Origin of the sequence: Gemmobacter nectariphilus DSM 15620 (genome assembly GCF_000429765.1) — a bacterium.
Lineage (GTDB): Bacteria > Pseudomonadota > Alphaproteobacteria > Rhodobacterales > Rhodobacteraceae > Wagnerdoeblera > Wagnerdoeblera nectariphila.
In genome coordinates this window covers 1-86,885 of sequence record NZ_AUCM01000014.1, presented here as the reverse complement: position 1 = coordinate 86,885, position 86,885 = coordinate 1, and the positions used below count along the sequence as shown (strand labels likewise).

The following is an 86,885-nucleotide window of genomic DNA, read 5'->3' as shown; positions in this document are numbered from 1 at the left end:
CATGGCGAAGGCAAAGTTTGAACGTACGAAACCGCACGTGAACATCGGGACGATCGGTCACGTTGACCACGGCAAGACGACGCTGACGGCTGCGATCACGAAATACTTCGGCGAATTCAAGGCTTACGACCAGATCGACGGCGCGCCGGAAGAGCGGGCTCGCGGGATCACGATCTCGACCGCCCACGTCGAATACGAAACCGAAGCGCGTCACTACGCCCACGTCGACTGCCCCGGCCACGCCGACTATGTGAAGAACATGATCACCGGCGCCGCGCAGATGGACGGCGCGATCCTGGTGGTGAACGCTGCCGACGGCCCGATGCCGCAAACGCGCGAGCACATCCTGCTGGGCCGTCAGGTCGGCATTCCCTACATGGTCGTCTACCTGAACAAGGTCGACCAGGTGGATGACCCGGAACTGCTGGAACTGGTCGAGATGGAAGTGCGCGAGCTGCTGTCGTCGTACGACTACCCCGGCGACGACATTCCGATCGTCAAGGGCTCGGCCCTGGCGGCGATGGAAGGCCGTGATCCGGAAATCGGCGAGAACTCGATCCGCGCGCTGCTGGCCGCTGTCGACGAATACATCCCGACCCCGGCGCGCGCTGTCGACCAGCCGTTCCTGATGCCGATCGAAGACGTGTTCTCGATCTCGGGCCGTGGCACCGTGGTGACCGGCCGTGTGGAACGTGGCGTGATCAACGTCGGTGACGAAGTCGAGATCGTCGGCATCCGCCCGACCACCAAGTCGACCGTGACCGGCGTGGAAATGTTCCGCAAGCTGCTGGACCGCGGCGAGGCTGGCGACAACATCGGCGCGCTGCTGCGCGGCGTCGACCGTGAAGGCGTGGAACGTGGCCAGGTGCTGTGCAAGCCGAAATCGGTGATGCCGCACACCCACTTCGAAGCCGAAGCCTACATCCTGACCAAGGAAGAAGGCGGCCGTCACACCCCGTTCTTTGCGAACTACCGCCCGCAGTTCTACTTCCGCACGACGGACGTGACCGGCACCGTGAAGCTGCCGGAAGGCACCGAGATGGTGATGCCGGGCGACAACCTGAAGTTCGAGGTCGAGCTGATCGCCCCGATCGCCATGGAAGAAAAGCTGCGCTTCGCCATCCGTGAAGGCGGCCGCACCGTCGGCGCCGGCGTCGTCTCCAAAATCCTCAAGTAATATCGCGGTAGGGTGGGATTAAGGTCCCACCCTGCGGCATACACGAAAGGGGCCGCCCGATCCGTTCGGGCGGCCCTTTTGCATGGCTCAGGGTGTCGGGCGGACGAACCTTTGTTCCAGCACTTCGGTGCCCCATTGATCGCCGCGCCGCTCTTCGGCCAGACGGAACCCGCTGGTCTCGTAAAGATGGCGCGCTGCCGCCAGACCGTCAAAGGTCCACAGCTGGGTTTCGGGGATTGCCAGCCTGTCGACATGATCAAGCGCCGCCTGCAGCAGATGGCGCCCCGCGCCGCTGCCGCGCACGACATCGGTCATGATGAACCATCGCAGATGCGCCTTGCCCGGCCCCAGATCCTCGCCGTCGATGGCGATCGAGCCGACCACCTCATTGCCCAGCAGCGCGACCCAGATCTGATTGACCGGGTTATCCAGCCGGTCGCAAAAATCGGCCAGCCCGCGCGCCACCACCGATTCAAACCGCTGACCGAACCCCGAAGTGCGGCTGTAATACTGCGCATGAAGTTCGGTGACCCGCGCAATCAGCCCGGTGCGATAGCCGGAAGCAAGGCTGACGGCCTGCCGCCGCGCCGCCGCTGGCGACAGGGCATCGGAATAGAGCCGCAGCCCCTCGACGACCGTTGCCACCTCGTCGGTCGACAGATGGCCAAGCGCCTCCATCACCTGGGATCGGCTGAAGGCGTCGATTGCCGCCAGTCGCGCCCAGCCTTCGCGCGTCAGGCTGAGCGTCTTGAGCCGGCCGTCCATGCGGTCAGGCTGTTCGCGCACCTCGCCCATCTCGATCAGCTTGCGCAACATGCGGCTGATGCTCGACTTGTCCAGCTTGAGCGTCTCGGCCAGCTCTGTCGCGGATCGTGATCGACCCGAGCCGATCTCGATCAGGGCGTAGACCGCCGAGGGCGACAGGTTGGTGCCCGCAACCAGCCCGCCCATCAGCCCAAAGTGCCGCACCATGCGACGAGTCGCATAGCGGATGTGTTCGATCTGGTCGTTCATTCCCTGCGCCGGTTTGATTGCGTTGCACAACCAACCCAAACACGCACGAACTGACGACGTCAATCGACCTGATGATGCCGCTCAGGGCGCCAGAAGGCGCTCGGCCACCCATCCGTCTATGCCATCGCCCTGAATACGGATATGCACCCAGCCATCCGCCATGTCGACGACCTCGACCTCTTCGCCAAGCGAGACACGGCCGACTACACCATAGCCGGTGGACGGGCCGCCACGCACATTTGCGCTGCTGACCCGCACGCTGCGCCATTCACCAGAGGCTTCGGGCGCTGCAACCTCGGCAATCGGGGCGGCCACGGGCTGCGCCACACCGATCACAACCGGATGGCTCGGCCCTTCAAGCGGGGAATCGGCCAGACGCAGAACCGCGGCCGGCAGCGACTGGGGCACACTGTCGGCGCGGGTGGGAACAGCAATTTCGGCGCTGTCGGCCACCAGCCCGGCGCGCAGCGCGCCATCGTCCCGCCCGTAAAGGACCGCGGCGCCATAAAGCCCCAGCCCCAGCCCGCCAAGCAGCAGGCCCAAACGAACAATCCCGGATCCAACCATCCGCACCCCCCTGAAATAGAACATTGCAGTATACAGCGGGAAAACCCGCAACTCGCACCACGGTTCCCGGCTTCGTCCGACGCAGACAAAATTCCTGCTGGACCGGCCGTCGGGGCCAGATTACACCCGCCCCATGACCGACATACCAGAAAACGGCCTGACCTCCGAGTCCCTTTCCCGGGCGATCGGCGCGCGCTACCTGACCTATGCGCTGTCGACGATCATGCACCGTGCCTTGCCGGATGCCCGCGACGGGCTCAAGCCGGTGCATCGCCGTATCCTTTACGCGATGCGCGAATTGCGGCTGGCCTCGACAGGGGGCTTTCGCAAATCGGCCAAGATCACCGGCGACGTAATGGGGAACTACCACCCGCACGGCGATGCCGCGATCTACGATGCCATGGCGCGTCTGGCGCAGGATTTCGCCATGCGCTACCCGCTGGTGGACGGCCAGGGCAACTTTGGCAACATTGACGGCGACAGCCCCGCCGCCAGCCGCTACACCGAGGCGCGCATGGCCGCCACGGCCGAGGCGCTGCTGGACGGGCTGGACGAGGATTCGGTCGATTTCCGCCCGAACTATGATGGCACGCTGCGCGAACCCGTCGTTCTGCCGGCCGCCTTCCCGAACCTGCTGGCCAATGGCGCCAGCGGCATTGCCGTCGGCATGGCGACGAACATCCCGCCGCACAACATTGGCGAGCTGGTGGCCGGCTGCCTTGCGATGATCGACGATCCGGCGATTTCCGAAGACGATCTGGTCACGCATATCCCCGGCCCTGATTTTCCCACCGGCGGCGTTCTGGTCGAAGACGCTGCATCGATCCGCGAAAGCTATCGCACCGGGCGCGGCGCCTTCCGGCTGCGCGCGCGCTGGGAAAAAGAGGATCTGGGCCGCGGCAACTGGCAGATCGTCGTCACCGAGATCCCCTATCAGGTTGCCAAGTCCAAGCTGATCGAAAAGCTGGCAGAGCTGATCCACCTGAAAAAGGTGCCGATCCTGGCCGATGTGCGCGACGAATCCGCCGAGGATGTCCGCATCGTGCTCGAGCCGCGCACCCGCACGGTCGATCCGGACATGCTGATGGGCCAGCTGTTCCGCAATTCCGATCTGGAAACCCGCTTCCCGCTGAACATGAACGTGCTGATCGACGGCAAGACCCCCAAGGTCTGTTCGCTCAAGGAGGTGCTGCGCGCCTTCCTCGATCATCGGCGCGAGGTGTTGCAGCGCCGCAGCCAGCACCGGATGGACAAGATCGACCACCGGCTCGAGGTGCTCGAAGGCTTCATCATCGCCTTCCTCAACCTTGACCGGGTGATCGACATCATCCGCTATGACACCGAGCCCAAATCCGCGCTGATGCGCGAGGAATGGGGCCGCGACTTTCCCCGCGCGCTGTCGGAAAAGGATTATGTCCCCCCCGCCCCCGGCGAGGGCGAGCTGACAGAGGTGCAGGCCGAGGCGATTCTCAACATGCGCCTGCGCTCGCTCCGCCGGCTCGAGGAAATCGAGCTGAGGCGCGAACGCGACGAGCTGATGAAGGAACGCGCCGGGCTCGAATCGCTGCTGGGATCCGAGCGCAAGCAATGGAAGCGGATCGGCGAGGAACTGCGCAAGATGGCGATGTTCTTCGGCCCCGACACGCCCGCCGGGCGGCGCCGCACCGGCTTTGCCGAGGCGGGCGAGGTGGTGGAAATCCCGATGGAGGCGATGATCGACCGCGAGCCGATCACCGTCATCTGCTCGCGCATGGGCTGGATCCGGGCGATGAAGGGCCATGTCGCGCTGGACGGCGATCTGAAGTTCAAGGATGGCGACGGGCCGCGCTTTGCGTTCCACGCCGAAACCACCGACAAGATCATGCTGTTCGGCGCAAATGGCCGGTTCTACACCCTTTTGGGCGCGAACCTGCCCGGCGGGCGCGGCATGGGCGAGCCGGTCCGCCTGATGGTCGATCTGCCGAACGATGCCGAGATCGTCGATTTCCTGATCTGGCGCCCGGGTGAAAAGCTGCTGGTTGCCTCCAGCGCCGGGGATGGCTTTGTCGTGGGCTCGGATGACGTGCTGGCCCAGACCCGGGCAGGCAAGGCGGTGCTCAGCGTGGGCGAAGGCGTCCGCGCGGCGCTGGTGCGCCGGGTGCAGGGCGATCACGTCGCCGTGGTCGGCGAGAACCGCAAGATGCTGGTCTTCCCGGTCATCCAGGTTCCCGAGATGACCAAGGGCAAGGGCGTGCGGCTGCAGAAGTTCAAGGATGGCGGTCTGTCCGATGCCACGACGATCACCCTTGCTCAGGGTCTGTCGTGGAAGGATCCGGCCGGCCGCACCCGCACCGAGGCCGACCTGACCGAATGGCTGGGCAACCGTGCCGGCATGGGCCGCATGGCCCCGCGCGGCTTCCCACGCGACAACCGCTTCGATCAGGGCTAGGGCCCTAGGGGCAGGCAACATCGCGCAAGGGGGCCGGTGAAAGGCACCGGCCCCTTTGCGTCAGCCCCCACACAGCGCCATCAGCCACCGGCATGGTCCCAAGGGCGAGCCCAGCTTGGTCATGCTTGGAGGGCGCGGGCGCACCCGTTCCCCCTCAGCCGCGCGACAGCAGATCGACCAGCCGCGCGCGGGCCTCGGGCAGCGGGCGGGAACCGGGATCTGCGCATAGCCCGCGGTTCAGGAAATGCCCGGTCAACCGCAGCCCTGCCGCCAGATCCGCCGGATCGGCCGGCCCTGGCCTCAGCAGGCACTGCGGCAACGGCAACAGCTTGTCTTCCCAGCCCCGGGCCGCCTCGGCCGTCACCGCCCGCCCGGTGCGCGGGCTGACAAAGGCCAGCCCGTCGCGCGCGCCCGTCACAGCACAGGCCCCAAGGTCCAGCCCAAAGCCCAGATCCGCCAGCAACCCGCATTCCCAGCGCAGATACAGCACGGGCCAGTCGGGCACCGTCGCCAGCGCATCCAGCAAGACCAGGGTTGCCGCATACAGCCCGCCATGCGGCTCGCGTTCTGGCAAGGCCCGCGAGATCATGGCGCAAATGGCCGACAGCCCCGCCAATGCCCGGCGATCTGTCATCAGCGCAGCCGCACGCGCACGCAGAGGCTCGATGGTGAAATGCCCCAGATGCTCGCCCAGCCGCGCCCGCCAGACGGCGGCCACCTCGTTGCCCGGCATCAGCACCGGCGCCATGCGCCGCCCCATGCCGCCGCGCACCACGCCAGCATGACGCCCCTGCGCCTCGGTGAAAATCTCGACGATGGCCGCGCTTTCGCCATGCGCCCGCACAGCCAGCACCAGCCCTTGCGCTGCCCATTCCATGGCGTCACGATGCACCCGCAGACCGCCGCAGTCCAGCGGCGACGGAAACCGCGCCACGTTGCGTTCCATCCCGGAACGCGCCAGCCAGGAGAAAGCCATGCCCACCCCCGCCACCTACAGCCGCACGCAGATCGTCCTGCACTGGCTGACGGTCCTTCTGATCCTTGCGCAGTTCACGTTGAACGATGCCATCGGCGCCGCATGGCGCGCCTTTCGCACGGGCACAGAAGCCGCCGCCGATCCGCTCGTGGCCGCCCATGTGTTTGGCGGGATTGCCATTCTGGTCTTTGCCCTGTGGCGGCTCGTGCTGCGCGCAACCCATGGCGTCCCGCCCGCACAGGGCAGCGCATGGTCCGTGCGCGCGGCCAACTGGGGGCATGTCGCGATCTATGCCGCACTGATCCTGGTCGCCATCAGCGGCGGCGCCGCCTGGTTCGGCGGCATCGAGGCGGCAGCCGAAGCGCATGAGGTGCTCAAGACCATCCTTCTGGTCCTGGTCATCGGCCATGTTGCCATGGCGCTCTGGCACCAGTTCGTGCTGCGCGATGGCACGCTGGCCCGGATGCGCTGACCGCAGCCCTTTCGCCTTGAAGCAAATATCCCGGGTCCGGGCAGAGCCCGGGGCATCCGCCCCGCGCCGCGCCCGGGCTCAGTTCCCTGCAGGCGCTGCGGCTCCCTCGGGGGCCGGGGCGGTCAACAGGCCATTGGTCCAGGTGCCCCGCGCCTCCTGGCCACCGGCATAGCGGGCGATGCCCTGACCGTTCGGCTTGCCGGCGGCGAACTCGCCCTCATAGCTGTCGCCGCTTGCCCAGCGGGCGATGCCCTGCCCGGCGGCATCGCCTGCGACAAACCCGCCCTCATAGCGATAGCCATCGGGGCGCTCCAGCACGCCTTGCCCGTCGCGCAGGTCGGCCTTGAACCCGCCCGTATAGCGGCTGCCATCGGGATAGCTGGCCACGCCCTGCCCTTCACGCCGTCCGGCCAGCCAAGCCCCCTCATAGCGATAGCCATCGGGCAGGGTCAGCACCCCGGTGCCCTGCCGCTGCCCGGCCTGAAACGCCCCCTCATAGACCGAGCCATCCGCAAGCCGCGACACGCCCTGCCCCTCGATGATGCCTTCGACCCAGTCGCCCTCATAGCTGGTGCCATCGGGCCAGGTCATCTTGCCGCGGCCCTGCGGCAGATCGGCGACAAAGGCCCCCTCATAGACCGACCCGTCCGGGTGCTGCATCCGCCCTGTGCCGGCGATCTGGCCGTCCTGCCAGTCCCCCTGATAGACCATGCCCGAGGCCGCGCGATAGGTGCCCGTGCCATGGCGCCGGTCGCGGGCAAAGGCCCCCTCATAGCTGCCACCATCGGCATAGGACACCTTGCCCGGCCCGCTGCGCAGGCCCGCCTCGAACCCGCCCTCGTAGATATCGCCGTTCGGCTGGGTCAGCTTGCCCTGCCCCTGCATCTGGCCCGCGACCCAGCCGCCGACATAGGTCAGCCCGTCGGGCATGATCAGCGTGCCCTGGCCTTGCCGCTCGCCATCCACGACCTCACCGTCATAGCGCGCGCCATCGGGATAGGTGATCACTGCACGGCCTTCGCGCCGCCCTTCGACCCAGTCGCCCTCATAGCGATAGCCCTGCGGATCCTGCATCACGCCCTGGCCCTGCGCCAGACCGTTGACCATGGCCCCGGTATAGACCACCCCGCCCGGATAGTTGGCCACCCCCTGCCCGGTCATCTGCCCGCCCGCCCAGTCGCCCTCATAGGTGCCACCATCGGGAAAGGTGATTTTGCCGGTGCCCTCGGGCTTGCCGGCCACAAAGGTGCCCTCATAGATCGCGCCATTGGGGAACCGTGCCCGGCCCTGCCCGCTGATCTCGCCGTTCACCCATTCGCCGGAATATTCATAGCCATCGGGCAGCCGATAGGTGCCATGCCCGTGCTGGCGACCATCCTTGAACTGCCCCTCATAGATCGAGCCGTCGGCATATTGCTTGGTCGCCACGTCCTGCGCCGCCACCGCACCGCTTGTCGCCGCCATCAGCCCGGCCGCGATCCAGATCCGACCCGTTCCCGCCATCTCCAGCCCCCCGGTTGCTTTGGCCAAAGCCTACGCCGCACGCGCCCCGCCTGACAAGCGGCAGGGCATCACGGATCGCTCATCCCTTCACCAGACAGGCCCGCCCAGGCGCGCAACACCCCGCCCAAAGGCCTTGGGCAGACTGCAGGCCGCCCGTTCTGCCGCTTTCCCCCTTGATCCGCCCCCCCCAGCGTCTAGAACCACCAAAGACGCGAAAGGAGCCCCGCATGGCCGAACGTTTCCGCCTGCTGATCGTCCAGTGGAACCCCACGGTGGGCGCGCTGACCGCCAATGCCGATGCCGCGCGCCGCGCTTGGGATCAGGGCCGCGCCGCGGGGGCCGATCTGGTCATGTTGCCTGAAATGTTCCTCACCGGCTATCAGACCCAGGATCTGGTGATGCGCCCGGCCTTCCTGCGCGATGTGGCGACGGAACTGGCCCGGCTGGCCACCGATTGCGCCGATGGCCCGGCACTGGGGATCGGCGCGCCGGACCTGGTGGGCGGGCGGCTATACAACGCCTGGCACATCTTGCAGGACGGCAAGGTCACCACGGTGATCCGCAAGCACCACCTGCCCAACACTGATGTGTTCGACGAACACCGGCTTTACACCTCGGCCCCGGTCTCGGGCCCCTGGCGCCTCGGCCCGATCCGCATCGGCACCCCGATCTGCGAGGATGCCTGGCACCCCGACGTGGCCGAGACCCTGGCCGAGACCGGGGCGCAGATCCTGCTGGTGCCGAACGGCTCGCCCTATGCGCGGGGCAAGCATGACCAGCGCATGCAGCTGATGGTCGCGCGCGTCGTGGAAACCGGCCTGCCGCTGGTCTATCTGAACATGGTCGGCGGGCAGGACGATCAGGTGTTCGATGGCGCCTCGTTCGTGCTGAACCCCGGCGGGCGCATGGCTGCCCAGCTGCCCGCCTTTGACGCCGCCACCCAGATCGTCGATTTCCGCCATACCGATGACGGCTGGCGCGCCGATCCTGCCCCCATGGCCCGCCTGCCGGACGATTGGGAACAGGACTATCGCGCGATGGTCGAATCGACCCGCGACTATTTCGCCAAGTCGGGCTTTTCCCGCGCGATCCTTGGCCTGTCGGGCGGGATCGACAGCGCGATCGTCGCCACCATCGCCGCCGACGCGCTGGGGCCGGAAAACGTGCATTGCGTCATGCTGCCGTCCGAATTCACCTCGGCCCATTCGCTGGAAGATGCCGCCGCGGTGGCGCGCGCCCTCGGCACCCGGCTGGACACCGTGCCGATCTCGGGCCCCCGCGCGGCGGTGACCGAGGCGCTGGCGCCCCTGCTGGCCGGCACGACCCCCGACGTGACCGAGGAAAACATCCAGTCCCGCCTGCGCGGCCTGCTGCTGATGGCGCTGTCGAACAAGTTCGGCGCCATGCTGCTGACCACGGGGAACAAATCCGAAGTCGCGGTCGGCTATTGCACGATCTATGGCGACATGGCGGGCGGCTATAATCCGATCAAGGATCTCTACAAGACCCGCGTGTTCGAAACCTGCCGCTGGCGCAACGCGAACCACCGCCCCTGGATGAAGGGCCCCGAGGGCGAGGTGATCCCCCCCCGCGTCATCGACAAGCCCCCCAGCGCCGAGCTGCGCCCCGACCAGAAGGACGAAGACAGCCTGCCGCCCTATCCGGTGCTGGACGCGATCCTCGAAGGTCTGGTCGACCGCGAGCTGTCGGTGGCCGACCTTGTCGCCGCCGGGTTCGACCGCGCGACGGTCAAACGGATCGAGCATCTGATCTTCATCAGCGAATGGAAACGCTTCCAGTCCGCCCCCGGCACCCGGCTGACCGGCCGCGCCTTCTGGCTGGACCGGCGCTATCCCATCGTGAACCGCTGGCGCGACAACGGCTGATCGGACTGCGGGCGCCCCCTGCCAGGTGTCGCGCCCGCCCCGCATCGCCTCTGATCAGGCCCCGGCGCACTACGCACGCGGAACGCCCGCTTGCGCCGCCGCTCCCATCCGGCAAAGGCGATAGCCCCCCGATCACGGCCCGGAACTTGCGCATCGCCCCCACGCGATGCGCGGGTCCCCCGCCGCCCCGCCAGCCCCCGAACGCCGCGCCCTGCCCTTTCATCTGTCCCCAAATATCCCGGGGGCAGGCGCAGCCTTGCCGAAATAGCGACAGCGCCATGGGGCAGCGCCCCCTCGTGCACGGCCAAAGCAAAAGGGGGCCGCAAGGCCCCCTTTCACCGCGCTATCGCACAAGCTCACTCGGCCGGAACCGCCTCGGCATCGGCCGACAGCGGATAGGGCAGATGCACCAGCATCTCGCGCGGGCAGACCTGCAGGAAGTTGCCCCGCTCGGCCTCCCAGTTCTGCAAGATGCGGGCGGCCTTCAGGCTGCCGGTCTCGGCCGCATGGCGTTCGACCAGCCCTTTCAGCTGGGCTTCCCAATGCGGATGCGACACCGCACAGGTCACCAGGCTTTCCAGGTTCATCCAGTCTTCGGCATTGCCCTCAGGGTCATAGACATAGGCCATGCCGCCGGTCATACCGGCCCCGAAGTTCGCCCCGATGGATCCCAGGATCACGGCCACGCCGCCGGTCATGTATTCGCACCCGTTCGAGCCGCACCCTTCGATCACCACCGTCGCGCCCGAGTTGCGCACCCCGAACCGCTCACCCGCGCGGCCAGCCGCGAACAGGAAGCCGTCGGTCGCCCCATAGAGCACGGTGTTGCCGATGATCGTGTTCTGCGAGGCCTCCAGCGGGCTGGCCATCGGCGGACGCACCACGATGGTGCCCCCCGACAGGCCCTTGCCCACATAGTCGTTGGCATCGCCCTGCACCTCGATCTTCAGCCCGCGCACCGCAAAGGCGCCCAGCGACTGCCCGCACGAGCCCGACAGCTTGATCGTCAGATGATCGCGCTGCAGATCGTTGCGCATCCCGAACTTGCGCACGATGTGGCTCGATGCCCGCGTCCCGATGGTGCGCAGCGTGTTCCTGACCGCATAGGACAGCTGCATCTTTTCGCCATCTTCAAAGAAGCGCGCGCCATCGCGGATGATTTCCGCATCCAGCGTGTCCGGCACCGCATTGCGCGGCTTGGACCGGTCGTAGGTGATCTTCTGCGCCCCATCCACCGTGATCAGCAGCGGGTTGAGGTCCAGATCGTCCAGGTTCGCAGCCCCCCGGCTGACCTGCGCCAGCAGATCGGCGCGGCCGATGATCTCGTCCAGCGACCGGGCCCCGATGCTGGCCAGCAGTTCACGCACCTCCTGCGCATAGAAGGTGATCAGGTTCACCACCTTGTCGGCGCTGCCGGTGAACTTTTCACGCAGCGCCGGGTTCTGCGTGCAGACGCCCACCGGGCAGGTGTTCGACTGGCACTGGCGCACCATGATGCAGCCCATGGCGATCAGCGCGGCGGTACCGATGCCATATTCCTCGGCCCCCATCATCGCAGCGATGATGATGTCGCGCCCGGTGCGCAGGCCGCCATCGGTGCGCAGCGTCACCCGCTCGCGCAGGTTGTTCATCGCCAGCACCTGATGCGCCTCGGTCAGGCCCATCTCCCACGGCAGGCCAGCATATTTGATCGAGGTCGCAGGCGAGGCCCCGGTGCCGCCATTGTGGCCGGACACAAGGATGATATCCGCCTTGGCCTTGGCGACGCCCGCCGCAATCGTGCCGACGCCGCTGGCCGAGACCAGTTTCACCGTCACCTTGCAGCGCGGGTTGATCTGCTTGAGGTCGTAGATCAGCTGCGCGAGGTCTTCGATCGAATAGATGTCATGGTGCGGCGGGGGGGAAATCAGCGTCACCCCCTTGGTCGAATGGCGCAGCCGGGCAATCAGGTCGGTGACCTTCATGCCGGGCAGCTGGCCACCCTCGCCAGGCTTGGCGCCCTGGGCCACCTTGATTTCCAGCTCTTCGCAGGCGTTGAGGTATTCCGCCGTCACACCGAACCGGCCCGAGGCGACCTGCTTGATCTTGGCGCAGGGGTTGTCGCCGTTCGGGAACGGGTGCTGGTGCGCCGGATCCTCGCCGCCTTCGCCACTGTCGGACTTTGCGCCGATGCGGTTCATGGCGATGTTCAGCGTCATGTGCGCCTCGGGCGACAGCGCCCCCAGCGACATGCCCGGCGTCACGAAGCGCTTGCGGATCGAGGTGATGGATTCGACCTCCTCGATGGCCACCGGCTTGCCCAGAGGCTTGATGTCCAGAAGGTCGCGCAGGTGGATCGGCGGGTTCGCCCGCATCGCGGCCGAATACTGCTTCCACATGTCATAGCTGCCGCGATCACAGGCCGATTGCAGCAGGTGCATGGTCTGCGCTTCCCAGGCGTGCTTTTCGCCGGACCGGCGGGCCTTGTAAAAGCCCCCGATCGGCAGCACGTCCTGGCCGCCCAGCCAGCCCTTGCGATGAACGTCCTGCACCTTGTCCTGGATGCCGTGCAGACCGATGCCGGAGATGCGGCTGTGCATGCCGGGGAAATATTCCGCCACCATGGCGCGCGACAGGCCCACCGCCTCGAAGTTCAGCCCGCCCCGATAGGACGAGATGACCGAGATCCCCATCTTGGCCATGATCTTCAGAAGCCCGGCATCCACCGCATCGCGGTAGCGGCGCATCGCGTCGATCAGCTGGCCTTCCAGCAGGCCGCGCTCGATGCGGTCGGCAATGCTGTCCTGTGCCAGATAAGCGTTCACCGTGGTCGCGCCGCAGCCGATCAGCACCGCGAAATAGTGGGGGTCGATGCATTCGGCGGACCGCACGTTCAGGCTGGTGAAGGTGCGCAGCCCCTTGCGGGTCAGCCACGAATGCACCGCGCTGGTCGCAAGGATCATCGGCATCGCCACCTTGGCGGGGCCTTGATGTTCGTCCGTCAGCACCAGATGCAGCGCGCCCGAGCGCACGGCATCCTCGGCCTCGGCGCGGATCCGCTCCAGCCCAAGGCGCAGTGCCTCCTGGTCGGCGCCGGCCGGGAAGGTGCAGTCGATCACCGTGACCGAGGCCCCGAACTGGCGCAGCATTTCCTCGAATTCGGCATTGGCGATGAACGGGCTTTCCAGAACCAGAATCTCGGTCTGGGCGCTCGATTCATCCAGCACGTTCTTGAGGTTGCCGAACCGGGTCTTGAGGCTCATCACCCGGCTTTCGCGCAAGCTGTCGATGGGCGGGTTGGTCACCTGGCTGAAGTTCTGGCGGAAGTAATGCGACAGCGGGCGATAGACCTTGGACAGCACCGCAGGCGGCGTGTCATCGCCCATCGAGGCGATCATTTCCTTGCCGTCCTCGGCCATGGCGGCCAGAACCTGTTCCAGCTCTTCAAGGCTGTAGCCGGCGGCAATCTGGCGCTTGCGCAGCTCGGCGCCCTTGAACAGGGCCTTTTCCGGCACATCGCGCATGATGGCGTTCAGATCGACAACCTTCTGCACCCAGTCGCCAAAGGGCTGAGCCGCGGCCAGTTTGTCCTTCATCTCGGCGTCGTGGTAGAGCTTGCCCTCGGCCATGTCGACGGCGATCATCTGCCCCGGCCCCAGCGCGCCCTTTTCGCGCACGGTCATCTCGTCGACCGGGACCATGCCGGCCTCGGACCCCGCGATCAGCAGCCCGTCGCCAGTGATGACATAGCGCATCGGGCGCAGACCGTTGCGGTCCAGCCCGCCGCAGACCCAGCGGCCATCGGTCATCGCCAGCGCGGCGGGGCCGTCCCAGGGCTCCATCACGGCGTTGCAATAGGCATACATGTCCTGCCAGGGCTTGGGCAGTTCCACGGTGGACTTGCTCCAGGCCTCGGGCACCAGCATGGTTTTCGCCATCGGCGCCGACCGGCCCGCGCGGACCATCATTTCGAACACCGCATCCAGCGCGCCCGAATCCGAGGTCCCGGCCGGGATGATCGGCTTGATATCCTCGGCCATCTCGCCAAAGGCGTTCGAGGCCATGCGGATTTCATGGCTGCGCATCCAGTTGACGTTGCCGCGCAGCGTGTTGATCTCGCCGTTGTGGGCCAGCATGCGGAAGGGCTGGGCCAGCCACCATTGCGGGAAGGTGTTGGTGGAATAGCGCTGGTGATAGATCGCAAAGGACGATTCAAACCGCTCGTCCATCAGGTCGGGGTAGAACACCGCCACCTGTTCGGCCAGCATCATGCCCTTGTAGATGATCGACCGGCAGGACAGGCTGCACAGGTAAAGGCCCTGGATATGCGCTGCCATCGCCGCCTTTTCGATCCGGCGGCGGATGATGTAGAGCTCGCGCTCGAACTCCTCGTCCGAGATGCCCTTTTCGTTGCGGATCAGGATCTGTTCGATCTCGGGGCGCGTCGCATTGGCCTTGTCGCCCAGCACGCTGGTATCCACCGGAACGTGGCGCCAGCCATAGATATAGTGGCCCATGCGCAGGACTTCGGTTTCCACGATGGTCCGGCAGCGTTCCTGCGCGCCAAAATCGGTGCGCGGCAGGAACACCTGCCCCACGGCGATCAGCTTTTTCGTATCGGGCTCATGCCCCGTGCGGCGGATCACGTCATAGAAAAAGCGCACCGGGATCTGCACATGGATCCCCGCGCCGTCGCCGGTTTTTCCGTCGGCATCCACCGCGCCGCGGTGCCAGATCGCCTTCAGCGCGTCGATGCCCGACTGCACCACCTTGCGGCTGGGCTTGCCGCTGATCGACACGACCAGGCCGACCCCGCACGAGGACTTTTCATCCTCTTCCTTGTAAAGGCCGTTCTCGTCGAGCCCGCGGCGCTTGGCCTCTTCCGCGACAACCCAGGCTTCATCGTATTTGGTCATGGCTCACTCCTCAGGGCTGGCGGGGATGATCGGCGGGGTCTTGCTGGCCCCGGTCATGGGTTGGGCGCGTCGAGCCGGCGCCGTGCGCCGGCAAACGGTCATGGTTCGGGCGGCAGGTCATGGCTGCCCCCCATCGCTGGCCAGCACGGCGAACTTGTCGATGCATTGCTGGCGCGTCATCAGGGTTCGGCCTTCGCCGGCATAGGCATAGCTGTCCGGCTTGTGGTCGATGTAGATCTCGTTGGTCATGGTCAGCCCGCTGGCATCATCCAGGATGCCGATGGGCAGTTCCACATTGCCCTTCCACGGGCTGTCCTGCGTGACCTTGAAATAAAGGCCCGCGCCGCAGTCCCGGCACCACGCCCGCATCGCCCAGTCCGAGGTCTGGCGCGTGGCGATATGATCCGTGCCGTGCCAGGTCACATCACCTTCGGGCACCGTGACGCCCAAGAGCGCCGATCCGGTCCAGCGGCGGCACATCTCGCAATGGCAGGCGCCGAAATTCGTATCCTTCAGCCGCGCGGTGAACCGCACCGCGCCGCACAGACAGCCGCCCGTCCGCTCCAGGGTCATGGCGTGCCCCCCTTGACGCGGTGGACCGGCAGGCCAGCGATCTGGTCGTTGCATTCATATTCCGGCGTCACAGACATGAAGCCCTTGTCGCCCGGAAAGTCGAACCGCACCGGGCTTTGGTCATAGGACGCGAAGCCTTCGCCGCCATCCCATTCCGACGGGCCGGAAAAGAACAGACGCCACTTGCGGCTGATGTATTCCTTGCCCCGCGCGGTGTTCAGGAAATCGCCCTCGGCCGTGGTTTCGCGGAATTCGAAGCTGGTTTCCTCCAGCTCGACCCCGTCAATCACCACCTTGCGGCCGGTCAGCGTATCAAAGCCGCGCACCCGGTTGCGCGCGCCGTCGTCCGAGACTTGCGCGAAATCATAGGTGTCGGTGCCCGATCTCAGCAGCCCGCTGAACGAGGCCGGATCGGCCGCCCCCGGCGCAAGGCGCTGTTCCGCCCCGGTCGCCAGATCCAGCGAATAGACCCACTGTGCCTCGGCGTCGATGCGGCTGACGAAATAGGGGCCACGGGCGCCAAAATCGACCCGCCACTGATCGCCCGCCGGATCGGCAGAACAGGTGTAGTGGTTCGACACCTTGCACCCGCGCGCCTGCACGGTGACAAAGCCCTGACAGCCCGGCGGCGGGGTGAAGATCTGCTGCGCCTCGGCAAGCTGTGCGGCAAATGCCAGCGCAATGCCAGCTGCTGCACCGATCCACCCTTGCCCTGCCACCAGCTGTTTCACCTGACTGTTCCCCGATTGCCCCGGACGGGGCGATGCTACTGTGCCGCGACAGCGGCCGACTGGGCCAGCCAGTCAAGGATGGATGCCCCCGCCTCGCGCCCGTCGCGGATGGCCCACACGACCAGCGAGGCACCGCGCACGATGTCGCCCACCGCATAGACGCCTGGCAGGTTGGTGGCATGGGTCTGGAAATCGGCCTTGATCGTGCCCCAGCGGGTCACGCCCAGTTCCTCGACACCCCACAGTTTGGGAAGATCTTCGGGCTCGAACCCAAGCGCCTGCACGACCAGATCGGCCGGCTCGATGTAATCGGCGCCTTCGATCACCTCGGGCGACTGGCGGCCGGTGGCATCGGGGGCGCCCAGGCGCATCTTCTGCACCATCACGCCATCGACCTCGGTGCCGCCGGTAAAGCCCTTGGGCGCCGACAGCCAGACGAATTCGACGCCTTCTTCCTCGGCGTTCTGGGTCTCGCGCTGGCTGCCCGGCATGTTGGCACGGTCGCGGCGGTACAGGCACTTGACGCTGACCGCGCCCTGACGGATCGCCGTGCGCACGCAGTCCATGGCCGTATCGCCGCCGCCGATCACCACGACGCGCTTGCCCTTGGCATCCAGATCGCCATTGTCGAACTCGGGCACCTCGTCGCCAAAGCTCTTGCGGTTCGAGGCGGTCAGATAGTCCAGCGCCTTGACGATGCCCTTGGCGCCCGAGCCGGGGGCCTCGATTTCGCGCACCTTGTAGACGCCGGTCGCGATCAGCACGGCATCGTGCTGGCCGCGGATCGCGTCAAAGCTGATATCCTCGCCGACCTTGCAGTTCATCACGAAGGTCACGCCCGCCTCTTCCAGCTGGGCGATGCGGCGCATGACCACGGGCTTTTCCAGCTTGAAGCCGGGAATGCCATAGGTCAGCAGCCCGCCGGCGCGGTCATAGCGGTCATAGACGGTCACCTGAACGCCGGCACGGCGCAGCACATCGGCCGCCGCCAGACCGCCAGGGCCGGCCCCGATGATGCCCACCGATTCCGTGCGCTCGGCAACCGGGCGGATCGGCTTGACCCAGCCGTTTTCCCAGGCGGTATCGGTGATGTATTTCTCGACCGCTCCGATGGTCACGGTGCCGTGGCCCGATTGCTCGATCACGCAATTGCCTTCGCACAGACGGTCCTGCGGGCAGATGCGGCCGCAGATTTCCGGGAAGGTGTTGGTGGCCTGGCTGATCTCGTAGGCTTCCTGCAACCGGCCCGTCGCGGTCATGCGCAGCCAGTCGGGGATGTTGTTGTGCAAGGGGCAATGCGCCTGGCAATAGGGCACGCCGCACTGGCTGCACCGGCTGGCCTGATCGGCGGCCTTCACCTCGGCGAACTCGCGGTAGATTTCGTGGAAATCATGCGCGCGCAGATCGGCCGGGCGCTTCTCGGGCATTTCCTTGCCCAGCGAGACGAAACGAAGCATCTTTTCCGTAGCCATGGCTGGGCCCCCTACCTTGCGTGCCCCCGAAATAAACCAAGGCGATTCAGATGAAAAGTCAGAATAGCTGACCTAATATGAAGATTTTTCCTGTCGGCTCGCAGGATTTCACCATGCGGGCTGAATATTATGTCAGCAAAAATGACCTATCACGGATCTTCCCTCTGGACTCGATAGGATTAGGGTGCCGACAGCGAATCAACCCTGTTCATCCCCCTTTGCGCGAAAGATACCGACCATGCCGCTATTGACCCTCTGCCTGCTGGCGATCGTGCAGGGCATCACCGAATTCCTGCCGATCTCGTCATCGGCGCATCTGATCTTGCTGCATGAATGGACGGGCCAGAACGCCGACGCGCTGGCGCTGGATGTAGCGGTGCATATCGGTTCGGTCATCGCGGTGGTGATCTATCTGCGGGCCGAGGTCGCGCAGGTGCTGCGCGGGCTGGTGCAATTGCTGGGCGGGCAGCGCCGCGCGCCCGAGGCGCAGCTGGCACTGAACCTGATCTGGATGACGATCCCGGCGCTGGTCATCGGCTTTGCCCTGGCGGCAAGCGGGCTGATCGACCTGCTGCGCAGCCCCGTGGTGATTGGTGTGACCATGATCGTCTTTGGCCTGTGGCTGTGGTGGGTACATCGGTCCAGCCCCGAGGCGCGGCCGATGGCGGACCTGAACCGCGGCGATGTGCTGCGGCTGGGGCTGTGGCAGGCGGTGGCGCTGATCCCCGGTGTGTCGCGGTCCGGGATCACCATGACGGCCGCGCGGCTGGCCCGGTTCGAGCGGCACGCGGCGGCGCGGATCTCGATGCTGATGTCGATCCCGGTCACCCTGTCGACGGGCGGCTATCTGGGCATCAAGGTGGTCAAGGAAGGCATGAGCGGCGCGCAATGGACCGAAGTCGGGCTGGCGGCGCTGTTGGCCATGGTCTCGGCCTGGGTCGCGCTGGTGCTGATGATGCGGTTCCTGGACCGGGTCAGCTTTACCCCCTATGTCGTCTACCGCGTGCTGCTGGGGATCGTTCTGCTGGCGGTGGCGCTGTGATCCGGGCCTGACGGCCTGTGGCAGGCGGGCCCTCCGGGGGGGATATTTGGATCAAGGCGAAATGGAAGGGGCGCGGCGCCGGGTGGCAGCCGCGCCCCTTTTTGGTCAGCGCTTGGGCTTGTAGCTGCCTTTGGGGGCCGGCTTGCCAGTCCGCGGTGCGGGGCTGCGCGGTTTGCGAAGCGATTTGCTGGGGTCCGAGAAATCCGGCCGCGGGGCGCTGGTGCGGGACGGGCGGGCCTCGGCCCCCGTCGGTGCCGCATCATCGCGTTTTGCAAAGGTCTTGCGCGGACCATCGTCGCGCTTTGCAAAAGACGAGCCACGGCTGTCCTCGCGCTTCACATAGGGCTTGCGAAAGCCATCTTCGCGTTTTGCATAGGGCTTGCGGTCGCCATCCTCGCGCTTGGCATAGGGCTTGCGGTCGCCGTCCTCGCGCTTGGCATAGGGCTTGCGGTCGCCGTCCTCGCGTTTGGCATAGGGCTTGCGGTCGCCGTCCTCGCGTTTGACGTAAGGCTTGCGGTCGCCGTCCTCACGCTTGGGATAGGGCTTGCGGTCGCTGTCCTCGCGTTTGGGCCAGGGTTTGCGATCACCGTCCTCGCGCTTGACATAGGGCTTGCGCGGCGCCTCGTCGCGGGCCGAGGTGCGGTCCTGCGGATGGTCCGACATCAGCGGGCGCGGGGTATAGGGGCGACGCTCGCCATCCTCGCGCGGGGTATAGGGCTTGCGATCGCCGTCCTCGCGCGGGCCAAAGGGCTTGCGCGACGGGCCTTGCGGGCGATCCGACGGCTTGTAGGACGGCTTGCCGCGCGAAGGCGCGGGCGCACGGCGATCAAGATCGGGGGCCTCGTCAAGGCGGGTTGCCAAGAGGCCGGGTTCCAGTTCCAGCGAGGCACCAAGCTTGGGCGCCGCGCCTTCGGCGATCTGCACATAGGTCTCGCGCTGCTGGACGCGGATCGCGCCAATATCGGTGCGGGTGATCCCTGCCCCGTCGCAGATCTTGGGCAAAAGCCAGCGCGCCTCGGCCCGGCCTTCGTGGCCGACCGACAGCGAGAACCAGACCGAGGGGCCGAATTCGGCCTTGTCGCGCGGCGGACGTGCCTCGCGCGGTTCGGGCGGCGGCAGATCGCCCACGATCTCGGGGGCCGACCGTCCGGCACGCCACATGCGCAGGAAGGCGGCGGCGGCAGCTTCGGGGCTGGCCGAGCCAAGAATCGCCTCGACCAGCGGGGCCTCGTCCTCGGTCACGGCATCGTGCAGCTGATCAGAGGCCAGCATCCGGCCATCATCGGCGGCCTGCACCTCGTCGGCGGTTGGCGGCTTGACCCATTCGGCTTCCAGCTTGGCGCCTTGCAGCAGACGCTGGGCCTTGCGGAAATCGGCAGGCGGCACGATCAGCACGGCCGTGCCCTTGGCCCCGGCCCGGCCGGTGCGGCCCGAGCGGTGCAGCAGCGTTTCGGGGTTCGAGGGCAGATCGAAATGCACCACCAGATCAAGGCCCGGCAGGTCGATGCCGCGCGCGGCCACGTCGGTTGCGATGCAGACCTGCGCCCGGCCATCGCGCAGCGCCTGCAGCGCATGGGTGCGCTCGCCCTGCGAAAGCTCACCCGACAGCGCGACCACCTTGAAGCCGCGGTTCGACATGCGGGCATGCAGATGAGTGACCGAGGCCCGCGTCTTGGCAAACACGATCGCCACCCGCGCCTGTTGCAGCAGCAGCAGGTTGATGACGGCGTTTTCCTTGTCGCGGGCAAGGACCGACATGGCCTTGTAGGAAATGTCGACGTGCTGGCGGGCTTCGCCCTTGACCTGCACGCGGGCAGCATCGCGCTGATAACCGCGGGCCAGCGCCTCGATTTCCTTCGGCACGGTGGCCGAGAACATCAGCGTTCGGCGGGTTTCCGGCGCGGCGGACAGGATGAATTCCAGATCCTCCTGAAAGCCCAGATCCAGCATCTCGTCGGCCTCGTCCAGCACGACGGCGCGGATATCGGTCAGGTCAAGCGAGCCCTTTTCGATATGGTCGCGCAGACGGCCCGGGGTGCCGACAACGATCGCGGCGCCACGATCCAGCGCGCGGCGTTCCGTGCGCCAGTCCATGCCACCGACGCACGAGGCGATCTGGGCACCGGCCGGGCCATACAGCCATTCGAATTCGCGCCGCACCTGAAGCGCCAGCTCGCGCGTCGGGGCCACCACCAGGGCGCGGGGGGCCGCAGCCACCGCCAGATCGCCCGACAGCAGTTCCGGCGCAATGGCCAGGCCAAAGGCCACGGTCTTGCCCGATCCGGTCTGCGCCGAGACCAGCAGGTCGCGGCCCGCCAGGTCTTCGGCCAGCACGGCCTGTTGCACGGGGGTAAGCGTTTCATAACCCTTGTCAGCAAGGGCAGCGGCCAAAGGGGCCGCCAGGGTCGTCTCGGTCATATCGCGTCTTTCGCGGAAAAAGGGGCCAGCCTGTTGGCCCGGTCATGGCGCGCTCGCCTGTTCCGCCCGGCCTCCCGCCGGGGGTGAAGACGCTTGCACCCAGCGGGGGCCATACACCCTGAGCGGGCTGCTGTATAGTCGCGATCTGCAATCCTGCTTTGGATGAGGTTGCCCGGAACGCCCCGTCGCCTCTAAATGGACCAATGATATTGGAGTGTGTGATGCTGCGGATAGCCCCTGTTGCCCTGCTGGCCGGACTTGTTCTGGCGCGATCCGCCGCCAGTGCCGAAACGCCCGATCCGCTGCCGGTGCCCACGGGCGCGCCGGTGCTGACCGTGACCGGGTCCATCGGGGTGCACAACGCGCCAGATGCGGCGGTGTTCGACATGGCGATGCTGCAAGGGCTTGGTTCCAGCCTGGTCGAGACATCGACCCCCTGGACCGCCGGGCGGGCAAGCTTTCGCGGCGTGCCGCTTTACATGCTGACGGACAGGCTGGGCGTCACCGAGGGGATGCTGTTTGCCCAGGCGGTGAACGATTACAGCGCCGAGATCCCGCTCGAGGATGCCGTGCCCGGGCGCGCGCTGGTCGCCTGGGAAATGAACGGCGCCCCGATCCCGCCGCGCGGCCAGGGCCCCTTGTGGGTGATCTATCCCTTTGATGCCGCCCCGGAATTCCAGTCCGAGGTGATCTATTCGCGGGCGATCTGGGGCCTTGACCGGATCGAGGTGCGCCCGGCCCCGGAACAGGGCCAGTGATGCGCGCCAACCTGCTGCGGCTGGCCGGGGTGCTGGCCGCACTTGTGGTCATGGCCGGCTTTGCGGCCGGGATCGCAGCCATGGTCCGCGATGTGCGCGACGAGATCGACGCCCTTGCCACCGCGAATTCCGACAGCGCGCAATGGAGCATGGCGCAGCTGGATGTCGAATTCCTCGCCTTTCAGCTGGAACTGCGCACCCTTCAGGCCGGCGCTGGCGATCCGGCGCGGCTCCGCCGCCGCTTCGACGTGTTCTACGGCCGCATCCGGCTGATGGAGACCAGCCGGCTTTATGATCCCCTGCGCGGACGCGAGGATTTCGAGGTTGCCATGGCCTCGGTCTGGCATTTCCTGAACCAGGTCACGCCGCTGATCGACGGGCCGGATGCTGCGCTGGTCGGGGCGCTGGGGCGGATGGCATCCGATGCCGATGCGTTGCGGCCGGTCTTGCGCAATCTCACGCTCAGCGGACAGCGCGCGATGGCCGTATCGTCCGACCTGCGGCGGCGCGAGGCAGGGGCCACGCTGGTGCGCGTGGCGGTCGTCACGCTGGTTCTGGTGATGGTGCTGGCGGCGATGGTCGTGGTGCTGGCCCGGCTGGTGCGCCAGACCCGGATGCGCGCGGCCGAACAGGCGCTGACCCACGGGCGCTTGCGCGCGATCATCGCCACCTCGCAAGATGCGATCCTGGTCGTGGACGCCCGCGGTCAGGTGCTGGAATCGAACGCCGCCGCCGAGGAGCTGTTCGGCATTGCCCGCCATCAGATCGAGGGCCGCAGGGTCGACACGCTGATCTGTCGCCGCGATGCCCTGGCCGATGATGCCGATCGCTTGCCGCCCGCAGGCGCGCGGCTGACGCGGATCGAGGGCCGGCGCGGCGATGGCAGCCGGTTTCCGGCCGAAATCTCGGTGGGCGAGACGGGCAGCGAGGACGGCCCGATCCGGGTGTGCTTCCTGCATGACATCTCGGACCGGCTGTCGGCCGAACAGGCGCTGGTCGAGGCCCGCGACCGCGCCCTGGCCGGCGAGAAATCCAACGCCGAAATGCTGGCCCTGATGAGCCACGAGATCCGCACGCCGCTGAACGGCATTCTTGGCACGCTGGATCTGCTGCAGGAAACCCGCCTGACCGCCCGGCAGCGCGATTACCTGCGGGTCGTGCGCAACTCGGGCGATCTGTTGCTGCAGCATGTGAACGATGTGCTGGACATCGCGCGGCTTGATGCGGGCAAGATGCCGGTGGCGCATGAGCCCTTTGACCTGGCCGCGCTGCTGGACAGTGTGGCCGACAGCCAGCGCCCGGCCGCGGCCCGGCAGGGCAACCGGCTGGCCGTCGCGCCCGGCGCCCCCGGCCTTGTGCTGGGCGATGCGCTGAAGCTGCGGCAGGTGCTGCTGAACCTGATCGGCAATGCCGTCAAGTTCACCCGTGACGGCGAGATCACCCTGTCGGCCCGGCGGCTGGGCGATGGCACCGTCGCCGTCACGGTCGCGGATACCGGGATCGGCATTGCCGAGGGCGATCTTGGCCGGATCTTCGACGATTTCGTCACGCTCGACAGCTCGTATGGGCGCCGGGCCGAAGGCACGGGGCTGGGCCTGCCGATCGCGCGGCGGATGGTGCGCGCGATGGGCGGCACGATCGACGTCGAAAGCCAGGAAGGGCATGGCAGCCGGTTCCGCCTGACCTTGCCCTTGCCGCCGACCAGCGCCGACAGCCTGCCCCTGCCGCCCGCTGCCCCGACGGCGGCGCCCGCCGTGCCGCTGCCCCGCATGCGGATCCTTGTGGTCGAGGACAACCCGATCAACCGCTTCGTGGTGCGCCAGCTGCTGGAGGATGACGGCCACCGGGTCGACGAGGCGACCAGCGGCACCGAAGGCGTGGCCCGCGCCGGCAAGCAGTGCTATGACCTGATCCTTATGGATATCGGGATGCCGGAACTGGATGGCGTCGCCGCGACCCGCGCGATCCGCTCGGGCACGGGCGCAAGCCGGCACGCCCCGATCATCGCCTTGACCGCCCATGCCCTGCCCGAAGATCTGGCCCGCTTCACCGAGGCAGGCATGAACGGCACGCTGGTCAAGCCGCTGTCGCGCGGGGCGCTGCGGGACATTCTGGCAGGCACGGCCAGACCGCCCGCGCCCAAGGCCAGCCCTGACAGCATAGATCAGGCGCGCGCAAACGCGCTGATCGAACGATTGGGGCCCGAGACCTTTGGCGATCTGCTGCACAGGTATCTGACCGAGACGGGCGAGGGCCTGGCCGAACTGGCCGATGCCAGCCGCAAGAACGATCTGGCCGCGATGTCGGCGCGGGCCCATCTTCTGGCAGGCAGCGCGGCGGTCTTCGGGGCATCTGGCCTGCGCGGGCATCTGGTGGCGCTGGATACTGCCGCGCGGCAAGGTCAGGGCGATCGGGCGCGCGAACGGCTTGCGCGGGCGCAGGCGATCTGGCCCGAAACCCGCGCAGCCTTCAGGGCACTGGCCGAGACCGCCCAAGGGACGATCACGCCCCCCCCGGCCCCGCCGCCAGCCTGACGCGGGGCCAGCGCCCCAGCCAGCCGCGCGTGCCTATCCGCGTCTCGAATGCTGCACGCCTGGCCGGCAAGGTCGGGCGCAAGATCATCTGCCCCAGATCGGCCAGCCCGAAGGGGGCGATCAGGCGGCATGTCCCGCCGTCGCGACAGGCCGCGATGGCGGTCGCCGTCTCGGGCCAGTGGCGCATCGCGGCTTCGACGCCGTCATACGGGGCATCGCCATTCCTCAGATGCATCCGCGCCTGATTGCGCACCGACCAGCGAAGGTCAGGGTTCAGTGCCGTCAGCCGCGCCTCCAGCCGCTGATCGGTGGCCGGGTCCATGTCCTGCGGTCCATGCCAGAGCACATCGACATCCTCGTCCCGACAATCCGAGACGCGGCCATGCAGATGGTCCCAGACCAGATTGCGGATGAACCCCGCCCCGATGCAGCCTTGTGGCAGAGCCAGCGCCGCGACATGCCCCAGCGCTTGCCAGCGCAAGGGATCGGCGCGCAGCAGGGCGACGATCCCTGCCTCTGTCATGCCCGCTCAGGCACCCAGCACCTGATCGCTGACCTCGGCCGAGCGCAGCATGTCTTCCAGCGTGAGCGATTCGATGATCACCAGATAGGACCAGAACACCTCGGCAAAGACCTTGCGGATGCGGCAGGTGGCCTCATCCACGCAATCCTCGCAGCGTTGATAGGCGCGGCGCGACAGGCAGGGCAAGGGCGCGATCGGCCCGTCGATCAGGCGCAGAAGTTCCGAAATCGACACTTCGCGCGGCTTCTTGATCAGCGTATACCCGCCCGACCGGCCACGGGTCGAGGCAATGACCCCGGCATTGCGCACCTCGAGCAGAATATGTTCCAAAAACCGCTTGGGCGTGCCCGAGCGGCGGGCGATCTGTTCGATCGTTAGCGGCTCGGGGCTGTCCTTGGCGGCCTCGTCGGCCAGGACCAGCAGCGCCTTGAGCGCGTATTTCATCTTCTGCGTGATCATGGACAGACACTAGGCCGACCGGCAGGCGGAATCAATGCGCCCCGTCCGGCGCCGCTGACCCTTTGACCCCCTGCAAGGCAATGAGTTCCGGTTACTTTCCCGAAGCAGCGCCTGGTCACTCAGGACGCGTCGGCCGCATCCGGGCTGGCCTTGGCCGCCCGCCAGGCGCCGGGGCTATGGCCCGTCCATTTCACAAAGGCGCGGTGAAAGGCGCTTGGCTCGCTATAGCCCAGATCGGCGGCCACTTGCGCAACGCTGCGCTGCCCCTCGGCCAGCAGGCGCTGCGCGCGCACCAGCCGTAGTTCGTCCTTGATCGCCGCATAGCTTTGCCCGTCCATCCGCAACTGGCGCCGCAGCGTGGCAGGCGACAGGCGCAATTCGGCGGCCATGGCGTCAAAGCCGGGCCAGTCGGCCGGCAGGCTGGCCCCCAACCGCGCCCGCACCCGGGCGGCAACGCCATGATCCTGGCGATAGCGCACCAGAATGTTCGCCGGCGCCTCGCGCAGGAAACTGCGCAAGGCCGCCTCGCTGCGGATGACCGGCAGGGACAGGAACCCCGCATCGAACACCAGCCGCGTTGCCGGCTGGTCAAAGCGCACGGGCGCGCCGAAGAACTGGCGATAGTCCTGCCGGTCCTGGGGCGCGGGGCAGCGGAAATCCAGCCCCCGCAAGGGGATGCGCCGCCCGACCAGCCAGCAGGCCACCCCCATCAGCACCAGCCAGTAGGTGCGGTAGGCAAAGGCCAGGCGGGGGCCCGCCGCGTCGGTCAGCACGATCTCGGCCTCGCCGCCTTGCACACGCAGATCGCCGCGCGGATCGTCCAGCACCAGCGTCAGGAACCGCAGCGCCCGGCGCAAGGCGCGCTCCAGCGTGCCGGCGTGCAAGACCGCATGGCACAGCATGGCAAAGCCGCCAGGGCGCATGGGGCGGGCGGCAAGGCCCATGAACTCGTCTTCCATCGCTTGCGCGATCAGCCACCACAGCCGCCCGAAGTGCAGGTTGCTGACCGGCTGATCGACCGCCGGCGGCAGACCGGCCGCGGCCAGCAAGGGCGCCGGGTCGATCCCCTGCCCGCTCAGCCGGTCCAGCGCATCGGCAACAAATCCGGGCGCGATGATGCGGCGATCCATGGCGCCCCTGCATTGCAAAACCGATCAGCAGACAAGACATGATCTGTCATTGTTTGCAAGACACCGCTGCCCTAGACCCGGCGCGCGGCGGGCATGGCCCGCAAGACATGTCGGACCGGGCCGTGGCGTTTCGTGTAGAACCGGACAGGCACGGCCATCGCCGGCAAGACTGGAGGAGCGGGTATGAGCAAACATGATCCCATCGTGATCGTCGGGGCAGCGCGCACGCCGATGGGCGGCTTTCAGGGCGATTTCGCCAGCGTGATGGCGGCCGATCTGGGCGCGGTCGCCATTGGGGCCGCACTGGCCGGGGCGGGTCTTGCCCCCGAGGCCGTGGACGAGGTGGTGATGGGCTGCGTTCTGCCCGCCGGTCAAGGCCAGGCCCCGGCCCGTCAGGCCGCGCTCAAGGCCGGGCTGCCGCTGGGCGCCGGTGCCACCACCATCAACAAGATGTGCGGATCGGGGATGCGGGCGGCGATGTTCGCCCATGACATGCTGCTGGCAGGCTCGCAGGACGTCATGGTCGCAGGCGGCATGGAAAGCATGACCAATGCCCCCTACCTGCTGCCCAAGATGCGCGGCGGCGCGCGGATTGGCCATGCGCAGGTGCTGGACCACATGTTCCTGGACGGTCTGGAAGACGCCTATGACAAGGGCCGCCTGATGGGCACCTTTGCCGAGGATTGCGCCCAGGCCATGCAGTTCACCCGTGAGCAGCAGGATAGCTATGCGATTTCCTCGCTGACCCGCGCACAAAAGGCGATCACCGAGGGGCTGTTCGCGGCCGAGGTCGCGCCGGTGACCGTGCGCGCCGGCAAGTCGGAAACCGTGGTCCGGATCGACGAGCAGCCCGGCAAGGCGCGTCTGGACAAGATCCCCACGTTGAAACCCGCCTTCCGCGAGGGCGGCACGGTGACGGCGGCGAATTCCTCGTCCATATCGGACGGGGCGGCGGCCCTCGTGCTGATGCGCGCCTCCGAGGCCGAGCGCCGCGGCCTGACCCCGCGCGCCATTCTGGTGGGCCATTCGACCCATGCCGACAAGCCGAACCTGTTCCCCACCGCCCCCATCGGCGCCATGCGCAAGCTGTCGGACAAGACGGGCTGGGGGTTGAAGGACGTTGATCTGTTCGAGATCAACGAGGCCTTTGCCGTCGTCGCCATGGCCGCGATGCGCGAGCTGGATCTGCCGCATGACAAGGTGAACATCCATGGCGGCGCCTGTGCGCTTGGCCACCCGATTGGCGCCTCGGGCGCGCGGGTGATGGTGACGCTGCTGGCGGCGCTGGAAACGCATGGGCTGCGGCGCGGCGTTGCCTCGCTGTGCATTGGCGGGGGCGAGGCCACCGCAGTTGCGATCGAACGGGTGATCTGATGCTGCTGACCGAAACCCAGGAACAGATCCGCGACGCTGCCCGCGCCTTTGCGCAGGAACGTCTGGCCCCCGGCGCCGCGCAGCGCGACCGCGACCACAGCTTCCCCCGCGCCGAAGTGGCCGAAATGGGCGAACTTGGCTTCATGGGCATGCTGGTGCCCGAGGAATACGGCGGGTCCGACCTTGGCACCGTCGCCTATGCGCTGGCGCTGGAGGAAATCGCGGCGGGCGAAGGCGCGATGTCGACCATCCTGTCGGTGCACAGCTCTGTCGGCTGCGCGCCGATCCTGCGCTTTGGCACCGAGGACCAGAAGCGCCGCTTTCTGCCGAAGATGGCCAGCGGCGAATGGATCGGCGCCTTTGCGCTGACCGAACCGCAAGCCGGGTCCGATGCCTCGGCGCTGAAGACGCGGGCGCGGCTCGACGGGGACCATTACGTCATCGACGGCACCAAGCAGTTCATCACCAGCGGCAAGAGCGCGGGCGTCACCATCGTCTTTGCCGTGACCGATCCTGCGGCTGGAAAGAAGGGGATCTCGGCCTTCATCGTGCCGACCGATACCCCCGGCTATGAGGTGGTCTCGGTCGAACGCAAGCTGGGCCAGCATGCCTCGGACACCTGCGCGCTGGCCTTCAACGGGATGCGCGTGCCGGTGGAAAACCGCCTTGGCGCCGAAGGCGAGGGCTATCGCATCGCGCTGGCGAACCTTGAAGGCGGGCGGATCGGCATTGCGGCCCAGGCCATCGGCATGGCGCGGTCCGCGCTGGACCATGCCACCGCCTATGCCAAGGAGCGCATGGCCTTTGGCCAGCCGATCATCGCCAATCAGGCCATCGCCTTCAAACTGGCCGACATGGCGACCAAGGTGGCCATGGCGCGTCAGTTGATGCTGCACGCCGCAGCCCTGCGCGAGGCCGGGCGCCCCTGCCTGACCGAAGCGTCCATGGCCAAACTGGTAGCCTCGGAGATGGCCGAGGAAGTCTGCACGGCCGCCATCCAGATCCATGGCGGCTATGGCTATCTGGCGGATTATCCGGTGGAGCGGATCTATCGCGATGTGCGGGTGTGCCAGATTTATGAAGGCACGTCCGAGGTTCAGCGATTGGTCATCGCCCGCTCGCTCTGATCCGTGATACAGATCAAGGTGGCCCCGGCCCTGCTGCGGCAGGCTGGGGCCGTCTTTTTGCCCCAAGCCCCCAGAGGTTGCCATGCGTGTTCTGCCTGCCGTCATTGCGCTGAGCCTGGCCCTGCCCGCAAATGCGCAGGATGCCGCGCGGGGGGCCGCGATCTTTGCCGGCCATTGCGCGGCCTGTCATGGCGCGGATGCGACCGGCGCTGGCCCCATGGCGGCCGTGCTGACGCTGCAACCCACCGATCTGACCCGGCTGTCGGCGCGCAATGACGGGGTGTTTCCGACCATCCGGGTGGTGATGCGGATCGACGGGCGCGATGCCCTGGTGTCGCACGGATCGCCGATGCCGCTGTTCGGGCAATTGTATGAACGCCAGGACACCACGATCGCGGCACCGGACGGAACGCCGGTGCTGACCAGCCGGGAAATCGCCGATCTGGTTGCCCACCTGGAAGGCGTGCAGCGTCCCTGAGGGGCGGCAAGCGTGCAGGGGGCCTTCTGCCCCCTCTTGGCCGTGCCGGCCAATTCACCCCCGAGGATATTTGGATCAAGGCGAAAGCAGGTGACGCGCCGCCTCGGTCTTCATTGCGCGGGTGACGGGGGCAAGGACGGGCGCGGACTGGCGGGTGAACTGCCAGTAAAGCGGCACATCCAGCGCGGTGCCGGGCACCAGTTCGACCAGCCGCCCCACGCCCATGTGATTTGCGACCAGCGGCGCCGGGTTCATGCCCCAGCCAAGCCCTGCCAGCGCGGCATCGACAAAGCCGTGGCTGGAGGCGATGCGATGGGTGGGAAAGGCGATCTGACGGCCAAAGGTCTGACGCAGCCAGTCGCCTTGCAAGGTGTCCTTGTCGGAAAAGGTCAGGCCCGGCGCCCGCGCCATCGCCGCGCGGTCCGCGCCATCCGGCATCCAGCGCGTCATGAAGCCGGGACTTGCGGTCGCATGATAGCGCAGCCGGCCCAGCGGCACCGTCTCGCAGCCCTGAAGCGGGCCGGAATGCGAGGTCACGGCCGCCGCGACCTCGCCCCGGCGCAGCCAGTCCTGGCTGTGGGCCTGATCGTCGATCACCAGATCGAACAGCAGGCCATCGACTGCGGCCAGCGCCGGGATCACCCAGGTCGCAAGGCTGTCGGCATTGACCGCAAGGCGCAGCGTCACCGGCCCAGCCCCGCCGATCCGCAGATCCTGCGCGACCGCAGCTTCAAGCGCCGCAACCTCGTCATGGTGGCGGATCAGCCGCAGGCCGGGCGCCGTGGCCGTGCAGGGGCTGCCCCTGCGGATCAGCAGGCAGCCGACCCGGTCCTCGAGCGCCTTCAGGCGCTGCGAGATCGCCGAAGGGGTCACCCCCAGCACCGCCGCTGCCCCTTCAAGGCTGCCGCGACGGTGGATGGCCGCAAGGGCAGCGAGCTGGGCAGGATCGAGCATTAGCCAAACTTCATCAGGGAGAGATTGTTTAACTTGGCTAATCTCGCGTGCCCGGCTAGGTCAAGCGGCAAGACAGGAGACACATCATGTTGCAGGCGCTTTTGGCCGGGTTCGGCACCTCGATCGGGTTGATCGCGGCGATCGGGGCGCAGAATGCCTTTGTGCTGCGCCAGGGCCTGCGGCGCGAACATGTGCTGCCGGTGGTGCTGGTCTGCGCATTGTCCGATGCCCTGCTGATCTCGGCGGGGGTGGCCGGGTTTGGATCGCTGAGCGCGGCCGCGCCCTGGCTGGGGCCCCTGATGCTGTGGGGCGGCGCGGGGTTCCTGGTGGTCTATGGCGCGCTGCGCTTCAAGGCCGCGCTGACGGGGGGCGAGGCGCTGATGCCCGCGCCAGGCCAGTCCGCCCCGCTGGGCCGCGTTCTGGCGATGTGCCTGATGTTCACCTGGGCCAACCCGCATGTCTATCTGGATACGGTGGTCCTGCTGGGCGCGATCTCGGCGCAATATGCGCCCTGGCAGGCGGCCTTTGGCCTTGCCGCCGCCGCGGCTTCGTTGACATTCTTCTCGGCGCTCGGGTTCGGCGCACGGCTGCTGGCACCGGTCTTTGCCCGCCCGCGCGCCTGGGTGGTGCTGGAGATTGTCGTGGGCCTGACCATGTGGACCATCGCCGCCTCGCTGATCCTGCGCGGCCTGCCGGATTGACCGCAGGCGCGATCCGGGGCATGGAGAGCCCCATGCCGATTTACAAGATCCTTCGCCGCCCCGAATGGGATGCGTTCAAGGCCGCGGGTATCACCGCTGGCGCGCCGGTCGATCTGGCCGACGGGTTCATCCATTTCTCGACCGCCGCACAGGTGGCCGAAACGGCGGCGAAGCATTTCGCCACCGAAAGCGATCTGGTGCTGGTCGCGGTCGATCCTGACCGTCTGGGCGCCGCGCTGAAGTGGGAGCCGTCGCGCGGGGGGGCGCTGTTCCCGCATCTGTACCGCGATCTGCGGCTGGACGAGGTGCTGTGGGACAAATCCCTGCCCCTTGGCGCCTCGGGGCATATCTTCCCGGAAGGTGTGTGGTGAACCTGATCGAACGTCTGGGCCTTGGCCTTTTGCACCGCATCGACCCGGAAACCGGCCATGGGCTGTCGCTGACGGCGCTGCGCCTTGGGCTGATGCCGCTGCCGGGGGTGATCACCTCGCCGCGCCTTGCAACCACGCTGGCGGGGCTTGCGCTGCCGAACCCCGTGGGTCTTGCGGCGGGCTATGACAAGAACGCGGTCGCGCTTGGCGCACTGGGCGCGGCAGGCTTCGGCTTTGTCGAGGTTGGCGCCGCCACCCCGCGCCCGCAACCCGGCAACCCGAAGCCCCGCCTCTTCCGGCTGACCGAGGACCGCGCCGTCATCAACCGCTTCGGCTTCAACAACGAAGGGGCCGATGCGATTGCCGCCCGCCTGGCGGCGCGCCGCCCCGGCCCTGTGCCGGTCGGCCTGAACCTTGGCGCCAACAAGGACAGCGCGGACCGCGCCGGCGATTTCGCCCGGGTGCTCGCGACCTGCGGCCCGCATGTCGATTTTGCGACCGTCAATGTCTCGTCGCCCAACACGGAAAAGCTGCGCGATCTGCAAGGGCCGGCCGCCTTGGCCGCCCTCCTCGCCCGGGTGATGGAGGCGCGCGCCACCCTGCCCCGGCCGATCCCGGTGTTCCTCAAGATTGCGCCCGATCTCAACCATGACGAGATTGCCGCGATTGCCGAGGTTGCGCTGACCTCGGGCCTGTCGGGGATCATCGCCACCAATACCACCCTTGGGCGCGATGGTCTGAAAAGTGCCAGCCGGGCCGAGGCAGGCGGGCTATCCGGCGCGCCATTGTTCGAAAAGTCCACCCGCGTGCTGGCGCTGCTGTCGCAGGCCACCGGCGGGCGGCTGCCGCTGATCGGGGTGGGCGGCATTTCCACCGCCGAACAGGCGCTGGAAAAACTGCGCGCCGGTGCCAGTGCGGTGCAAATCTATTCGGCGCTGGTCTATGGCGGCTTCTCGCTGGTGCCAAAGATCGTGCGAGGCATCGACGCCGCCCTTGCGGCGCAGGGGCTCGCCTCGGTCGCGGACCTCACGGGCACCGGGCGCGGCGCATGGCTCTGATCTTGTGGCACAACCCGCGCTGCTCGACCTCGCGCAAGGCGCTGGCGCTACTCGAGTCGCATGGCCTTGCCCCGGCGATCCGCCGCTATCTCGACGACCCGCCCAGCCGCGATGACCTGGCGGCGCTCGACCTGCCGGCCCGGCAGATGATCCGCTGGAAGGATGCGCCCGACCTGCCACGCGATCTGACCGATGCGCAGATCCTCGACCACCTTGCCAGCCACCCGCGCCTGATCGAACGGCCCATCCTGATCGGCCCCAAAGGCGCCCGCATCGGCCGCCCGCCCGAGGCGGTCCTGGCCGCGCTCTGACGCGCCGCCCTGGCACGCCCGCCAGTCTTTGCCTTTTTCCAAATACCCCGGGGCGCGCATCGGCCCTGCCGATGCGCCGGGGGCGGCGCCCCCGCTGCCGCGCGCCCTGCGCGCGGCCAGACCAGACCCGCCGCCTGCGGCGCCCGGCCCAAGGCGCGGGGGGCGGGCCGGAACGGCCCGTCCGCCGCGGTGCGGGAGTGCCCCCCGCCCCCCCCAGATCCTGCCCTGGCCCCTCGTTGTCATACGCCCGTTACACAACCGCAGCACAAGCGTCACGCAGCGGCGGTATTCCGGCCCCAGCGGCCGAATCCCGGCCCGACAACCAAGGAGCAATCCATGTCCTTCGTGAAACTCTCGGCCTCGGCCCTTGCCATCGCCGCCGTCTCGGCCACCGCTGCCATGGCGCGCGACAATATCCAGTCGGCCGGGTCTTCGACCGTTCTGCCCTATGCCACCATCGTTGCCGAAGCCTTCGGCGAGAACTTCGACTTCCCGACCCCGGTCGTCGAATCGGGCGGCTCGGGCGCTGGCCGCAAGAAACTGTGCGAAGGCGTGGGCGAGAACACCATCGACATCGCCAATTCCTCGTCGCGCATCAGCCAGTCGGACATCGACCTGTGCAAATCGAACGGCGTGACCGAGATCATGGAAGTCCGCTTCGGCTATGACGGCATCGTCTTCGCCAGCGACATCAAGGGCCCGACCTTCGCCTTCACCCCCGCCGACTGGTATGCCGCCCTGGCCGCCAAGGTCGTCAAGGATGGCAAGCTGATCGACAACCCGAACAAGACCTGGTCGGACGTGCGCGCCGATCTGCCGAACCAGCCGATCTTGGCCTTCATCCCCGGCACCAAGCACGGCACCCGTGAAGTGTTCGACGAAAAGGTCGTCCACGCCGGCTGCAAGGCCACCGGCGCCGAAGAGGCCTTCATCGCCGCCGCGGGCGGGGACAAGGCGGCCGGCAAGAAGGGCTGCATGACGCTGCGCACCGATGGTGTCTCGGTCGACATCGACGGCGATTACACCGAAACCCTGGCCCGCATCGACGCCAACAAGACCGCCATCGGCGTCTTCGGCCTGTCGTTCTACCAGAACAACATGGACAAGCTGGTCGTCGCCACCATGAGCGGCGTGACCCCCTCGGTCGACAGCGTTGCGAACGGCTCTTACCCGGTGTCGCGCCCGCTCTACTTCTACGTCAAGAAGGCGCACCTGGGCGTGATCCCCGGCCTCAAGGAATACATCGAGTTCTTCGTGTCGGACGACATGGCCGGCCCGAACGGCCCGCTGGCCGCCTATGGCCTCGTGTCGGACCCGGAACTGGCCAAGACCCAGGAAGCGGTGGCCGCCGAAACCCCGATGGGCCCGCTGAACTGAGAAAAGACCCGGGCGGCGCCACCAGCGCCGCCCTTTCCCTGACCGGAGTGACCCGATGTCCGTCGGCATCCTGATCCTGATCGTCCTGTGCATCGGCATCGCAGGCTTTGTGCTGGGCCGCCAGCGCGCGCTGTCCCGTGCCGCCGCCGAAGGGCGTCGCCTGCACTCGCTGCCGTCGTATTACGGCCAGTCGGTCCTGCTGTTCGCCACCGTGCCCGCGCTGCTGCTGCTGGGGGGCTGGCTCCTGGTGCAACCCATGGCGATCGAGGGGCGCGCCGCGGCCCATATCACCCAGGCCGACATTCCCGAAGGCTCCAGCCACGATCTGGTCATGGCCGATGTGCGCCGCATCGCGGGCGGGCTTGCGGCCCTGAAGGCGCAGGGCAATCTGTCCGATGACGATCTGGCCCGTATGCGCGCCGATCTGACCGATATTCGCGGCCGTCTGGCCAGCGCGGGCATCGCCGTCGGCGATACCGTCAAGCCCAATGTCTTCGAGGCCGCCAAGGCCCTTGCCGCCGCGCAAACCCTCTCGCACATGCTGATGACGGTTGCCGTGCTGGCAGCCTCGGCCATCGGCGCCGCCATCGCCTTCCTGCGCATCCGCCCCGAGGCGCGCGCGCGCAATGTGGTGGAACAGTTCATCCTGGCGCTGCTGATCGGCTCGTCCATGGTCGCGATCCTGACCACGGCGGGCATCGTGCTGTCGCTGCTGTTCGAGACGATCCACTTCTTCCAGATCTACCCCGCGCGCGAGTTCTTCCTGTCGCTGACCTGGAACCCGCAGTTCCGTGGCGGGTCCGAGCTGGGCATCTGGCCGCTGCTCTGGGGCACGCTTTACATCTCGTTCATCGCGCTGCTGGTTTCGGTGCCGATCGGGCTGCTGGCCGCGATCTACCTGTCGGAATATGCCGGCAAGAAGCTGCGCGCCTTTGCCAAGCCCGCCATCGAAATCCTGGCCGGCATTCCCACCATCGTCTACGGGCTGTTCGCGCTGATCACCGTTGGCCCGATGCTGCGCGACTGGATCGCCCAGCCGATGGGGTTTGGCGAGTCGTCCTCGTCCGTGCTGACCGCCGGGCTGGTGATGGGCATCATGCTGATCCCCTTCGTCTCTTCGCTGTCGGATGACATCATCAACGCGGTGCCGCAGGCGATGCGCGATGGTTCCTACGGGCTTGGCGCCAACCAGTCGGAAACCATCCGCCAGGTGATCCTGCCTGCCGCCCTGCCCGGCGTCGTCGGGGCCGTGCTGCTGGCCGCCAGCCGCGCCATTGGCGAGACGATGATCGTGGTGATGGGCGCGGGGGCTGCCGCCCGGCTGAACCTCAACCCCTTCGAGGCGATGACAACGATCACCGTCAAGATCGTCAGCCAGCTGACCGGCGATACCGAATTCGCCAGCCCCGAAACGCTGGTCGCCTTTGCCCTGGGCCTGACGCTGTTCGTCTTCACGCTGGGGCTGAATGTGCTCGCGCTCTACATCGTGCGCAAATACCGGGAGCAATACGAATGACCGACGCGACCGCTTCTGTCCACGGATCGCTGTTTCAGGCCGATGCGCGCACCCGCCGCCGCCGCGCTGCCGAAACCCGGTTCCGCGCCTATGGGCTGGGCGCCGTCATCCTCTCGGTGCTGGCGCTGGTCTTTCTGCTGAGCTCGGTGCTGGGCAATGGCACCGGCGCGTTCCGCCAGTCGGTGATCCGGCTGGAGATCACGCTGGACCCCGCCATCGTCGCCCCCAAGGGCACCGACCCCGAGGCGCTTGCCAAGGTGACGACCATCGGCTACGGCCGCCTGCTGGATCAGGAAGTGATTGCCGAGCTGACCGCCAAGGGCATCGACACCGCCGGCATGTCCGCCAAGGACATCAGCGCGATGCTGTCCAAGGAAGCCGCTGCCGATCTGCGCCGCATGGTGCTGGCCGATCCTTCGCTGATCGGGCAGACCATCACCTTCGACGCCTTTGCCAACGGCCGGATCGACGGCTATTTCAAGGGCCGCGTCACGATGGAAAGCGCCGCGCTGGACAGCAATGTCAGCCCCGCCCAGCTGCTTCTGGCCGAACGGATGCGCGATGCGGGCCTGCTGCGTCTGGCCTTCAACCCCGGCTTCCTGACCGCGCCCGACGCATCAGAGCTGCGCCCCGAGGTCGCGGGCCTTGGCGTCGCGATCCTGGGGTCGGCCTACATGATGATGATCGTGCTGGTGCTGGCGCTGCCGCTGGGCGTTGCGGCCTCGATCTACCTTGAGGAATTCGCGCCCAAGAACAAGCTGACCGACCTGATCGAGGTGAACATCTCGAACCTCGCGGCCGTGCCGTCCATCGTGTTCGGCATCCTGGGTCTGGCGATCTTCATCAACTTTGCCGGGCTGCCGCAATCGGCGCCCATCGTGGGCGGGCTGGTGCTGACGCTGATGACGCTGCCGACCATCATCATCTCGACCCGCGCCGCGCTCAAGGCGGTGCCGCCCTCGATCCGCGATGCGGCGTTGGGGGTGGGGGCATCCAAGATGCAGGCGATCTTTCACCATGTCCTGCCGCTGGCCATGCCCGGCATCCTGACCGGCACCATCATCGGCCTTGCGCAGGCGCTTGGCGAAACCGCGCCGCTTCTGCTGATCGGCATGGTGGCCTTTGTGCGCGACTTCCCCGCCGCGCCGCCCGAAGGGTTCTTTGACCCCGCATCCGCCCTGCCCGTGCAGGTCTACAACTGGACGACCCGCGCCGATCCGGCCTTCATGGAACGCGCCTCTGGTGCCATCATCGTGCTGCTGGTCTTCCTTGTCGCCATGAACGCGGTCGCCATCGTCCTGCGCCGCCGCTTTGAACGCCGCTGGTAAGGAGGGGCAGGACGAATGAACGACATGCGAATCGTGGAGAGAACCGTGGACGCGAACAAGGCCAAGATGACCGCCCGTGGCGTGCAGGTTTACTATGGCGCCACCCATGCGCTCAAGGATGTCAGCGTCGACATTCTGGACAACACCGTCACCGCCTTCATCGGCCCCTCGGGCTGCGGCAAATCGACGTTCCTGCGCTGCCTGAACCGGATGAACGATACCGTGGCCATCGCCCGCGTGACGGGGGAAATCCGGCTGGACGGCGAAGACATCTATGACAAGCGCGTCGATCCGGTCCAGTTGCGCGCCCGCGTCGGCATGGTGTTCCAAAAGCCGAACCCCTTCCCCAAGTCGATCTATGACAACGTGGCCTATGGCCCGCGCATCCATGGCCTGGCCCGCACCAAGGCGGAACTGGACCAGATCGTGGAAACCAGCCTGCGCAAGGCCGCCATCTGGAACGAGGTCAAGGACCGCCTGGCCGCCCCCGGCACCGGCCTGTCGGGCGGCCAGCAACAGCGCCTGTGCATTGCCCGCGCCATCGCCACCAGCCCCGAAGTGCTGCTGATGGATGAACCCTGCTCGGCCCTTGATCCCATCGCCACGGCACAGGTCGAGGAGCTGATCGACGAGCTGCGCAGCCAGTTTTCCGTGGTGATCGTCACCCATTCGATGCAGCAGGCCGCCCGCGTCAGCCAGCGCACCGCGTTCTTCCACCTGGGCAACCTGGTCGAATATGGCGAGACCGGCCAGATCTTCACCAACCCCAAGGATCCGCGCACCGAATCCTACATCACCGGCCGTATCGGCTGATCCGAGGTTCCGACATGAGCAATCAACAACATATCGCCTCGGCCTTTGACCGCGACCTCGAAGCGGTGCAGGCGCTGATCATGAAGATGGGCGGCCTGGTCGAGGCGGCAATCCTCGACAGCGCCCGCGCGCTGGAAACCCGCGATGATGAACTGGCCCGCCAGGTCGTTGCCGGCGACAAGGCCATCGACGCGCTGGAAAATCAGGTTCACGACGAAACCGCCCGCCTGATCGCCCTGCGCGCCCCGGCGGCAGGCGATCTGCGCACGGCGCTGACGGTGATGAAGATCGCCGGATCGCTGGAGCGGATGGGCGATTATGCCAAGAACATCGCCAAACGCTCGACCGTGCTGTCACAGGCGGCCCCCATCGGCGGCACGGCCGGCACCGCGCGGCGCATGGCGAAACTGGTCGAGCAGATGCTCAAGGACTCGCTCGATGCCTATATCCGCCGCGATGTGGCCCTGGCCGCCGATGTGCGCCAGCGCGACAAGGATGTCGATCAGGTCTACAACACCCTGTTCCGCGTGCTGCTGACCCATATGCTGGAAGACCCGCGGGCGATCACCAATTCCATGCACCTGCATTTCATCGCCAAGAACCTGGAACGGATGGGCGACCATTCCACCAGCATCGCGGAACAGGTGATCTATCTGGTCACCGGCGAATTGCCGGACGACACGCGGCCCAAGGGCGACAGCACCGCCTATGTGACCTCGGCCAACGACTGAGAGAAAGACCATGCTTGCACAGCGACAACCCGTGGTCCTGCTGGTCGAGGATGAAAGCGCGCAGCGCGAAGTTCTCAGCTACAACCTCGAAGCCGAAGGCTTTGCCGTCGTCACCGCCGTCAATGGCGACGAGGCGCTGCTGATGGTGCAGGAAGAAGCCCCCGATCTGGTCCTGCTGGACTGGATGCTGCCCAATGTCTCGGGCATCGAGGTTTGCCGCCAGATCAAGGCCCGTCCCGAAACCCGCGGCATTCCGGTGATCATGCTCTCGGCCCGCTCCGAGGAACTCGACCGCGTGCGGGGCCTCGAAACCGGGGCCGACGATTATGTCGTCAAACCCTATTCGGTGGCCGAGCTGATGGCGCGCCTGCGCACCCAGCTGCGCCGCGTGCGGCCGGCCGCAGCAGGCGAGCGGCTGGTCTGGCAGGATATCTTGCTCGATGCGGCCGAACACCGCGTCTGGCGCGACAGCCAGCCGATCAATCTGGGCCCGACGGATTTTCGCCTGCTGACCACCTTCATGGAAAAGCCGGGCCGTGTGCTGTCGCGCGAACAGCTGCTGGACCGGGTCTGGGGTCGCGACATCTATGTCGATACCCGGACGGTGGATGTGCATGTCGGCCGGCTCCGCAAGGCGCTGATGAAGCATGGCGGCACCGATCCCATCCGCACCGTGCGCGGCGCCGGCTATTCGCTGGGCTAGGTCGGATCGACACTCCGGCACCCTGCCGACAGATATCTGCAAAAGACGATCTTTCCGTTTCACCTTGCCGAAAATACCCCACGGGGAGGTCTGGAGGGGTGTGAAACCCCTCCAGCGGCCAGCCACAGGCGCCGATCCATCCGCATGGCGAGCCGCCCCAGGCACGTTGTGAAGCGCCCACGCATCGTCTAAGGTCTGCTCAACAACAAGGCAGGGCTTTGGTCCATGGCCGGGGCAGGATGACCGCGCTTCGCAAATACGCCAGACTGGAAACCACGGGCCTGTGGCGGCCCGTGCCCGATGCCCAGCGGCGCGAGGTCGTGGTATCGTTCGGTGACGCGTCACTGGTGCTCAGCGACGGACGCACCCAGATGCCGCTCAGCCACTGGTCGCTTCCGGCCGTCCAGCGCCGCAATCCTGGCGAGATGCCCGCGATCTACGCCCCGGCGTCGGATGCGCAGGCCGAAACCATCGAGATCGACGATACCGGCATGATCGAGGCGATCGAGACAGTGCGCGGCGCGCTGGCCCGCCGCCGGCCCCGGCGCGGACGCGGGCGGCTGCTGGCCATGGGTCTTACCGCCGCCGCGATCCTTGCGCTGGCCGTGTTCTGGCTGCCCGGCGCCGTCGTGGGCCACACCACCCGGATCGTGCCCTTCGTGAAACGCGAACAGATCGGCCATGATCTTCTGTTGTCGATGGCGCGCTATACTGGCGCGCCCTGCGCCGATCCGCAGGGCCTGGCCGCGCTGGGGCGGCTGTCCGCCCGCCTGTTCGGGCGTGATGGCGCCCAGGTCGTCGTGCTGCGCGAAGGGCTGGCGCCAGGCGGCACCGCCCATGTGCCGGGCCGTATCCTGATGGTGGACCGCCGCCTTGTCGAACAGTTCGACGGGCCCGAGGTTCTGGCCGGTCATCTGATCGCGGAAAAGCTGCGCACCGAACAATCCGACCCGCTGGCCGAGGTGCTGCACGCCGCAGGGTTGCGCGCCACCTTCACGCTGCTGGCCACCGGCACCCTGCCCGCGGGCGCGCTGGAAGGTCAGGCGCAAGAGCGTCTGCAAACCCCGCCCGCCGAGGTGCCAGGCGATCTGCTGCTGCGCCGCTTCGCCTCGGTCGGGCTACCGGCGCAGCCCTATGCGCTGTCGCTCGATCCACAGGGCACGGCGACCCGCGCCCTGATCGAGGGCGATCAGCTTGCCCCCGGCACCGCCCGCCAGCTGATGCCCGATGCCGACTGGCTGGCACTGCAATCGGTCTGCACCCGCTGAAACGACCCGGCCATGGCCGCGCCAGCCGCCGATCGGACAGCGAAAGCCGCGATCGAAACGGAAAACGCCGCCCCGGTCACAGGGCGGCGTGTCTTGTCATCGTCAATGCCTGTCCCTAGCGCCGCAAGATCGCATCGCCAAAGCCCGCCCCCCGGGCAGCCTGCAGGGCCGCAACCGCCTGCCCGTCAGAGGCAAAGGGACCAGCGCGCACGATCTGCACCGGCTTGCCCTTGATCGCGCCACGGCTGACCTGCACCGGCATCCCCAGCGCCTGCAACTGCGCCGCCGCGCGCGAGGCGTTCTGCGGCACGCCAAAGCTGCCGACCTGAACAAAGCGCGCCCCGCCCGCAGCAGCGGGCGCGGCATCCGTCTTGCTGCTGGCCGCGGCATGTTGCGGCCGGGCATAGGCCGGATCGCGCAGTTTCTGCGGCACACGGTCCGTCCAGACCTGGCGCATCCGCTGATCGCCCTCGGCCGTGCCAAGGGCACGGTTCGGGTTCAGCCGGTCATCGGTCCAGGCCGCCTTGTAGCCCGCAGGCGGCGTCATCAGATCCGATGTCGCGACACGCACGACCGGGCCGGCCGCCACCGGATGCCCCGGCACACCGGCCAGTTCGACATTCGGCACCGGACGCGGGCTGTTGGAACACAGCAGCAGCGTGCGACCATCGCGCAACCGATAGAAATGGCCATAAGGCGTGCGCTCCGGGCAGCCCCGGCTGCGATCGACCAGCGGCGGATGCCCGCCAAGCGAGAACGGCGGGGCATCGCCTGCCAGAACCGGGCCCCGCGGCGCAACCGGCACCGGGGCCGGGGCTGCCACCACAGCCCGCGGCGCAGCCACGGCGGGCGGCGCAGCAGCCACCACAGGCGCCGCCGCACGCAGCGGCGTCGGCTTGCCATAGGTCACCGGCGGCGGCACATATTGCGACGGCGCGACAGCCGCCCCCCGCACGGCCCTCGGCGCAGCCGCCACAGGAACCGGCGCAGCCGCCATGGCGACCGGCGCAGGCGCCGCGGGCACCGGCTCTGGCGTGGCAAGCTGGCGCTGCGCCTGGGCCATGGCGGTCACCGACGGTGTCTGCCCGCAGATCGGGTTGCGCGCACGGTCGATCCGCGCAACCCAGTTGGTCTGTCCGCCATATCCGGCGCGGACGTAAAGACACCCGCGGCTATCGACATATTGCTGGCCGGAAAACCCTGCCGGCGGAAGTTCGGCTGGCGGGCGGCCCTGTGCATGGGCAATATTTGCAGTTGCAGCGGCCGCGACCAGCGCGACCGGCAGAAATTTAAGCAGCATGACTACCCCCTAGTAGCTGGGATCATCATGCAGGCCTTCATCTTGCGAGTAAACCCCCCGCAAACCCTTGATGCGGTGTTACTTCGTGCCATACAGGCGGTCGCCCGCATCGCCAAGGCCGGGCACGATGTAGCCATGATCGTTCAGGTGGTCATCCACCGCCGCCGTCACGATCGGCACATCGGGATGCGCCTCGCGCATCCGGGCGATCCCTTCGGGCGCAGCCAGCAGGCACAGGAAACGGATCTCCTTGGCCCCCTTGGCCTTCAGCAGGTCGATCGCGGCCACCGAGGAATTGCCCGTCGCCAGCATCGGATCGACCACGATGGTGATGCGGTCCTCCAGCTGATCGGGCACCTTGCAGTAATATTGCACCGGCTTGAGCGTCTCGGGATCGCGATAGAGCCCGACAAACCCGACCCGCGCCGCCGGGATCAGTTCGAGGATCCCGTCCAGCAGCCCGTTCCCCGCCCGCAGGATGGAAATCAGCGCCAGCTTCTTGCCCTCGATCGCCGGGGCATCCATCTCGCACATCGGGGTCTCGATCCGCCGGGTGGTCATCGGCAATTCGCGCGTGACCTCATAGGCCAGCAGCAGGCTGATCTCGCGCAAGAGCTGGCGGAACGAGGCCGTGGACGTGCCCTTGTCCCGCATGATCGTCAGCTTGTGCAGCACCAGCGGGTGCGACACGACGGTCAGGTGATCCAGCATCAGACGGCCTCCAGCTTCTTCGCGATACGGCCTCTGGTATCGGCGTCACAGAAGGCCGCGTCAAGCGCGGTGCGGTTGATCCGCGCGAACTGGCCCTCGTCCCAGTCGAAGGCACGGTTCAGCATCTGGAATTCGCGTTCCATCGTGGTGTGGAAAAACGGCGGATCGTCGGTCGAGACCGTCACCTTGACGCCCCGCCGGTCCAGCTCGTTGATCGGATGCTTGCGCCAGTCGGCAAAGACCCCCAGCGCGATGTTCGACCCCGGGCAAACCTCCAGCACCACGCCGCGCTCGGCCAGCTCGTCCACCAGCGCCAGATCCTCGATGGCGCGCACCCCATGGCCAATGCGTTCCACCCCCAGATCGGCCAGCGCATCGCGAATGCTTTGCGGCCCGCCCCATTCGCCAGCATGGGCGGTCAGCCGCAAGCCCGCCTCGCGCGCACAGTCAAAGGACCAGCGGAAATCCTTGGGCTGGGCGGCCTTTTCATCCCCGGCAATGCCAAAGCCGGTGATGAAATCGCCTACCGTCTCGGCCGCGCAGATCGCGGTTTCCCGCGCCTTCTCGGGCCCGAAATGCCGGATACAGGTGACAATGCCGCGCAGCTCTGGCCCGCCCTGCGCCGCCACAGCCCGCGCCGTTTCATGGATCGCATGCAGATATTCGCGCCAGGCCCCCAGATCGCGCCCGCCGCAAAAATCCGGGCTGACAAAGGTCTCGGCATAGATCACCCCGCTCGCCGCGCATTCCTCCAGCACGGCGCGGGTCAGCCGCGCATAATCCTCGGGGCTTTGCAGAACGCTGGTCGCCGCCTCATAGACCTTCAGGAAATGCCAGAAATCGGCATAGGCATAGCCGCCCCGCGCATCGAATATCCCCGAGATGTCGATGGATTTCTCTTTCGCCAACCCGCGCACAAAGGCCGGCGGCGCCGCCCCTTCCAGATGCAGATGCAGTTCGATCTTGGGCAGCATCCCTGTTCCTTTGCCTTTTTGAAAATACCCCGGGGGGTCCGGGGGGCTGGCCCCCCGGCCTTGTCAGATCAGCCCGCGCCCCGGCCCGGGGTTCGCAACCCCCAGATGCGACGCGACCGTGGCCGCCACATCGGTGAACGCGCACAGGCCCAGCGCGCCTGCCCCTGCCCCGGCACACAGCACCGGCACCCGCTCGCGGGTATGTTCTGTGCCGCGCCAGGTCGGATCATTGCCATGATCGGCGGTGAAGATCGCCAGATCCCCCGGCCGCAACCGCGACAGGAACACCCCCGCCTCAGCATCGAACCATTCCAGCGCCCGCGCATAGCCCGCCACATCGCGCGGATGGCCATAAAGGCTGTCGAATTCGACGAAATTCGCAAAGGTCAGCGCGCCATCCTCGGCCTCATCCGCCAGCCGCTGCAGCGATTGCATCAGATCGGCATCGCTCTTGCCCTTGTGCAGCTTGCCGATGCCGCGCAAGGAAAAGATATCGCCGATCTTTCCCACCGCATGGGTCGCCCGCCCAGCGCCCGCGACCACGTCCAGCAGCGTCGGTGCAGGCGGCGCGATGGCAAAATCACGCCGGTTCGCCGTGCGGCGGAAATCGCCGCAGCTGCCGGTAAAGGGCCGCGCGATCACCCGGCCAACTTTCATCGCGTGCAAGGTCGGCGCAAGATCGGCGCACAGCTTCAGCAGCCGCGCCAGCCCAAAGGCCTCTTCATGGGCGGCAATCTGGAACACGCTGTCGGCCGATGTATAGCAGATCGGCCAGCCGGTCCGCAGGTGCTCCTCGCAATGCGCCGCGATGATCGGAACGCCCGAGGCATGGCAATTGCCCAGGATCCCCCCGGTTCCCGCCAGTTCGCAGACCTTGGCCACCAGGTCGGGCGGAAAGGCCGGGGTGGTATCGGGAAAATAGGTCCAGTCCCACGGCACCGGCACGCCAGCCAGTTCCCAATGCCCCGAGGGCGTGTCCTTGCCGCGCGAGACCTCGGTCGCTGCCCCCCAGCGCCCCTGCGGCACCGCGCCCAGACCCGGCGCCTCCATCCCGCTGGCGAGGCGAATTGCAGCGCCCAGCCCCAGCCCGTCCAGCACCGGCATGTGCAGCCGCCCGCTACGGCCCATATCGGCCCGCCCTTCGGCGCAGGCCTGGGCGATATGGCCCAGCGTATTGGCGCCGGCATCGCCAAAGTCGGCGGCATCGGGGGCACCGCCGCAACCTACGGAATCCATCACGATCAGAAAGGCACGCGCCATGTCAGTCAGCCTACCCGGTCCTGCACCAGTTGCGGAAGATCGGCGGTATCGCCCAGATGATAGGCTGCCTGCAAGGTGGCAATCGCGCGATCCGCCGCCTCGGGCGTGGCCGCATGGACACGGGCCAGCGGATCGCCGGGGCCCGCGTTCATCCCGATCCCCTTGAGGTCGGAAAACCCGACGCGCGGGTCAATGGCATCGCCGTTGCGCAGCCGCCCGCCGCCCAGATGCACCACGGCCTCGCCCACCGCGCGGGTGTCGATCCGCGTCACGATGCCGGCACCGACCGCAGGCACATCGCGCACCACCGGCGCCACCGGCAGGTGATCGCGCCAGCGGTCCAGAAAATCCGCGGGTCCCCCCTGCGCGGCAACCATGCGGGCAAGGCGTTCCGCCGCCCGGCCCGAGTGCAGGCTGGCAAAGATGCGCCTGCCCCCCTCGGCCGCATCGGGCGCCGCACCGCACAGCGCCAGCAGCTCGCCCCCCAGCGCAACGGTCAGATCCCACAGCCGCTGGTTCACCGGATCGCAGGTCAGCGCGCCCATCACCTCGGCCACCTCCAGCGCATTGCCGGCATTGGCCGCCAGCGGCTGGTCCATATCGGTGATCAGCGCCGAGGTGCGGCACCCCGCCCCGTTTGCCGTATCGACCAGCGACCGCGCCAGGGCCCGCGCCTGCGCGGCCGAAGGCAGGAAGGCGCCCGAGCCGACCTTGACGTCCAGCACCAGCGCATCCAGCCCCGCCGCCAGCTTCTTGGACAGGATCGAGGCGGTGATCAGGTCGATGCTTTCGACCGTGCCCGTCACATCGCGGATCGCATAAAGCCGTCGGTCGGCGGGGGCGATTTCGCCGGTCGCCGCGACGATGGCACAGCCGACATCGGCGACGATGCGGCGAAAGTCGGCCTCGGGCTGGTCGACCCGGTAGCCCGGAATCGCCTCAAGCTTGTCCAGGGTGCCGCCGGTATGGCCAAGCCCCCGCCCCGAGACCATCGGCACATAGACCCCGCAATCGGCCAAAGCGGGGGCCAGCAACAAAGAGATGGAATCCCCCACCCCGCCTGTCGAATGCTTGTCGACGACCGGCGCGGGCATGTCCCAGCGCAGCACGGTGCCGGAATCGCGCATCGCTTCGGTCAGCGCGACCCGGCCTGCCTCGCCCAACCCTTTCAGCAGCACGGCCATGGCAAAGGCCCCGGCCTGTGCATCGGTCACGCCGCCATCCGCCAACCCCATGGCAAACCAGCGCAGATCGCTGGCCGAGGGCTGGCCACCATCGCGGATCGTGGCGATGATCCGGCGTGCGTCGGTCATGCGCGGTCCATATGGCCAGGGGTGAAGGCACCGGGCAACAGCGTGCCGATGGTGGTGGCAAGCTGCTGCCCGTCGGTCGTGCACAGCGTCACCGGCGTTTCGGGGCCGCCGAATTCGGCCAGCTTTTGCCGGCACCCCCCGCAGGGCGGAACCGGTGCCGGGCAGTCGGCGATCACCAGAACCTCGGTCAGGCGGGTCTCGCCTGCGGCCACCATGGCGGCAATCGCCCCGGCCTCGGCGCAGGTGCCTTCGGGATAGGCGGCGTTTTCCACATTGCAGCCGCGATAGATGGTGCCCGAGGCGCCCCGGACCGCCGCCCCCACCTTGAAGCGGGAATACGGCACATAGGCGTTTTCACGCACTTCGCTTGCAGCTTGCAAAAGGGACATCGGCGCCTCGCACGGTGGGATGATGCAACCATCCTGACGCGGGTGCGGGATCTTGTCCAGATGGTCAGAAACCGGCCGATTGCCCCCGCGCGCGCGCCTCGATCATGCTGGCGACCTTGGCCACACCTTGCTGATACTTGCGCACCGCGCGGCTGCGCGCCAGCTTGATGGATTGCAGCATCAGCCGCGCCGCAAGGGTCAGCGGCCGCAACTCGGTCGAGACGGTGACCCGCGTGCGGCGCGGGCCCAGTTCGACCAGTTCGACAACCATCGTGGCCGCGATCGCCCGGCCATCGCCGGCAAAGACCAGAAGGCCCGGTTCCTCGCGCTGTTCCAGACACACGGCGACCTGACGCGGCTTGCCCTTGAAGGCAAAGGCCAGCTGCCAGGCCGGGGTATCGCCATCATCCTGCCGCGTCACCTGAATCCCGCGCCGCAGGGCCGCAAGCTCGAAGCTGTCGAAATCGTTGACGATTGCCCAGACCTTGGCGATGGGAGCCTCGATATCTTCTCGGGCGTTGAACTTCATGACTGCCTCTTTGCTGACCCTGCCCCGGGCAAGTTATGCCGATGCGGTCTGTCTCAGTCCAGCAGATCCGCAACCCAGGCATTCAGAAGGAACTGGGCGATTGCCCCCTTGCGGGCCGGCTTGACCAGCGGGTGACGGCCGGCCAGCGCATCGGCCATGTCCTCGCGGCTCATCCACATGGCATCTTCGATCTCGGCCGGGTCCAGCGTGATCGTCTCGCTGATCGCCTCGGCCGAAAAGCCAAGCATCAGCGAGGCGGGGAACGGCCAGGGCTGGCTGGCCTGATAGCGCACGGCGCCGACCTTGACGCCGGTTTCCTCGGCCACCTCGCGGCGCACGGCGGCCTCGACCGTCTCGCCCGGTTCGATGAAGCCGGCCAGCAGGGAATACATGCCTTGCGGCCAGCCATGCGAGCGGCCCAGCAGCACCCGGTTGCCATGCGTCACCAGCATGATGACCACCGGATCGGTGCGCGGGAAATGCGGCGCGTTGCAGGCCGGGCACTGGCGCTGCCAGCCGGCCATGGTGACATCGCTGGCATGACCGCAGCGGGCGCAGAACCCATGCGTGCGGTGCCATTCGAACAGCCCCCGCGCGGTCGCGGCCAGTTCGGCATCCAGCGGCGAGAGCAGCGTCATCACCCCGCGCAGTTCCACGAACAGATGGTCGGGGGGCGTGTCGGGGTGCTGCTGTTCCGTGGTGTCGAAGAACCCGCCGCCCTGCGCGGCCGCGTCGATGCCCGCAGGTTCCCACCCCGACAGATCGGCAGCAAACACCGGAGCACCCTGAACAAGGCCAAGGAACAACGGCGGGCCCGACATGTCGGCAAGGGCCGGATGCGTGGGCGCCAGCAAGGCAAGGCGCTCGCGCCCTGCGCCGGCCACCATGGGTTTGCCGCGCCACATCGGCACCACCCGCGCCGCACCATCGGCCCACATGGCCGCCTGCCGCGCCTGATCGCCCCGCAGCTCGGCCGACCGTTCCAATCCGCCAAGCCCGCCGAAGGTTACCGTTTCGCTGTTGCGCATTCCTGCCCCCATCCCATCCGTCGCCCCGTGATGGCACGATGGCGCGCGCGGCAAAAGAGCCCGCAGATTGACGTTGCGGAATTGCAACCATGAGTTGCCAATCAGGAATTTCCCCGCGTTTTCGCAGGACCATCAAGGCATCCGGATATTAATGTCGTGTTACACATTACGGACAGGACACGCGTTTTGCCCCCAAAGGATTCCCCGCCCCGTGCTGGTGCCAGCTGTGCGCTGACCTTGCTGGCAACCAGCGACCTGCATCTGAACCTGTGCCCCTGGGACCATTACAGGGACCGTCCGGCGCCCGGCACCGGGCTGATTTCCGCGGCAGGCCGGATTGCCCGGCTGCGCAGCACCGAGCCGAATACCTTGCTGCTCGACAATGGCGATTTCCTGCAGGGCACCGCCGTGGGCGATGCGATTGCAGAGTCGCACCCGCCCCGCGCCGATCAGCCCCACCCGATGATCGAGGCGATGAACCTTCTGGCCTATGATGCCGTGGCGCTGGGGAACCACGATTTCGACTATGGGCTCGAGTTTCTGGGCGCGGCGCTGGCCGGGGCACAGTTTCCGGCGCTTTGTGCCAATCTGGTGCGCACAGATGGCGGGCCGCCGCTGTTCGGCGGCTGGACCGTGCTGGAGCGGCGCGTGACGGACGATGCCGGCAAGTCCTGGCCGCTGCGCATCGGTCTGGTCGGGGTGCTGCCGCCGCAGGTCGAGGCCTGGGGCAGCGCCCATCTGCAAGGCCGCGCCAAGGCACAAGGCATGGCCGAGACACTGCACCGCCTGGTCCCCCGGATGATCGCCGCCGGCGCCGAGGTGGTGGTTGCCCTGTGCCACACCGGCATCGGGACGGCAAAGGGCGGCATCGCCCCCGAGGCCGAGAACGCCGCTCTTGCGCTGGCCGCCGTGCCCGGGGTCGATGCGGTGATCGCAGGGCATACCCATCAGCTGTTTCCGGGCCCGGATTTCCCGGCCGGTCCCGGGATCGACCCGCAGGCGGGGCATCTGGCCGGCATCCCGGCCGTGATGCCAGGCTATGCCGGCAGCCATCTGGGCGTGATCCGGCTGCGGCTGGACCGCGGGACGGACCGCCGCTGGCGCAGCCGTGGCGGGACGGGCGCGCTGGTGCCCTTGCTGACCGAGACGCCGGCCGACCCGGTGCCGGAACCGCTGGCGCAGCTGTGCAACCGGCTGACCGCCGCGACGCGCCGCCACCTGTCCCGCCCGGCCGGGCGCACCGCCATCGCGCTCAACAGCCATTTCGCCCTGGCGGGGGATTGCGCCACGACGCGCCTGACCGCCCGGGCGATGCGCTGGCATGTCGCGCAGATGCTGCAAGGCGGGCCCCATGGGGATTTGCCGGTGCTGGCTGCCGCCTCGCCTTCGCGCGCGGGGGGAACGGCCGGGCCGTCGAACTATGTCGACTTGCCTGCAGGCGCGATGTGTGAACGCGATCTTGCCGCGCTGTGCCCCTATCCCAACCCGATCCGGGCGCTGAAAGTCACTGGCGCAGGGCTGCGCGACTGGCTGGAATATTCCGCCCGCGCCTTTCGCCAGATCGCCCCCGGCACGCAGGATGCCGCCTTGCTCGACCCGGACTGGCCCTACTACAATTTCGACGTGATCGAGGGGCTGACCTATCAGATCGATCTCTCGGCCCCGCCTGGCGATCGCATCCGCGATCTGTGCCATGATGGGGCGCCCCTGCGGCCTGATGCCGAATTCGCACTGGCCACCAACAGCTACCGCGCGGCGGGGGGCGGCGGCTTTCCCGGCACCGGACCCGAGGTGCCCACGATCCTTGCCGCGCCAACGCTGGTGCGCACCATCATCGGCGCCTGGCTGACGCTCGAAGGCCCCTATGATCTCGCGCCCTCGGCCCAGTGGCGATTCGCCCCGATGCCGGGCACCACGGCCGTGCTGCACACGGGCCCGGGCGCTGTGCATCACCTGCCCCGCCCCGGCCTTACGCCGCTTCAGACCGGCGCGGATGGATTTCTTCGCGTGCGCCTTGCGCTCTGACCCTTGCATCGCGCGGGCGCAGCGCATATCTGCATTCCCGAGAGGTTGGCGCGGGCAAGTGCCTCGCCAACCCGGTCAGGTCCGGAAGGAAGCAGCCGTAACGAGCCCCACTTGGGTCGTTGTCCAGCCTCTCACCCAATCCCCCAGCCCCCGATCCCAAGCCGCCAAGCTGCGCAGGAAGGCGGGGCCATGTTGGCGGGCAAGACGCTGCGCAAGCGGATCATGCGGGTTGACGCCCAGGGCCCGCCGGACTCCAAAGGCGCATGGGATCGGTTGATGGCGGATCAAGCGGCCACGGGGCGGCTGGCCAATGCGCGACGCGCCGCAACCCACGATGGACCCCCAAGGGCGATCTGGCCGCGATGGGGCAAGGGCCACAGCGGCGCCCCTTGCCGAAGGCATCGCGGGTTGCAAAGCAACCACAGGCACGCCCGGCATTTCCCCGCGCCTGCTGGTGCTGGCCATGGCGCCTTGCCAAGGCGAACCCGTTGATCTGTCGGGGGCTGGCGTCTTGCTTTGCAAACCCGAGCCGCCGCGACAATCCGCCCCGATCCGGGGCCATCCGGGTTTTCAAGCAACCGGAGCCGGAGGGTGGATTTCTGATTTGTGCTTAAAATTCAATTCATTAAACGCCAAGCGCCGCAAGGCGGGCAGGCCCGGCATCGCACCTTCGCCAACCGGAAGCCAATCTTCTCGCTCTGCACCGACAAGCCGGATCTTGCGCTTTGATGAGGAATTGGGCAATCAAATGCCATGTGCAGACGGATTGTTCACGGCATCCATGGGGTTGGACTGATTGCCCTGCTGGCCTTCGCGCTTGTCGCGACGGGGTTTGCACACCGCGTTCCAAGCGCGTCGGACATCGCCGTTGAGGCCTATGTGCTTGCCGGCGGCGACATATCCGACATCTGCGGCGACATGGGATCCGACGGCAAGACGACCCATCGGGACTGCCCTGCCTGTCACATCGTCGGATCGACGATGCTTCCCGATGCGCCGCAAAGCCTGGCCGACGTCAACTATGTGTTTGTCGCGACGGTTATCGCCCCCCGGGAAAGCCGCGCGATCCGGACGGTCCTTGATCCTGCGCGCGGCATGAGAGCGCCCCCTCTGGCCTGATCGATTTCCACGAATTCGATCAACGCAATCTGCCGCGCGTGATGCGGCAAGCCAGAGACACATCATGAAACATGCTCTTTTCGCGGCTTTCGCCGCCACCCTTGCCGTGCCGGCTTTCGCGGGCGACATGACCGTCACGATTCCCTTCGCCGCAGAAATCGGCGGCAAACCCTTTGCCTGTGCGCAAACCTACAAGGGCCTCGGGGCCACCGGCGCCGAAGTTGCCGTCAGCGATTTCCGCGTCTTTGTCTCGCAGGCGGCCCTGATCCGGGCCGATGGCAGCCTTCAGCCGATCGCGCTTGATCAGGACGGCCAGTGGCAGTCGGGCGATGTGGCGCTGCTTGATTTCGAGGACGCGACCGGCGCCTGCACCAACGGAACGCAAGGCACCCACAGCGCGCTGTCGGGAACGGTGCCGGAAGGCAGCTATACGGGTCTGGTCTTCACCGTTGGCGTTCCGTTCGAGCAGAACCATGTCGATCCGACGCTGGCGCCCGCGCCGCTGAACACCACGGCGATGTTCTGGAACTGGCAAGGCGGCTACAAGTTCGTTCGCATCGATCTGGTGCCGACGGATCGCAAGGACACCGGCCCCAAGGGCTGGTTCCTGCATCTGGGCTCGACCATGTGCGATGCGCCGTCCAAGACGTCTGCCCCTTTGGCCTGCAAGCATGAAAACCGCATCGAGGTTCGCCTTGACGGGTTCGATCCGGCAAGGAACACCATCGTGATCGACCCTGCCCCCGTCGTGGCAGAGGCGGATCTGCGCACCAACGCCCCCGAAACCTCGCCAGGCTGCATGTCCTTTCCCGGTGATGCCGACTGCATGACCGTGATGGCCAGGCTTGGCCAGCCCTACATGGATGTACCGGCCGGCACCCAGGCACTGATCTCGATGCGGTGACCGACATGCTCCGCTGGGTCATTCCGGCGGCGGCCATGATCCTGGCCGGGGCGATTGGCGCCTCGGCCGACCCCTATGTCTGGCCGCTGCCTGCCTGGATGCCGCGACCGCCCGTGCCCGCCGACAATCCGATGTCGGCGGCCAAGGTGGATCTGGGCCGCCATCTTTTCTATGATGCGCGCCTGTCGCGCGATGGCACCGTCGCCTGCGCGTCGTGTCACGATCAGGCGCGCGCCTTCACCGACGGGCGGGCAAGGGCGATCGGCATCGACAGCATCGCCGGTCTGAAGAATGCGCCGGGCCTGGCCAATGCCGGGTATTTTCCAGCGCTGACCTGGGCCAATCCGCATATGAGCAGCCTCGAGTTTCAGGCGCTTGTGCCGCTGTTCGGCGAAAACCCCGAAGAGATGGGCAGCGTCGGCCACGAGGAAGAGATTTTCGCCCGCCTCTCGGTCGACACCTATTATGCGGCGGCCTTTCCGGCGGCTTTTCCGGACCACCCTGCCCCAGATCTTTACACGATCACGCGCGCCTTGGCGGCCTTTCAGCGCAGTCTGATCTCGGTCGACAGCCCCTATGACCGCTACAAGTATTGGGGCGAGGCGGACGCGATTTCCGACGCGGCCAAGCGCGGCGAAGAGCTGTTCTTCGATCACCGGTTCGAATGCTACCACTGCCATCAGGGCATTCTCTTTACCGACAATCTGCAAACCGCGCGCTCGGCCGAGCCCGAGATCGGCTTTCACAATACCGGGCTTTACGATCCCTATCCGGCAGCTCTGCCGGGCCTGATCGAGATCACGGGCCGCCCCGAGGATGCAGGGCGGTTCCGCACGCCATCGCTGCGCAATGTCGCCGTCACCGCGCCCTACATGCACGATGGCTCGATCCCGGATCTGCGCGGGGTCCTGGCCCATTATGCGGGCGCAGGCCGGGCGCCGGGCCATCCGATGAAAGACGGAATGATTGCAGGCTTTACCGCGACCGATGCCGAGATCACCGACATCATCGCCTTTCTCGAAAGCCTGACGGACCAGGGCTTTCTGACAAACCCCGCCACGTCCGATCCCTGGCCCGAGGGTCACGCCGCACGCAGCCGGCGCATGATGCCGCCAAGGGAGGCAAAATGATGCGAACGAGGTCCGCAGCGGGAGGCGTCCCACGGTGCGCAGACCTCGACCGGCCCGCGCCGCAAGGCGTTCGGGCCGGCACTGTCCCGCCCGGCCGACCAAGAGCCGGGCGGGATTTTTTCAGACCCCCGTTCAGACCCAGTTTCAGACCCCCGCTCAGAACAGCGGCTTTTCACCCGCGAAAGCCGGAAGAAGGACACGCAGAATGAAAAAGCTCATCATCGCGCTGACGGCGGCGCTGATGTTTCCCCCCGTCGCCCACGCGCATGAAGTTCAGGTCGGGGATCTGGAGATCATCCACCCGGCCATTCCGCTGCCCCCCCGCAGCGCCCCCACCGCAGCCGGATACATGGTCATCGCCAACAACGGCACGGCTCCTGATCGGCTGATCGGCGTCGAGGTGCCGATGGCCGCGTCCGCAAGCCTGCACCGCACCGAAGTCAGCGCCGATGGCATCGCCCGCATGCTGCCGATCAAGGCCGTCGCCATCCCCGCGAATGACACTGTCCTGTTCGAACAGGGCGCCATGCATGTCATGGTGATGGGCCTGTCCAGGCCGCTGAACCAAGGCGACATGGTGCCCGCCACGCTGATCTTTGAACATGCCGGCCGGGTCGAGATCGCCTTCATGGTCGACCCGGCGGATGGCATGGATCACGGCGCCATGGATCATTCGGCCATGGGCCCTGCACATGCCGGTGGCCCGATGTCGCCGATGGGCGGCAGCGATGCCGAACAGATCACGGCTCTGCTGAAGGCCCGGTTCGACCGGCCCGAGGCCCCCTTGACCGTGGCGCCGATCACCGTGCAGGGCACCGTTGCCGTGGCAGGGTGGACCCAGGACGGCGCGGGCGGGCGCGCCTTCCTGCGCCAGGATGACCAGGGCTGGTTCGTCGAACTTTGTTCCGGCGCAAGCCTTGTGCTGCCTGCAACGTTCCAATCCATGGGACTGGGCCGGGCAGAGGCCAGGCAACTCGCCGCCGCCGTCACTGGCGCCGAGGCCAGTGCCGGCGCCGATCTGATTGCCCGCCTCAATGCCTTCGAGGGCACGGTGATCATCGGGCGCGAGGCCATGGCCGGCCATGGCCACGGTGCGGTCAATGGCAACTGACTTTCCGGGCAGGGTTGCCCGCGACATCGCCCCCGTCGCATTGGACGATGCCAGTCTGCAGGTCATCGGGCAGCGCCGCCCCCCGCAGAGCCCGGCAAGCCGCCCCCATAACCGGCGCGCGGCGCGGCAAAGGGGTGGCAACGTTCCGGCCCGCCTGGCTCCGGGCCTTGGCGCAGCTTTTGCAGGGCCGGCGCAGGGGCCGGTGATCGCCCGCGCTTGCGCGATGGGCGCGGCGCGATCGGATCGTTCAGGCCCCGTCGCATGGGCCAGCGCCGGCGGGACCCGTTGCCCTGCGCTCGCTTGCGCGGCCGGCTCCGATCTTGCGGGCGCGTGCCCGGCTTGTCTTGATCGACCAGACCCGGGTGCGCCGGGGGGCGATGCGCTCGACGCCTGCGGCGACACGCCCCTCCTGCCGTGGCGTGCGCGCGTGGGCAGACGGGCGGCCAGGGACACCACAGGCACAGCATGACAGCCGGCGCCGAAATTCACCTGTGCGCGACTTGCCCGCAAGGCAATGCCATCGGAACTGCCCTGAGGGCGGCGGCCCCGGACCTTGCCGAAACGTTGCGCGTCTTTCCCTGCCTCGGCGGCTGCAGGCGCCGCTCGCGCCTGTCCATCGCGGCCCCGGGGCGGTGGGGCTGGATGTTTGGCGACCTGACACCAGATGCCGTTCCTGACCTGCTGGCCTTCATTCGTCTGTGGCTCGCCGATGCCGAAGGGCTTGTCCACAAGCACAGGCGCCCGACGGCCCTGCGCACCGCCATTCTGGGGCGGATGCCCCCCTTCGGTTCCGGATCGCGGTCCGGCGCCCCGCCGGACCTTCAAGACCACCCGATTGCCGTTCAACATGGAGAACCCCGATGAGCGCATTCACGCGCGGCCTGGCGGCCGCATTGTCCCTGGCCTTCGCCATGCCGGCGATGGCCGAGATCACCGTCACCGATCTTGACGGCCGCACCGTGACACTGGACCGCGTGCCAGACCGCGTCGCGCTTGGCTTCTATTACGAAGATTACCTGGCCGTGGCCGGTGCCGCAGGGGCCGACAAGATCGTGGCGCTGTCGCGCGCGCCCTGGGCCGATTGGCGGCCCGGTCAGTGGGCAGTCTACACCGCGCGCTTCCCGCAGCTCAAAGGGCTGCCCGATTTCGGCAATGCCGACGACAATACCTTCTCGGTCGAAGCGCTGATCGCCGCCCGGCCCGAGGTCGCGATCCTGTCAAGCTGGCAGACCGCAACCATCGGCGAGCCGGGCGTCAAACAAATCGAGGACGCTGGCATCAAGGTCGTTGCGATCGACTACAACGCCCAGACCCTGGAACGCCATCTGCTGTCCACCCGCGTGCTGGGCGCCGTGATGGGGCAGCCCGAGCGGTCGGAGCAGCTTGCCGCGATGTACGAGACCAGGACAGCCGACACGCTGGCGCGGGTCGCCAAGGCTGGCCCATCCCATCGCAAGATCTATGTCGAGCTTGCGCAGAAAGGCCCGGGCGAAATTGGCAATAGCTATGGAAACGGCATGTGGGCCGGGGTGATCGACCTTGTCGGCGGCGAAAACATCGCCAAGGGCCAGGTCAAGAACTGGGGGCCGCTGTCGCCGGAATACGTTCTGGCGCAGCAACCCGATGTCATCTTGCTGGCCGGTTCCGAGTGGCTGAACAAACCCGAGGCGGTGATCCTTGGCTTTGGTGCCACGGACGAGCTGGCTCAGTCGAAGATGGCGGCCTACACGACCCGTCCGGGCTGGAGCGATCTGCCCGCAGTGCAGACCAAGCAGGTGTTCGGCATTTACCATGGCGGCAACCGCACCTTGTCGGATTTCGTCTATGCCCGCGCGATTGCCAAGGCGCTGTATCCCGAGGCCTTCGCCGATGTCGATCCGGCAGCAGAGCTGGCCGATTACTACAAGACCTGGATGCCGGTTGCGGCGGATGGCCTGTTCATCGACCAGCTGAAATGAGCGTGGCCGCCGATCCTGTGTCCCGCTGGCGGGCAAGGGCGGCACGGCGGGCGGTGGCGGCAGCCGCAGCCGCCCTGCTCTTGCTGATCCTTGTGCTGGGGGACCTGACCACGGGCCCTGCGGGCATGGGCATCCCGGACATCTGGGACACCCTGAGGGCGGGTCCGCATGGCGACGACCGCGCGGCCGCGACGATCCTGTTCCAGATCAGGCTGCCGCAGACCGCAATGGCACTGATCGTCGGCTCCGCGCTTGGGTTGGCGGGATTGCTGATGCAGACGATCCTCGCCAACCCGCTGGCCTCGCCCTTTACCCTTGGCTTTTCCGCCGCCGCGGGCTTTGGCGCGGCCCTTGCGATCATGTTCGGCTCGGCGCTGGCGCTGCCCCTGCCGGCGCATGTCCTGACACCAGCCTGCGCGTTTGTGGCGACATTGGCGGCCACCGGCCTCGTGTGGCTGGTGGGACGCCTGAAGGGCACTCAGCCCGAGGTGCTGGTCCTGGCCGGGATCGCGGTGATGTTCTTCTTTCAATCCCTGCTGTCGCTTCTGCAGTTCCTGGCCTCGCCCGAGGTGCTGCAACAGATCGTCTTCTGGCTGTTCGGGTCGCTCCTCAAGGCGAACTGGACGGCTGTCCAGGTCGGCGGGGCCATTCTGGCGCTTTGCCTGCCGGTGATCGCGCGCGATGTCTGGGCGCTGACGGCGCTGCGCCTTGGCGAGGCGAATGCCGAAAGCCTCGGGCTTGACGTGGCGGCGATCCGCCGGCGGTCCTTTCTGACCACCGCGGCGCTTACCGCGGCGGCCGTGTCCTTTACCGGAACCATCGGCTTTGTCGGGTTGATCGCGCCGCATGTCGCGCGCTCTCTGGTCGGCGAGGACCACCGCATCGCGCTGCCCGTATCGGCGCTGGCGGGCGCCATGATCATCGTCAGCGCCTCGATCGTCGGCAAGCTGCTGTCGTCCGGTGCCGCGATCCCGGTCGGCATCATCACTGCGGTCGCCGGCATCCCGATGCTGCTGGCTGTCATCTTGCGCCACAAGGGAGTCTGATCATGTTCACGATATCCGGCCCGCCCTTGTGGCGTGGCAAGGCACGCATCCTCGATGCGTTTTCCTTTGCGCTGCGGCCAGGTGAAATGCTGGGCGTCGTCGGACCGAACGGGTCGGGCAAATCCACGCTTTTGCACGCGATTGCCGGGCTTTCGCCCGAGGCCGTGACGATCACGCGCGACGGGCGCGCCCTTGGGCGGCGCGAGATCGGCCATTTGCCACAGGCCTTTCTGGTGAAATCCTCGATTTCGGTGCTCGAATGCATCCTGCTCGGCCGCCGCGAGGATCTTGGCCTGCGCATTCGGGCAAGCCTGATCCGCGAGGCCGAGGCCTTGCTGCATCGACTGGGACTTGAACGCCTTGCCGATCGCCCGATGTCGGCTTTGTCCGGTGGCCAGCAACAGCGGGTGCTGATCGCACAGCGGCTGTTTCGGGCGCCGGCCCTTTTGCTGATGGACGAGCCGACCTCGGCGCTGGATCTGCACCACCAGTTGTCGGCCCTGTCGGCCTTGCAGACCTATGCCCGGCAGGCCGAGGGCGCGGTGATCGTTGCACTGCACGACCTGACGCTGGCGGCGCGCTATTGCGACCGGATCCTGCTCGTCTCTGCCGGTGCCTGCGGCCAGCCGGATGCGCCCGATGCCGTTCTTACCCGCGATGTGCTAAGGCAGTTCTGGCAGATCGAGCCCGAATTTCTGGCCTGTCAGCAGGGCCGTCTGGTCATCATCCCGCATGAAGGGCCGCGCGGATCTGAGCCCGCCAAGGCACCGGCCATCGCCCTGGGCTAGGATCGCCCGCCCGGAACGCACGGCCAGCCTGGCAACACCCGGCCGGCACGCATCAGGCGGCGGCGACGAACAGCCGCGGCGTGACAAGACCCGATCGCCGCAGACCGCACGCGGATTGCGCGCCCGCCCGCAAAGTGTTGCAGCGCGTGAAGTCGCAACCCGCTCAGCCCCACCTGCGGGCCTTTCAATCCCGCAGGTGGCGCACGGCCCCGTCCCAATAGGCCATCGGTCCCGATCGAGGCCTGCCCGGGCGCAAGACATTCGCGTCCTTGCCTGTCCGTGCTAGGATCATGGCGCATGCGAGCAGCCGGGAACGCCCCGGCCAGAAACGGCAGAGGAACATGGACAAGCTTTCCGTCATGCAGGCCTTCCGCCGCATCGTCGAACGCGGCAGTTTCGCGCGCGCGGCAGAAGATCTGGGCGTGTCGCCCGCGCTTCTGAGCAGAGAGCTCAAGTTGCTGGAAGACAGCCTCGGGACCACGCTTCTGACGCGCACGACACGCTCCATGTCGCTGACCGATGCCGGGCGGCTCTATTACGACGAGGCGTCCGGCATTCTCGACGCTGTCACCCAGGTCGAGGCCTCGATCCGCGATGGCGCCGGCGCCGTCCGGGGGCATCTGAAGATCAACGCGTCGAGTTCCTTCGGGCAGACGGTGATCGCGCCGATCCTGCCGGAGTTTCTCGAGGCCTATCCGGATCTTCGTCTTTCCCTGTCCATGGACGACCGGGTCGTCGACATGGTCGAGGGCGGGTTCGACGTGTCGATCCGCATTCGCGCCGCCATGCCGGATTCGGCTCTGGTGGCGCGCAAGATCGGGACCATGCGGCAGCGGGTCTTCGCCTCTCCGCGTTATCTGGATCGCGCGGGCACGCCGCAGGTGCCGGCGGATATTTCCAGACACAAGATCATCGGCTTCCTGATTGCCGATCATCTGACCTCATGGACGTTGAATGGCCCCTCCGGCACAACGGTGATCGCGCTTGACCCGCCGGTCCGGGTGGGCAACAGCCTCGTGCTGCGCGACCTGCTGATCGCGGGGCAAGGCATCGGCACCCTGCCGGATTTCGTCTCGAAGGAGCCCGAGGCGCGGGGTGAGCTTGTCCGCGTCCTGCCAGATTGGGAACTTCCCGCGCCAGAAATCTTCGCCGTCACCGCCTCGCGGCTGGGCATGGATGCGCGGGTGACGGTCTTCCTTGACCATCTTCGCGCCGCGCTGCACCCCTGACATTCTTCACCAGGCGTAAAGACTGAAGTCAGCGCCGGGCGGTTATTCCGGCGCGGCCGATCCTCCATCCTCTCTGGCATCGAAACCCTTGCCCTGAGAGGATCCCATGACACGCGTTCTTGTTCTCTACTATTCCAGCTATGGCCACGTCCGCGCGCTTGCGCAGGCCGAGGCCGAAGGCGCCCGCAGCGTGCCGGGCACCCATGTCGATCTGCGCCGCGTGCCCGAGACCGTTCCCGAGGACATCCAGCGCAAGGCCGGTTTCGCCGCCGACGACACGCCTGTCGCCAGCCCCGCCGACCTCGAGGCCTATGATGCGATCATCCTCGGCACGCCGACGCTGTTCGGCATGATGGCCGGGCAGATGAAGTCCTTCCTTGACCAGGCCGGTGGACTTTGGGCGCGCAACGCACTGGTCGGCAAGGTGGCGGCCGTCTTCGCCTCCACCGGCTCGCAGCACGGCGGGCACGAGGCGACGCTGCTCACGACCCAGATCCCGCTGCAGCATTTCGGGATGCTGATCGCGGGCATGCCCTACACCTTTGCAGGCCAGACGACGGCCGAGGGCATTGTCGGCGGCGCCCCCTATGGCGCGGGCACCATCGCCGGGGTCGATGGCTCGCGCATGCCCACCCAGACCGACCTTGCCGGTGCGCGCTTTCAGGGTGCGCATGTGGCGCGGATCGCCGCGCGCCTGGCCGGGGCGGCCCTGGCACAGCAGGCCGCGTGATGCCGCCCGCCCCGAAAGCCCGGCCCCTGCCCGTCACGCCCCATGGTGGACCAGCCCGAACTGGCCCGATCATGCCCGACACATCGCCGACCCTTCATCTGCTGTGCGGCAAGATCGCGGCCGGGAAATCCACCCTCGCGGCCCGTCTTGCAAAGGCGCCCGGAGCCGTCCTCATCGCCGAGGACGACTGGCTGAACGCGCTGTTCGCGGATGAGCTGGTATCGCTGCCCGATTACGTTCGGTGCTCAAAGACCCTGCGGCGGATCATGGGCCCCCATGTCGCGGCCTTGCTGGAGGCAGGCGTTTCGGTCGTTCTCGACTTTCCGGCCAACACGGTCGGGCAGCGCGACTGGATGCGCGGCATCCTTGGGATGACGACCGCCGCACACCAGCTTCACCTGCTGGAGGCGCTTGATGCGGTCTGCCTTGCGCGGCTGCGGGCCCGCAACAGCACGGGCGAACACCCGTTCGCGGTGACCGAGGCGCAGTTCCATCAGTTCTCCAACCACTTCGCCGCGCCCTCTGCCGTAGAGGGTTTCACCGTCGTCACCCATCCTGCGGGCACCTGAGGCACCTGCTGGCGCGCCTGCCCCATGACCTTATCCCGGAACACGAGGCCCCCATGTCCCGAACGAGCGATCTTCTTCTGACCGCGCTTGCCCCGGCGGTCTGGGGCAGCACCTATCTGGTCACGACCGAGGCGCTGCCGGCGGGCTATCCGGTGACCCTGGCCGCACTGCGCGCCTTGCCGGCCGGGCTGCTCGTGCTGGCGATCACGCGCTGCCTTCCGCCCCGCGCCTGGCTGGGCCGGGTGTTCCTGCTGGGCAGCTTCAACTTTGCCCTGTTCTGGGTGCTGCTGTTCATGGCCGCCTACCGGCTGCCCGGCGGGGTCGCGGCGACCCTGGGGTCGCTGCAGGCCATGATGGTGATCCTGATGGCGCGTGGCTGGCTTGGCACGCCGATCCGGGCGGGTGCGCTTGCCGCGGCGGCCACCGGCGTTCTGGGCGTGGCGCTGCTGTTGATCGGTCCTGACGCTGCACTGGACCCCGTGGGCATTGCCGCCGGGCTTGGCGGCGCGGCGTCGATGGCCGCGGGCACGGTCCTCAGCCGGAAATGGCAGCCGCCCGTATCGCCGCTCAGCTTCACGGCGTGGCAGCTGACTGCCGGGGGGCTGATCCTGGCGCCGCTGGCGCTGTTCCTTGAACCCGCGCTGCCGCCGCTTTCGGCGACGAACCTTGCCGGGCTGGTTTGGCTCGGGCTGATCGGTGCTGCGGCCACCTATGCGCTCTGGTTCCGGGGCGTTGCGCGGATCGGGCCCGGCGCGGTCTCGATGCTGGGCATGATGAGCCCGGTGACGGCCGTGCTGCTGGGCTGGGTGGTGGCGGGTCAGTCGCTGTCCCTGCTGCAGGGGCTTGGCGCGCTGATCGTCCTTGGCTCGGTCCTGGCGGGTCAAGGCGCAAGCCGCCCGACGGCGCCCGCGCCAGCAAGGCCGCAGCCGCGTCCCGATCCGGCGGGCGGCACGTTCAGGAACCGCGCCGGTGCGTTTCCGGCAATGCCGGGCACGAGCCCGTTCCCGCACGTCTTGGCCCATCGCACCGAAAAGAGGCCCTGATGACCAGTCCCGCGCCAACGCCCGAGTTTGCCCGCCAGGCCCGCCTTTCAGGCCTGCTCTATCTGATCATCATCGTCGCGGGCCTTGGGGCCGAGGCGGGCCTGCGCGGCCCGCTGATCGACCCGGACGATGCAGCAGCCACCGCGGCGGCGATCCTGGCCGCCCCGGGCCGGTTCCGGCTGGCCATCGCCGCCGACCTGGTGATGGCGCTTTGCGATGCCGGGCTCGCCATATTGCTGTATCTGATCTTTCGGACCGCCTCGCCGGGGCTTGCCCTGGCCGCGATGGTGTTCCGACTGATCCAGACGGTGCTGATCGCCGCGGCGCTGCTGGCCCAGCAAGCCGCGTGGCTGCTGGTTTCACGCGCCAACGCGCTTGTCGATGCCAATGCGCTGGCGCTGGTGTTTCTGGATCTGCACGGCCATGGCTATGATCTGGGCCTGGTTTTCTTTGGCGTGAACAGCTTGATCATGGGTCTGCTTGTCTGGCGATCCGGCCGTTTTGCGAAGATCTTCGGGGCTGGCCTTGCGGTGGCGGGGCTCGTCTATCTGATCGGCAGCGGCCTGCGCTTCTTCTACCCTGAAGGGTCCCGGGCATTCGTCGCGGCCTATCTGCTGACGATCCTCGCCGAGACGGCGTTCTGCCTCCGGCTGCTTTTCCAGGGGAGCCCGGTCAAACAGGGACGCGGGTGAAGAGGTCGTCCCAAGAGGCGCCCGGTTCGAATGCGCCCCCGAGGCATCTGGATGGGGGGCCATGAGCCACCGGGCTACGATGTGCAAGGTCGCAAGCCGGTGGTGAACAAGGCCAAGGCAGTGCGGCAGACCTTGCTGCGGTTCATTGATTTGGGCTGCGCGGCAGGGCTGGCGCGGGACCTGCGCCGCAAGGGGTTCCACGGCAAGCAGGGCACATGGGATCGCGCCTGCCACCGTGCAGGAAAACCCCCGCAAGCGGGCCAACAACAGCCGTGCGCAGATGCCAGCGCGGCCCAAGGGGCTGATCCGTGGCGAAAATGGCGCGACCATGACGCCGACCTGCACAAAGAGAGGGGCCAGCTCTACCGCGGTCATGTGCCGATGGACGTGATCCGGACCCGCGAGACTGGCGAGAAGACGGCACCGCCGCGGCTTGCGGCCGGAAGGGTCGAGGACGCGGCCGAAACAGAGGTCAGCCGCATCCTGCAAACACCCGAGGTCGTGACGCAGGTGCTGGCCGCCCTCAAGCGCAACAGCGCTGGGACCTTCCATGGCGGATGCCATCGCGGCCCTGCACGAGGTCGATGCGCCCTGCCCACAACTCTTGCCGCCCGAACAGGTCCCATCATCCAGTCGCTGGCGCGGCGCGTCGTGGGTCAGCAACGCAGGGCCCGACCTCGACAGTCGGCGCGAAGGGGGCGCGGGCATCATCCGCGCGATGGTCGCCCCGCGTCAGATGGAGGCGGCAGAGGGACAAAACCACCTGTCAGCCGACGGCACGAAAGCGGTTTTCCGCCGCCACCCGGGCGATCCCACCATCACCGGCAAGCGATTCGCACCGCGATCCGGCAGGATGTTGCGCATGGCAACCAATGATTGAGCGAATATCCGTCCCTCAATCCTGAATAAATCTCCCCCCAACATACGGCGACACACATTCCACGGCTGGCGAACAATCCGACCAAAGTCGGATATCGAATCCGACAAAGGACCGGGTGATTTACCCGACCTTCGGATTCGGCGTCCCGCAATTGATTAGCGGATAATTCATCATCCACGCCTTCCGCGGATTGGCAGGCACACGACTTTTAGGGGATGGAGCTTAATAAATGGTTACTCTGAATCGGAACGACCTGTCGCACATTCTGAATCAAATCAAGCTTGCCGAAGAACATACCCGGCTGATCAATTCCGGCGTGGACCCGCGCGAGGCGCTGAATTCGCTGATCACCAGTCCGCTGATCCCGACCGGGCTGCGCACCGTCGATGGCAGCTACAACAATTTCCAGCCCGGCATGGTGCATTTCGGTGCCGCCGATCAGCCGATGACGCGGCTGCTGACCCCGACGTTCCGCAGCGCCGGGACCAACCCGCGCACCGGCGCCCAGACCTCGTATGCGCAGACCTCGGGCACGGTCTATGACAGCGAGCCGCGGACGATCTCGAACCTGGTGGCCGACCAGTCGCTCGACAACCCCGCCGCCATTGCCGCCGCGCTGGCGGTGAACGGGATCACCGGGGCGGAACAGCTGCGCATCGTCGGAGAGATCCTGGACGCGCGGCGCGCAGCCCGTGCCCTGCAAGAGGCGATCGCCACCGCCGAGACGCAGGCCGCCGCCGCCATTGCCGCCGCGCAGACCGTGGTTGACGCGGCTCAGGGCGAGGTCGATGCCGCAACACTGGTCTGGCAGGCGGCCGCCGCCGAATCCGCCGCCGCCGACCTGGCACTGAGTGAAGCTCAGGCGCGCGTCGATGCCGCCCTTGCGACGCTGGCCGCCCTGCCCCCGTCCGGCCAGCTGGCGGCCGCCATCGCAACCCTTGCCGCCGCGCAACTGGCGGCCAGCGCAGCGACCAGCGCCGCCGCAACCGCGCAGGCCACGCTGATCGCGGCCGAGGCCGACCTTCTGGCCGCCCAGGAAGAGCTGGCGCGGCTTGAAGCGTTGCGTGATGATGCCGTCGCCGCAGCCGAAGCCGCCGATGCGGCCGTTGCCGAGGCGCAGGCCGTCTACGATGCCGCGCAGGCGCTTGTCGACGGTGGGGGACCCACCACCGCCGAGCTGACGGCCGCACAGGCCGCCGTGACCGCCGCCGAGGACGATCTGGCCGCGGCCCAGCTTGCGGCAGCCGCCGCCGCCACGGCCCGCCAGGACGCGCAGGATGCCGTCGATGCCCAGCAACTGATCGTGGACGATGCACAGGCCGCCGTGACCGCCGCCGAGGGCGATCTGGCGGCGAAACAGGCCACTGCAGCCCAGACGCAGGCCGACCGCGATCAGGCAGCTGCCGATCTGGCCGCTGCGGATGCCGCCTCTCAGGCGGCTGCGGCCGCCTATCTCGCCAGCCCCACGGCGGCGAACCTTGCGGCGCTGCTGGCCGCCGCCCAGGCCACGCAGGACGCGCAGGACGATTTCGACAGCGCCGCCGCAGCCGACGACGCGGCCGATGCGGCCGTTGCCGATGCCGAGGCTCTGCTGGCCGAAGCAACCCTGGCCCTGACCGATGCCGGTGCCGACCTCGCCGCGCTTCAGACCGCGCTGAGCGCCGCCGAACTGGCCGAGGCCACCGCCTTGCAGGCCGTTGCCGATGCGCAGGCCGCCCTGAGCGCGGCCGAAACCCATCTGGCCGAGCTGCTCGATGCCACCGTCGATCTGGAAGCCGCGCTGGCCGCCCGCGATGCCGCGCTGGCGGCGCTGACCAGTGCTCAGGCCGTGGCCTCGGCCGCCGCAGCCGAGGCGACCGCGGCGCAAGCGGACGTCGATGCCCAGGCCCTGCTGACTGCAGCGGCGCAAGAGGCCGCCAACGCCGCCGCCGAGGACGAGGCCGCCGCCATGGCAGCCCTTGCCACCGCCGAGGCCGATCTGGCCGCCGCGCAGGCCGCCCTGATCACCGCAGCCGGCGACGAGATCGCCCGCTCCGAGGCGCAGGCCGACGTCATTGCCGCGCAAGAGGCGCTGGCCGGTGCCGAGGATGCCGCCGATCTGGCCTCGGCTGCGCTGGCCGATGCCCTGGCCGCGCTGACCGCGGCGCAAGGCGCCCTGGACGATGCCATCGCTGCGCGCGATGCCATCCCCTCGGGCGCGGCCGCTGTAGCCGCGGCCACCGCCGAGGCCGAAGCCGCCGAGGCCGCAGTTCTGGACCTGATCGCCAGCCACGGCATCGAGATGGACGGCGACAATGTCTTCATCCGCAATATCGCGGCCGATCTAGGCGACACCGCATCGTTCAACGGGTTCATGACGATCTTCGGCCAGTTCTTCGACCATGGCCTTGACCTGACCACCAAGGGCGGCGGCACGGTGATGATCCAGCTGCAACCCGACGACCCGCTCTATGTGCCGGGCAGCGCCACGAATTTCATGGTGCTGACCCGCGCGACCAACGATCCGGGCCCCGATGGCATCGCGGGAACGGCCGACGATGTGCGCGATCACACCAACCAGACCACGCCCTGGATCGACCTGAACCAGGTCTATGCCTCGAATGCCTCGCATCAGGTCTTCCTGCGCGAATATGTCATGGTCGAGGGCAAGCCGGTGGCAACGGGCCACATGCTGGAAAGCGACCGTGGCGGCCCGCCCACCTGGGCCGACATCAAGGCCCAGGCGCTGGACATGCTGGGCATCCGGCTGGACGATCTGAACGTGCATGACGTGCCGCTGCTGGTGACCGATCTTTATGGCGCCTTCGTGCGGGGCGAGAACGGCTTTCCGCTGATGATGACCGCAGATGGCGCGGTCGAGGGCAACCCGGCCGATCCGGTCTCGGGCCTCGATGCGCTGTCCGCCGGACGGGCCTTCATGGACGACATCGCCCATAACGCCGCGCCCGGCACCTATGTCGTCGACCGCTTTACCGGCGAGACCGCCGTCAAGACGCCGGACGAGGATACCGAGACCGGCAACGAGATCGTCCCGAACGCCTTTGGCCAGAACGCCACCTATGACAACGAACTGCTGGACCGGCACTATATCGTCGGCGACGGCCGCGGGAACGAGAACATCGCCCTGACCGCCGTGCACACGATCTTTCATGGCGAACACAACCGCCAGGTCGAGGCGATCAAGGCCCAGCTGCTGGATGCCGGCGACGTGGACTTTCTGAACGAATGGCTGGCGGTGCCCGTCAGCGGCATTCCCGCCGATCTGTCCGATCTGCAATGGAATGGCGAGCGGCTGTTCCAGGCCGCGCGCTTTTCGACCGAGATGGTCTATCAGCATCTGGTGTTCGAAGAGTTCGTCCGCGCCATCGCGCCGCAGATCGACCCCTTCGTCTTCTCGAACACGGTCGAGCTGGATGGCGCGATCTTCGAGGAATTTGCCCAGGTCGTCTATCGCTTCGGCCATTCCATGCTGAACGAGACGGTCCAGATGCTGGCCCCGGTGAACGGCGGCGCCGATCCTCAGGAAATGGGGCTGATCGAGGCCTTCCTGAACCCCGTCGCCTTCGACAATGCGGGGGTGGATGCCCATGCCGCCGCCGGCAGCATCCTGCGCGGCATGACCCGTCAGGCCGGCAACGAGATCGACGAATTCATGACCGGCGCGCTGCGCAACAATCTGGTGGGCCTGCCGCTGGACCTGGCCGCGCTGAACATCGCGCGGGCACGCGAAACCGGCATCCCCTCGTTGAACGATGCGCGGCGCCAGATCTTTGACCAGACCCAGGACACCTATCTGAAACCCTATGAAAGCTGGGCGGATTATGCGGGCAACCTGAAGAATCCGCTGTCGGTGGTGAATTTCATCGCCGCCTACGGCACGCATGACACCGTCACCTCGGCCACCACGGCGGCGGACAAGCGCGATGCGGCCTGGGCGCTGGTCTTTGGCGGCGAGAATGCGCCGGCGGACCGGCTGGACTTCCTCAACTCTACCGGCACCTGGGCGGGCGCGGAAAGCGGGCTGAACCTCGTCGATTTCTGGATCGGCGGCCTGGCCGAGGCGCTGATGCCCTTTGGCGGGATGCTGGGATCGACCTTCACCTTCGTCTTCGAGCTGCAGATCGAGAACCTGCAAGCGGCCGACCGCTTCTACTATCTCAGCCGCACGCAGGGCATGAACCTGCTGACCCAGCTGGAAAGCGACAGCTTCGCCAGCCTGATCCGCCGCAACACCGACACCAAGGACGTCGGGATCCACATCAACGGGGCGGCCTTCCAGACGGCGGATTACGTGCTGGAGATGAATCAGGCGCTGCAATGGAACCCGGGCCTTGGCACGCTTGACCCGACGCGCGATCCCGATGTGCTGTCGTCGGTCAATGGCACCACCTCGCTGGTGGAACGCCGCGATGTCGATGGCGATGGCGATGTGGATTACATCCGCTACCTGGGCGGCGAACATGTGGTGATCGGCGGCACGTCGGAAAACGACACGATCATCGGCGGCGCCGGCGATGACGGGCTGTGGGGCGAAGGCGGCGACGACAATATCGAGGGCGGCTTCGGTGTCGATCACATCTTCGGCGGCGCCGGGAACGACGTCATCACCGACAGCGGAACCGATATCGGGGCTGCCGACGTGATCAAGGGCGAGGCCGGCGACGACGTCATCAACGCCGGCATGGGCCTCGACCTGGTGTTCGGCGGCGCCGGATCGGACGTGCTTGCGGGCGGCTCCGAGGCCAAGGACATCTTCGGCGGCGAGGGCAACGACTTCATCCGCGCGGCCTCGGGCGGGGGCGGCATCGTCTTCGGCAACGAGGGCGACGACTGGATGGAAGGCCAGGGGTTCATGAACACCCTGACCGGCGACAATTCCGAGCTGTTCTTCAACAGCCGGATCATCGGCCATGACGTGATGCTGGCAGGCGAGAACGATACCGATTTCGACGCCGAATCCGGCGACGACATCATGGTTCAGGGCATCGGCATCAACCGCAACAACGGCATGGCCGGGTTCGACTGGGTCACCTACCAGCACAACCAGTATGCCGCCGATGCGGACATGAACGTCAGCATCTTCGTCAACCAGCAGAACAACATCCTGCGCGACCGCTATGACCTGGTCGAAGGGCTGTCGGGCTGGAACTATGACGACACGCTGACCGGGCGCGAAGTCGTCATTGGCGGCTACGACCCCAACGGCAATGCGGCACAGGTCGCCGATGACGCGCCGATCGAGAGCTTCTCGAACGCGCTGTTGGAAAAGAACGTCGACCTGATCGACGGCCTGCGCGATCTGGTGGCGCATCTGGAACGGTTCCAGCTGACCCACCCGGCCGGCACCACCACGGAATCGCTGACCGCGGTGATGGATACGTCGGACGGGTCGGACATCATCCTTGGCGGCGGCGGGTCGGACACGATCACCGGCATGGCCGGCAACGACATCATCGACGGCGACCGCTTCCTTCAGGTGATGATCGGCATCAACGATGCGAACGGCGCCCCGATGGCACGGGCTACCGGCCTGACCGCGCCGGTCGTGGGGCTGGACGGCACCACCCTGTTCGAAGGCCGCTCGCTGGAATCGCTGCTGTTCAGCCGGACCATTACCCCCTCGCAGATGCATATCCTCCGCGAGATCGTCGATGGCGGACAACAGAATGACGTCGATGTGGCGCAATACTGGGACGTGATGGCGAACTATGCGGTCGTCTACAATGACGATGGCAGCTTTACCGTCAGCCACATCACCACCACCCCGGGCGTCATCAACCCGACCGACGGCCGCAATATGGCGAACGAGGGCACCGACCGGCTGCGCAACATCGAATTCGTCCGCTTTGCTGACGGCGAAATCCGGCTGGCCGATCTGATCCCGGCGGCCCATCCCGTCACCGGCGCCCCGGTGCTGTCGGACGAAACCCCGACCATCGGCGAGACGCTGACCGCCGATCTGTCGGGCATCGCCGATCTGAACGGCATCGCGGGCATCACGGTGCAATGGCAGGAATCGGCAGACGGCACCACCTGGACCAATATCGCTGGCGCGACCGGCCTGACCTTCACGCCCGGCGCGGCCCAGCGGCTGGACATGCTGCGCGTCGTTGCCACGGTGACCGACACCACGGGCGCGGTGGAACAGGTGATTTCGGCCGTGACCGACCGCACCGGCGATCGCATCACCGGCACGAACCTGGCCAATACCCTGACCGGAACGGCAGGCGGCGACATCCTGACCGGCCAGCGCGGCAACGACATGATCTCGGGCGGGGCCGGGGACGATGTGGTCATCTGGAACGCCGCGACCTTTGTGACCGACGGGCGCGACACGGTGGACGGCGGCGCCAACTGGACCGGCGGCGATCCCGCGCGGGCCGTGGGCGATACCTTCGTCATCAACGGCAGCGATCTGGCCGAAACCTACCGCGTCTATGCGGTGGCCGATTGGCTGGCGCTTGGCGGCACCCGGACCGTGGCGGCCGGAACGGAAATCGTCATCACCCGCAACGGCACCGGCAACGGCAATGTCATCGCCGAGCTGCGCAACATCGAGGAGATCGTCATCAACACCGGCGGCGGGTTCAGCCTGCTCAATCCCCTTGCGGACAATGACGAGGTGCTGATCATCGGCGATTTCAGCCCGACCAGCCTCAGCTTCAACACCATCACCATCAATGGCGGCACGGGCGACGATACCGTCGACATCAGCGCGCTTGCATCGGCGCACCGCATCCTGTTCCGCACCAATGGTGGCAACGATGTCATCGTCGGCACCCTGCGCGCCCAGGATGTGATCGAGGCGGCGCCCGGCATCAATCCGGCCGCCTATTCCGCCAGCCAGGACCCTGTCACCGGCATGATCACCCTGTCGGCCGACGGCTCGACGATCACCTTTGCCGGCACGCTGGACAACCTGCCCCGTGTCGTTCCTGCCCCGGTCAAGGGCGAGGAGATCCCGCCCTATTTCACCCGATCGGATGCCACGAACCTGCTGGATCTGGTGCGCGGCCTGCTGCCGGGCGGCGACGACGATGCCCGTGGCGCGCTGGGGGTGCGCGATCTGCCGGGCCTGCTGAACAACGAGGCAAACCCCGGCTATGGGGCGGCGGGCGAGCCTTTCATCCGGCTGACCGAAGCGCGCTATGGCGATTACGACGAGACCATCGACAACAACGCCATCAACCCGCTGTTCCGGGGGCTCGACCCGCGCGAGATCTCGAACATCGTCGGCGCGCAAGGGGCCGAGGTGGGCCAGCAGACGGCGGTCAACGCCCTGTTCACCGCCTTTGGCCAGTATTTCGACCACGGGCTGACCTTCATTCCCAAGGGGGGCCACGGCACGATCGAGATTGGCGGCCCCGGTATCGTCCGGGCGCCCGGATCGAACAATCCGGCCGATCTGACACGGGCCGATGTGGTCGGCTTCGATGCGGACGGGGCGCCGATCCATACCAACATCACCTCGCCCTTCGTCGATCAGAACCAGGTCTATGGCTCGTCCAGCCTGATCGGCCAGCTGCTGCGCGAAAGCGACGGGGCGGGTGGCGTCGGCTCGCGGGTGCTGATGGGGGGCGACGATCCTTCGGCGCCGGGCTTTGATCTGCTGCCGACGCTGCGGGCGGTGCTGGACCACCATATCGAGGCGGGCACGGTGTTCCACTCGGCGCTGTTCGGCACCGAAGGGCGGACGCTGCTGGACCATTACCCCACCCTGCGGGATGCGAACGGCGTCTATGACGCGGCGGCGGTGGCCGATCTTGCCGCGAACTTCATGGGCGAGGGCTGGCCGCTGCTGCTCGATACCAACCCCTACATCAACCTGCTGGATCACGTCGTGGCCGGCGATGGCCGGGTGAACGAGAACGTGGGCCTGACCTCGATGCACACGATCTTTGCCCGCAACCACAACCACCACGTCGAGGCACTGGCCGAGGTCTATGCTGCCAACGGCATCCAGCTTACGCAAGAAGAGCTGTTCCAGGCCGCCAAGATCGTCAACGAGGCCGAATATCAGCGCGTCGTCTTCACCGAATTCGCCGAAAAGCTGCTGGGCGGCCAAGGCATCCGGGGCGGCGGCGATCACGGTTTCGAAGACTACCAGCCCGAGACCGATGCCCGCATCAGCCACGAATTTGCGGCGGCAGCCTATCGGGTCGGGCATACGCTGGTCGGCAATACGGTCGAGGTGTTGCAGGCCGATGGCACCACCCGCTCGGTCGCGCTGTATGATGCCTTCCTGAACCCGACCAACGAGGCCTCGGCCTTCCTGCTGCCGATCGAGACGCTGCAAGGCTATGGCTACAATCCGCAGGAAGGCTATGGCCAGATCGGCGCGGCGGCGGTTCTGGGCGGCATGGTCCAGCAAGGCGCCGAACAGGTCGATGTGCAGATGGTCGACTCGCTGCGCAACGATCTGACGCGCAACAGCGCCGATCTGTTCGCGTTCAACGTGGCGCGCGGCTGGGATCTGGGGCTGGGCACGCTGAACCAGATCCGCACCGATCTGTCCAACTCGGCCAACCGCCATATCCGCGAGGCCCTGGGCCACACCGGCAACCTGACGGCCTATGTCAGCTGGCAGGACTTCCAGGTGCGCAACGGGCTTTCGAACGCGCTGATCGACCAGCTGCGCCAGGCCTATCCCGATCTGGTGCTGAGCGCCGATGAAATCGCCGCCTTCGAGGAGGTGAACCCCGATATCGAGCTGACGATGAACGCCGACGGCACCGCGACGGTCAAGGGCATCGACCGGCTGGACTTCTGGGTCGGCGGCCTGGCCGAGGCCAAGTTCGAAGGCGCGATGGTCGGGGCGACCTTCTGGGCGATCCTGCACGAACAGCTTGACCGGCTGCAGGACGGCGACCGTTTCTACTATATCCCGCGGGTCGAGGGCCTTGACCTTTACGACACCTTTGTCGAAGGCCAGACCTTTGCCGATATCGTGATGCGCAACACCGGCCTGACCGGGCTGGACGAGCGGATCTTCGAGGTTTCGGACGAGGACGACCTGGAGATCCGCCTGCCTGCCGCGGCCTCGGTCATCGAGCAAGGTGGCAGTGCGCATGACCTGATCGACGGCAATACCGGCAACGACGAGCTGCGCGGGGCCGGCGGGAACGACACGCTGACCGGCGGCGCGGGCGATGACCTGCTGGCAGGCGGCGGCGGCAGCGACGTGCTGTATGGCGGGCGCGGCAACGACAAGCTGATCGACGGCAACGGGCGCGATCTGCTGCTGGCGGGCGATGGCGATGACCGGGTGAACCTGGCGCGTGACAACCGTGTCGATTATGTCTTCGGCGGCAACGGCGTCGATACGGTCACCTTTGCCAGTGGCAGCGCGCCGGTGACGATCGATCTGGGCGGTGCGGGGTCGATCGGCTATGCCACGCTGGACGGGGTGACCGACTTCCTCGTCTCGTTCGAGAATGCCATCGGCGGCGCGGGCGACGATACGCTGATCGCCAGCGAGGCGGTGAACGAGCTGACCGGGCGCGGCGGCAAGGATGTGTTCCGCTTCCTGACCGCCGATGCGGCAGACGGCGACACGATCACCGACTTCCGCCCTGGCGACCAGATCGACCTTTCGGCCATCGACGCCAACACCGGGGATGCCGGCGACAGCGCCTTTGTCCTGCTGGCACAGGGGGCCACGGCGGTCGCTGGCAGCCTGCTGATCGAGGATCTGGGCAACGGCACCTATCGGGTTTCCGGCTTTACCGACGACGAGGAAGGGGCCGAATTCGCCCTGACCGTCCGCGCGTCGCGTGCACTGACGGGCGAGGATTTCACGCTCTGAGCCTGTCACGCCCTGCCTGCCCCCCCACACCAGGCAGGGCACCTTATTCCCCACCTTGTGTTCATTCCTTCCGAGGGTTCATCATGGCTCAGTCCCGGCCCGCACCTGATTTCCGCCGCCGGCTGAAAGCTGCAAATCTGATCCGTCAGGATCTGATGCGCCACGCCGTCGGCCTGTTTGCCATTTCCGGCGTCATCAATGTTCTTGCCCTGACCGGCTCGATCTACATGATGCAGGTCTATGACCGCGTGCTGTCCAGCGGCTCGACCGATACGTTGCTGTTCCTGTCGGCGCTGGCGCTGGCGCTCTACGTCTTTCACGGCGGGTTCGAGGCGATCCGCTCGCAGATCCTGGTGCGGTTCGGCGCGCGGCTGGATCAGCGGCTGTCGCCCCTGGCGCAGCAGCTGTCCATCGAGATGCCGCGCTATGGCTTTTCCACCACCGAGGCGATGGAACGCGGCCGCGCCATCGACACGCTGCGCGGGTTTCTGGGCAGCTCTGCCCCTGGCGCGCTGTTCGACCTTCCGTGGGTGCCGCTGTTCCTGATCTTCGTCTTTCTGCTGCATCCGGCACTGGGCGCGGTCACGCTGGCAGGCGCGGTGGTGCTTGCCGCGCTGACCGTGGTGGCCGAGATCCGCTCGCGCGGGCTGACGCAGGCGGCGCAACAGGCGATGGTGCAGCGCAACACCACAGCGGAATCGAATGCCCGCAACGCGGATGCGCTGATCGCCATGGGCGCGGTCAATCGCGCCGTCGACCGCTATCTGGCGCAGAATGCCGACCATCTGGCCACCGCCACGCGCGCGGCGGATGTGGCGGCGACGCTGTCCTCGATCTCGCGGATGTTGCGGATGGTGCTGCAATCGGGGCTGCTGGGTCTGGGCGCCTATTTCGCGCTGCGGGGCCAGATGTCGGCCGGGGCGATCATCGCCGTCTCGGTCGCCTCGTCCCGCGCGCTGGCGCCGATCGACCAGGTGATCGGCAACTGGCGCAACCTGCTGGGCGCGCGCGCGGCCTATGCGCTGCTGCGCGATGCCATCGCCGCACAGCCCGAGCCTGGCAAGACCGTCGATCTGCCGCTGCCGACCGGCTCGCTGCGGGTCGAGGGCATGACCGTCGCCTCGCCCGCCACCGGGCGGGTGCTGCTGGCCGATGTGTCGTTCGAGCTGAAGGCCGGGCAGGCGCTGGCGGTGATCGGCCCCAGCGGCGGCGGCAAGTCGACGCTGATGCGCGCGCTGGCCGGCGTGTGGCAGCCACTGCGCGGTGCGGTGCGGGTGGACGATGTCAGCCTTGCGCATATCCCGCAGGATCGGATGGGCAAGATCATCGGCTATCTGCCGCAAGAGGTGAACCTGTTCGCCGGCAGCATCCTGGAAAACATCAACCGCTTTTCCGAAGACCGCGCCAGCCGGCAGGTCTATGTCGCGGCCGCCACGGCGGGGGTGCATACGATGATCTCGGCCCTGCCCGATGGGTATGACACCCAGGTCGGCAGCGCCGGAACTGCGCTGTCTGCCGGCCAGCGCCAGCGGGTCGGGCTGGCCCGGGCGCTGTTCGGCGACCCCTTCGTCGTGCTGCTGGACGAGCCGAACGCCGCGCTGGATGCTGCGGGCGAAAAGGCGCTGAACGAAACGATCAAGATCATCCGCGACCGCGGGGGCATTGTGGTCGTGGTCGCGCATCGGCCGAACGTGCTCAAGGCGGTCGACATGGTCGCCGTGGTGCAGAACGGCCGGCTCGCCGCCTTTGGTCCGCGTGACGAGGTGCTGGGCAACAAGCAGGGCACGGCAAGCCCGCCGGCCGATCTGGTCGGCGATGGCCACGCCCGCGCCGTCCACGCAGCGGAGTAGGCGCCATGTCGATCCGCATCGCAAGCCGGGCAGGCAGGGGCAAGGACGGCCCCAACGCCGAAGCCACCAGCGACGATGACCGCGAAGCCGCCCCCGCGCGGGCGATCTTTGCCGGCTTCCTGGTGTTTGCCGCCTGGCTGCAATCCTTCTTCGGCACCGCCGAGGCAGCCCTGCCCGCAGACCGCGCGGCCCCCGACCTGCCCGATCCGCTGACCGGCCCCGACGCGGCCGAGGCTGCCCCGGACGATGGCGCCTTGCCGCGCAAGGGCCGCCCCGCCGCCGAAGCGCAGGACATGCCCCTGCCCGATCCTGTCGCAGGTCGCGGCGGTCAGGCGCGGCCCATTTCGGCTGAAGACGGTCCCGAACAGCTTCCCGATCCTGGCGCCATAGCGGCGACACTGGCGCCCGGCGGCGCGTCGGTTGCCGCGGGTGCCGATCCTGGCGGCACCTGGGGAGCTGTGCCGCCAGCCGCGGCCGGGGTTGGCCAAGCCCCGGCCGCGATCCCCGCGCCATCGCAGCAGGCCCGCCCCCCGGCGCCGACCCCCGCCGATGACCCGGACGCGCCCTTTGTGATGGATGAGACGCTGTCCGATCTTCTGGCCAGTCTCGACAGCTTCCTGGGCGCCGCCGAAGGGTTGAACGTCAGCCAGATCACCGACCTGGTCATTGGCGACGTTCTGCGCGCCGCGCCCATGTCACAGATCGAACACCTTCTGGAACTGGCGGGCGCGGATGCCAGCGGCACCCTGGGCCGGATCGGGGAAATCCTGAACGACCCCGCCTCGCGCCTGGCATTTCTTGGCCAGCTTGGCCTTGGCCCGGATGCGGCAAGCACCTTCGAGCCGCTGTCCGCCTTCGACACGATCGCCGCATTCGATCCGGGCCTTGCGTCCGGCATGACCGCCTAGTTCATTTCAGGATCCTCGCCATGACCTCTCATGTCAGCCCCCTTCAGCCCCCCCGCCGGGATCGCCGCGCCGGGACCGGCAAGACCGATGACTTCGGTATCGGCCGCCATATGGGATTCGCTCTGCTGCTTGGCGCTCTGCTGATCGGCGGGCTGGGCGGCTGGGCGGTCACCGCGCGCCTTGGGGCCGCGGTGATCGGCCCCGGCGCGGTCAAGGTCGACCGCGATCTGCGGCCCGTCCAGTATCTGGATGGTGGCGCATTGGCCGAAATCTTTCTCGAACCCGGTCAGACCATCGCGGCAGGCGAGCCCTTGATGCGCTTTGAAACCGCGCAGCTCGATACCGAACTGGCCGTCCGGCGCGGCCTGCTGCTGGATCTGGAGGTGCGCGCCGCGCGCCTGCGCGCCCTGCGCGACGACATGGACGGGCTGCTGCTGAGCCCCGGCCTTGCGGAAAGCCACGCGGATGCCGCCGAGGTCATTCGCGGCGAGATGCTGCTGTTCCAGTCCGAACGACTGGAACGTGCCGCCCGCCTGAAGGCATTGGAGCTGCGCCATGAACAGCTGGGCCATGACACCCGCGCGCTGGACGCCCGCCGCACCGCGCTGGAAGAGGAAATCCGCCTGGCCGCCGAGACCCGCACCCGCACCAAGGAACTTGTCGCCCGGGGCAGCGTGCCCCTGTCGCGGCTGGAAGACATCGGCCGCGACCATGCCCGCGTCACCGGCGAGCTGGGCGAGGTATCGGCACGCCTTGCCTCGAACGCTGCCCAGATCGGCGAGATCGAGCTGGAGATCGCCCGCCTTGGCCCCCAGATCCGGCACGAAGCCCACCGTCAGCTGCGCGAGATCGAGCCACGGATCGCAGAGCTGACCACCCAGGTCGCGGCGCTTTCGGCGCGGCTGGACCGGGCCGTCGTGCGCGCGCCCGCCGCAGGGACCGTACACGAGGTGCTGGTCAACACACCCGGACAGGTCGTGGCGCCTGGTGCGATGCTGGCAACGCTGGTTCCGCAGGATGCGGATCTGGTGATCGAATTCCGCATCGCCCCCACCGACATCGACCAGATCACCCCCGGCCAGCCCGCCCGCCTGCGCTTTCCCGCCTTTGACCAGCGCACTACCCCGGAACTGCCAGGCACCGTGCGGCACGTCGCCCCCGCGACCACGACCGACCCGGCAACCGGCGCCAGCTATTACACCGCGGTCGCCGCCGCCGATCCGGGCGCGGAACTTCCGGGCGGCCGCAAGCTGGTGCCCGGAATGCCGGTCGAGGTTTTCATTCCCACCCTGGAACGCACGCCTGCGGATTATTTCCTTCAGCCGTTTCGTGACAGTTTTGCCCGCGCAATGACCGAAGGCTGACGCTACAGTTGACCCAGGGATAATTGGGGATCGATTCTGGGGCCTGTAGCCGACGCACCGCTCGGGCCCTGACCATCCGTTTCGTCGACCGGGTCGAGGATGCTATGCCACCTTCTGCAAAGCCAACGCAGGGCCAGTCGCGTCCAGCCAGCCACCTGCTTGCCGGCCTTGCCCATTTGCGCCGGCTGTGGAACCGGCTGGGCCTGACATCGCAATTCCTGCTGGTCATCACGTTGGTGCTTTTGACACTGTCGCAGGTGTCGTCGATGATCCAGGCCGATATCGCGATGCGCACCATGGTCCAAAGCTCGCTGGATGTGGAACAGGCGCTGGCGCGGGGCCTGCTTCAGCCGGCGGTGGGGGAAAGGCCGGTCAGCGTGCACGATGCCGCCGAAGTGGTCGCCAGAGTGGACGAAGCCGTGCGCAACCGGCTTGATCCGCGCTACATCAACAAGGTCAAGCTGTGGAGCGTCGAGGGGCAGCTGATCTATTCTTCGTCCGGGGACATCCAGCCCGGCCACTGGAAGGTTCCCGAGGTCGAACGCGCACTGAACGGCGAGACCGTCATCCTTCAGATGCAGCAGACCGGATCGGACAACGATCTGGACGGGCATATCGGGCCAACGGTCTACGAAGTCTACATGCCGCTTTACGCCGCCGATGGAACGCTTGTCGCCGTTGGCGAGATCTATTGCAGCGTCGATCTGCTGGTCAGCCGGATGAACGACATGCTGGGAGAGGTCGACCGCGTGCGCCTCGGGGTCATGGTGGGGGGGCTGCTGCTTCTTGGCGCGCTGGTCTTCTTTGCCCATCGCACCATCGAGGCACAACGCCGCCAGCTGGACATCAGCCTTGCCGCCGCCGAGGGGCTGAGCCAGCGCAACAGCCTGTTGTTGCGGGAATCCGAAGTCCTGCGCCGCAACTCGGCCGAGGCGAACGAGCGACTTCTCAACCATATCGGCGCCGAACTTCACGACGGGCCGATCCAGCTGCTGTCGATTGCCGCGCTCTATCGCAGCCAGGTGCCGGTCGATACCGGATACCGCGATCTGAACGACAAGGCGGCAGCGCTGATGGACAGCTCGCTCAAGGAGTTGCGCAACATCTCGGCCGGGCTGCTGCTGCCCGATCTCAAGGATGGCTCGCTTCAGGGCACGGTTTCCAGCGCGGTTGCCGCCTTTGCGGCAGACACTGGCCTGCGGGTCGATCTTGATCTGGATCGCCAGGTGACGGCCATCCCGCTGGCGACCCGCGTCACCCTTTACCGGATCGTCACCGAGGCGCTGAACAATGCCCGCAAGCACGGGCTTGCCGACGGCATTCGGGTATCGGTGGACCGCACAGGGACCATGATGGAAATCAAGGTCCGGAATCTGCGGCGCGAACCTTGTGGCCGGGGCGCCCCTGCCAGCCCGACGGACGGGCTGGGGTTGATCGGCATGGAAAAACGCGCCCGCGCGATCGGGGCGTCGCTGGATTTTCGCTGCGAAGGACACAGCGTGGAACTTGCCCTGCGGCTGCATGCGAACGGCACGCCGATCGCCCCAGGCGACAGCGAGACCACCTGACGGTGGCCCCGGCGCCTGCCCGATCCGATGTCAGGTGCGTTTCATCTGCTTTTGCGCGGCCAGCACCACTTCCACCCGGTTTCTTGCATCGAACTTCTGCATGATCTGCGTCATGTAGTGTTTGACGGTCTTTTCCGACAACTGCAGACAGCCCGCTATGTCGCGGTTCGACGCGCCTTGCAGCAGGTGGTGGACGATCTGGTCTTCCCGATGCGAAAGTTCCACCCGGGTCTCTGCCGCCGCGCTGTGCTGATTGCGCAGTTCGCGCAACATGCGGGCGGCCAGCGTCGGCGGGACATATTCCTGGCCCGCGATCACCGCATCGATCGCATGGAACAAATCCCCGTTGCTGCTGCCCTTGACGACATATCCCGAAGCCCCGGCCGCCAATGCGGCCGCACAATCCTTGGGTGTATCCGAGGCCGTAAAGACCAGCACCAGCGGGATGGGATTTTCCGCCGTGATCCGCTTGATCACCTCAAGCGGCTCGCCCGGCATCTGCAAATCCATGACGATCAGATCCAATTCCTGGTCGAACGCCGCGCGCAGCGCTTCACCGGCAGTTGCGCCGGTGCAAACGACCTGATAACGGCCAATCTTTCCGATAAGATCCGCCAGACCAGCCAGAACGATAGGATGGTCGTCAAACAGCCCTAACCTTTTAAGCGGCATGCAGGTTCCTCCAGCCGAACACGCATCCGAATCAACTTTACCCGGGAACACGTTCTAACACGGCCGAGGCATGTTTTGCACTCGGACCAGTAAAAATCCTGTTTCCAAAAACGAGACAGACAATCCCGAAGTGCCGCTCAATACAATTCGCGGTCTATTCACCCGCCGGAGAACGCGACCGACCCGCGCGCCCGCAGCGCTGGTCCGAAACGCGCCCGGACAGGCAATCCGGCTCTGGCCGCGCAGGTCTGGTGCGGGTTCGGTCGCACGCAAAAGCGCGGCTGCGCCCCAGGCATCGCTTGCAAGACCCTTGGGATCCACGAGGCCCGTTTGGTCCTCGTCGTCAATGACCCCTGTTCCGGTGATGTCCTGTGCCGGCGGAAAGTGCCGCCGCGATGCAGTCTGCGCGATCCCATGCCCGCCCGGGGTTCCCCGGCGCTCCCATGACCATCCTGTCCCGGCCCTGCAACGTCAGACGTCAGATCATCCAACCGCTGACCAGGGTGTCTGCATCGCCATGCTGTTCCCGGAAGGGGTCGAACTCGAAGAGGATCATCCTGTTCTCGGCCGCCCGCACGACGCGGCCGGGGACATCGGCCCCGGTGGCCGACCGGAGGATTGACCGCTGCCCGGCATCACCAGGATCGGTTCGGGACAGATGACACGCGAGAGGATCGTGGCCGCGATCGCGGGCCTGGGCGCGCCCGTCACATGGCGGGACAGAAACATGTTTGCCCCGTCCTCTCCAAGGGCAGGTTCTGCCGCCGCCACCAGCGCGTCGATCATGCCCCGGGCGCAAGAGGGGTGACAGCGCTGTCCGGAAGGATCAGTCCCGGATCGCCCTGGCGCCCCGCAAGGATCGGGGGCACGGGAAGGCGCATCGCGTGGATGACAGCGGTGATCTCTGCGTCCGGCTTGGACACCTGCCATATCTGACGGACCGGCGGCTGCCCGGATATCAGCGCGAATGTGAGTGTCTTTTCGATCTGTTCCGGGGCATCCGCGGCCATCTTCCTCGGGACCGGGTCGACGGCCTGACGTTCCTTGGCGTCAGAGACCAGACGATCGACAAGGCGGGGGACACATTCGGTGGTGGCCGTGCGAGCGGTGCAAGCCATGCAGGTGTTCCGCATGTTGCCGCCTGGGGCCCGCGTCATGTTGGCCTGACCTGCTGGCGATGAAACCGGCAGCAGGCCAGGCGTGCAGGGCAGCATTCAGACGGCTTCACCCGCAGACAGGGGCCGCGCCTGCAGGTGACTGGCGTCTGCTCTCTTGTCTGCTCCTGCTGCCCGTTGCATGATCGGGCGAACAGGCCGGAGCCATGATGACTTCTGACAACCCCCGCGACCAGCTCTCGGACCTGATCCTACGGGTAGCCCTTCGGGACAGGGTTGCCTTTGACATGCTCTATGGCGCCACTTCGGCGAAACTTTTCGGCACATGCCTTCGTGTCTTGAAAGACAGGGCAGAGGCTGAGGAAGTGGTCCAGGAGGTCTATATCAAGATCTGGCTCAGGGCGGATCGGTTTTCGGTGACGGGGCAAAGCCCGATGTCGTGGCTGATCGCGATTGCCCGCCATCACGCCATCGACCGGCTGCGCGCGCGGCGCGAGGCGGCCGGAGGGATGGATGAGGCGGCGCTGACAATCCGCGATCCGGCTCCTGGGCCCGAAGCAAGCGCCATGGCCGCAGGAGAGCGGCGCAAGCTTGACGGGTGTCTTGGGGAGCTGGAAGCGGACAGAGCCGATGCTGTGCGCGCGGCCTATCTGGAGGGGGACAGCTATGCCGATCTGGCGGCCCGCCACGATGTGCCGCTGAACACCATGCGAACCTGGCTGCGACGCAGCCTGATCCGGCTGAAGGAGTGTTTGCAGCGATGAGCGACACTGATCTGGACAAGGATTTCACCGAAGATGACCTTCTGGCCGCCGAATTCGTGCTGGGGGGATTGCCGGCCTCGGATCAGGCCGATCTGGCCCGCAGGATAGAGCGGGACGCCCGGTTTGCCCGCCTTGTTGCCGACTGGGAAGAGCGGCTTTCGCCGATGGCAGAAGGGTTCATCCCCGCCGATCTGCCGCCAGCCGTGAAACGCGCGCTGGATCTGAGGCTGTTCGGCAAGGCGCCGGAACGGCAGGGGATCTGGTCCAGCCTTGCGCTATGGCGCGGGGTCGCCGGGCTGGCAACCGCAGCGTTCCTTCTGGCGGTCGCCCTGCCCGGTCTGCGCCCCCTGCCGACGGGCGACCGGCTTGCCGCATCGCTGACGGCTGCGGGCAGCAGCGTGACCTATCTGGTGCTCTACGATTCCGTCACCGGCAGCGTCAGCCTTGCCCATATGAGCGGCGATCCGGTCGAGGGGCGCGACTTCCAGCTCTGGATCGCGCGCGGGGCCGAAGCGCCGGTTTCGCTGGGGGTGATCCCGGCGGGGGTGTCGACCCGGGTTCCTGTCACCAGCGATCAGATCCGTGCCCTGATGACGACCGCCGCCCACATGGCGATCAGCCTCGAGCCGCCGGGCGGCTCTCCGACCGGGCAGCCGACGGGGCCGGTCCTGGCCGTGGGCGATCTGCTGGAAATCTGATCCGCAACGCCGCTCGTGGAAATATTTCAGGCCTGCGCGAAAAAAAATCGCGCAGGCCTGAAACTTTCTGAACCCTGCATCCGTGACTTCTAGCGTTCCCCGATCAGCGGGGCGGACAAATCCGGGAGGAAGTCACATGAAGACCGTTGCCAGAACACTCTTCGCAGGCTGTTTCGCACTGGCCACCGCAGGTGCGGCGCTGGCGCAGGACAATCCCATGGTCGGTGGCGCCGCCATGTTCGCCGACAAGAACATCGTCGAAAATGCCGTGAACTCGGCCGATCACACCACCCTGGTGGCCGCCGTGCAGGCCGCCGGTCTGGTCGAGACCCTGCAAGGCGCGGGACCGTTCACGGTGTTCGCCCCCACCAATGCAGCCTTTGGCGGTCTGCCCGCAGGGACGGTCGAGACCCTGCTGAAGCCAGAGAACAAGGACATGCTGGTCAAGATCCTGACCTGCCATGTCGTGGGCGCCAAGGCGATGGCGGCTGACGTGCAGAAGATGGTCATGGACGATGGCGGCACGCATGTGATCGAGACGCTGGGCGGCTGCAAGATCACCGCCAAGGTCAAGGACGGCATGGTCACCCTGACCGATGAAACCGGCGGCGTGGCCAAGGTCACCATCGCCGATGTCGTGCAATCGAATGGCGTCATCCACGTCATCGACAAGGTCCTGCTGCCGAAGGGCTGACGCCTCTGGCACGGGCCAGGCCATGTCTCGTGCGGTCTCTCCCTCCCGCACGAACATGGCCCGCTATCGCCGGGACCACCGGCCGAACCCCAACCAAAGAAGGAACCTTGTTCATGAACGCGATCAAGACGCTTACCGCGGGCCTGCTGCTTTCCACCCTTGCCGCGCCGGCGATGGCCGCGACCGTGGTCGGTCTTTCGGGCCAGAACGAGCTGCACTGGCTTGACACCGAAAGCTGGACCCGGACGGGCGGCGTCAGCGTGACCGGCATCGAAGGGCGACTGCTTGGGATCGACGTGCGCCCGGCCGACGGACTGCTCTATGGCGTCTTTGCCGATGGCACCCTGGCCAGCATCGACCCCAAGACGGGCGTGGCGACCAAGGTCAGCACCCTGGCCACCAGACTGGCGGACGGTGTCTCGGCCACTGTCGATTTCAACCCGGTTGCCGACAAGCTGCGTGTGATGGGCAGCGATGGCACCAACCTGCGGGTGACCGTCGAAACGGGCGCCGTGGTGAACGATGGCAGCCATGCCTACGCCGAAGGTACCGCGCCGAACATCATCGCCGGGGCCTATACCAATTCCTACAAGGGAACCGAGAAAACCCAGCTTTTCAACATTGATGGCGCCGCCGGCTGGCTGGTCCTGCAGGCTCCGCCGAACGATGGCAAGCTGAATCCCGTGGGTGAGGTCGGCGTGAAGCCGGTCGAGGCCGGGTTTGACATTGCCTCGGATGGCAAGGGGGGCAACGAGGCCTGGCTGGTGGTCGACGGGGCCTTCCATTCGGTCAATCTGGAAACCGGTGCCACCACAGAGGTCGGCAGGATCGACGGCGCGAATGTCCGCGATATCGCCATCCTGCCCACGATGTAAGTAGCGAGTGTCCTAGGTCAGTTCGTACGAGTGACACGGCCCGCAGCCTTTGGCTGGCGGGCCGCTTTCCTTTTCCCGGCAAGCTGCTCTGCACGCTGCCCCTTGGCCGGACGCAATGTCAGCCGACGGCTGCGTGAGGTCTCTTCGGTAATCGGACAGGGGCGCAGGCTGCGATCTGCCGCCTGCCGGTTTCCAGAAGCGCGGGGATCAGGCCATGTCGACATGCGCAAACCACGACGGGGGAAGCAAGGCTCGCGTGGCGCTGGCGCCGTGACGCACAAGCGCACCGTGTCGGAGTTGCCCGCAGAATGTGGCCTGCATCGGACGATGATCGATCAATGGAGGAAGGTTCCGCTCGAAAGGGCCCCGGAGGTCTTCAAGCGTTGCGGGCAGATGACGGCAGCGACTTACGAGGTGACGGTGCGGACTTTGCGTGCCACGCTCTCCGCGGCCACCTGTGTCCCCTCGTCCAGCGTGTCGGGGTCGCAGAGGGCAAGGTCGTATCACGGGATCGAAGTCCCGGCGGGTACGGACGCTTATGGGTGGATCAGGCGCGGCCTCAGTTCCCATTCAGGGACTGATATGGCGGAGAGGGTGGGCCTGAAGTCCAACCTTCTCCATCGCGGAAGCCGCCGATGGCTCATGCAAGCATCACGGGCGTGAGCGGCTGTCAATTCAGCCGCGAAAATCTTCCTTGAACCTGTCGATCTGATGCATGCGCTCATGCAGGATCGCGACGATACCGATATCGCCGTCGGACAGTCGGCGCCAATAGACGAAGTGGTGTTCGTACCGGAAGAAGAACCCTTCAACGCCGAACTCTGCCGGGATAGGCTTTGAGGCGACGCCATGGGCCTCGATCCGTTCGAACGTTTCGAACATACCGGTGATGTAGCGGTCCGCCTGGACCTCGCCCCATCGGTCGCGCGTATAGCGGTAGATGTCATCGAGGCGGAGTGATGCCGCCTCCTGAACCCGGATCGCCATCTGATCAGGCTCGGTTGCGAGCGATGACTTCGGCGGCCGTCAGCGACCTGTAACTGGTCTCGGGCGCAGCGAAGGCGCGGGTCAGTTCGGCCTTCAGCCGGTCGAAAGCCTCCTGCTCGGCCCGCTCCTTGTCTCGCCGGATCAGGTCGCGCACGTATTCGCTGATGTTCTCGTAAGAGCCGTTCTCGCCGACATTGGCCGCGACGAAATCGCTGAGCGCACCGCTCAGACGGACGGTCATGGTCGTGGTGCGGGACATGGAAGGCTCCTCATGCTTGGCGCGTATTCAATATAACCAAAAAACACTACACATCAAGTCTGGCAGCGGTGGACCAAGTTGGCCTCCCCGCCGCCTCAGTGGCGGCTTGACCTTATTCGGCATCCGCGCCGTCGTGCCGATCGGCCAGCAGCAAGACCATGTGGAACACGATATCCGAGTGCCTTGCCAGTGCGATCAGATGCTCGCCGCTGGGTCCACACTCGCCCGCAATCCAGTAATTCACGGTTCGCTCGCTGGCGCCCGTCCAGCGCATCGCCGTCTTGACTGCTCGATGCGTCAGGCCGAGTTCGTCCCGAAGTGCCGCGGCAATGGCGGTCCGGTAGTCGGCGACATCGGCTTCAAGGTGCACATTTGTGCCCGTTTTCGGCACAAATGTGCCCGTCTTGGTCCGCATCTCTGCGTCCTCCTTCGATAATACTGTGGGAAGGACATGAAAAGCGGCAGTTCGTATTTGCGCCCAACCTGCGGTAGAGGGCCATCAGCTCGAAGCAGCCCACATGATTTCTTGGGAGGCGGGCGTGGCTCGGGGAAAAGCACTATTATCCCAAGGAGAAACCGAGCCGTCCGAGCAGTTGCTGGCTGCGGAGTACGTCCGGATGTCGACCGAGCATCAACAGTATTCAACCCAGAACCAGGCGCAGACGATCAGCGAATACGCCGAACGCCGCAGCATCAGGATTGTCAAAACCTATTCGGATGATGCGAAAAGCGGCCTGATCATCGGCGGCAGGATGGCATTGCAGCAGATGATCGCCGATATCGAATCCGGCGTGGCCGAGTTCAGTGTGATTCTGGTCTATGACGTTGACCGCCCACAGACGACCTGCCCACGATGCCTACAGCCGCGCCTGTCAGATCGACGGACTATTGCGGGCCGCAATGTTGGCCGAGGAAAACGAGACGTCAGGCGTTGACGTGAAGGGCACCCCCCAGGTGCTAGGGCTTGCGCTGGAACTGTTGGCCGAGGTCATCGACGGCATAGAGGCGATGCAGCGCGCAGGAAAATCCGGTGACGGCGCCGACTGACTGCCTTCCACCTTCACGGCATCAAGGCCCTGCCCAGCGCGGGGCTTTTGTCATTACCGCGCGCCGTGTCGCAATATCGCGGGTGTCGCAAGGCGCCCAAATCGCAGGAATCGCGGGAATCGCAACGGGGACCGGGACCGCGAAGGTGCCACGACCAGCGTTAGACCTTGTCCGACCAGCCCGGCGCTGGCGCGAAGGTATGGCGACCGTCGCCATGCCTTGCTGCACCTTGCCGCGCGGGCGGGGGTGTCGCTACTGCCGATGCCCTGTGGCTGGCCAATCTTGCGGGCGGGATGCGCCGACCTGTCGCACCCCATGGGGTCCAAGCGCAAATGAGAAGGCGGACATGATGGCGGGTATGGCGAAAACACCCGTAATTTTACAAATGATTTCAATGATGTATAGCGGATGGGACGGGCCTGCGGTCCAACCTTCTCCACCTTGCAACACACTGATTCTACGAGGTTAAATTACGCCTCACTTCAGTCTGTGGTTTTGCGCCGAGAGTTTTGCACCTCGCGATGCCGTCATGGAAGAGCGACAACTGAACCGCACCGGGTTTGCCGGAGGCTCCAACTCCTGAGTAGGATGGAGCGTCATGAGCAAGACGACGAACAAGTTTTCCCCCGAAGTGCGTGAACGCGCGGTGCGGCTGGTCTTCGACAACGAGGGGCAGCATGGGTCGCGGTGGCAGGCGATCGTGTCGATTGCGGCGAAGATCGGTTGTTCTGCCCATACGCTGAACGAGTGGGTGAAGAAGGCCGAGGTCGACAGCGGGAAGCGCGCGGGCATTCCGACCGAGATGGCCGAGCGCATGAAGGCTTTGGAACGCGAGAACCGCGAGCTGCGCCAGGCGAACGAGATCCTTCGCAAGGCGTCAGCG

Annotated in this window: 73 protein-coding genes and 1 other RNA gene; 48 read left to right on the top strand and 26 right to left on the bottom strand. The window is 67.0% G+C overall.

The features are described 5' to 3' along the window. Position 1: 1 nt before the first annotated feature. Positions 2-1,177, top strand: a complete 1,176-nt coding sequence (tuf, locus tag G481_RS0114495; protein ID WP_028030312.1) for an elongation factor Tu — start codon at positions 2-4, stop codon at positions 1,175-1,177. Between the two features lie 87 nt (positions 1,178-1,264). Here the strand turns inward: tuf and G481_RS0114490 are convergent, their stop codons facing one another. Continuing rightward, positions 1,265-2,191, bottom strand: coding sequence for a bifunctional helix-turn-helix transcriptional regulator/GNAT family N-acetyltransferase (locus tag G481_RS0114490; protein WP_028030679.1), 927 nt, complete (start codon positions 2,189-2,191; stop codon positions 1,265-1,267). Between the two features lie 81 nt (positions 2,192-2,272). Then, positions 2,273-2,734: an SH3 domain-containing protein gene (locus G481_RS25185; protein ID WP_161630528.1), complete on the bottom strand. Its 462-nt coding sequence runs from the start codon at positions 2,732-2,734 to the stop codon at positions 2,273-2,275. A 157-nt stretch (positions 2,735-2,891) separates the two neighbouring features. Between G481_RS25185 and G481_RS0114480 the strand changes: the two genes are divergently transcribed. Beyond that, a complete protein-coding gene (locus G481_RS0114480) occupies positions 2,892-5,186 on the top strand; it encodes a DNA topoisomerase IV subunit A (protein WP_028030677.1) in 2,295 nt (764 codons plus the stop codon). Between the two features lie 154 nt (positions 5,187-5,340). Here G481_RS0114480 and recO read toward each other — a convergent pair whose 3' ends face one another. Next, entirely contained in the window at positions 5,341-6,063 is a 723-nt protein-coding gene (gene recO / locus G481_RS0114475) for a DNA repair protein RecO (protein WP_028030676.1), read from the bottom strand. Between the two features lie 97 nt (positions 6,064-6,160). Between recO and G481_RS0114470 the strand changes: the two genes are divergently transcribed. Then, positions 6,161-6,634: a cytochrome b gene (locus G481_RS0114470; RefSeq protein ID WP_028030675.1), complete on the top strand. Its 474-nt coding sequence runs from the start codon at positions 6,161-6,163 to the stop codon at positions 6,632-6,634. Positions 6,635-6,712: 78 nt separating this feature from the next. On the opposite strand, the gene G481_RS0114465 is transcribed toward G481_RS0114470, so the two are convergent. After that, positions 6,713-8,137, bottom strand: a complete 1,425-nt coding sequence (locus G481_RS0114465; protein WP_028030674.1) for an MORN repeat-containing protein — start codon at positions 8,135-8,137, stop codon at positions 6,713-6,715. Between the two features lie 227 nt (positions 8,138-8,364). Between G481_RS0114465 and G481_RS0114460 the strand changes: the two genes are divergently transcribed. After that, positions 8,365-10,023 (top strand): NAD+ synthase, encoded by a 1,659-nt coding sequence (locus tag G481_RS0114460; protein WP_028030673.1) that lies wholly within the window; start codon positions 8,365-8,367, stop codon positions 10,021-10,023. A 356-nt stretch (positions 10,024-10,379) separates the two neighbouring features. Here G481_RS0114460 and gltB read toward each other — a convergent pair whose 3' ends face one another. From gltB to G481_RS0114440, 4 genes are all read right to left on the bottom strand, one after another. After that, entirely contained in the window at positions 10,380-14,918 is a 4,539-nt protein-coding gene (gltB, locus tag G481_RS0114455; RefSeq protein ID WP_028030672.1) for a glutamate synthase large subunit, read from the bottom strand. Between the two features lie 117 nt (positions 14,919-15,035). Beyond that, positions 15,036-15,491, bottom strand: coding sequence for a GFA family protein (locus tag G481_RS23920; RefSeq protein ID WP_035026175.1), 456 nt, complete (start codon positions 15,489-15,491; stop codon positions 15,036-15,038). Next, positions 15,488-16,222, bottom strand: a complete 735-nt coding sequence (locus G481_RS0114445; protein WP_035026172.1) for a hypothetical protein — start codon at positions 16,220-16,222, stop codon at positions 15,488-15,490. The genes G481_RS23920 and G481_RS0114445 overlap by 4 nt, the downstream gene beginning before the upstream one ends. Positions 16,223-16,257: 35 nt before the next feature. Beyond that, positions 16,258-17,694, bottom strand: a complete 1,437-nt coding sequence (locus tag G481_RS0114440) for an NAD(P)-dependent oxidoreductase (protein WP_028030670.1) — start codon at positions 17,692-17,694, stop codon at positions 16,258-16,260. 238 nt (positions 17,695-17,932) lie between these two features. Here G481_RS0114440 and G481_RS0114435 point away from each other — a divergent pair, with 238 nt between their 5' ends. Then, a complete protein-coding gene (locus G481_RS0114435; protein ID WP_028030669.1) occupies positions 17,933-18,736 on the top strand; it encodes an undecaprenyl-diphosphate phosphatase in 804 nt (267 codons plus the stop codon). A gap of 105 nt (positions 18,737-18,841) precedes the next feature. On the opposite strand, the gene G481_RS23915 is transcribed toward G481_RS0114435, so the two are convergent. Continuing rightward, entirely contained in the window at positions 18,842-21,154 is a 2,313-nt protein-coding gene (locus G481_RS23915; RefSeq protein ID WP_051294548.1) for a DEAD/DEAH box helicase, read from the bottom strand. A 221-nt stretch (positions 21,155-21,375) separates the two neighbouring features. On the opposite strand from G481_RS23915, the gene G481_RS0114425 reads away from it, so the two are divergent. Next, positions 21,376-21,912: a putative pterin-binding protein gene (locus G481_RS0114425; protein WP_051294547.1), complete on the top strand. Its 537-nt coding sequence runs from the start codon at positions 21,376-21,378 to the stop codon at positions 21,910-21,912. Further along, a complete protein-coding gene (locus tag G481_RS23910) occupies positions 21,912-24,446 on the top strand; it encodes an ATP-binding protein (RefSeq protein ID WP_051294546.1) in 2,535 nt (844 codons plus the stop codon). The genes G481_RS0114425 and G481_RS23910 overlap by 1 nt, the downstream gene beginning before the upstream one ends. Here the strand turns inward: G481_RS23910 and G481_RS0114415 are convergent. The 3 genes from G481_RS0114415 to G481_RS23905 form a co-directional block, all read right to left on the bottom strand. Continuing rightward, positions 24,415-24,969, bottom strand: a complete 555-nt coding sequence (locus G481_RS0114415; protein WP_028030667.1) for a nucleotidyltransferase family protein — start codon at positions 24,967-24,969, stop codon at positions 24,415-24,417. The genes G481_RS23910 and G481_RS0114415 overlap by 32 nt on opposite strands. A gap of 6 nt (positions 24,970-24,975) precedes the next feature. Beyond that, complete coding sequence (locus G481_RS0114410) at positions 24,976-25,428, bottom strand: RrF2 family transcriptional regulator (protein ID WP_028030666.1); 453 nt, start codon at positions 25,426-25,428, stop codon at positions 24,976-24,978. A 119-nt stretch (positions 25,429-25,547) separates the two neighbouring features. Further along, positions 25,548-26,558, bottom strand: a complete 1,011-nt coding sequence (locus G481_RS23905) for an AraC family transcriptional regulator (protein WP_035026170.1) — start codon at positions 26,556-26,558, stop codon at positions 25,548-25,550. 183 nt (positions 26,559-26,741) lie between these two features. On the opposite strand from G481_RS23905, the gene G481_RS0114400 reads away from it, so the two are divergent. The 3 genes from G481_RS0114400 (at position 26,742) to G481_RS0114390 (ending at position 29,537) form a co-directional block, all read left to right on the top strand. Continuing rightward, the gene (locus G481_RS0114400) at positions 26,742-27,932 is read left to right on the top strand and encodes an acetyl-CoA C-acyltransferase (RefSeq protein WP_028030665.1); all 1,191 of its coding nucleotides are present in this window, start codon (positions 26,742-26,744) and stop codon (positions 27,930-27,932) included. After that, positions 27,932-29,059 carry an acyl-CoA dehydrogenase family protein gene (locus tag G481_RS0114395; RefSeq protein ID WP_028030664.1) on the top strand — a complete coding sequence of 376 codons (1,128 nt, stop codon included), beginning with the start codon at positions 27,932-27,934 and terminating at the stop codon, positions 29,057-29,059. Before G481_RS0114400 ends, G481_RS0114395 begins: the two co-directional genes overlap by 1 nt. An 82-nt stretch (positions 29,060-29,141) precedes the next feature. Beyond that, positions 29,142-29,537: a c-type cytochrome gene (locus tag G481_RS0114390; RefSeq protein ID WP_028030663.1), complete on the top strand. Its 396-nt coding sequence runs from the start codon at positions 29,142-29,144 to the stop codon at positions 29,535-29,537. A 75-nt stretch (positions 29,538-29,612) separates the two neighbouring features. Here the strand turns inward: G481_RS0114390 and G481_RS0114385 are convergent, their stop codons facing one another. After that, entirely contained in the window at positions 29,613-30,491 is an 879-nt protein-coding gene (locus G481_RS0114385; protein WP_028030662.1) for a LysR family transcriptional regulator ArgP, read from the bottom strand. Between the two features lie 86 nt (positions 30,492-30,577). Here G481_RS0114385 and G481_RS0114380 point away from each other — a divergent pair, with 86 nt between their 5' ends. The 11 genes from G481_RS0114380 to G481_RS0114330 all read left to right on the top strand — a co-directional run bounded on the left by G481_RS0114380 (position 30,578) and on the right by G481_RS0114330 (position 40,668). Continuing rightward, positions 30,578-31,192 (top strand): LysE/ArgO family amino acid transporter, encoded by a 615-nt coding sequence (locus G481_RS0114380; RefSeq protein ID WP_035026166.1) that lies wholly within the window; start codon positions 30,578-30,580, stop codon positions 31,190-31,192. 32 nt (positions 31,193-31,224) lie between these two features. Further along, positions 31,225-31,563: a DUF952 domain-containing protein gene (locus G481_RS0114375; protein ID WP_028030660.1), complete on the top strand. Its 339-nt coding sequence runs from the start codon at positions 31,225-31,227 to the stop codon at positions 31,561-31,563. After that, positions 31,560-32,621 (top strand): quinone-dependent dihydroorotate dehydrogenase, encoded by a 1,062-nt coding sequence (locus G481_RS0114370; protein ID WP_028030659.1) that lies wholly within the window; start codon positions 31,560-31,562, stop codon positions 32,619-32,621. The genes G481_RS0114375 and G481_RS0114370 overlap by 4 nt, the downstream gene beginning before the upstream one ends. Beyond that, positions 32,612-32,932 carry an ArsC/Spx/MgsR family protein gene (locus tag G481_RS0114365; RefSeq protein ID WP_035026164.1) on the top strand — a complete coding sequence of 107 codons (321 nt, stop codon included), beginning with the start codon at positions 32,612-32,614 and terminating at the stop codon, positions 32,930-32,932. Before G481_RS0114370 ends, G481_RS0114365 begins: the two co-directional genes overlap by 10 nt. 336 nt (positions 32,933-33,268) lie before the next feature. Further along, positions 33,269-34,309, top strand: a complete 1,041-nt coding sequence (locus G481_RS0114360; RefSeq protein ID WP_028030657.1) for a substrate-binding domain-containing protein — start codon at positions 33,269-33,271, stop codon at positions 34,307-34,309. A 55-nt stretch (positions 34,310-34,364) separates the two neighbouring features. After that, positions 34,365-35,825 (top strand): phosphate ABC transporter permease subunit PstC, encoded by a 1,461-nt coding sequence (gene pstC, locus G481_RS0114355; RefSeq protein WP_028030656.1) that lies wholly within the window; start codon positions 34,365-34,367, stop codon positions 35,823-35,825. Further along, the gene (pstA, locus tag G481_RS0114350) at positions 35,822-37,153 is read left to right on the top strand and encodes a phosphate ABC transporter permease PstA (RefSeq protein ID WP_028030655.1); all 1,332 of its coding nucleotides are present in this window, start codon (positions 35,822-35,824) and stop codon (positions 37,151-37,153) included. Before pstC ends, pstA begins: the two co-directional genes overlap by 4 nt. 24 nt (positions 37,154-37,177) lie before the next feature. After that, positions 37,178-37,966 (top strand): phosphate ABC transporter ATP-binding protein PstB, encoded by a 789-nt coding sequence (pstB, locus tag G481_RS0114345; protein WP_425402466.1) that lies wholly within the window; start codon positions 37,178-37,180, stop codon positions 37,964-37,966. Positions 37,967-37,980: 14 nt separating this feature from the next. Then, positions 37,981-38,697, top strand: a complete 717-nt coding sequence (gene phoU, locus G481_RS0114340) for a phosphate signaling complex protein PhoU (protein WP_028030653.1) — start codon at positions 37,981-37,983, stop codon at positions 38,695-38,697. A gap of 10 nt (positions 38,698-38,707) precedes the next feature. Continuing rightward, positions 38,708-39,400 (top strand): phosphate regulon transcriptional regulator PhoB, encoded by a 693-nt coding sequence (phoB, locus tag G481_RS0114335; protein WP_028030652.1) that lies wholly within the window; start codon positions 38,708-38,710, stop codon positions 39,398-39,400. Positions 39,401-39,639: 239 nt separating this feature from the next. After that, positions 39,640-40,668: a hypothetical protein gene (locus G481_RS0114330; protein ID WP_028030651.1), complete on the top strand. Its 1,029-nt coding sequence runs from the start codon at positions 39,640-39,642 to the stop codon at positions 40,666-40,668. Positions 40,669-40,783: 115 nt separating this feature from the next. Here the strand turns inward: G481_RS0114330 and G481_RS0114325 are convergent, their stop codons facing one another. The 8 genes from G481_RS0114325 to nudC all read right to left on the bottom strand — a co-directional run bounded on the left by G481_RS0114325 (position 40,784) and on the right by nudC (position 48,172). Beyond that, positions 40,784-41,968 carry an SPOR domain-containing protein gene (locus tag G481_RS0114325; protein WP_028030650.1) on the bottom strand — a complete coding sequence of 395 codons (1,185 nt, stop codon included), beginning with the start codon at positions 41,966-41,968 and terminating at the stop codon, positions 40,784-40,786. A 78-nt stretch (positions 41,969-42,046) separates the two neighbouring features. After that, complete coding sequence (gene upp, locus G481_RS0114320) at positions 42,047-42,679, bottom strand: uracil phosphoribosyltransferase (protein ID WP_028030649.1); 633 nt, start codon at positions 42,677-42,679, stop codon at positions 42,047-42,049. Continuing rightward, entirely contained in the window at positions 42,679-43,653 is a 975-nt protein-coding gene (locus G481_RS0114315) for an adenosine deaminase (RefSeq protein ID WP_028030648.1), read from the bottom strand. The genes upp and G481_RS0114315 overlap by 1 nt, the downstream gene beginning before the upstream one ends. Positions 43,654-43,716: 63 nt before the next feature. Next, complete coding sequence (locus G481_RS0114310; protein ID WP_028030647.1) at positions 43,717-44,913, bottom strand: phosphopentomutase; 1,197 nt, start codon at positions 44,911-44,913, stop codon at positions 43,717-43,719. Between the two features lie 5 nt (positions 44,914-44,918). Next, positions 44,919-46,226, bottom strand: a complete 1,308-nt coding sequence (locus G481_RS0114305) for a thymidine phosphorylase (protein WP_028030646.1) — start codon at positions 46,224-46,226, stop codon at positions 44,919-44,921. Then, positions 46,223-46,615 (bottom strand): cytidine deaminase, encoded by a 393-nt coding sequence (locus tag G481_RS0114300; RefSeq protein WP_028030645.1) that lies wholly within the window; start codon positions 46,613-46,615, stop codon positions 46,223-46,225. Before G481_RS0114300 ends, G481_RS0114305 begins: the two co-directional genes overlap by 4 nt. 64 nt (positions 46,616-46,679) lie before the next feature. Continuing rightward, positions 46,680-47,144, bottom strand: a complete 465-nt coding sequence (locus tag G481_RS0114295; protein WP_028030644.1) for an SRPBCC family protein — start codon at positions 47,142-47,144, stop codon at positions 46,680-46,682. A gap of 53 nt (positions 47,145-47,197) precedes the next feature. Continuing rightward, the gene (gene nudC / locus G481_RS0114290; protein ID WP_028030643.1) at positions 47,198-48,172 is read right to left on the bottom strand and encodes an NAD(+) diphosphatase; all 975 of its coding nucleotides are present in this window, start codon (positions 48,170-48,172) and stop codon (positions 47,198-47,200) included. Between the two features lie 186 nt (positions 48,173-48,358). Between nudC and G481_RS0114285 the strand changes: the two genes are divergently transcribed. The 21 genes from G481_RS0114285 to G481_RS0114185 all read left to right on the top strand — a co-directional run bounded on the left by G481_RS0114285 (position 48,359) and on the right by G481_RS0114185 (position 78,891). Further along, on the top strand, positions 48,359-50,197 hold the full coding sequence (locus G481_RS0114285) for a 5'-nucleotidase C-terminal domain-containing protein (RefSeq protein ID WP_028030642.1): 1,839 nt from the start codon (positions 48,359-48,361) through the stop codon (positions 50,195-50,197). 39 nt (positions 50,198-50,236) lie between these two features. Then, an RNA gene (gene ffs / locus G481_RS25480) (signal recognition particle sRNA small type) lies at positions 50,237-50,333 on the top strand. A 617-nt stretch (positions 50,334-50,950) separates the two neighbouring features. After that, positions 50,951-51,316, top strand: coding sequence for a hypothetical protein (locus tag G481_RS23900; RefSeq protein ID WP_035026157.1), 366 nt, complete (start codon positions 50,951-50,953; stop codon positions 51,314-51,316). Between the two features lie 64 nt (positions 51,317-51,380). Beyond that, a complete protein-coding gene (locus G481_RS0114275; RefSeq protein ID WP_028030641.1) occupies positions 51,381-52,220 on the top strand; it encodes an MbnP family copper-binding protein in 840 nt (279 codons plus the stop codon). 5 nt (positions 52,221-52,225) lie between these two features. After that, positions 52,226-53,350, top strand: a complete 1,125-nt coding sequence (locus G481_RS0114270) for a methanobactin export MATE transporter MbnM (RefSeq protein ID WP_028030640.1) — start codon at positions 52,226-52,228, stop codon at positions 53,348-53,350. A 205-nt stretch (positions 53,351-53,555) separates the two neighbouring features. Then, on the top strand, positions 53,556-54,461 hold the full coding sequence (locus tag G481_RS25475) for a copper uptake system-associated protein (RefSeq protein ID WP_084450929.1): 906 nt from the start codon (positions 53,556-53,558) through the stop codon (positions 54,459-54,461). Positions 54,462-54,926: 465 nt separating this feature from the next. Further along, positions 54,927-55,325 carry a DUF1636 family protein gene (locus G481_RS26980; RefSeq protein WP_035026153.1) on the top strand — a complete coding sequence of 133 codons (399 nt, stop codon included), beginning with the start codon at positions 54,927-54,929 and terminating at the stop codon, positions 55,323-55,325. Next, entirely contained in the window at positions 55,322-56,419 is a 1,098-nt protein-coding gene (locus G481_RS0114250; protein ID WP_028030639.1) for an ABC transporter substrate-binding protein, read from the top strand. Before G481_RS26980 ends, G481_RS0114250 begins: the two co-directional genes overlap by 4 nt. Further along, entirely contained in the window at positions 56,416-57,465 is a 1,050-nt protein-coding gene (locus G481_RS0114245) for a FecCD family ABC transporter permease (RefSeq protein WP_028030638.1), read from the top strand. The genes G481_RS0114250 and G481_RS0114245 overlap by 4 nt, the downstream gene beginning before the upstream one ends. A 2-nt stretch (positions 57,466-57,467) precedes the next feature. After that, the gene (locus G481_RS23880) at positions 57,468-58,253 is read left to right on the top strand and encodes an ABC transporter ATP-binding protein (protein ID WP_051294545.1); all 786 of its coding nucleotides are present in this window, start codon (positions 57,468-57,470) and stop codon (positions 58,251-58,253) included. 341 nt (positions 58,254-58,594) lie between these two features. Beyond that, the gene (locus G481_RS0114235; protein ID WP_028030637.1) at positions 58,595-59,482 is read left to right on the top strand and encodes a LysR family transcriptional regulator; all 888 of its coding nucleotides are present in this window, start codon (positions 58,595-58,597) and stop codon (positions 59,480-59,482) included. A gap of 106 nt (positions 59,483-59,588) precedes the next feature. Next, complete coding sequence (wrbA, locus tag G481_RS0114230) at positions 59,589-60,212, top strand: NAD(P)H:quinone oxidoreductase (RefSeq protein WP_028030636.1); 624 nt, start codon at positions 59,589-59,591, stop codon at positions 60,210-60,212. A gap of 71 nt (positions 60,213-60,283) precedes the next feature. Continuing rightward, positions 60,284-60,781 (top strand): P-loop nucleotide/nucleoside kinase family protein, encoded by a 498-nt coding sequence (locus tag G481_RS0114225; protein WP_028030635.1) that lies wholly within the window; start codon positions 60,284-60,286, stop codon positions 60,779-60,781. A 53-nt stretch (positions 60,782-60,834) separates the two neighbouring features. Beyond that, positions 60,835-61,824 (top strand): EamA family transporter, encoded by a 990-nt coding sequence (locus G481_RS0114220; RefSeq protein WP_028030634.1) that lies wholly within the window; start codon positions 60,835-60,837, stop codon positions 61,822-61,824. Beyond that, positions 61,824-62,516, top strand: coding sequence for a DUF4386 domain-containing protein (locus tag G481_RS23875; protein ID WP_035026150.1), 693 nt, complete (start codon positions 61,824-61,826; stop codon positions 62,514-62,516). Before G481_RS0114220 ends, G481_RS23875 begins: the two co-directional genes overlap by 1 nt. A 550-nt stretch (positions 62,517-63,066) precedes the next feature. Then, the gene (locus tag G481_RS0114210; RefSeq protein WP_028030633.1) at positions 63,067-63,396 is read left to right on the top strand and encodes a hypothetical protein; all 330 of its coding nucleotides are present in this window, start codon (positions 63,067-63,069) and stop codon (positions 63,394-63,396) included. Between the two features lie 229 nt (positions 63,397-63,625). Further along, positions 63,626-73,201: a peroxidase family protein gene (locus tag G481_RS25175; RefSeq protein WP_051294544.1), complete on the top strand. Its 9,576-nt coding sequence runs from the start codon at positions 63,626-63,628 to the stop codon at positions 73,199-73,201. An 83-nt stretch (positions 73,202-73,284) separates the two neighbouring features. After that, positions 73,285-75,051: a type I secretion system permease/ATPase gene (locus tag G481_RS23850; RefSeq protein ID WP_051294543.1), complete on the top strand. Its 1,767-nt coding sequence runs from the start codon at positions 73,285-73,287 to the stop codon at positions 75,049-75,051. 5 nt (positions 75,052-75,056) lie between these two features. After that, positions 75,057-75,959, top strand: a complete 903-nt coding sequence (locus tag G481_RS0114195) for a hypothetical protein (protein ID WP_028030632.1) — start codon at positions 75,057-75,059, stop codon at positions 75,957-75,959. A gap of 20 nt (positions 75,960-75,979) precedes the next feature. Further along, on the top strand, positions 75,980-77,323 hold the full coding sequence (locus tag G481_RS23845) for an HlyD family type I secretion periplasmic adaptor subunit (protein ID WP_051294542.1): 1,344 nt from the start codon (positions 75,980-75,982) through the stop codon (positions 77,321-77,323). A 104-nt stretch (positions 77,324-77,427) separates the two neighbouring features. After that, positions 77,428-78,891, top strand: coding sequence for a sensor histidine kinase (locus G481_RS0114185; RefSeq protein ID WP_028030631.1), 1,464 nt, complete (start codon positions 77,428-77,430; stop codon positions 78,889-78,891). 30 nt (positions 78,892-78,921) lie between these two features. On the opposite strand, the gene G481_RS0114180 is transcribed toward G481_RS0114185, so the two are convergent. Both G481_RS0114180 and G481_RS0114170 read right to left on the bottom strand, forming a co-directional pair. Beyond that, complete coding sequence (locus G481_RS0114180) at positions 78,922-79,614, bottom strand: response regulator (protein ID WP_154664618.1); 693 nt, start codon at positions 79,612-79,614, stop codon at positions 78,922-78,924. Between the two features lie 731 nt (positions 79,615-80,345). Next, the gene (locus tag G481_RS0114170; RefSeq protein WP_154664617.1) at positions 80,346-80,681 is read right to left on the bottom strand and encodes a hypothetical protein; all 336 of its coding nucleotides are present in this window, start codon (positions 80,679-80,681) and stop codon (positions 80,346-80,348) included. A 206-nt stretch (positions 80,682-80,887) separates the two neighbouring features. Between G481_RS0114170 and G481_RS0114165 the strand changes: the two genes are divergently transcribed. From G481_RS0114165 to G481_RS0114150, 4 genes are all read left to right on the top strand, one after another. Next, positions 80,888-81,442, top strand: coding sequence for a sigma-70 family RNA polymerase sigma factor (locus tag G481_RS0114165; protein ID WP_028030628.1), 555 nt, complete (start codon positions 80,888-80,890; stop codon positions 81,440-81,442). Next, positions 81,439-82,140 (top strand): anti-sigma factor, encoded by a 702-nt coding sequence (locus G481_RS0114160; RefSeq protein WP_051294541.1) that lies wholly within the window; start codon positions 81,439-81,441, stop codon positions 82,138-82,140. Before G481_RS0114165 ends, G481_RS0114160 begins: the two co-directional genes overlap by 4 nt. A 136-nt stretch (positions 82,141-82,276) precedes the next feature. After that, a complete protein-coding gene (locus G481_RS0114155) occupies positions 82,277-82,834 on the top strand; it encodes a fasciclin domain-containing protein (protein WP_028030626.1) in 558 nt (185 codons plus the stop codon). Between the two features lie 113 nt (positions 82,835-82,947). Continuing rightward, complete coding sequence (locus tag G481_RS0114150) at positions 82,948-83,709, top strand: DUF4394 domain-containing protein (protein WP_028030625.1); 762 nt, start codon at positions 82,948-82,950, stop codon at positions 83,707-83,709. A gap of 675 nt (positions 83,710-84,384) precedes the next feature. On the opposite strand, the gene G481_RS0114140 is transcribed toward G481_RS0114150, so the two are convergent. The 3 genes from G481_RS0114140 to G481_RS0114130 all read right to left on the bottom strand — a co-directional run bounded on the left by G481_RS0114140 (position 84,385) and on the right by G481_RS0114130 (position 85,370). Continuing rightward, on the bottom strand, positions 84,385-84,696 hold the full coding sequence (locus G481_RS0114140; protein WP_028030623.1) for a type II toxin-antitoxin system RelE/ParE family toxin: 312 nt from the start codon (positions 84,694-84,696) through the stop codon (positions 84,385-84,387). 4 nt (positions 84,697-84,700) lie between these two features. After that, positions 84,701-84,955 carry a ribbon-helix-helix domain-containing protein gene (locus tag G481_RS0114135; protein ID WP_028030622.1) on the bottom strand — a complete coding sequence of 85 codons (255 nt, stop codon included), beginning with the start codon at positions 84,953-84,955 and terminating at the stop codon, positions 84,701-84,703. A 112-nt stretch (positions 84,956-85,067) separates the two neighbouring features. Next, on the bottom strand, positions 85,068-85,370 hold the full coding sequence (locus tag G481_RS0114130; RefSeq protein ID WP_028030621.1) for a helix-turn-helix domain-containing protein: 303 nt from the start codon (positions 85,368-85,370) through the stop codon (positions 85,068-85,070). A 103-nt stretch (positions 85,371-85,473) separates the two neighbouring features. Here G481_RS0114130 and G481_RS0114125 point away from each other — a divergent pair, with 103 nt between their 5' ends. Beyond that, positions 85,474-85,890: a recombinase family protein gene (locus G481_RS0114125; protein WP_028030620.1), complete on the top strand. Its 417-nt coding sequence runs from the start codon at positions 85,474-85,476 to the stop codon at positions 85,888-85,890. 710 nt (positions 85,891-86,600) lie between these two features. Beyond that, positions 86,601-86,885: transposase (locus G481_RS0114115; protein ID WP_028030680.1), on the top strand; the 285-nt coding region annotated here is incomplete at its 3' end.

Excerpts from the sequence above, each read along its gene's own strand:
- tuf (WP_028030312.1), top strand. The coding sequence starts at position 2 with ATGGCGAAGGCAAAGTTTGAACGTACGAAACCGCACGTGAACATCGGG.
- G481_RS0114490 (WP_028030679.1), bottom strand. The coding sequence starts at position 2,191 with ATGAACGACCAGATCGAACACATCCGCTATGCGACTCGTCGCATGGTG.
- G481_RS0114480 (WP_028030677.1), top strand. The coding sequence starts at position 2,892 with ATGACCGACATACCAGAAAACGGCCTGACCTCCGAGTCCCTTTCCCGG.
- recO (WP_028030676.1), bottom strand. The coding sequence starts at position 6,063 with ATGGAATGGGCAGCGCAAGGGCTGGTGCTGGCTGTGCGGGCGCATGGC.
- G481_RS0114470 (WP_028030675.1), top strand. The coding sequence starts at position 6,161 with ATGCCCACCCCCGCCACCTACAGCCGCACGCAGATCGTCCTGCACTGG.
- G481_RS0114465 (WP_028030674.1), bottom strand. The coding sequence starts at position 8,137 with ATGGCGGGAACGGGTCGGATCTGGATCGCGGCCGGGCTGATGGCGGCG.
- G481_RS0114460 (WP_028030673.1), top strand. The coding sequence starts at position 8,365 with ATGGCCGAACGTTTCCGCCTGCTGATCGTCCAGTGGAACCCCACGGTG.
- gltB (WP_028030672.1), bottom strand. The coding sequence starts at position 14,918 with ATGACCAAATACGATGAAGCCTGGGTTGTCGCGGAAGAGGCCAAGCGC.
- G481_RS23920 (WP_035026175.1), bottom strand. The coding sequence starts at position 15,491 with ATGACCCTGGAGCGGACGGGCGGCTGTCTGTGCGGCGCGGTGCGGTTC.
- G481_RS0114440 (WP_028030670.1), bottom strand. The coding sequence starts at position 17,694 with ATGGCTACGGAAAAGATGCTTCGTTTCGTCTCGCTGGGCAAGGAAATG.
- G481_RS0114435 (WP_028030669.1), top strand. The coding sequence starts at position 17,933 with ATGCCGCTATTGACCCTCTGCCTGCTGGCGATCGTGCAGGGCATCACC.
- G481_RS23915 (WP_051294548.1), bottom strand. The coding sequence starts at position 21,154 with ATGACCGAGACGACCCTGGCGGCCCCTTTGGCCGCTGCCCTTGCTGAC.
- G481_RS0114425 (WP_051294547.1), top strand. The coding sequence starts at position 21,376 with ATGCTGCGGATAGCCCCTGTTGCCCTGCTGGCCGGACTTGTTCTGGCG.
- G481_RS23910 (WP_051294546.1), top strand. The coding sequence starts at position 21,912 with ATGCGCGCCAACCTGCTGCGGCTGGCCGGGGTGCTGGCCGCACTTGTG.
- G481_RS0114415 (WP_028030667.1), bottom strand. The coding sequence starts at position 24,969 with ATGACAGAGGCAGGGATCGTCGCCCTGCTGCGCGCCGATCCCTTGCGC.
- G481_RS0114410 (WP_028030666.1), bottom strand. The coding sequence starts at position 25,428 with ATGATCACGCAGAAGATGAAATACGCGCTCAAGGCGCTGCTGGTCCTG.
- G481_RS23905 (WP_035026170.1), bottom strand. The coding sequence starts at position 26,558 with ATGGATCGCCGCATCATCGCGCCCGGATTTGTTGCCGATGCGCTGGAC.
- G481_RS0114400 (WP_028030665.1), top strand. The coding sequence starts at position 26,742 with ATGAGCAAACATGATCCCATCGTGATCGTCGGGGCAGCGCGCACGCCG.
- G481_RS0114395 (WP_028030664.1), top strand. The coding sequence starts at position 27,932 with ATGCTGCTGACCGAAACCCAGGAACAGATCCGCGACGCTGCCCGCGCC.
- G481_RS0114390 (WP_028030663.1), top strand. The coding sequence starts at position 29,142 with ATGCGTGTTCTGCCTGCCGTCATTGCGCTGAGCCTGGCCCTGCCCGCA.
- G481_RS0114385 (WP_028030662.1), bottom strand. The coding sequence starts at position 30,491 with ATGCTCGATCCTGCCCAGCTCGCTGCCCTTGCGGCCATCCACCGTCGC.
- G481_RS0114380 (WP_035026166.1), top strand. The coding sequence starts at position 30,578 with ATGTTGCAGGCGCTTTTGGCCGGGTTCGGCACCTCGATCGGGTTGATC.
- G481_RS0114375 (WP_028030660.1), top strand. The coding sequence starts at position 31,225 with ATGCCGATTTACAAGATCCTTCGCCGCCCCGAATGGGATGCGTTCAAG.
- G481_RS0114365 (WP_035026164.1), top strand. The coding sequence starts at position 32,612 with ATGGCTCTGATCTTGTGGCACAACCCGCGCTGCTCGACCTCGCGCAAG.
- G481_RS0114360 (WP_028030657.1), top strand. The coding sequence starts at position 33,269 with ATGTCCTTCGTGAAACTCTCGGCCTCGGCCCTTGCCATCGCCGCCGTC.
- pstC (WP_028030656.1), top strand. The coding sequence starts at position 34,365 with ATGTCCGTCGGCATCCTGATCCTGATCGTCCTGTGCATCGGCATCGCA.
- pstA (WP_028030655.1), top strand. The coding sequence starts at position 35,822 with ATGACCGACGCGACCGCTTCTGTCCACGGATCGCTGTTTCAGGCCGAT.
- pstB (WP_425402466.1), top strand. The coding sequence starts at position 37,178 with ATGCGAATCGTGGAGAGAACCGTGGACGCGAACAAGGCCAAGATGACC.
- phoU (WP_028030653.1), top strand. The coding sequence starts at position 37,981 with ATGAGCAATCAACAACATATCGCCTCGGCCTTTGACCGCGACCTCGAA.
- phoB (WP_028030652.1), top strand. The coding sequence starts at position 38,708 with ATGCTTGCACAGCGACAACCCGTGGTCCTGCTGGTCGAGGATGAAAGC.
- G481_RS0114330 (WP_028030651.1), top strand. The coding sequence starts at position 39,640 with ATGACCGCGCTTCGCAAATACGCCAGACTGGAAACCACGGGCCTGTGG.
- G481_RS0114325 (WP_028030650.1), bottom strand. The coding sequence starts at position 41,968 with ATGCTGCTTAAATTTCTGCCGGTCGCGCTGGTCGCGGCCGCTGCAACT.
- upp (WP_028030649.1), bottom strand. The coding sequence starts at position 42,679 with ATGCTGGATCACCTGACCGTCGTGTCGCACCCGCTGGTGCTGCACAAG.
- G481_RS0114315 (WP_028030648.1), bottom strand. The coding sequence starts at position 43,653 with ATGCTGCCCAAGATCGAACTGCATCTGCATCTGGAAGGGGCGGCGCCG.
- G481_RS0114310 (WP_028030647.1), bottom strand. The coding sequence starts at position 44,913 with ATGGCGCGTGCCTTTCTGATCGTGATGGATTCCGTAGGTTGCGGCGGT.
- G481_RS0114305 (WP_028030646.1), bottom strand. The coding sequence starts at position 46,226 with ATGACCGACGCACGCCGGATCATCGCCACGATCCGCGATGGTGGCCAG.
- G481_RS0114300 (WP_028030645.1), bottom strand. The coding sequence starts at position 46,615 with ATGTCCCTTTTGCAAGCTGCAAGCGAAGTGCGTGAAAACGCCTATGTG.
- G481_RS0114295 (WP_028030644.1), bottom strand. The coding sequence starts at position 47,144 with ATGAAGTTCAACGCCCGAGAAGATATCGAGGCTCCCATCGCCAAGGTC.
- nudC (WP_028030643.1), bottom strand. The coding sequence starts at position 48,172 with ATGCGCAACAGCGAAACGGTAACCTTCGGCGGGCTTGGCGGATTGGAA.
- G481_RS23900 (WP_035026157.1), top strand. The coding sequence starts at position 50,951 with ATGTGCAGACGGATTGTTCACGGCATCCATGGGGTTGGACTGATTGCC.
- G481_RS0114275 (WP_028030641.1), top strand. The coding sequence starts at position 51,381 with ATGAAACATGCTCTTTTCGCGGCTTTCGCCGCCACCCTTGCCGTGCCG.
- G481_RS0114270 (WP_028030640.1), top strand. The coding sequence starts at position 52,226 with ATGCTCCGCTGGGTCATTCCGGCGGCGGCCATGATCCTGGCCGGGGCG.
- G481_RS25475 (WP_084450929.1), top strand. The coding sequence starts at position 53,556 with ATGAAAAAGCTCATCATCGCGCTGACGGCGGCGCTGATGTTTCCCCCC.
- G481_RS26980 (WP_035026153.1), top strand. The coding sequence starts at position 54,927 with ATGACAGCCGGCGCCGAAATTCACCTGTGCGCGACTTGCCCGCAAGGC.
- G481_RS0114250 (WP_028030639.1), top strand. The coding sequence starts at position 55,322 with ATGAGCGCATTCACGCGCGGCCTGGCGGCCGCATTGTCCCTGGCCTTC.
- G481_RS0114245 (WP_028030638.1), top strand. The coding sequence starts at position 56,416 with ATGAGCGTGGCCGCCGATCCTGTGTCCCGCTGGCGGGCAAGGGCGGCA.
- G481_RS23880 (WP_051294545.1), top strand. The coding sequence starts at position 57,468 with ATGTTCACGATATCCGGCCCGCCCTTGTGGCGTGGCAAGGCACGCATC.
- G481_RS0114235 (WP_028030637.1), top strand. The coding sequence starts at position 58,595 with ATGGACAAGCTTTCCGTCATGCAGGCCTTCCGCCGCATCGTCGAACGC.
- wrbA (WP_028030636.1), top strand. The coding sequence starts at position 59,589 with ATGACACGCGTTCTTGTTCTCTACTATTCCAGCTATGGCCACGTCCGC.
- G481_RS0114225 (WP_028030635.1), top strand. The coding sequence starts at position 60,284 with ATGCCCGACACATCGCCGACCCTTCATCTGCTGTGCGGCAAGATCGCG.
- G481_RS0114220 (WP_028030634.1), top strand. The coding sequence starts at position 60,835 with ATGTCCCGAACGAGCGATCTTCTTCTGACCGCGCTTGCCCCGGCGGTC.
- G481_RS23875 (WP_035026150.1), top strand. The coding sequence starts at position 61,824 with ATGACCAGTCCCGCGCCAACGCCCGAGTTTGCCCGCCAGGCCCGCCTT.
- G481_RS0114210 (WP_028030633.1), top strand. The coding sequence starts at position 63,067 with ATGGCGGATGCCATCGCGGCCCTGCACGAGGTCGATGCGCCCTGCCCA.
- G481_RS25175 (WP_051294544.1), top strand. The coding sequence starts at position 63,626 with ATGGTTACTCTGAATCGGAACGACCTGTCGCACATTCTGAATCAAATC.
- G481_RS23850 (WP_051294543.1), top strand. The coding sequence starts at position 73,285 with ATGGCTCAGTCCCGGCCCGCACCTGATTTCCGCCGCCGGCTGAAAGCT.
- G481_RS0114195 (WP_028030632.1), top strand. The coding sequence starts at position 75,057 with ATGTCGATCCGCATCGCAAGCCGGGCAGGCAGGGGCAAGGACGGCCCC.
- G481_RS23845 (WP_051294542.1), top strand. The coding sequence starts at position 75,980 with ATGACCTCTCATGTCAGCCCCCTTCAGCCCCCCCGCCGGGATCGCCGC.
- G481_RS0114185 (WP_028030631.1), top strand. The coding sequence starts at position 77,428 with ATGCCACCTTCTGCAAAGCCAACGCAGGGCCAGTCGCGTCCAGCCAGC.
- G481_RS0114170 (WP_154664617.1), bottom strand. The coding sequence starts at position 80,681 with ATGGCTTGCACCGCTCGCACGGCCACCACCGAATGTGTCCCCCGCCTT.
- G481_RS0114165 (WP_028030628.1), top strand. The coding sequence starts at position 80,888 with ATGACTTCTGACAACCCCCGCGACCAGCTCTCGGACCTGATCCTACGG.
- G481_RS0114160 (WP_051294541.1), top strand. The coding sequence starts at position 81,439 with ATGAGCGACACTGATCTGGACAAGGATTTCACCGAAGATGACCTTCTG.
- G481_RS0114155 (WP_028030626.1), top strand. The coding sequence starts at position 82,277 with ATGAAGACCGTTGCCAGAACACTCTTCGCAGGCTGTTTCGCACTGGCC.
- G481_RS0114150 (WP_028030625.1), top strand. The coding sequence starts at position 82,948 with ATGAACGCGATCAAGACGCTTACCGCGGGCCTGCTGCTTTCCACCCTT.
- G481_RS0114140 (WP_028030623.1), bottom strand. The coding sequence starts at position 84,696 with ATGGCGATCCGGGTTCAGGAGGCGGCATCACTCCGCCTCGATGACATC.
- G481_RS0114135 (WP_028030622.1), bottom strand. The coding sequence starts at position 84,955 with ATGTCCCGCACCACGACCATGACCGTCCGTCTGAGCGGTGCGCTCAGC.
- G481_RS0114130 (WP_028030621.1), bottom strand. The coding sequence starts at position 85,370 with ATGCGGACCAAGACGGGCACATTTGTGCCGAAAACGGGCACAAATGTG.
- G481_RS0114125 (WP_028030620.1), top strand. The coding sequence starts at position 85,474 with ATGATTTCTTGGGAGGCGGGCGTGGCTCGGGGAAAAGCACTATTATCC.